This window comes from Marinobacter antarcticus (assembly GCF_900142385.1).
GTDB classification, from domain to species: domain Bacteria; phylum Pseudomonadota; class Gammaproteobacteria; order Pseudomonadales; family Oleiphilaceae; genus Marinobacter; species Marinobacter antarcticus.
The window spans coordinates 1,201,983-1,316,868 of sequence record NZ_FRAQ01000001.1 but is presented as its reverse complement, the minus strand read 5'-3'; the positions used below and the strand labels follow the sequence as shown (position 1 = coordinate 1,316,868).

The 114,886-nt window shown below is 55.3% G+C and carries 109 protein-coding genes, 1 tRNA gene and 1 pseudogene; 58 read left to right on the top strand and 53 right to left on the bottom strand.

The annotated features are described in order from the left end of the window. Positions 1-76 precede the first annotated feature (76 nt). The 4 genes from BUA49_RS06140 (at position 77) to BUA49_RS06125 (ending at position 2,280) form a co-directional block, all read left to right on the top strand. On the top strand, positions 77-748 hold the full coding sequence (locus BUA49_RS06140; protein WP_072796320.1) for an amino acid ABC transporter permease: 672 nt from the start codon (positions 77-79) through the stop codon (positions 746-748). 13 nt (positions 749-761) lie between these two features. Continuing rightward, positions 762-1,508 carry an amino acid ABC transporter ATP-binding protein gene (locus tag BUA49_RS06135; protein ID WP_072796319.1) on the top strand — a complete coding sequence of 249 codons (747 nt, stop codon included), beginning with the start codon at positions 762-764 and terminating at the stop codon, positions 1,506-1,508. A gap of 203 nt (positions 1,509-1,711) precedes the next feature. After that, the gene (locus BUA49_RS06130; RefSeq protein WP_072796318.1) at positions 1,712-1,915 is read left to right on the top strand and encodes a type II toxin-antitoxin system VapB family antitoxin; all 204 of its coding nucleotides are present in this window, start codon (positions 1,712-1,714) and stop codon (positions 1,913-1,915) included. Further along, the gene (locus BUA49_RS06125; protein ID WP_072796317.1) at positions 1,915-2,280 is read left to right on the top strand and encodes a type II toxin-antitoxin system VapC family toxin; all 366 of its coding nucleotides are present in this window, start codon (positions 1,915-1,917) and stop codon (positions 2,278-2,280) included. The genes BUA49_RS06130 and BUA49_RS06125 overlap by 1 nt, the downstream gene beginning before the upstream one ends. A gap of 100 nt (positions 2,281-2,380) precedes the next feature. On the opposite strand, the gene BUA49_RS06120 is transcribed toward BUA49_RS06125, so the two are convergent. Next, entirely contained in the window at positions 2,381-2,770 is a 390-nt protein-coding gene (locus tag BUA49_RS06120; protein ID WP_072796316.1) for a hypothetical protein, read from the bottom strand. Then, positions 2,760-4,256, bottom strand: coding sequence for a type VI secretion system PAAR protein (locus tag BUA49_RS06115; RefSeq protein WP_072796315.1), 1,497 nt, complete (start codon positions 4,254-4,256; stop codon positions 2,760-2,762). The genes BUA49_RS06120 and BUA49_RS06115 overlap by 11 nt, the downstream gene beginning before the upstream one ends. 262 nt (positions 4,257-4,518) lie before the next feature. On the opposite strand from BUA49_RS06115, the gene BUA49_RS06110 reads away from it, so the two are divergent. The 4 genes from BUA49_RS06110 to BUA49_RS06095 all read left to right on the top strand — a co-directional run bounded on the left by BUA49_RS06110 (position 4,519) and on the right by BUA49_RS06095 (position 9,002). Continuing rightward, positions 4,519-5,868, top strand: coding sequence for an adenosylmethionine--8-amino-7-oxononanoate transaminase (locus BUA49_RS06110; protein ID WP_072796314.1), 1,350 nt, complete (start codon positions 4,519-4,521; stop codon positions 5,866-5,868). 15 nt (positions 5,869-5,883) lie between these two features. After that, a complete protein-coding gene (locus tag BUA49_RS06105) occupies positions 5,884-6,624 on the top strand; it encodes a 16S rRNA (uracil(1498)-N(3))-methyltransferase (RefSeq protein WP_072796313.1) in 741 nt (246 codons plus the stop codon). Continuing rightward, positions 6,621-7,850, top strand: coding sequence for a hypothetical protein (locus tag BUA49_RS06100; protein ID WP_072796312.1), 1,230 nt, complete (start codon positions 6,621-6,623; stop codon positions 7,848-7,850). The genes BUA49_RS06105 and BUA49_RS06100 overlap by 4 nt, the downstream gene beginning before the upstream one ends. Before the next feature lie 111 nt (positions 7,851-7,961). Continuing rightward, positions 7,962-9,002, top strand: coding sequence for an HDOD domain-containing protein (locus BUA49_RS06095; RefSeq protein ID WP_072796311.1), 1,041 nt, complete (start codon positions 7,962-7,964; stop codon positions 9,000-9,002). Here the strand turns inward: BUA49_RS06095 and BUA49_RS06090 are convergent. Next, positions 8,980-10,314, bottom strand: a complete 1,335-nt coding sequence (locus BUA49_RS06090; protein WP_072796310.1) for a YihY/virulence factor BrkB family protein — start codon at positions 10,312-10,314, stop codon at positions 8,980-8,982. The two genes, BUA49_RS06095 and BUA49_RS06090, sit on opposite strands and share 23 nt — an antisense overlap. Before the next feature lie 195 nt (positions 10,315-10,509). Between BUA49_RS06090 and BUA49_RS06085 the strand changes: the two genes are divergently transcribed. Beyond that, positions 10,510-11,760, top strand: a complete 1,251-nt coding sequence (locus tag BUA49_RS06085; protein ID WP_072797705.1) for an OmpP1/FadL family transporter — start codon at positions 10,510-10,512, stop codon at positions 11,758-11,760. Positions 11,761-11,816: 56 nt separating this feature from the next. Here the strand turns inward: BUA49_RS06085 and lpoB are convergent, their stop codons facing one another. The 4 genes from lpoB to BUA49_RS06065 form a co-directional block, all read right to left on the bottom strand. Then, positions 11,817-12,419 (bottom strand): penicillin-binding protein activator LpoB, encoded by a 603-nt coding sequence (gene lpoB / locus BUA49_RS06080; RefSeq protein ID WP_072796309.1) that lies wholly within the window; start codon positions 12,417-12,419, stop codon positions 11,817-11,819. Positions 12,420-12,430: 11 nt separating this feature from the next. Further along, on the bottom strand, positions 12,431-12,820 hold the full coding sequence (locus BUA49_RS06075; protein ID WP_139248740.1) for a YcfL family protein: 390 nt from the start codon (positions 12,818-12,820) through the stop codon (positions 12,431-12,433). Between the two features lie 63 nt (positions 12,821-12,883). Next, complete coding sequence (locus BUA49_RS06070) at positions 12,884-14,371, bottom strand: COG3014 family protein (protein WP_072796307.1); 1,488 nt, start codon at positions 14,369-14,371, stop codon at positions 12,884-12,886. A gap of 7 nt (positions 14,372-14,378) precedes the next feature. Then, entirely contained in the window at positions 14,379-15,314 is a 936-nt protein-coding gene (locus BUA49_RS06065) for a D-2-hydroxyacid dehydrogenase (RefSeq protein ID WP_072796306.1), read from the bottom strand. A gap of 74 nt (positions 15,315-15,388) precedes the next feature. On the opposite strand from BUA49_RS06065, the gene tmpT reads away from it, so the two are divergent. From tmpT to BUA49_RS06045, 4 genes are all read left to right on the top strand, one after another. Continuing rightward, a complete protein-coding gene (gene tmpT / locus BUA49_RS06060; protein ID WP_072796305.1) occupies positions 15,389-16,042 on the top strand; it encodes a thiopurine S-methyltransferase in 654 nt (217 codons plus the stop codon). Positions 16,043-16,280: 238 nt separating this feature from the next. Next, a complete protein-coding gene (locus BUA49_RS06055) occupies positions 16,281-18,203 on the top strand; it encodes a PrkA family serine protein kinase (RefSeq protein WP_072796304.1) in 1,923 nt (640 codons plus the stop codon). A gap of 13 nt (positions 18,204-18,216) precedes the next feature. Then, entirely contained in the window at positions 18,217-19,512 is a 1,296-nt protein-coding gene (locus tag BUA49_RS06050) for a YeaH/YhbH family protein (RefSeq protein ID WP_072796303.1), read from the top strand. After that, positions 19,509-21,065, top strand: a complete 1,557-nt coding sequence (locus tag BUA49_RS06045; RefSeq protein WP_072796302.1) for a SpoVR family protein — start codon at positions 19,509-19,511, stop codon at positions 21,063-21,065. Before BUA49_RS06050 ends, BUA49_RS06045 begins: the two co-directional genes overlap by 4 nt. On the opposite strand, the gene BUA49_RS06040 is transcribed toward BUA49_RS06045, so the two are convergent. From BUA49_RS06040 to BUA49_RS06030, 3 genes are read right to left on the bottom strand one after another with little or no spacing between them, the layout of a single operon-like run. After that, positions 21,047-21,781: an LrgB family protein gene (locus BUA49_RS06040; RefSeq protein WP_072796301.1), complete on the bottom strand. Its 735-nt coding sequence runs from the start codon at positions 21,779-21,781 to the stop codon at positions 21,047-21,049. The genes BUA49_RS06045 and BUA49_RS06040 overlap by 19 nt on opposite strands. After that, a complete protein-coding gene (locus BUA49_RS06035) occupies positions 21,774-22,154 on the bottom strand; it encodes a CidA/LrgA family protein (RefSeq protein ID WP_072796300.1) in 381 nt (126 codons plus the stop codon). Before BUA49_RS06035 ends, BUA49_RS06040 begins: the two co-directional genes overlap by 8 nt. A 15-nt stretch (positions 22,155-22,169) precedes the next feature. Continuing rightward, complete coding sequence (locus tag BUA49_RS06030) at positions 22,170-23,054, bottom strand: bile acid:sodium symporter family protein (RefSeq protein WP_072796299.1); 885 nt, start codon at positions 23,052-23,054, stop codon at positions 22,170-22,172. Positions 23,055-23,280: 226 nt separating this feature from the next. Between BUA49_RS06030 and BUA49_RS06025 the strand changes: the two genes are divergently transcribed. Together BUA49_RS06025 and BUA49_RS18180 are read left to right on the top strand one after the other, a co-directional pair. Beyond that, positions 23,281-24,735 carry a WS/DGAT/MGAT family O-acyltransferase gene (locus BUA49_RS06025; protein ID WP_072796298.1) on the top strand — a complete coding sequence of 485 codons (1,455 nt, stop codon included), beginning with the start codon at positions 23,281-23,283 and terminating at the stop codon, positions 24,733-24,735. Positions 24,736-24,785: 50 nt separating this feature from the next. Further along, positions 24,786-24,929: pseudogene (locus BUA49_RS18180) on the top strand (fatty acid desaturase); the annotation flags it as partial. Here the strand turns inward: BUA49_RS18180 and BUA49_RS06015 are convergent. Beyond that, positions 24,920-25,357, bottom strand: a complete 438-nt coding sequence (locus BUA49_RS06015; protein ID WP_072796297.1) for an RrF2 family transcriptional regulator — start codon at positions 25,355-25,357, stop codon at positions 24,920-24,922. The pseudogene BUA49_RS18180 and the gene BUA49_RS06015 sit on opposite strands and share 10 nt — an antisense overlap. 399 nt (positions 25,358-25,756) lie before the next feature. Between BUA49_RS06015 and moaA the strand changes: the two genes are divergently transcribed. The 3 genes from moaA (at position 25,757) to BUA49_RS06000 (ending at position 30,299) form a co-directional block, all read left to right on the top strand. Next, the gene (moaA, locus tag BUA49_RS06010; RefSeq protein WP_072796296.1) at positions 25,757-26,749 is read left to right on the top strand and encodes a GTP 3',8-cyclase MoaA; all 993 of its coding nucleotides are present in this window, start codon (positions 25,757-25,759) and stop codon (positions 26,747-26,749) included. Positions 26,750-26,863: 114 nt separating this feature from the next. Beyond that, entirely contained in the window at positions 26,864-28,495 is a 1,632-nt protein-coding gene (locus BUA49_RS06005; protein ID WP_072796295.1) for an FAD-binding dehydrogenase, read from the top strand. A 73-nt stretch (positions 28,496-28,568) separates the two neighbouring features. After that, the gene (locus tag BUA49_RS06000; RefSeq protein ID WP_072796294.1) at positions 28,569-30,299 is read left to right on the top strand and encodes a thiamine pyrophosphate-binding protein; all 1,731 of its coding nucleotides are present in this window, start codon (positions 28,569-28,571) and stop codon (positions 30,297-30,299) included. Here BUA49_RS06000 and BUA49_RS05995 read toward each other — a convergent pair. The 8 genes from BUA49_RS05995 to BUA49_RS05960 form a co-directional block, all read right to left on the bottom strand. Continuing rightward, on the bottom strand, positions 30,296-30,697 hold the full coding sequence (locus BUA49_RS05995; RefSeq protein ID WP_072796293.1) for a ribonucleotide reductase subunit alpha: 402 nt from the start codon (positions 30,695-30,697) through the stop codon (positions 30,296-30,298). The two genes, BUA49_RS06000 and BUA49_RS05995, sit on opposite strands and share 4 nt — an antisense overlap. A 91-nt stretch (positions 30,698-30,788) precedes the next feature. After that, positions 30,789-31,565: a Crp/Fnr family transcriptional regulator gene (locus BUA49_RS05990; RefSeq protein ID WP_456085442.1), complete on the bottom strand. Its 777-nt coding sequence runs from the start codon at positions 31,563-31,565 to the stop codon at positions 30,789-30,791. A gap of 155 nt (positions 31,566-31,720) precedes the next feature. Continuing rightward, positions 31,721-32,527 carry a peptidylprolyl isomerase gene (locus BUA49_RS05985; protein ID WP_072796292.1) on the bottom strand — a complete coding sequence of 269 codons (807 nt, stop codon included), beginning with the start codon at positions 32,525-32,527 and terminating at the stop codon, positions 31,721-31,723. Between the two features lie 76 nt (positions 32,528-32,603). Continuing rightward, on the bottom strand, positions 32,604-33,281 hold the full coding sequence (narI, locus tag BUA49_RS05980) for a respiratory nitrate reductase subunit gamma (protein WP_072797703.1): 678 nt from the start codon (positions 33,279-33,281) through the stop codon (positions 32,604-32,606). A 23-nt stretch (positions 33,282-33,304) separates the two neighbouring features. After that, positions 33,305-34,057 (bottom strand): nitrate reductase molybdenum cofactor assembly chaperone, encoded by a 753-nt coding sequence (narJ, locus tag BUA49_RS05975; protein ID WP_072796291.1) that lies wholly within the window; start codon positions 34,055-34,057, stop codon positions 33,305-33,307. Between the two features lie 10 nt (positions 34,058-34,067). After that, a complete protein-coding gene (gene narH, locus BUA49_RS05970) occupies positions 34,068-35,639 on the bottom strand; it encodes a nitrate reductase subunit beta (RefSeq protein ID WP_072796290.1) in 1,572 nt (523 codons plus the stop codon). Next, the gene (locus BUA49_RS05965; RefSeq protein ID WP_072796289.1) at positions 35,636-39,379 is read right to left on the bottom strand and encodes a nitrate reductase subunit alpha; all 3,744 of its coding nucleotides are present in this window, start codon (positions 39,377-39,379) and stop codon (positions 35,636-35,638) included. The genes narH and BUA49_RS05965 overlap by 4 nt, the downstream gene beginning before the upstream one ends. Before the next feature lie 128 nt (positions 39,380-39,507). Then, positions 39,508-40,776 carry an MFS transporter gene (locus BUA49_RS05960; protein ID WP_072796287.1) on the bottom strand — a complete coding sequence of 423 codons (1,269 nt, stop codon included), beginning with the start codon at positions 40,774-40,776 and terminating at the stop codon, positions 39,508-39,510. 203 nt (positions 40,777-40,979) lie between these two features. On the opposite strand from BUA49_RS05960, the gene BUA49_RS05955 reads away from it, so the two are divergent. Both BUA49_RS05955 and narL read left to right on the top strand, forming a co-directional pair. Further along, a complete protein-coding gene (locus BUA49_RS05955) occupies positions 40,980-42,839 on the top strand; it encodes a histidine kinase (RefSeq protein WP_072796286.1) in 1,860 nt (619 codons plus the stop codon). A 63-nt stretch (positions 42,840-42,902) separates the two neighbouring features. Further along, positions 42,903-43,586, top strand: a complete 684-nt coding sequence (gene narL, locus BUA49_RS05950; RefSeq protein ID WP_072796284.1) for a two-component system response regulator NarL — start codon at positions 42,903-42,905, stop codon at positions 43,584-43,586. 98 nt (positions 43,587-43,684) lie between these two features. Here the strand turns inward: narL and hemN are convergent, their stop codons facing one another. Next, positions 43,685-45,103, bottom strand: coding sequence for an oxygen-independent coproporphyrinogen III oxidase (gene hemN / locus BUA49_RS05945; RefSeq protein ID WP_072796283.1), 1,419 nt, complete (start codon positions 45,101-45,103; stop codon positions 43,685-43,687). A gap of 229 nt (positions 45,104-45,332) precedes the next feature. Here hemN and BUA49_RS05940 point away from each other — a divergent pair, with 229 nt between their 5' ends. Next, a complete protein-coding gene (locus BUA49_RS05940) occupies positions 45,333-46,865 on the top strand; it encodes a cryptochrome/photolyase family protein (RefSeq protein ID WP_072796281.1) in 1,533 nt (510 codons plus the stop codon). A gap of 9 nt (positions 46,866-46,874) precedes the next feature. Here the strand turns inward: BUA49_RS05940 and BUA49_RS05935 are convergent, their stop codons facing one another. Beyond that, complete coding sequence (locus BUA49_RS05935; RefSeq protein ID WP_072796279.1) at positions 46,875-48,563, bottom strand: HAD family hydrolase; 1,689 nt, start codon at positions 48,561-48,563, stop codon at positions 46,875-46,877. 158 nt (positions 48,564-48,721) lie between these two features. On the opposite strand from BUA49_RS05935, the gene BUA49_RS05930 reads away from it, so the two are divergent. Beyond that, positions 48,722-49,627 carry a cation diffusion facilitator family transporter gene (locus BUA49_RS05930; protein WP_072796278.1) on the top strand — a complete coding sequence of 302 codons (906 nt, stop codon included), beginning with the start codon at positions 48,722-48,724 and terminating at the stop codon, positions 49,625-49,627. 32 nt (positions 49,628-49,659) lie between these two features. Here the strand turns inward: BUA49_RS05930 and BUA49_RS05925 are convergent, their stop codons facing one another. Together BUA49_RS05925 and BUA49_RS05920 are read right to left on the bottom strand one after the other, a co-directional pair. Continuing rightward, entirely contained in the window at positions 49,660-50,118 is a 459-nt protein-coding gene (locus BUA49_RS05925) for a universal stress protein (RefSeq protein ID WP_072796276.1), read from the bottom strand. Continuing rightward, the gene (locus tag BUA49_RS05920) at positions 50,108-51,718 is read right to left on the bottom strand and encodes a BCCT family transporter (RefSeq protein ID WP_072796274.1); all 1,611 of its coding nucleotides are present in this window, start codon (positions 51,716-51,718) and stop codon (positions 50,108-50,110) included. Before BUA49_RS05920 ends, BUA49_RS05925 begins: the two co-directional genes overlap by 11 nt. Before the next feature lie 111 nt (positions 51,719-51,829). On the opposite strand from BUA49_RS05920, the gene cadR reads away from it, so the two are divergent. Beyond that, complete coding sequence (cadR, locus tag BUA49_RS05915; RefSeq protein WP_072796271.1) at positions 51,830-52,294, top strand: Cd(II)/Pb(II)-responsive transcriptional regulator; 465 nt, start codon at positions 51,830-51,832, stop codon at positions 52,292-52,294. 85 nt (positions 52,295-52,379) lie between these two features. Beyond that, positions 52,380-53,027 carry a cation diffusion facilitator family transporter gene (locus BUA49_RS05910; protein ID WP_072796269.1) on the top strand — a complete coding sequence of 216 codons (648 nt, stop codon included), beginning with the start codon at positions 52,380-52,382 and terminating at the stop codon, positions 53,025-53,027. Here the strand turns inward: BUA49_RS05910 and BUA49_RS05905 are convergent. Together BUA49_RS05905 and BUA49_RS05900 are read right to left on the bottom strand one after the other, a co-directional pair. Next, the gene (locus BUA49_RS05905; protein WP_072796266.1) at positions 52,995-53,495 is read right to left on the bottom strand and encodes a DUF6174 domain-containing protein; all 501 of its coding nucleotides are present in this window, start codon (positions 53,493-53,495) and stop codon (positions 52,995-52,997) included. The two genes, BUA49_RS05910 and BUA49_RS05905, sit on opposite strands and share 33 nt — an antisense overlap. Continuing rightward, positions 53,492-55,111: a M12 family metallo-peptidase gene (locus BUA49_RS05900; protein WP_072796264.1), complete on the bottom strand. Its 1,620-nt coding sequence runs from the start codon at positions 55,109-55,111 to the stop codon at positions 53,492-53,494. Before BUA49_RS05900 ends, BUA49_RS05905 begins: the two co-directional genes overlap by 4 nt. An 86-nt stretch (positions 55,112-55,197) precedes the next feature. Between BUA49_RS05900 and rrtA the strand changes: the two genes are divergently transcribed. Beyond that, a complete protein-coding gene (gene rrtA, locus BUA49_RS05895) occupies positions 55,198-55,806 on the top strand; it encodes a rhombosortase (protein WP_084063496.1) in 609 nt (202 codons plus the stop codon). Here the strand turns inward: rrtA and BUA49_RS05890 are convergent. Next, complete coding sequence (locus tag BUA49_RS05890) at positions 55,775-56,692, bottom strand: AEC family transporter (RefSeq protein WP_072796262.1); 918 nt, start codon at positions 56,690-56,692, stop codon at positions 55,775-55,777. The two genes, rrtA and BUA49_RS05890, sit on opposite strands and share 32 nt — an antisense overlap. A gap of 208 nt (positions 56,693-56,900) precedes the next feature. Here BUA49_RS05890 and BUA49_RS05885 point away from each other — a divergent pair, with 208 nt between their 5' ends. Together BUA49_RS05885 and trhA are read left to right on the top strand one after the other, a co-directional pair. Then, entirely contained in the window at positions 56,901-57,602 is a 702-nt protein-coding gene (locus BUA49_RS05885) for a Crp/Fnr family transcriptional regulator (protein WP_072796260.1), read from the top strand. A gap of 105 nt (positions 57,603-57,707) precedes the next feature. Beyond that, positions 57,708-58,067, top strand: coding sequence for a PAQR family membrane homeostasis protein TrhA (gene trhA, locus BUA49_RS05880; RefSeq protein ID WP_407656657.1), 360 nt, complete (start codon positions 57,708-57,710; stop codon positions 58,065-58,067). Here trhA and BUA49_RS05875 read toward each other — a convergent pair. Further along, positions 58,020-58,583: a Yip1 family protein gene (locus BUA49_RS05875; protein ID WP_072796258.1), complete on the bottom strand. Its 564-nt coding sequence runs from the start codon at positions 58,581-58,583 to the stop codon at positions 58,020-58,022. The two genes, trhA and BUA49_RS05875, sit on opposite strands and share 48 nt — an antisense overlap. A 533-nt stretch (positions 58,584-59,116) precedes the next feature. Here BUA49_RS05875 and BUA49_RS05870 point away from each other — a divergent pair. Together BUA49_RS05870 and BUA49_RS05865 are read left to right on the top strand one after the other, a co-directional pair. Then, positions 59,117-60,709, top strand: a complete 1,593-nt coding sequence (locus BUA49_RS05870) for an MFS transporter (protein ID WP_072796256.1) — start codon at positions 59,117-59,119, stop codon at positions 60,707-60,709. A 172-nt stretch (positions 60,710-60,881) separates the two neighbouring features. Continuing rightward, positions 60,882-61,652 (top strand): SpoIIAA family protein, encoded by a 771-nt coding sequence (locus BUA49_RS05865; protein WP_072797701.1) that lies wholly within the window; start codon positions 60,882-60,884, stop codon positions 61,650-61,652. 78 nt (positions 61,653-61,730) lie between these two features. On the opposite strand, the gene BUA49_RS05860 is transcribed toward BUA49_RS05865, so the two are convergent. Both BUA49_RS05860 and BUA49_RS05855 read right to left on the bottom strand, forming a co-directional pair. Further along, positions 61,731-63,236, bottom strand: coding sequence for an MFS transporter (locus BUA49_RS05860; RefSeq protein ID WP_072796254.1), 1,506 nt, complete (start codon positions 63,234-63,236; stop codon positions 61,731-61,733). Positions 63,237-63,280: 44 nt separating this feature from the next. After that, positions 63,281-63,742: a universal stress protein gene (locus BUA49_RS05855; protein WP_072796252.1), complete on the bottom strand. Its 462-nt coding sequence runs from the start codon at positions 63,740-63,742 to the stop codon at positions 63,281-63,283. 294 nt (positions 63,743-64,036) lie between these two features. Between BUA49_RS05855 and BUA49_RS05850 the strand changes: the two genes are divergently transcribed. Together BUA49_RS05850 and BUA49_RS05845 are read left to right on the top strand one after the other, a co-directional pair. Further along, on the top strand, positions 64,037-65,398 hold the full coding sequence (locus tag BUA49_RS05850; protein WP_072796250.1) for an MFS transporter: 1,362 nt from the start codon (positions 64,037-64,039) through the stop codon (positions 65,396-65,398). Positions 65,399-65,493: 95 nt separating this feature from the next. Then, positions 65,494-66,348 (top strand): ion transporter, encoded by an 855-nt coding sequence (locus BUA49_RS05845; RefSeq protein ID WP_072796248.1) that lies wholly within the window; start codon positions 65,494-65,496, stop codon positions 66,346-66,348. Here the strand turns inward: BUA49_RS05845 and BUA49_RS05840 are convergent. Continuing rightward, positions 66,304-66,681 carry a SirB2 family protein gene (locus BUA49_RS05840; protein WP_072796247.1) on the bottom strand — a complete coding sequence of 126 codons (378 nt, stop codon included), beginning with the start codon at positions 66,679-66,681 and terminating at the stop codon, positions 66,304-66,306. The genes BUA49_RS05845 and BUA49_RS05840 overlap by 45 nt on opposite strands. A 126-nt stretch (positions 66,682-66,807) precedes the next feature. On the opposite strand from BUA49_RS05840, the gene BUA49_RS05835 reads away from it, so the two are divergent. The 3 genes from BUA49_RS05835 to BUA49_RS05825 all read left to right on the top strand — a co-directional run bounded on the left by BUA49_RS05835 (position 66,808) and on the right by BUA49_RS05825 (position 69,934). Beyond that, on the top strand, positions 66,808-67,992 hold the full coding sequence (locus BUA49_RS05835; RefSeq protein ID WP_072796245.1) for an NnrS family protein: 1,185 nt from the start codon (positions 66,808-66,810) through the stop codon (positions 67,990-67,992). 209 nt (positions 67,993-68,201) lie between these two features. Then, positions 68,202-68,711, top strand: a complete 510-nt coding sequence (gene fabA, locus BUA49_RS05830) for a bifunctional 3-hydroxydecanoyl-ACP dehydratase/trans-2-decenoyl-ACP isomerase (RefSeq protein WP_072796243.1) — start codon at positions 68,202-68,204, stop codon at positions 68,709-68,711. An 11-nt stretch (positions 68,712-68,722) separates the two neighbouring features. Then, the gene (locus BUA49_RS05825) at positions 68,723-69,934 is read left to right on the top strand and encodes a beta-ketoacyl synthase N-terminal-like domain-containing protein (RefSeq protein WP_072796242.1); all 1,212 of its coding nucleotides are present in this window, start codon (positions 68,723-68,725) and stop codon (positions 69,932-69,934) included. 6 nt (positions 69,935-69,940) lie between these two features. Here BUA49_RS05825 and BUA49_RS05820 read toward each other — a convergent pair whose 3' ends face one another. Next, positions 69,941-70,297 (bottom strand): helix-turn-helix transcriptional regulator, encoded by a 357-nt coding sequence (locus BUA49_RS05820; protein WP_072796240.1) that lies wholly within the window; start codon positions 70,295-70,297, stop codon positions 69,941-69,943. A gap of 158 nt (positions 70,298-70,455) precedes the next feature. Between BUA49_RS05820 and trhP the strand changes: the two genes are divergently transcribed. From trhP to BUA49_RS05780, 8 genes are all read left to right on the top strand, one after another. Continuing rightward, the gene (trhP, locus tag BUA49_RS05815; RefSeq protein ID WP_072796239.1) at positions 70,456-71,775 is read left to right on the top strand and encodes a prephenate-dependent tRNA uridine(34) hydroxylase TrhP; all 1,320 of its coding nucleotides are present in this window, start codon (positions 70,456-70,458) and stop codon (positions 71,773-71,775) included. A 242-nt stretch (positions 71,776-72,017) separates the two neighbouring features. Next, on the top strand, positions 72,018-73,466 hold the full coding sequence (sufB, locus tag BUA49_RS05810) for a Fe-S cluster assembly protein SufB (RefSeq protein ID WP_072796237.1): 1,449 nt from the start codon (positions 72,018-72,020) through the stop codon (positions 73,464-73,466). A gap of 68 nt (positions 73,467-73,534) precedes the next feature. After that, a complete protein-coding gene (sufC, locus tag BUA49_RS05805) occupies positions 73,535-74,308 on the top strand; it encodes a Fe-S cluster assembly ATPase SufC (RefSeq protein WP_072796235.1) in 774 nt (257 codons plus the stop codon). Between the two features lie 12 nt (positions 74,309-74,320). After that, positions 74,321-75,607: a Fe-S cluster assembly protein SufD gene (gene sufD / locus BUA49_RS05800; protein ID WP_072796233.1), complete on the top strand. Its 1,287-nt coding sequence runs from the start codon at positions 74,321-74,323 to the stop codon at positions 75,605-75,607. A gap of 5 nt (positions 75,608-75,612) precedes the next feature. Further along, complete coding sequence (locus BUA49_RS05795) at positions 75,613-76,866, top strand: aminotransferase class V-fold PLP-dependent enzyme (protein WP_072796231.1); 1,254 nt, start codon at positions 75,613-75,615, stop codon at positions 76,864-76,866. 13 nt (positions 76,867-76,879) lie between these two features. After that, positions 76,880-77,233 carry a HesB/IscA family protein gene (locus BUA49_RS05790; protein WP_072796229.1) on the top strand — a complete coding sequence of 118 codons (354 nt, stop codon included), beginning with the start codon at positions 76,880-76,882 and terminating at the stop codon, positions 77,231-77,233. Between the two features lie 146 nt (positions 77,234-77,379). Beyond that, complete coding sequence (sufT, locus tag BUA49_RS05785) at positions 77,380-77,922, top strand: putative Fe-S cluster assembly protein SufT (RefSeq protein ID WP_072796227.1); 543 nt, start codon at positions 77,380-77,382, stop codon at positions 77,920-77,922. After that, a complete protein-coding gene (locus BUA49_RS05780; RefSeq protein WP_072796226.1) occupies positions 77,923-78,384 on the top strand; it encodes a SufE family protein in 462 nt (153 codons plus the stop codon). 23 nt (positions 78,385-78,407) lie between these two features. On the opposite strand, the gene BUA49_RS05775 is transcribed toward BUA49_RS05780, so the two are convergent. After that, positions 78,408-79,604, bottom strand: a complete 1,197-nt coding sequence (locus tag BUA49_RS05775; protein ID WP_139248770.1) for a flagellar assembly protein T N-terminal domain-containing protein — start codon at positions 79,602-79,604, stop codon at positions 78,408-78,410. Between the two features lie 67 nt (positions 79,605-79,671). After that, positions 79,672-80,220, bottom strand: a complete 549-nt coding sequence (locus BUA49_RS05770) for an LPP20 family lipoprotein (protein ID WP_072796222.1) — start codon at positions 80,218-80,220, stop codon at positions 79,672-79,674. 250 nt (positions 80,221-80,470) lie between these two features. On the opposite strand from BUA49_RS05770, the gene traF reads away from it, so the two are divergent. From traF to trmL, 5 genes are all read left to right on the top strand, one after another. Next, positions 80,471-81,754, top strand: a complete 1,284-nt coding sequence (gene traF, locus BUA49_RS05765; protein ID WP_072796221.1) for a conjugal transfer protein TraF — start codon at positions 80,471-80,473, stop codon at positions 81,752-81,754. Positions 81,755-81,863: 109 nt separating this feature from the next. Further along, positions 81,864-82,985, top strand: a complete 1,122-nt coding sequence (locus BUA49_RS05760) for a multifunctional CCA tRNA nucleotidyl transferase/2'3'-cyclic phosphodiesterase/2'nucleotidase/phosphatase (RefSeq protein WP_072796219.1) — start codon at positions 81,864-81,866, stop codon at positions 82,983-82,985. A 9-nt stretch (positions 82,986-82,994) separates the two neighbouring features. Beyond that, positions 82,995-83,741, top strand: a complete 747-nt coding sequence (locus BUA49_RS05755) for a pteridine reductase (protein ID WP_072796217.1) — start codon at positions 82,995-82,997, stop codon at positions 83,739-83,741. 119 nt (positions 83,742-83,860) lie between these two features. Further along, entirely contained in the window at positions 83,861-85,039 is a 1,179-nt protein-coding gene (locus BUA49_RS05750; RefSeq protein WP_072796216.1) for an acetyl-CoA C-acetyltransferase, read from the top strand. A 6-nt stretch (positions 85,040-85,045) separates the two neighbouring features. Beyond that, positions 85,046-85,522, top strand: coding sequence for a tRNA (uridine(34)/cytosine(34)/5-carboxymethylaminomethyluridine(34)-2'-O)-methyltransferase TrmL (gene trmL, locus BUA49_RS05745; RefSeq protein ID WP_072796214.1), 477 nt, complete (start codon positions 85,046-85,048; stop codon positions 85,520-85,522). 57 nt (positions 85,523-85,579) lie between these two features. Here the strand turns inward: trmL and secB are convergent, their stop codons facing one another. Beyond that, positions 85,580-86,083 carry a protein-export chaperone SecB gene (gene secB / locus BUA49_RS05740; protein ID WP_072796212.1) on the bottom strand — a complete coding sequence of 168 codons (504 nt, stop codon included), beginning with the start codon at positions 86,081-86,083 and terminating at the stop codon, positions 85,580-85,582. A 159-nt stretch (positions 86,084-86,242) separates the two neighbouring features. Further along, positions 86,243-86,659: a rhodanese-like domain-containing protein gene (locus BUA49_RS05735; protein WP_072796210.1), complete on the bottom strand. Its 417-nt coding sequence runs from the start codon at positions 86,657-86,659 to the stop codon at positions 86,243-86,245. Between the two features lie 159 nt (positions 86,660-86,818). On the opposite strand from BUA49_RS05735, the gene gpmI reads away from it, so the two are divergent. From gpmI to BUA49_RS05715, 4 genes are all read left to right on the top strand, one after another. After that, positions 86,819-88,366 (top strand): 2,3-bisphosphoglycerate-independent phosphoglycerate mutase, encoded by a 1,548-nt coding sequence (gpmI, locus tag BUA49_RS05730; protein ID WP_072796208.1) that lies wholly within the window; start codon positions 86,819-86,821, stop codon positions 88,364-88,366. A 20-nt stretch (positions 88,367-88,386) separates the two neighbouring features. Beyond that, complete coding sequence (locus tag BUA49_RS05725; RefSeq protein WP_072797700.1) at positions 88,387-89,526, top strand: murein hydrolase activator EnvC family protein; 1,140 nt, start codon at positions 88,387-88,389, stop codon at positions 89,524-89,526. Between the two features lie 96 nt (positions 89,527-89,622). Next, positions 89,623-91,020 (top strand): S41 family peptidase, encoded by a 1,398-nt coding sequence (locus BUA49_RS05720; RefSeq protein WP_072796206.1) that lies wholly within the window; start codon positions 89,623-89,625, stop codon positions 91,018-91,020. Between the two features lie 29 nt (positions 91,021-91,049). Beyond that, the gene (locus BUA49_RS05715) at positions 91,050-91,841 is read left to right on the top strand and encodes a divergent polysaccharide deacetylase family protein (RefSeq protein ID WP_407656688.1); all 792 of its coding nucleotides are present in this window, start codon (positions 91,050-91,052) and stop codon (positions 91,839-91,841) included. On the opposite strand, the gene hisF is transcribed toward BUA49_RS05715, so the two are convergent. The 5 genes from hisF to BUA49_RS05690 all read right to left on the bottom strand — a co-directional run bounded on the left by hisF (position 91,838) and on the right by BUA49_RS05690 (position 95,219). Continuing rightward, a complete protein-coding gene (gene hisF, locus BUA49_RS05710; RefSeq protein ID WP_072796205.1) occupies positions 91,838-92,611 on the bottom strand; it encodes an imidazole glycerol phosphate synthase subunit HisF in 774 nt (257 codons plus the stop codon). The genes BUA49_RS05715 and hisF overlap by 4 nt on opposite strands. A gap of 14 nt (positions 92,612-92,625) precedes the next feature. Then, positions 92,626-93,363: a 1-(5-phosphoribosyl)-5-[(5-phosphoribosylamino)methylideneamino]imidazole-4-carboxamide isomerase gene (hisA, locus tag BUA49_RS05705; RefSeq protein ID WP_072796203.1), complete on the bottom strand. Its 738-nt coding sequence runs from the start codon at positions 93,361-93,363 to the stop codon at positions 92,626-92,628. Then, positions 93,357-93,998, bottom strand: coding sequence for an imidazole glycerol phosphate synthase subunit HisH (gene hisH / locus BUA49_RS05700; protein ID WP_072796202.1), 642 nt, complete (start codon positions 93,996-93,998; stop codon positions 93,357-93,359). The genes hisA and hisH overlap by 7 nt, the downstream gene beginning before the upstream one ends. Positions 93,999-94,036: 38 nt before the next feature. Beyond that, positions 94,037-94,630 (bottom strand): imidazoleglycerol-phosphate dehydratase HisB, encoded by a 594-nt coding sequence (gene hisB / locus BUA49_RS05695; protein WP_072796200.1) that lies wholly within the window; start codon positions 94,628-94,630, stop codon positions 94,037-94,039. Positions 94,631-94,757: 127 nt separating this feature from the next. Beyond that, positions 94,758-95,219: an SRPBCC family protein gene (locus BUA49_RS05690; protein WP_072797698.1), complete on the bottom strand. Its 462-nt coding sequence runs from the start codon at positions 95,217-95,219 to the stop codon at positions 94,758-94,760. Positions 95,220-95,409: 190 nt separating this feature from the next. Here BUA49_RS05690 and BUA49_RS05685 point away from each other — a divergent pair, with 190 nt between their 5' ends. The 4 genes from BUA49_RS05685 (at position 95,410) to BUA49_RS05670 (ending at position 99,229) form a co-directional block, all read left to right on the top strand. Next, positions 95,410-97,611 carry an AsmA family protein gene (locus BUA49_RS05685; RefSeq protein ID WP_072796198.1) on the top strand — a complete coding sequence of 734 codons (2,202 nt, stop codon included), beginning with the start codon at positions 95,410-95,412 and terminating at the stop codon, positions 97,609-97,611. Further along, the gene (mutY, locus tag BUA49_RS05680) at positions 97,608-98,675 is read left to right on the top strand and encodes an A/G-specific adenine glycosylase (protein ID WP_072796197.1); all 1,068 of its coding nucleotides are present in this window, start codon (positions 97,608-97,610) and stop codon (positions 98,673-98,675) included. The genes BUA49_RS05685 and mutY overlap by 4 nt, the downstream gene beginning before the upstream one ends. Positions 98,676-98,759: 84 nt before the next feature. Further along, positions 98,760-99,032 carry an oxidative damage protection protein gene (locus BUA49_RS05675; protein ID WP_072796196.1) on the top strand — a complete coding sequence of 91 codons (273 nt, stop codon included), beginning with the start codon at positions 98,760-98,762 and terminating at the stop codon, positions 99,030-99,032. A 121-nt stretch (positions 99,033-99,153) separates the two neighbouring features. Beyond that, positions 99,154-99,229: transfer RNA gene (locus tag BUA49_RS05670), tRNA-Phe, on the top strand. Positions 99,230-99,277: 48 nt separating this feature from the next. Here BUA49_RS05670 and BUA49_RS05665 read toward each other — a convergent pair. The 4 genes from BUA49_RS05665 to BUA49_RS17765 all read right to left on the bottom strand — a co-directional run bounded on the left by BUA49_RS05665 (position 99,278) and on the right by BUA49_RS17765 (position 101,409). Beyond that, a complete protein-coding gene (locus BUA49_RS05665; RefSeq protein ID WP_323807511.1) occupies positions 99,278-100,027 on the bottom strand; it encodes an NYN domain-containing protein in 750 nt (249 codons plus the stop codon). A 253-nt stretch (positions 100,028-100,280) separates the two neighbouring features. Beyond that, positions 100,281-100,808 carry a cytochrome b/b6 domain-containing protein gene (locus BUA49_RS05660; RefSeq protein ID WP_072796195.1) on the bottom strand — a complete coding sequence of 176 codons (528 nt, stop codon included), beginning with the start codon at positions 100,806-100,808 and terminating at the stop codon, positions 100,281-100,283. An 11-nt stretch (positions 100,809-100,819) separates the two neighbouring features. Beyond that, a complete protein-coding gene (locus BUA49_RS05655; protein ID WP_072796194.1) occupies positions 100,820-101,086 on the bottom strand; it encodes a PepSY domain-containing protein in 267 nt (88 codons plus the stop codon). A 167-nt stretch (positions 101,087-101,253) separates the two neighbouring features. Beyond that, positions 101,254-101,409, bottom strand: a complete 156-nt coding sequence (locus BUA49_RS17765) for a hypothetical protein (protein WP_175547551.1) — start codon at positions 101,407-101,409, stop codon at positions 101,254-101,256. Positions 101,410-101,631: 222 nt separating this feature from the next. On the opposite strand from BUA49_RS17765, the gene BUA49_RS05650 reads away from it, so the two are divergent. Further along, on the top strand, positions 101,632-103,371 hold the full coding sequence (locus tag BUA49_RS05650) for a SulP family inorganic anion transporter (protein WP_072796193.1): 1,740 nt from the start codon (positions 101,632-101,634) through the stop codon (positions 103,369-103,371). Here the strand turns inward: BUA49_RS05650 and BUA49_RS05645 are convergent. The 9 genes from BUA49_RS05645 to dctP form a co-directional block, all read right to left on the bottom strand. Continuing rightward, complete coding sequence (locus tag BUA49_RS05645; protein ID WP_228704411.1) at positions 103,368-104,570, bottom strand: multidrug effflux MFS transporter; 1,203 nt, start codon at positions 104,568-104,570, stop codon at positions 103,368-103,370. The two genes, BUA49_RS05650 and BUA49_RS05645, sit on opposite strands and share 4 nt — an antisense overlap. Positions 104,571-104,653: 83 nt before the next feature. Continuing rightward, entirely contained in the window at positions 104,654-105,097 is a 444-nt protein-coding gene (locus BUA49_RS05640; protein ID WP_072796192.1) for a DUF4124 domain-containing protein, read from the bottom strand. Between the two features lie 85 nt (positions 105,098-105,182). Beyond that, on the bottom strand, positions 105,183-106,391 hold the full coding sequence (glcF, locus tag BUA49_RS05635) for a glycolate oxidase subunit GlcF (RefSeq protein ID WP_072796191.1): 1,209 nt from the start codon (positions 106,389-106,391) through the stop codon (positions 105,183-105,185). Between the two features lie 28 nt (positions 106,392-106,419). Then, positions 106,420-107,487, bottom strand: a complete 1,068-nt coding sequence (gene glcE / locus BUA49_RS05630) for a glycolate oxidase subunit GlcE (RefSeq protein WP_072796190.1) — start codon at positions 107,485-107,487, stop codon at positions 106,420-106,422. Beyond that, positions 107,480-108,952 carry an FAD-linked oxidase C-terminal domain-containing protein gene (locus BUA49_RS05625; protein WP_072796189.1) on the bottom strand — a complete coding sequence of 491 codons (1,473 nt, stop codon included), beginning with the start codon at positions 108,950-108,952 and terminating at the stop codon, positions 107,480-107,482. The genes glcE and BUA49_RS05625 overlap by 8 nt, the downstream gene beginning before the upstream one ends. A gap of 24 nt (positions 108,953-108,976) precedes the next feature. After that, a complete protein-coding gene (locus tag BUA49_RS05620; protein ID WP_072796187.1) occupies positions 108,977-109,402 on the bottom strand; it encodes a GlcG/HbpS family heme-binding protein in 426 nt (141 codons plus the stop codon). Positions 109,403-109,424: 22 nt separating this feature from the next. Next, complete coding sequence (locus BUA49_RS05615) at positions 109,425-110,960, bottom strand: TRAP transporter large permease (RefSeq protein WP_072796185.1); 1,536 nt, start codon at positions 110,958-110,960, stop codon at positions 109,425-109,427. Then, positions 110,957-111,661: a TRAP transporter small permease subunit gene (locus BUA49_RS05610; RefSeq protein WP_072796183.1), complete on the bottom strand. Its 705-nt coding sequence runs from the start codon at positions 111,659-111,661 to the stop codon at positions 110,957-110,959. The genes BUA49_RS05615 and BUA49_RS05610 overlap by 4 nt, the downstream gene beginning before the upstream one ends. A 100-nt stretch (positions 111,662-111,761) precedes the next feature. Then, entirely contained in the window at positions 111,762-112,898 is a 1,137-nt protein-coding gene (dctP, locus tag BUA49_RS05605) for a TRAP transporter substrate-binding protein DctP (RefSeq protein WP_072796182.1), read from the bottom strand. Between the two features lie 262 nt (positions 112,899-113,160). Between dctP and BUA49_RS05600 the strand changes: the two genes are divergently transcribed. Continuing rightward, positions 113,161-113,919: an FCD domain-containing protein gene (locus BUA49_RS05600; RefSeq protein WP_072797692.1), complete on the top strand. Its 759-nt coding sequence runs from the start codon at positions 113,161-113,163 to the stop codon at positions 113,917-113,919. Between the two features lie 155 nt (positions 113,920-114,074). After that, positions 114,075-114,845 carry an ABC transporter ATP-binding protein gene (locus BUA49_RS05595; RefSeq protein ID WP_072796180.1) on the top strand — a complete coding sequence of 257 codons (771 nt, stop codon included), beginning with the start codon at positions 114,075-114,077 and terminating at the stop codon, positions 114,843-114,845. Positions 114,846-114,886 lie beyond the last annotated feature (41 nt).

Sequence of the window (114,886 nt, the reverse complement as noted above, 5' to 3'; positions counted from 1 at the left end):
AGGCCCTTTCCTTTTGTAGCGTCGGGGCAACTAGCCCCGGCGACTTCTGACTCCAACCCCTGCGGAGACGCGCACTGTGGAATCCCAGTTCCAATTTGACTGGCAGGCAGCCATCGACTCTATTCCCTTTCTGATCAAGGGGATCCCCTACACTCTGATGATTTCATTTGGCGGCCTGATTATCGGCTTTGCCCTGGGCATCTTTTTTGGCCTGCTGAGCATCAACAAAAAATGGTTTCTTAAATGGCCCGCGACGGCCTACATCGAAATCTTTCGCGGTACCCCGATTCTCGTTCAGGTTCTTTTTATCTTTTACGGCCTGCCCGATCTGATCGGTGGCCCTATCGATCCTCTTACCGCGGGCATTGCCGCGATCGCGCTGAACTCGGGCGCTTACATTTCTGAAGTGGTACGTGGTGGCGTTCAGTCCATCGCCAAGGGCCAGACCGAAGCCGGCGTGTCTCTCGGCCTCTCCCGCACTCAGACATTCTGGTCAATCACCTGGCCGCAGGCCTTCCGACGCATGATTCCGCCGCTTGGCAACCAGGCTATCGTCAGTATCAAGGACACTTCCCTGTTCTCGGTTATTGGCGTGGGCGAACTCGTGCGCCAGGGCCAGATCTACATTGCCAGCACCTTCACCGCCTTTGAGGTGTATTTCGTGGTCGCGATTATGTATCTGGCCATCACTCTCTCGCTGTCCCTGATTCTCCGCTTGATTGAACGGCGCGGACTGGCCTCTGTCTGAAGGAACCTGACCCATGACTCAGATTGTAAAAATGAAGGGCATGAACAAGTACTTCGGCAAGGTACATGTCCTTAAAGATATCGATTTATGTGTAGAACAAGGCGAAGTGGTAGTGATTATTGGCGCCAGTGGTTCCGGTAAGTCCACCCTGATCCGCTGCGTGAACGGCCTTGACGACTTCGAGTCTGGCCACCTGGAAGTAGAAGGCCAGGCACTTGCCCCGAACGGCGGCAACCAGCAAGCCCTCTCGGCAATCCGTAAAGAAGTCGGCATGGTGTTCCAGCAGTTCAACCTGTTCCCTCACCTGACGGTGAAAAAGAACATCATGCTGGCGCCCCAGAAAGTCAAAAATGCGCCGCAAACCGTCGCGAATGCCACAGCGGAGCGCCTGCTGGAACGGGTTGGCATCAGCAGCCAGGCCGACAAATACCCCAGCCACCTCTCCGGCGGCCAGCAACAACGCGTTGCAATCGCACGCGCCCTGGCCATGGAACCGCGCCTGATGCTGTTCGATGAGCCCACCTCGGCGCTGGACCCGGAAATGATCGGCGAAGTGCTGGACGTGATGCGCGAACTGGCAAAAGAAGGCATGACCATGATGGTGGTCACCCACGAAATGGGCTTCGCCCGCGAAGTGGCCGACCGTGTGATCTACATCCACGAAGGCCAGATTGTGGAGGAAGGCAAGCCGGACGACGTGTTCGACAACCCCCAGAACGAACGCACTCAGGCGTTTCTTTCGCGGGTGCTGGCGCACTGACTGCTTAGCGAGTTTTACATACCTTTGCCTGAACCAAGCCCCTGTGAACTTTTATAGCTCACAGGGGCTTGGTTTTTGATGCCCTATACCTGCCAGGTAAAGCGCAAAGTCGAAGACGCAGCACTTGGCGATTTATTGATCACACTGTCTTTTGATGCTATAAACGATGCATAACGTCATCAAAATAGAAATCAGGAGAAGCCATGCGCACCACCGTGACAATCGACGAAGAGCTTTACCAACAGGCGCTGGACATGGCTGACCCAGGCATGGATAAAGCGGAACTCTTTCGGGAAGCAATCAAAACGTTTGTAAGAGTCCGTGCAGCCAAACGCTTGGCCGCCTTGGGCGGCTCTGCCCCCGACATGGAGACAATTCCCCGCCGCCATGAGGACGCCTCAGCATAATGAATGTACTGGTTGATACGTCGGTTTGGGTAAATCACTTCCGCAATCACAACACAGTGCTCACCAACCTATTGCTTTCTGACAGAGCACTCACCCACCCCATGGTGGTCGCCGAGCTTGCCTGCGGCACACCACCAGAGCCACGTAAACAAACCTTGGGCGATATCGGCTTGCTTCAGCCCGCAACGCAGGCAAACCTGAACGAAGTCAGAGAGTTGATTGAGCGGGAACAACTCTATGGCCTCGGCTGTGGCTTGATAGATATCGCACTGCTGGCATCCACATTGATCACACCCGATGCCCGGCTATGGACCTTTGACAAACGGCTGGCAGGCTTGGCATTGCGGCTTGATGCGAGCTTTTGAGTCAGAAATGGCTAAATCGACGACCAGACTTTGTTGAATAACCAAACCGCTTGTACAGAATTCGTCACCGCTTTTCAGGCATAGCAAAACTCAGGTTTCGTCATTCAAAATCCATAGAGAGACCAACCGAAAAAAACACAATGCCGGAGAGCAAAAATACAATGTGCGGCACAGTCGCCCACAACTTGAGGCTCAATGGTAGTGGTTCGAGTTCATCACCGTAGCGTGCAGAGAGCTTTGCACCATATTTCGGGATTCTCCTATACGCAAAAAAAGCAAACACATGAAGCGACCGCATCCATCGCCCAATAGGTCCGCCGCCGAAGGTCATCCTCACAGAATCGATCAGCTTTCCTGCTGTTCCGATTCGCAGTTCCACATCGGCAATCCTGGGGAAAGCAATCGTCACGATAAAAATCACGGAGAGCAGTCCGATTGGCAGAGATATCATCAATGCATATTCCCAAAATGTAACTGCACTATTCTCCATCAGTGACAACCTTCCTCATCAAATTACCGGCATTTCTCCCGACCGTTCCGCCTAACTGCCCCCCAACTGCCGAGCCAATTCCACCCACAATAATCACGCAAGCGACGCCTCCTACCCCCGCAGAAGCTACTCCAAGCAAGCCGCAGCCCACTGCTGCAGTGGAGCCTAATGCGCCCCCGAATGCGCCCCCTGAAAAACGCCCATATTCTTGATATGTCGCGACTTCACATTGCTCTTTGCTTCCAAATGTACAAACCTGCTCAAGCCGCTGATCCATAGCCCAATAGTCGAGCCCTAAAGCCACGTATCCAACACCCTGAGCATACCTGGCAGCACTCGCCAACCTCGAATAATGCGTGCCGTAGCCAGGGATACCGCCTATGCCCTTGGCCTTCCATTCATGCACAATACTCTTGGACGACAACCCCAACGCCCGCTTGAGTTTCGCATTATCATCCAGTGACATCCCTTTTCTAGCCACTTTACCAAGCGCAAAATCCAACTTAGTGAACAGTCGTTGCCGCCGCTCAAAAAAATCCGGATGGCTGAGTGTTCCATGCTTTCGGAAGGTATCTTGATGCAGGACCTCCAGTTCCTTCAATGTGGAGGTAATACTTTTAATCTGCTGGCCAATCATTGTCGCACCCACGCCAAGACCTGTTGCGGCATTGGAGGTCATCATTTCCAGCAAGTCGTAGTGATCGACAATGAATTGGGCTTCCTGCTCGCTGAGCTGGCGGACTTCCTGATTGACCTGCCCGGCAACCTGCATCAGGTCACTTTCTTTGCTGGTGCATTCCAAGCTGTTCGGATCGGCGATTACAATCATTTCACTGGGCACGGCTCGGCTTCCCAAGCCCGGGTTGAAGCGCTCAAAATTATCTGGTTTTGCAGACGCATCGCCATAGAGCAACGTGAGTAATTCGTTTTTGCTCATGGGCTGACGAACGACATGAAAGCCCGGCTCGCTCAACGTCTGATCCTGCTTCTCGGCAGGCTCGCCTGAAGCTTCCTCGACGGAACTCAAGCTCGCAACAGAGACTGGAGATTGCTGCAGCGCCGCCGGCTGGCTGAGAGCTTCCGCCGTTTCGGCAGCAGATGTTTGCTCCTGCATAGACGAAGCCTGAACGACTGCAGAAGCACTCCTGGCGGGTGATGCCATGGGCGACATTCCCGAAAACGCCGCCGGCGAATGCGTATCCCCAATAACCACCGAACCAGAACCAATCGTCACGCCCCCACAGGAAATCGCGCCGCCTGTGACAGCAGCGGGTATGCCATTGATCAATACGGTGCCAGAACCGGCTGCAATTGCGCGCGGGTGTGGAGGGTGTTTGGGTTTGGAGTGAGGCGCCAGGGGATCGCCAACCCGGGCTACGGGCTTGCCATCAATCAGCACATCGGGAGAGCCGGCAATCACCGGCGTAGGCGGGAAACCTTCGTGATCGGAGCCCAGGTCTCCGAGAAGCACAATAGCTTTGCTCATGTCGCATCCTTTGCGTCAAATTTCGTCCTTGATGAATCATTACCTGTGAACGAGCAATACTCGCTCCGGCGATGAAGCGCCTATCTTATACCGCACGCTCTGTGTGACCAAATCACTTGAACTCACAAGGTGATGCGGAAGAGCAGTTAGCTGCCAGTGCCCGGTGGCACAGTAGTCAGTGCCCGCTGTTAACTGTATTATCACTCAAGGTTAACAGCGCCAATTTATCACCTCAAAACCACCGCCTTATCGGAGAGCCCATATGCGCAATGCCGACCTCGTCGCCCGTGATCTTAAATCTGTGTGGCACCCCTGTACCCAGATGAAAGATCACGAAACACTGCCGCTCATTCCGATAAAAAGTGGCAAAGGCGTCTGGCTGGAGGATTTCGAGCAAAACCACTACATCGACGCCGTCAGCTCCTGGTGGGTCAACCTGTTCGGCCATACTAACCCGAGAATCAACGCAGCGATCCAGGAACAGATCGGTTCACTGGAGCACGCCATGCTGGCGGGTTTCACCCACGAACCGGTAATCAATCTGTCGGAGCGTTTGATCGAAGTAACGCCTCCGGGGCTGAACAAGTGCTTCTACGCTGATAACGGTTCTTCCGCCATCGAAGCCGCGCTCAAGATGAGCTATCACTTCTGGAAAAACCTGGGCAAACCCAGCAAGAAAAACTTTGTGAATTTGAGCAACAGTTATCACGGTGAAACGCTGGGTGCTCTGGCTCTGGGCGACGTTGCGCTTTACAAAGACACCTACCAGCCACTGCTGATGGAAGTACTCACCGCCCCCTCACCGGACGCCTACAACAAAGAACCCGGCGAAACCGACGAAGACTATGCCCTGCGGCAGTTCGAAGCGATGGAAGCTTTGCTGGCAGAAAAGCATCAAGAAATATGTGCCGTGGTGGTGGAACCGCTGATCCAGTGCGCCGGCGGCATGCGCATGCACCACCCGATCTACCACACCAAGCTGCGTGAAGCCTGTGATCGCTATGGCGTGCATTTAATCGCAGACGAAATTGCTGTAGGTTTTGGCCGCACCGGCACGATGTTCGCCTGCGAGCAGTCCGGGATCACCCCGGATTTCATGTGTCTTTCCAAAGGCCTGACCGCCGGCTACCTGCCACTCTCTGTAGTGCTGACCACCGATACCGTCTACAACGCTTTCTACGACGATTACCAGACTATGCGGGCGTTTCTGCACAGCCATAGCTACACCGGAAACCCCATCGGCTGTGCCGTCGCACTGGCGACTCTGGATATCTTCCGGGATGACAATGTGATCGAGAACAACCGCCGGCTCTCCACCTGCATGGCGGAGTCTGTTGCTCACCTCGCCGACCACCCGAACGTGGGAGATATCCGCCAGCATGGTATGACCCTGGCGGTAGAGATGGTTAAAGATAAAGCCTCAAAAACGCCCTTCCCCTGGCAGGAACGCCGTGGTTTGCGTGTTTATCAGCACTCTCTCACTCGCCAGGCCTTGCTTCGACCCCTGGGTAATGTGGTTTACTTCATGCCGCCTTACGTCATCACCGAAGATCAGATTCGCCATCTGGCCCAGGTCGCGACCGAAGGCATCGACATCGCCGTTCGGGACTGATCAAGGTAAACACAGATGCGCATCCCCAGAATTTATACCAATTCGCCACTGAGCGAAGGATCTCAAGCTGAACTGGATGAAAACGCCGCCCAGCATGTCGGCCGCGTATTGCGCATGCAGCCAGGACAGGAGCTGAAGCTGTTCAACGGCGACGGGCAGGATTACTCGGCTACGATTACCGAAGCCGGAAAGAAGCGGGTAGAAGTGCTCGTGAGAGCACCCGAAGCCAACCACACCGAATCGCCGTTACAGATCACCCTTGGCCAGACCTTGTCCAAGGGTGATCGCATGGATTACGCCGTCCAGAAAGCCGTTGAAATGGGTGTCACCTGCATAGTGCCACTCACCACCGAGCGCTGCGAGGTAAAGCTCAAAGGCGACCGCGAAGACAAACGCCTGCGCCACTGGCAGTCCGTTGCCGTGAGCGCCGCAGAACAATGCGGTCGCGCCCGGGTGCCCGAGGTCCTGCCGATTATGACCGTGGAGCAGTGGCTTGAGCACACCCGCGACTGCGACCTGCGCCTGGTACTGCATCACCGCACCGAACAGTCATTGGGGTCCATGGAAAAACCCGACAACGTAGCCTTGATGATCGGCCCCGAGGGCGGCCTGACGGCAGAGGAAATTGCCCTGGCGGAGAAGGAAGGATTTATGCCCGTTGCCCTGGGCCCCAGAGTTCTCAGAACGGAAACCGCTCCGGTCGCGGCCATGGCACTTTGCCAATGGTTGTGGGGCGATAGTGGGAGCCTCAAATGACAGGCCTGTTCACCAACCCGGAATTCTGGCAATACCTCAGTATCCCCGTTATTGCTGCACTCATTGGCTGGGCCACCAATTGGCTCGCCATCAAAATGACCTTCTTCCCACTGGAGTTCGTTGGCAAACCACCGCTGTTGGGCTGGCAGGGCATTATTCCCTCAAAAGCCCGAAAAATGGCCGCCATCAGTGTAGATGCCACGATCTCCAAAATCGGCACCGTGCGGGAAATCTTTCAGCAGATTGACCCCAGAGTACTCGCCACCCACATTGTCCACTCCGTTGACCCTCGTATCGAAGAGTACGTCGACGAACTGATGCTCAGAGAGCACCCCACCTTCTGGGAAAACCTCCCCGCCTCGGCGCGAAAAATGGTCTACGACCGGGTGCGAAAATCCACACCGCAACTCGTCGACAACCTGGTGGACGATATATCCGACAACGTCGAAGATCTTCTTGATATCAAAGGCATGGTGATCGACCGCCTCGCCGCTGATAAACAACTGCTGAACCGTATCTTTCTGGAATGCGGCGAAGTCGAGTTCCGCTTTATCGTGAACTCCGGCTTCTACTTCGGCTTTTTGTTCGGCCTGATTCAAATGGCTGCCTGGTACTTTTATCAGAGCTGGTGGGTACTGCCTGTTTTTGGGCTATTGGTAGGCTGGGCAACCAACTGGATCGCCCTGAACGTTATTTTCCGGCCCCTGCACGCCAAAAAAATCGGCCCGTTCCGCATTCATGGCCTGTTCCTCAAGCGCCAGCCCGAGGTGGCCGAATCCTTCTGCCACATAGTGACTCACGAAATCCTCACCGTCGGCAATATTATCAATGCCATATTGGAGGGCCCTAAAGGTGACCGCGCCCGCAATATGGTGAAAAAGCACATCAAGCCGCTGGTGGATGAGACCGCTGGCATGGGCAAGGCCCTGACCCAGATGGCATTCGGTCCAACCGGCTTTGCCACACTCAAGAATCAGGTGGGCGAAAAAGCCATCGAGATATCAAAAACTTCCTTTAACAATCCGATGTTTGAAACCGACCGTGCACGCGCCGTTGAGTCTATTATGGTGGAGCGGATGATCGCCCTCTCATCGGAAGAGTTCCAGGATCTGCTCCGCCCCTGTTTCCAGGAAGACGAGATTAAGCTGATTCTGGTAGGTGCAGCCCTCGGCTTTGCGGCAGGTATCTGTCAGCTCGTCTTTGTATTCGGTGGTGCCTTGATGTAAACCGTTTACTAACCGCAACGGGTTTAGCCTGTGCAAGCCTATGGCTGACCTCTATACTGCAGGCTACGTGGGTACATACTTTTTCACGACTAGTTGACCGGGAGGCAACGGATGCCAGGCTTCTTTTCCTGGATTGCAGGCTTTTTTACTACAGCAGAACCATCACCGCCTCAGGCTTCTGAGGCACGGTTGTTCAATCCTGCGAAAACCACGGAACCTGGCGAAGCAACGGAGGACGCGCAAAGCCTTACGCTGCAGCTTGAAGAAAACCTTTTCTGCTGGCTTCTGGACACAGGGCCTTCCAACCTGCACACAGATCTGACCCCGTCCGACTCTGCACTTCAGGAACTCCACTCCCGCCTGACAAACAACAAAATGGAAGAGTTGCCTAGGCGGCCTATGACGCTGCCCATGCTGATGAAAGCTCTCTCGGATGATGGGGCTGACCGTCACAAATTGACTGAGATTATTCTTGGCGATCCCGCTTTAACGGATCAGATCCTGCAGGTTGCCAACAGTCCTTATTTTCGGACCGGAGACCATACCATTGAGTCCGTCGACCAGGCCGTATTCGTTCTCGGCATGGACGGCATCCGGAATGTGATTGCTGCAGCGGTTATGCGCCCGATGATGGCAGCCCGTAACAGCCGGGAAGCGCTGTTTGCCCAGAGAGCCTGGAGTTGGGGCCTGACCTGCGCACGTGCTGCGGAGTTTATAGCGAAGCTCCGCAACGAAGACACAAGTGCACTTTTTACTGCCGGATTACTGCCCGCGCTTTCCTACATTACGATTCGCCGGGAGCTTCAGCGCATATATCGGGCGCAGCGTGGCCCTGGGGAACCCGACGCTGCGCTGATTCGTCATGCACTCACACGCTACCAGTGGGTAGCTTGCCAGCTGATTGCAAGCGAATGGAACCTGCCACCCAAGTACCACGCTTATCTCTTGGCGGCAGAAAGGCCTGCCCCGGATCAGGAACAGACTACTCTGAGCGACGGTATGGTGATAGGCAGCCGCGAAGTGCTGCGCCATGCCCACCAGCGAAACCTGCCTGAGGAAGATCTTGATAAAATTGTACGCCTTACTCCGGAACAGACCGGCCGCGTGCGCGCAGCCCTGAAGGCGGTGCTCAATGAGGGGACTGGGGGCTAACCTCCGGGCTCCCGGCGTTTTTCAGCAGAGTCGCAAACGTCGTGGATTCATTCTTGCGTTCGCCCTTGAGCAACTCGACAGGAAACACGGGCGGCAACCGGTCAACCACACGATCTTCATCGTGACGAACAGCCTGAAGCACATCACCGACTGTAATCAGATCCAGCGCACGCCCCGGAGCCAGCTGATCGCCCTGCTTTCCGGCCAGCGTAATCAGCCCCGCTCGAATCAGCTTGTCGCTGACACCCCGTGTCACTTCACCCGGCACACGTAACGAATGCTCCAACGCTTCCTGCTGAGGTGCTTTGCTACCTTCACTGAACGGGCGCGCCACCAGCCACATCATAGCCAGCGCGATCTTCTCCTGCAGTTCCGGGGAAAGCTCCACGTGGCTGCGCTTGGCAATCGACCCGGGGTTTTGCAGGTAAAACGCCAGGCTTGCCCCCAGAAGAAGAATCATCCAGTTCAGGTAAATCCAGATCAGCATGATAATGCCGATCGCAAAACTGGAGTATATCGCCGCGTACTTGGTTGAGCCCGCCACAAAGGACGCAAACAGCATTCCGCCAGCCTGCCAGGAAACCCCGGCAACCAGGCCGCCAATAAACGCATACCGCAGCTTTACCCGGGTATTGGGCATGAACACATAAACGAAGGTGAACGCACCGACTACAAGAAAGAAGGGGGTAAACTGGCTGACCACGAGGATCAGGGAGCCGAACGGCTCGATTGCGATCAGGGCCTGAACAAAGGACGACGAAAAGATCGTCGCGCTGACACCAATGGCCGAGACCATTAACAGCGGCCCAACCATGATCACGCTCAGATAGTTGCTGAACCTCTGGGCCATAGAGCGCATCTCCGGCACCCGCCAGATCATGTTGAATGAGCGCTCGATCTTCTGCACCAGAGAAACCACGGTATAGACCAGCAAAGCCAAGCCTACAGAGCCAAGAACCCCCACCTTCATGTTGTCCACAAAACCGAGTATGCGCTCGGCTATATCAACGCCCTCGGGCCCCATGGGCTGGAAGAACTGGAACAGGAAAGGCTCCATGCGCTGGTGCACGCCCAATGCCTTCAGCACTGAGAAACTCAGAGCCAGCAGAGGCACAATACTCAGAAGCGTGGTGTACACCAGGCTCATGGCATGAAGGGTTAATTGCCCGCTGATAACATCGCGCATCAGCGCGTAAGCGGAGCGCCCTCCATTATAGAGCCAGGTCCAGGGCCATCGCTGCGGCGGGTTCGGGTTTGCAAGAATCCAGCTTTCTGCTGCCTGGAGTCGGTCTTTGAATTGGAAGGAAGCCACTTTAGATCCTGTCGTTCCAGTTTTATGCAGATTATCAGTCAGATATCCGATTTCCATCAAGTATGACTGATTAACAGCTTTTTGCGAGGCGCCCGTTCAATATAACCATATCGATATTTGTTACTTCCTCTTATAACAAAACTTCTGTAAAAAGGGGCCATTAACGATATGACGCTTAACTGAATGGGTTTCCATATGCGCATCAAAACTGCTTTGGGGGTTTTCGCTCTCACAACACTTTCTCCAGCCGCCGCCCTGGCCACAAATGGCTACTCCAGCCACGGTTACGGCACTATCAGTATGGGTATGGCAGGTGCGGGTTCAGCTTTGTCTCAGGACAGCATTGCTGCAGCCACCAATCCGGCGGGTATGGCTTTTGTGGGCGATCGCATTGATGGCGGCGTCGAGGTGTTTTCTCCGAGGAGGGAATATTCGGTTGAAGGCCCTATGTCGCCCCCGCCCGCGTTTTCTCTGCAGCCGGGCACCTATGAAAGCAGCAAGAACGGCTTTGTCATTCCCTATTTCGGTTTCAACCGCGAGCTCTCAGACACGACAACCTTCGGTGTTTCCGTGTTTGCCAACGGGGGCATGAACACCGACTACTCCGGTGAGAGCGGCGGGACATTCTATGGCGGCCGCACTGGCGTGAATCTTGAGCAACTGTTTATAGCACCAACGGTATCCTGGGAGTTCGCAGACAACCAAGCTATCGGTATTTCGCCGATAATTGCCTACCAGCGCTTTGCGGCAGAGGGCCTGCAAAGCTTTGCGCCATTTTCGTCGGATGCCAACGCACTCTCCAACAACGGCACCGACGACGCCTGGGGCTACGGCTACCAGATCGGCTGGCAGGGCGGAATCACCGATACTCTGCGTGGTGGTGTTAGCTGGCGCAACATCGTAAAGATGGGAGAGTTTGACAAGTACAGGGGGCTGTTCGCCGAGCAAGGCGACTTCGACATTCCGCAAATGTTCAATGCTGGTATCGCCTGGTCAGGCATTCAGAATCACTGGTTTCTTCTGGATATCCAGCATATTCGATACAGCGAAATTAACAGTGTCGGCAATCCTGTCATGCCCATTACACCTGGATCTTTGGGTACAGATGAAGGAGCTGGATTCGGCTGGGATGACATGACCATCGTAAAGCTGGGATGGCAGTGGCAGCAGACTCCTGGCCACGCCTGGCGGGCTGGCGTCAGCTACGGAGAAAACCCGATCTCTGATGAGGACGTTTTGTTCAACATCCTCGCCCCGGGTGTTCAGGAATGGCACTTCACTGGGGGCTTCACCCACAATTTCAGCGACAACCTGGAGCTGTCAGGAATGGCCTTCTTCTCACCAACGAAAGAAGTGTCCGGCCCCAACCCACTAGCGCCCAATCAGACGATCAGCCTCGAAATGTACCAGATTGGCGCCGCCGCCAGCTTGGGCTGGACATTCTGACAGCACTCAGGAATCTGGATCCAGTGTGGTTACCAGGGTAATAGACCCTGCTTTGATCACCAGGAAACGGACTTGTCAGAGCCGCGCTTTATGATAGGTGTTTCACCTTCCCAGATGGCCAGGCCGGATGCCAGCTCGGTCAGTGACAGCTGGATGTAATATTCCACCTGCTGCTCTTTGCCTACCTTGTGGTTACGCTGCAGGATCTTGCCTGAAAGGCTCAGGTCAGGCGCCTGCAGCGTACCTTTGCTTTGCACGCCAGACTGATTGAACTCTTCAGAATCGCGTAGCTCACGGGCCTTCATGGTCATTTCATCTTCCGCACCGTTGAGGCCTACCGCCGTGGTGGTCACAACCTTTCCTGAGCGCAGCAGGGCAACACGGATTTTCTTCGTGAGCTGATCGGTATCAATTCGCTGCATGGTGTCATTGGTAATACGGCTTACCACCATGATGTAACGGCCACCCTTCGGGTTATTCACGGCACCGCTCGCGAGCATGTCGTCTACGGCATCCGTAGCCGCTTTTTCAAAATCCCGGTAGTCCATGGTCATCGCGACAGGGCCATCGTCTGCGGCCGGATCAATGTAGCGGGTGGGTGCAGCACAGCCGGCAAGAACTGTAAGGCTGACAGAGATGGCAAGGGCACGTATCAACATTGGATTTTCCTTTATTTGGGTTCACGGAGGTGTAGCTGGTAACTGGTCACACGGGTATGGGGAGCGGTCGCGTTAAAATAACGCGTCTGGCCGGTCAGCAGGGAGGCTTTGTTGTAGCCCTCACCGACACTTTTAACAACCATTCCGCTGTCATCAAACCAGGTAACTTTCCATGCAAGCTCAGTGTCAGATCTCGCTTCCACCGCAAACTGTATTTGCAGAAGGCTGTCGCCACCGGATTGTGCCAGTCGCTTTTCAAAGAGTTCTGTCACATCCATTGTATAGATGACTTCGGGGTCTACTTTCAGCTCCTGCCTATCGATCAATGAGCTGGTCTGTGGCTGCGAGGCGCAGCCCGCCAAACCAAAGACCAACATGCTGGCCAACAATATTGATTTCATAATGTACATCCTGCGTTTCTGGTGTGTTGACTACTTGGTCTGTGAAAACCGTGAGGGCTCATGCTACTCGGGCAAGCGTGCAAAAGTCGCCACGGCCCCACCCTGCAAATCCATGGTTATGACCGTCGCGGGTGCCTGTAGCGTCGGGCGCTTAACATACACCAGGGTGAACGGTTGTTGTGGAATATCCAGGTTGCCTAACACCTCACCCCGGTGATCCAGTAGTGTCAGGCTTCCGTTCTCAGGGCGGTCGATGCGCGCGGCCTGCCAGTGGTCGGGCAGCGCCTGCCAACTGCGCAAATCAGCCTGGGTTGTTGCAACGGTCAATAAGGCAGCGAGAATTTGCCCCAAAGGACCAAACTGGTCAGCCGCCTCATTCTGCAGAACCGCCTTGCTTATCGCAGACGTAACAGCCCTGGCGAGCACGCCCGAAAAACGCTCCTTCATTTCAGTGCGGACAACCTTACCCATATCCGAGATTCGCTCAGTTCGTATCACCTGGCCAGTAGCACTTACCACACCAATGCTACCGGGCACAGCAGAGCGCTCAGCGTATTCCGGTAATGCGATGCCGAAATAAGCAGGCGCCCGCTGGTTTCCGTGGATAAGCAACAACGGCACGTCCAGGCGTGCCTCTTTGAGAACCGGGCCCAATCCGTTTTCATACACAATCCAGACCTGCGGAGGCAGACCCGCCAGGCTCTGCGCACCGGAAGCAAGGTTGGTCGCCAGGTCTGCATCGGCTTGCAGCACAGCGCTCCCCGGGCTCATTTGTGCCACACGCCCGAGTGAGGAGGCAGCCCGCTCGAAGTCAGCACCACCTGTGGCATTCGCAAGAAAATAGATGCCATGTAGATAGGTGCTTAACGGCACAATAAATTCAGGAAAAACAGACCAGCTCGAAAGTGCACCGTAGTGACTATCGACCGCTGACTGAAAACTCCTGCTCCCAAGGCTGCTGCGGACCATGGCGGCATTTCTGTTCCCGCTCTGAGCCTCATTTTCCAGGGCAGCCTGCTGTACAGAGATTTGTTTGCGAAAATAATCGACGGCGCGCCGGGTTCGGTCATTGGCCCGGTTAAACTCGACCCTCGCGTATTCACTATTCCCCGAAGCGAGGAACGCCAGCCCTTTATAGGTATTCACCAGAACAGCTTCAGACATCAACGCCTCATAGTCGCGTTCTGAGTCATTAACCATCACTGCCACAAATCCTTGCGAAGCGCGCGCAAGCAGCCCCTCCGAGTCGAGGTATTTCATTCCCTCTTCGGCCAGATCATAAGCCTTGACCGACTCATTATAGCGACCGGTCAGGAGATACATTTCGCCCTGATGCAACAATTCGAGCAGATGCTCCCGGGAGTCGACAGGTTTTTTCGCAGGCACGCTGAAACTCACAGCTTTCAGCGCAGAGTCATAGTCTCCGGTGACATAAGCTGAATTGAACGAAGCCAACTGATCACGATGCTGGAATGACGAGCACCCTGACATAAACGCCGCCGCGATTACTGCCAAAATCACATATCGAGTTTCTTTCAAAGCTTTGCCCATTGATACGTCATGAAACTGAAGCAAGGTTTCGCGCCGTGATTTCCACAATACGCTGCCGGGCTTCGCGGCTGGCCCAGGCCGAGTGCGGCGTAATGATCAGGTTAGGAATATCAACGGCCAGCAGCGGATTGCCATTGCGCGGAGGCTCTTCGGTCAGCACATCAAACCCGGCACCACCAATTACACCTGTGCGCAGTGCATTCGCAAGGGCCGCTTCGTCCACCAGTCCACCGCGGCTGGTATTAATCAGCAGGGCATCCGGCTTCATCATCTGTAACTCCCTGGCACCAATCATGTTACGGGTTTCATCGGTGAACAGGCAGTGAAGTGAGAGAACATCCACCTGCGGCAAGAGTTCATCCAGGGGGATTCTGGAGTAACCATCGGTCTCCCCCGCCGCCTGCCCCGGCCGCGCGCCCAGCAGAACCTTCATGCCAAATGCTCTGGCACGTTCTGCAACGCCCTGCCCAAGGTCTCCGTAACCGACGATACCCAGGGTTCGACCTTCCAGTTCCATAATCGGGTGGTCCATCAGGCAGAACATGTCGCTCTCAGCCCAGCGCCCGGCACGCACATCACGATCATAATCCAGCAGGCGCGTTGCCAGTGCCAACATCAACGCCATGGTGTGTTGCGCCACCGTTGAGCGACCGTAGTTCGTTACGTTCAGCACCTGTATGCCGTGCTCTCTCGCCGCATCCTGATCAATATTGTTCAATCCAGTGGCTACCACGGCAATGGTTTTCAGCTCCGGGCAGTTCTCGAAATGCTCCCGCGTAAGCACAACCTTGTTAACCAGCACGGTATCAAAGCCGCGAATCCGCTCGGCTACCTGTGCCTGTGCCGTTGCGTCATGTTTCACCATGCCCCCGGTGACCCGTTCAATAGGAGCGAGGTCGACATCATTGCCGAGTGTAGTCGCATCAAGAAATACAGCTTTCATACTTTTCTCCCTCATCAATACTGCCCGAGATTAAGGTAGACTGAGCCAAACGTCCAAATAAGAGAGCGGCAACCATGGAACACGAATTCTGGCACGAACGCTGGAGCAAAGAAGAAATCGGCTTCCACGAAGGCTCCGTCAATCAATTTCTTTACGACCACTGGCCAGAACTGTCCGGCGATGGTGCCGAAGGCGTGTTTGTCCCACTATGCGGCAAAGCCCACGACATGTGGTGGCTGCATGACCGGGGGCACTCTGTTATCGGCGTGGAGCTGAGCGAAATCGCCTGCAAGGACTTCTTTGAAGAGGCCGGCGAAAAAGCTCAGGTACATCCAGGCAAGCCCTTCACGACCTTCCGCCATGATAACCTTCAGCTATGGTGCGGTGATTTTTTCCAGCTGACACCAGATGATCTCAAGTACACCCGCCTGGTGTACGATCGCGCCGCCCTCATCGCCTTACCCCCGTCTATGCGCAAGGACTACGTGGAGCACCTTACGGCAATCATTCCCGAAGGCACCAGAATCCTGCTTATTACTCTGGACTACAACACCAAAATCACCGCACCTCCGTTCAACGTCAGCGACGACGAAGTCCGGGAGCTCTATGCGGCCGACTATGACATTGAGCACGTTCTTACCAACACCCTTCCCAACGACCACCTGTTCACGAAACGGAAAGGCCTGATCGGTGCAACGGAGAGTGTATTCCGGCTTACTAAACGATAGTTCCGGGGCAGTAGCGGTAACATAATTTAATGAACCTTAACCGTTTGCTGCCTGTCCAACTTCGTGACCGTGAGCTACGCTAACATTGAACAGGCCAAAACCCGACACAGATCGGGGCAAGCCGAGACTGTTCATTCCTTCCACCTACAACCTAACGAATCGCCAGCATGGCGACCGTAACTGCAACGGGGATTTTGCGTGCACTGAAAGCTGAAGAACAACGAGCGAGGGGCTACCCATGAGCATACTGCAGCAGTTTAAAAACCGGTATGAAAGCACCCAGGAAGAAGAGTACAGCCTTGAGGAATACCTCGAGATCTGTAAAAAGGACCCCACGGCCTATGCAACGGCCGCAGAACGATTACTGATTGCCATCGGCGAACCCGAATTTGTCGATACCTCCCGTGATACCCGTCTGTCACGCATCTTTTCCAACAAAATCATCAAACGATATCCGGAATTCGCCGAATTCTACGGCATGGAAGAAGCCGTCGAGAATATCGTGTCGTTCTACCGGCACGCAGCTCAGGGTCTGGAAGAAAAGAAACAGATTCTTTACCTGCTGGGGCCCGTTGGCGGTGGTAAATCGTCACTGGCAGAAAAGCTCAAGTACCTGATGCAGAAGGTACCCTTTTATGCAATTCAGGGTTCTCCGCTTAACGAATCGCCCCTCGGGCTCTTTGATCCGGCAGAAGATGCCGCCATTCTGGAAGAAGAGTTCGGCATACCCTCCCGTTACCTGAAATCCATCATATCGCCCTGGGCGGTGAAGCGCTTACATGAGTATGGCGGCGACATCAGCCAGTTCCGGGTTGTGAAAAAGTACCCTTCCGTTCTGGATCAGATTGGTGTGTCCAAAACCGAACCCGGAGATGACAACAACCAGGATATTTCTGCTCTGGTTGGCAAGGTGAACATCCGCATGCTGGAGGATTACTCCCAGGACGATCCCGACGCCTACAGTTTCAGTGGTGGCTTGTGTAAAGCCAACCAGGGGCTCATGGAGTTTGTAGAGATGTTCAAGGCGCCGATCAAGGTCTTGCACCCATTGCTTACTGCGACCCAGGAAGGCAACTACAACACCACAGAAGGCATGGGCTCGGTGCCATTTGACGGTGTCATTCTTGCTCACTCCAACGAGTCCGAATGGCAGACTTTCCGCAACAACAAGCACAACGAGGCGTTCCTTGACCGGGTTTACATCGTCAAAGTGCCCTACTGCGTGCGTGTGACGGAAGAAATCGAGATCTACAAAAAGCTTCTGAAAAACAGCTCTCTGGCCGGTTCGCCCTGCGCGCCGGACACTCTGGATATGCTGGCCCAGTTTTCGGTGCTTTCACGCATCAAGGAACCGGAGAACTCCAGTATTTTCTCCAAGATGCGGGTCTACGACGGCCAGAACATCAAGGACACAGATCCCAAGGCCAAATCCATTCAGGAGTATCGGGATGCAGCGGGCGTCAATGAAGGCATGGACGGCCTGTCTACGCGGTTTGCGTTCAAGATTCTCTCCAAGGTTTTCAACTTCGACACCACCGAGGTGGCCGCCAACCCGGTGCATCTGCTTTATGTGATTGAAAAGCAGATAGAACAGGAGCAGTTCGCGCCTGAAATTCAGGATCGCTACCTGCGCTTCATAAAAGAGTTCTTGGCTCCACACTATGTTCAGTTTATCGGTAAGGAGATCCAGACTGCCTATCTGGAAAGCTACAGTGAATACGGCCAGAACCTGTTCGACCGCTACGTAACCTATGCCGACCTGTGGATTCAGGATCAGGAATTCCGGGATCCGGAAACCGGCGAAATTCTCGACCGCTCCTCCATCAACGAGGAACTCGAAAAAATTGAAAAGCCGGCCGGTATAAGCAACCCAAAGGATTTCCGTAACGAGGTGGTCAATTTTGTGCTGCGGGCCCGGGCCAACAACCAAGGGCAGAACCCGTCCTGGCTCAGCTACGAGAAACTGCGCAGCGTGATCGAGAAGAAGATGTTCTCGAATACCGAAGACCTGCTGCCGGTTATCTCGTTCAACCCCAAAGCCAGCCAGGAAGATCAGAACAAGCACAAACAGTTCGTCGAGCGCATGGTCGATCGGGGCTACACGGAGAAGCAGGTGCGCCTGCTGGCAGAGTGGTACCTGCGGGTTCGCAAGTCGCACTAGTGGAGCGTGAATTATGGGTATGACCCACGTAGTCGACCGACGGCTGAACGGCAGAAACAAGAGCGCGGTAAACCGGGAGCGGTTTTTGCGCCGCTACCGGCATCACATCAAGAAAGCGGTTTCTGATGCGGTGCACCGGCGCTCGATAACCGACATAGAGCGGGGGGAGAGTGTCAGTATTCCCTCGCAAGACACAGACGAGCCAGTCTTCCATCATGGTCAGGGCGGCCACCGCGAAATGGTGCACCCCGGTAACCGCGAGTTTGTGGCGGGAGACCGGCTGCCCAAGCCGGAAGGTGGCGATGGGCAGGGCCAGGGGCAAGGGCAGGCCAGCCCCGATGGCGAAGGCATGGATGAATTTGCTTTTCAGATCACACAGGAAGAGTTTCTGAACTTTCTGTTTGATGATCTCGAACTCCCGAATCTTGTCCGGAAAAAGCTCAAAGATACCGAGACCTTCAACTACGTGCGCTCCGGGTTCAGTACCCAGGGCGTACCCGCCAAGCTAGACGTAGTGCGATCACTGCGTGGAGCACACGCCCGTCGTCTGGGCCTTGGCGGTGCGCGCAAGAAAAAAATCCGTGAACTGGAAGCCCAGCTTGCGGCCCTGAAAACGGCGCCCGAAGAACTGGACGCGGCGTTTAGCCATGAGGATCAGATCAAGGTGCTGGAGGACGAAATCGCTCGGCTGAAGGCCAATGTGCGGCGGATTCCCTTCATTGATGAAATAGACCTGCGCTACCGCCAGCACCTGAAGCAACCAAAACCGGCCACCAGCGCCGTCATGTTCTGCCTGATGGACGTTTCTGGCTCCATGACACAGATGCACAAGGACACCGCCAAGCGGTTTTTCATCCTGCTGTATCTGTTCCTGAAAAAGAATTACAAAAAAATCGACGTTGTGTTCATACGCCATCACACCAGCGCCAAGGAAGTAGATGAGGAAGAGTTTTTCTATTCCCGGGAAACAGGTGGCACCATTGTTTCCAGCGCCCTGAAGCTGATGCACAAGATCATCGAATCCCGCTATTCACCGGCAGAGTGGAACATTTATGCCGCCCAGGCGTCCGATGGCGACAACTGGAACGACGACTCCCCCGTGTGCGGCAAGCTGCTGACCGACAGCATTCTGCCCCTGGTGCAGTACTTCGCCTATGTGGAGATTACGCCCCAGGACCACCAGATGCTCTGGTACGAATACGAACGGGTGCAGGCGCGTTTCCCGGAGAGCTTTGCCCAGCAGCAGATTGCTGACCCCGGCGAGATCTACCCGGTGTTCCGTCAGCTTTTTGAGAGGAAAGTCGCATGAATGATGCCCTCGACCGTCCGAATGGACCAGACGTTGATAGCCTGGCAAACCGCGAACCGATATCCACCGGCTCGGAATGGACTTTCGAGCTGATCCGCAAATACGATGAGGAAATTGCGAAATGCGCGGCCGAATTCGGCCTGGATACCTACCCCAATCAGGTTGAAGTGATCAGCGCCGAGCAAATGATGGACGCTTACAGCTCCGTTGGGATGCCGGTCGGCTATAATCACTGGTCGTTTGGAAAACAGTTCCTCAGCACGTCCAAAGGCTATGAGCGCGGGCAAATGGGCCTGGCCTATGAAATAGTGATCAATTCCAACCCCTGCATTGCCTATCTGATGGAAGAGAACACGCTGCCCATGCAGGCGCTGGTGATAGCTCACGCCTGCTATGGCCACAACTCCTTCTTCAAAGGCAATTACCTGTTCCGCACCTGGACAGATGCCAGCGCCATTATCGACTATCTGGTGTTTGCCCGGAACTATGTTTCCGAATGCGAAGAGCGTTATGGCGTGGACGCGGTTGAAGAAATACTGGATTCCTGCCACGCGCTGATGAACTACGGCGTTGACCGCTACAAGCGGCCCGCTCCGATTTCTGCACTAAAGGAAGCGCAACGCCAGGAGGAACGGGAGGAATACCTGCAGCGTCGGGTGAATGATCTGTGGCGTACCATCCCGAAAAATGAGGAGGATGAAGATCCGGTAAAGCGTAAGAAACGCTACCCGGAAGAGCCCCAGGAAAACCTTCTCTACTTCATTGAGAAAAACGCGCCCCTGCTGGAAACCTGGCAACGGGAGATCATCCGGATTGTGCGCAAGCTGGCACAGTACTTCTATCCGCAGCGCCAGACGCAAGTGATGAATGAAGGCTGGGCCACTTTCTGGCACTACACCTTGCTGAACAGGATGTACGAGAAGGGCCTGGTGACTGATGGCTTTATGCTGGAGTTCCTGCAAAGCCACACCTCAGTGGTGTATCAGCCTCCGTTCAACAGCCCATGGTATTCCGGCATCAACCCTTACACCCTCGGGTTTTCTATCTTCATTGATCTGCGGCGAATCTGTGAGGCGCCTACCGACGAGGATCGCGAATGGTTTCCGGACATTGCCGGCACTAACTGGGTGGAAACTCTGCGTTTTGCCATGGCCAACTTCAAGGATGAGAGTTTTATCCAGCAGTTTCTGTCACCCAAAGTCATGCGGGATCTGAAACTGTTTGCCATTGAGGATGATGATCTGGAAGACAGTTACAAGGTAACCGCCATCCACGACGAGCCGGGTTACCGCGAACTGCGGGAGAAGCTGGCCCGCCAGTACAATCTCAGTTACCGGGAACCCAACATTCAGGTGTGGAACGTAGATGTGCGCGGCGACCGGTCGCTGATGCTGAGGCACGTCCTTGTAGATCGCGTGCCTCTGAGCAAAGATACGGATGAGGTTTTACGCCATGCATACAGGCTCTGGGGTTTTGATGTGCACCTGGAAAGCGTGGAAGACGGCTTTGTGGTGGAAGACTACCACTGCCCTGATTACCCCATAACCCCCTGAATCCAGTCAACTATCCATGGCACCATCAGGGCTGTCGCGAACGCGGATAAGGCCATCGCCAACCCGGAAAACGCCCCCATCCGGCTGCTAACCTGAAATGCCCGCGCGGTGCCTATACCATGGGCAGCAACGCCCATGGCAATACCTTTAGCGGTGTCGTCTTTTACGCCAACCCATTCAAACAGTTTGGTGCCTAATACGGCCCCGGTAATACCCGTAATCACCACCAGCACCGCAGTCAGCGACGGCAAACCTCCGATTTTCTCGGATATACCCATAGCGACAGGGGCGGTAGCCGATTTGGGCGCAAGGGACATCTGGATTTCCAGCGAGCCTCCCAAGAGCCGCGCCAGCAAAACAGAGCTGCCTGCCGCGATTCCAACGCCACAGATCAGCGATATAAGAACGGGCAGCCACAGTTGGCGCAATCTTGAAAACTGCTGGTAAAGCGGAACGGCCAAAGCCACAGTAGCTGGTCCGAGCAGGAAGTGAACAAACTGGCCGCCGGCAAAATAGTCATCGTAGGAGATGCCGGATGCCAACAGCAGAGCGATCAGCATCGCCACCGACGTAACCACAGGATTGGCAAGCGGGTTGGAGTTGGTTTTCAGATAAAACCGGTACGCCAATCCGTAGGCGACCAAGGTGCCCGTAAGGCCCAACAAAGGGGTAGCCGAAAGATATACCCAGATATCCTGTAAGCCAGGATTATTCATCACTATGCCCCTGCCCTGATGACGGCTTTACAAACCAGCGGCTGGTCTGCTGCATGATCAATGCTGTGGCCACCATAGTAATCACCGTGCTAAGGAGCAGAGCGAGTGTGATCGGCAACCATTCCTCCGCAATCCGGCCAAAGTGCGCCATCATGCCAACGCCGGCGGGAACAAAAAGCAATGAAAGATGGCTAAGCAATGCGGTGGAGGCCTGCTCAACCGATTCCGGAGCCCTGCCACGGACCATCATGGTGACAAACAGCATGACCATGCCGAGCACCGGCCCCGGAATCGGCACCCCCAGCAGGCGTACAATTATTTCCCCTGCCAGCTGATAGACAAGCAACAGGGTAATACCATTGAGGAAGAGCATGGTGCAGTTCTCCTGTTACTTCCCAATGCCAGGGCTGGCATTGGGAATAATATGCCGACCATACATGGCAAGCATAAACCCGATCGGGAACATCAGAACTCCGTATACAGCAGCAGGTATGGACATGGAGCTGGATTCCAGCAGCGTTAGCGTAACCATCAGAGCAATGGTACCGTTTTTGACTCCCAGCTCTACCGCCACGGCAAGGGACTCTCTCTGAGTCAGCCCGGCGACACGACCGGCAAGTAAGCCAATAAAAATACCCGCCGCGTTCAACAGAATGGTTGCCGGCCCCGCCTGCTTCAGCAGCTCCCAGATCTGATCGCGAACACCGTAAACGAGCACGGCTATTAACAGGGCGAGTACAACACCGCCGAACACGCTGACAATGCCCTCCGCTTTGCGCGCTACCTCAGGTTTGCGGGCTCGCACCAGCATGCCGATCGTCACAGGAAAGAGCACGATGCCAATCAGCATCCCGATGGTTTTCCATACCGGCAGCACAATATTCTCTTCGGTACCCATGTAGAACTGAAGAGCGATATTGGCAAACAACGGCAAGGTGAGGATGGTGATCAGGCTGGCACTAACTGTCAGCACAATAGACAGCGCAATGTTACCCCGCGCAAGCAGCACAAACAGGTTGGAGGTTGTGCCTCCGGGGCATGCCGCAATGATCACCAGACCAACCGCAATAGCCGGCGGCACTGCCAGCGCAGACGCCAGCGCAAAAGCTACCAGAGGCATCAGAAAAATCTGGGCCACGGTACCGACAATGAGACCTTTGGGATAGACCGCCACCTGACGAAAATCACGAACGGTCAGCGTCATACCAATGCCAATCATGATAATAAACAGTGCGATCGGCAGTCCTGCCGAGATAAGCGGGCTGGATTCCACAGTGCCTCCGAATGTCTTTGTTTTTATTAATTCATTGTTTTGAAAGTACCACAGGCGGCCGGCTTTCGGGAGTCTGAAAATAACAAGTCAGCGGAACCATCGATACCTGAAGTTGTTCTATTTTTTTTACATCGGAGATCGTCTGCAAAGACAGTAACCCGTATACTTGCATCCAACAATTAAAAGACCCATTTTCACGCCCGGACAGGGCAGAGGTGAACACGGAATGAAACGCCTGGGAACACTGGATGCCTCGTGGCTGGCCGTAGAATCTGAAGATACACCGATGCATGTGGGCAACATGCAGATCTTTTCATTGCCGGAAGGCGCCCCCGATACTTTCTTGCGTGACATGGTCATCAGCATGAAGGAAACCGGGGACATCGCCCCACCCTGGTGTTACAAACTGGCATGGTCCGGTTTTCTGGGCCGGCTGCTGGCACCGTCCTGGAAAGTCGACAAGGATATCGATCTGGATTACCACGTGCGCCATTCTGCACTACCCAAACCGGGTGGTGAGCGGGAACTCGGCATTCTGGTCTCCCGCCTGCATTCCAACCCTCTGGATTTCGCCAGACCACTCTGGGAGTGCCACGTTATTGAGGGGCTGGAGAACAACCGCTTTGCGCTCTATACCAAGATGCACCACTCGATGATTGATGGCATCAGTGGCGTACGTCTGTTGCAACGGGTTCTCAGTACCGATCCAAAAGAGCGGGACATGTTGCCGCCTTGGTCGATGAGGCCAGAACGCCGGCGGGGCAACAAAGCCGATTCAGAAGCAAGCATTCCTGCCGCATTCTCTCAGGCCCTGGAAGCGCTCAAGCTGCAGGCCGATATGGCCCCTACACTATGGCGGGCGGGCACCCGACTCGTGCACTCGGCGCGCCACCCCGAAGATGGCCTGACCCCACCCTTCAAAGGGCCGGTTTCGAAGATCAATCATCGCGTTACCGGCCAGCGTCGATTTGCCACGCAGCATTACCAGCTTGATCGCATTAAAGAGCTGGCCCACGCATCCGGCTCTTCACTGAATGATATCGTACTTTATCTGTGCGGTACGGCGCTGCGACGCTTCCTGCTGGAGCAGGATGATCTTCCGGATACCCCGCTGACCGCCGGCATCCCGGTAAATATCCGCCCGGCGGATGATCAGGGCACGGGCACCCAGATAAGCTTCATGATCGCCTCGCTTGCCACAAATGAGGCTGATCCTCTTACACGGCTGCAGAGCATAAAATCGTCCAGCCGACGGGCAAAAGAGCACCTGCAGAAGCTTCCAAAAAGTGCCCTTAATCAGTACACCATGCTGCTGATGTCGCCTTATATCCTGCAGCTTATGTCGGGCCTTGGTGGGCGAATGCGCCCTGTTTTCAACGTGACCATTTCCAATGTTCCGGGCCCTCAGCAGACGCTGTATTACGAAGGCGCCAGGCTGGAGGCCATGTATCCGCTTTCGTTGATTGCTCACGGCGGCGCCCTTAACATCACCTGCCTGAGCTATGCGGGATCACTGAATTTCGGGTTTACCGGCTGCCGGGACACCTTGCCGAGCATGCAGAAACTGGCGGTGTTTACTGGGGAAGCTCTGGATGATCTGGAAAAACTGATCCTTCCACCCAAACCCAAGCCTAAGCCCAAACCCAAGAAAACGCCGGCCAGCAAAAGCGGGAAGGTCTGACAGGCGGCATCTCTGTTCTCTGGAGCGCCTTTCGCCCCAGTGCGCCGCACCAACTTACTGGTTCTTCAAATTTCACCGGTAAAAAATGGGTGCACGTGCTGAATGGGCATTTGAACTACCAGGTCGAGCATCATGTTTTCCCCGATCTGCCCGCACACCGCTATCCAGAGATTTCCGAAAAGGTTCAGGCGATCTGGAGCAGTCTTAATAGATGCGGCTTGTGCTGTTCTTTCACGACGTCTTTCAAAGTGTACTTATCGAGTACTGAAACGAATGCCTGCAAGGCTTCTCCGAAAATGGGCTTAAGACCACAAACCGGGGTGATTTTGCAGGCGTTTTTAGAGGAATAACATTCAACGATACTAAGATCATGCTCGGTCTCGCGCACCAGCACACCCACGTTGATGTCTTCCGGCGCCATATGCAGTCTCATACCGCCTTTTTTACCTCTGACCGTCTCGATATATCCTTTCTTGTTGAGCTGGTGTACCACCTTCATCAGATGATTCTTGGAGATATCGTAGCTGTCGGCAATTTCCTGAATTGTCGTCAGGCGATCACCCTGCACCGCCAGGTAGATCAGCACACGCAGTGAATAATCGGTGTAGCGGGTAATGTGCATTCAACACTCCGGTTGTTCAGTCAAAGCGGTCAGTACGTCGGGCTGGTCAGCAAATAGCCTGCCATGCTAGCCAGAAAAACCCCTAGACGGCCAGTACCGTCCCAGCGAATCCTGTGGATATGTACGCAAGAACTCTGAAACCGGTTTTATCGGATCGCGCAGCTATAGTGAGCACATCAGCACTGCTCAATCGTTCCTTCATTCTACCGCTAATCAGTGAAAAGGTCTCCCGAGACGACTTAAAAACACCAGCCGTGCGACACAGAAAACTTTGATACCAACCACTGAAAACCGGCAGACTTACCCCGCGAGGGGTATCGGATTCGCGGTTTGATTCTGCGATACTTGGGCTATAATCAATCCGTAAACGCGCATTCAGCAGTTACAGGAAGGAAATCGATGTCTCAGAGCAAGCTGACAGACCGATTTGGCAGAACCGTCAACTACGTGCGCCTGTCCGTTACCGACCGCTGCGACTTCCGTTGCGTTTATTGCATGGCGGAGGAGATGACCTTCCTGCCGCGGCAACAGGTTCTGACGCTTGAGGAAATCGCCCGCGTGGCCAGAACCTTTGTCTCCCTGGGCACGGAAAAAATCCGCCTCACCGGCGGGGAGCCGCTGGTTCGCAGAGACATCCTTGAGCTGGTTCGTGAGATAGGCACCTACGGTCTGCGTGACTTTGCCATGACCACCAATGGCAGCCAGTTACCCTCAATGGCGGAGCCACTGCGCAAAGCAGGCCTGAAGCGCCTCAATATCAGCCTGGATTCCCTGGATCCGGAAAAGTTTGCGAGCATTACCCGCACCGGGAAACTGTCCCGGGTACTCGATGGCATAGACGCCGCCAGAGAAGCCGGGTTCCAGGGCATCAAACTGAATACCGTGGTGATGAAAGGCGGGAATGATCACGAAGTCCCCGACCTGATCGAGTTTGCCCGTAAGAAAAACGTCGACATTACGTTCATTGAAGAAATGCCTCTGGGTGACGTTTCCGAGCACGATCGTGCGCAAACTCTGTGCACCAGCGATGAAGTGCGCGACATTGTCCGCCAGTACCATGATCTGGTTCCCACGCCGGAAGATTCCGGTGGCCCGGCCCGTTACTACCGGATGTCAGACAGCGGCATCAAGGTAGGCTTTATTTCCCCCCACTCTCACAACTTCTGCTCCACCTGCAATCGGGTAAGAGTAACCGTCGAGGGCAGATTGCTGCTTTGCTTGGGCAACGAACACTCTGTCGACCTGCGCCGGGTTCTGCGCGGCTATCCGGTAACCAACGATAAACTCCGGCAAACCATTATCGATTCCATGGACCTGAAGCCGGAGCGCCATCATTTCTCCACCAATGGCGAGGTCCAGATCCTGCGCTTCATGAATATGACGGGGGGCTGAGTTTTACCCTCGCAATTCGTCAACCTTTGACACCCGTCATTGCGCTGGTTTGATCAATCGTTAAGCATTAAGCTCTTATATCCACTAACAATAAGAATGAGCTGATAGCGAGCCATGCATACCTACAAGACTGAAGTCGTTGTGATTGGCGCGGGCCTTGCCGGGATAGCAACGGCTCTGGAACTGCTTGATCTCAACGTGCCGGTAGTGCTGCTGGACGGTGCTCCTGGAGGCAAACCCGGGGGCCAGGCCAACGAAGCCTTCGGCGGTATGCTGCTGAGCAACACGGCCGAGCAGGCCCGCAACAAGATCAAGGATTCCCCCGAGTTACTGCTTGCTGACTGGCACAATGCAGCCTGCTTCGGCGACGATGATCATTGGCCCAGACTCTGGGCCGAACTCTATGCGGAACAGAACCGGCCCATGATCTACGATTGGCTGAGACAACGCGGCATCCGTTTTTTCCCGTCCGTGCAGTGGGTTGAACGAGGCCTGTACGGCAAAGGCAACAGTGTTCCCCGCTATCATATTGCCTGGGGCTGTGGCCGGGGCGTAGTGCAAACACTGTTGCAGCAGCTGGAAGCCCATCCGAACCGAAACCGGCTTACCTTCCTCAATGGCCACCGAGTTAACACTCTGAGCCTGAGTGATGGGCAGATCACCGGCTGCCAGGGCAATATCAGTAACGAACAGTTGGAAAAACAGAGCAGTGGCGTTTTTTCCGTTTCCGCCACCCACACAGTCGTCTGCACCGGAGGGATCAATGGCAACCTGGAAAAAGTACGCCAGCACTGGGATCCCTGCTACGGCCCCGCGCCGGAAAACCTTCTCAGCGGCGCCAGCCCGGATGCGGATGGCGCCATGCACGATGAAGTCGCCAGAGCGGGCGGCCAGGTCGTTAATCTCAACCAGATGTGGAATTACGCTGCGGGCATCCGCCACCCGGAACCGGCTTTCCCTGACCAGGGTCTCAGCCTGATACCTCCCCGCTCGGCGCTCTGGATGGATCGCCATGGCCGTCGTATCGGCCCCATGCCGCTGATTACCGGTTTCGATACACACGACCTTTGCAAGCAGGTAGGCAACCTGCCCGGGCAGATCTCCTGGCAGGTGATGAACTACCGGATTGCGGTGCGGGAACTGGCCGTGTCGGGCACCGACACCAACCCGGACTTCCGTGACGGTAAACTGCTCCGAGTGGTCTGGAACAGCTTGCGCGGCGGCGACCCGGCGCTGATGGACTGGCTCATTGAACGGTGCCCGGACGTTGTCAGTGCAAACACCCCCGAAGAGCTAGCCGGGAAAATGAATCAGGTTGCCGGTAATAATGATGTTCAGACCGAAGACATGATTCGCGATATCCATACCTATGACAGCAACATAGCCCGGGGTAAACGACTGCAGAATGACGACCAGATACGCCGGCTCATTCAGCTTCGGAACTGGCTGCCAGACCGGTTTCGCACCTGCAATCTGCAGCCCATACTCGACCCGGCCGCAGGCCCGCTGATCGCCATTCGCGAGCAGCTGATCAGTCGGAAAAGCATGGGAGGCATGCAGACAGATACCCATTCCCGCGTTCTCGACCAGGCCGGAGCAGCCATTCCCGGGCTTTACGCTGCGGGCGAGGCTACCGGGTTTGGTGGCGGTGGAATCTCCGGCATAAGGTCTCTGGAGGGGACATTTCTGTCCAACTGTATTCTCAATGGCCGGCGAGCTGCACAAAGCATTGCCGACCGGCTTTAACGCTGCAGTGCATTGAATAGCCGCACTGCAATAATTTCTATATATCCACAATAATAATTGTCAGGGCATATCCATGAAAAAGACCGGCGCTACTCTCGTTCGTCATGCACTGGAACAACTCGGCATACGCCGCACGTTTGGCATTCCGGGCGTGCACACCACCGAAATCTATGACGAGCTGAACCGCTCCGAAAGCATCGAACCAACGCTTGTTACCCATGAGGGTGGCGGTGCTTTCATGGCGGATGCCGTAAGCCGCACCGGTGCCGAGCTGGGCACCATGCTGATTGTACCCGCCGCAGGCGCTACCCACGCAGCGAGCGGCATCGGCGAAGCCGGCATTGATGGCATACCCATGCTGATTATTTCCGGAGGGATTCATTCGGAGTCGGGGCACCGGTATCAGCTTCATGAGATGGATCAACACACCCTGCTCAAGCCGATCACCAAGAAAACCTGGCGTATTACCAGCCACCGCGAAATCATACCCACGCTGTATGAGGCCTATGACATCGCAATGGGTGGTGAGCCGGGACCGGTGTTTATCGAAATCCCGGTCAACATCAGTAACTTTCTGGGCGACGTTGACGATATGCCGCTCTATGAGGCCCCGCCTGCGCCCAAGCAGCCGGAACAGGCTCTGGTTGATGCAGCAGCCCAGGCGCTGGTGCAGGCAAAAAAACCGGGCATTTTTGCTGGTTGGGGCGCGGTCGATGCACAGGCAGACCTGATTGAACTGGCAGAGCTTCTGGACGCACCGGTTTCAACAACACTTCAGGGGCTCAGCGCCTTCCCGGGCAATCACCCACTGCATACTGGAATGGGAATGGGCAACTATGCAGTGCCCGCAGCGACCAATGCCTTTGCCCAGATAGATTGCCTGCTGGCGATCGGCACAAGGTTCTCGGAAATCCCTACCGGCAGCTATGGCATCAATCCTCCTGAGAGCCTGATCCACCTGGACATCAACCCCGAGGTTTTCAGCGCCAATTACCCTGCCAGCCATACGATCCAGGGAGACGCGAGACTGACCGTGCCGGCGCTCCTGAAAGCCGTAAAAGCACTGAACCCCACACCGGCCAATACCGGCATTCAAGAACAGATTGCCAACGACAAAGCCGCATACAAAAAAGAGTGGCGGGACCACGACAGCGGCGACCGGGTGAATCCTGAGCTGTTTTTCAGCCACCTGCGGGAACGCCTGAACGACGATGCGATTATTGTCGCTGACGATGGCAACCATACGTTTCTGGTAGCGGAGCTCATGCCCATACTGGGTGCCCGAAATTACATGTCACCCAGCGATTTCAATGCCATGGGTTACTGTGTTCCCGGTGCTATCGGTGCCAAACTGGCCAACCCCAAGCGTCAGGTGGTGGGTATTGTGGGCGACGGCGCATTGCTGATGACTGGCATGGAGCTGGTAACAGCCGCACGCCTGCAAGTCGGGGTGATGATTTTCGTGTTCAATGATGGCGAGCTGTCACAGATTGCCCAGGCCCAGCAGATTCCCTACAACCAGAAAACCTGCACGGTGCTCGGTACAATGGATTATGAGGCCTTTGCCAAGGCCTGTGGCGTTGAGTTCGTTTCCCTGGCGGGAAATCAGAATATTTCTGAGAGCATGGAGACCGCACTGCAGAAGTCGGCCGCCGGTCGGCCTGTTCTGGTGGATGTGCGCATTGATTACTCCAAATCGACCCGGTTTACCAAGGGTGTCGTGAAGACCAACCTTGGCCGGATGGCGACCCGGGACAAGGTGCGGATTGTGGGGCGGGCTCTTTGGCGGAAGGTGCGACCTTAACCTAAGCTGATGGCGATTCCGCTCTTATCCAGAGGCAGGTAGTTGCTGACATGCCCCAGGCGGATTGACTCCACCATCATCGTCATCGGCTGCTGCGCTTCATCTGAAGACGGCGGAGTGCCCGCTCTGCCGGACATGGCGGCAACGAACACGACATCCCATGACTGGCCGGTGCTGCGCGACTCTTCAACCAACAAGGAAAATTCCGGGACTTCGACCGGGGTCTTGTCGACACAGATTACCGGGGTAAGCGCACCACCCTCGCCCTGTTCGAACGCAGCTTTTTCGTATGCGGAGGCATTATCCGGCAGTTCGGCACGGCAAAAAACGAACAGCAGGCGCTGAGGCTCATGCTCGCTTTTGGTTGCTTTGATCAGATCACTGTAACTGCTAATCATGAGCGCAATATCCTTGGTAATGGCGGGCCGGCGCTGGTTACGCCTGGCGGGCGATCAGTAACTGCTTCATCTGGGCTAAAAGTCAGCCAGCTTACTGGCTGATTTCGATCAATCGCCTGGGGTCGGAGATGAACAACTTGCTGCAATTGACACGCACCAGCCCGTTGGACTTGAGATCCGCCAGAATCCGGGAAAAGGTTTCCGGCTGCATCGCCAGCCTGGATGCAACCAGGCACTTGGGCAGAGGCAGCTCAACTTCCCCACCTTCTGAAGCACCGTTAGGCAGCAGATCAATCAGATACCGAATCAGCCGGTCACGGGCATTCTGAACAGTCATGATTTCAAGGTCATGGAACCTGGAAACAGCGCGCATGGCATAGTGCCGGAGCGCTGCATGAGCGTATTCCGGGTTGCTTTCCAGCATATCCTGGTACGCTTTGACAGGAATCATCAGGACTTCACTGGATTTCAGAGCTTCGGCGTAGCAGGCGTAACGGGCAGGATCTGCATAGATCATCACCTCCGCAAAACAGTCACCGGACGCAATGCTATCAAGCGTACGGTCAATCCCGGAGGAGTCCAGTCGGTATAGCCGCAGACGGCCGGATATGACAAAAAAGAAGTGATGGGCGGGCATATCCTGCCGGTAGAGCAACTGATGATGCCCAAGACGAAGGCGACGAGACTGCAGAATGAGGCTCTGCAGGTCTGAGTCACGGAGCGTATTGAAAAGGGCATGGCTGCGCAGCGGCTCCAGCCCGTTTTCATCGTCAGTCAGCGTATTAATAGCCACCAGAACCGGTTTGGCGTAGCGGGTTTCCGCAGATTGCATCGCCACCATTGTTTTATCCTCTTTCATATCATGCATTCAAAATCATGTTTTATTATACTAGGAGGATGCTCTCGAAAAATCGCTCCCCCCATAGGGGTAGAGCGGAGTTTAACTTTGACAAACTGGCCTATATCAATAGTTTGCATTGCTATCAATATTCCAGCTATCACGTTCAGATCAGCGCAAAATACTTACTGCATTAACGGTGAGTCCGGTATCTCAAGATCGACACCTCTAACACCCGTCTCAGCTGCCAACACCTGCAGGTACTGACGGAATGCACGCCGGGTAACGCTCTCACTCAGATACTGGCGGATTTTCGGTTTTACATGCTCATAAGGCAGCTGCTCGCCATCGATACGCTGATCCACGCGCACAATGTGCCAGCCATAGCGGCTTTCGATCAGTTCCGGATTAAGGCCTTCCTTAAGCGTAAGAACCGGCCGCTCAAACTCCTCGACCGTCTGCCCTTTGCTGATCTGGCCGAGGCTGCCGCCCTGATGGCGTGACTCACAGGCAGAATATTGCTTGGCGAGCGGTGCAAACTGGGCACGACCTTCGAGCAGGGAGAAAAGCAACTGTTGTCCAACCTCTTCCTGGCGCATGCGCTCCTGCACATCGTCCGGCGCGGCGGCCAGCAGAATGTGGCTGACAGCCATCAGCGTCGGACTACGGAAACGGCCCGGATTTGACGCATGGAAACGCTCACAGTCCTCGTCGCTCGGTTCCGGCACATCAAGTTCCAACTCCAGCACCCGGGCAATAGCGGCTTCTTCATCCAGTTCTTCCGGCAGCTTCAGGGCCTGAGCCTGCTGCAGCAGAAGTTCACGGATGACAAGACATTTAGCAGCCTCATGCCAGGCTTCAGCGACTTCTTCGGCCGGATGGTGCTGCATTTCCCGCGCGATATCCTCTTCGGATATCAGGGTTTCACCCACGGAAACTGGCGGAAACTGGTTTCTGGGCTTTTCGGCTTCACCGGTGGGGATCAGTTGCATGGTAAGTCTCCGTAAATGTTTTCATTGCCCCCTCTCCCCGGCTCTCTCCCGCGAGGGGAGAGGGAGCGTTTTTCTATCACGCCCGCTTGCGCACCACCTGGTACTTCCGTCCGAAATACTCCAGCGGTACACTCAGCATGTGCACCAGACGAGTGAACGGGAAGAGTACAAAGATCGTCAGGCCCAGGAACATATGGAGCTTGTAGATCCAATGCACGCCTGTCATGTACTCAGCTGCTCCGCCCTGGAAGGTAAAGATACTCTGCGCCCAACTTGCCAGTTTCATCATAGTGCCGCCGTCAAGGTGGCCCAGCGTTGGCAGAATGGTCGCCAGCCCCAACACTACCTGAACCATCAGAACGACAATGATCATGTTGTCGGCAAAGGTGCTGCTGGCTTTGACCCTTGGATCCGTCAGCCGGCGATGAGCCAGCATGACTCCGCCAATCAGACACATCACCCCGGCAATACCACCGACCACAATCGCCATCACCTGTTTAGTGCCTGCACTCATGAACGGTTCGTACATAAAGTGCGGCGTCAACAGGCCAACCAGATGGCCAAAGAAAATCACCAGAATACCCACATGGAACAGCACACTGGCCAGCACCATGTTTTTCTTGCGCAGCATCTGGCTGGATTGGGCTCTCCAGGTGAACTGCCCGTGGTCGTATCGTGCCCAGGTGCCAACAAACAGCACCACCAGAGCGATGTACGGATAAATCCCGAAAATCAGTGTGTTCAGATAAGACATCATCTTGGTCTCCTCCTGCGCCGTCAGGCGTCTCTCGCGGCGGTACGCGCCTGAGCGGGCGTTACATCCGTCATCAGATGATCACTGAGGTGAATGGTCTGGGTTTGCTCCAGCTCGCGGCGCCGCTGTCCAACAACGCCACCAGTGCTGCAGGAGCTGCCCTGATCATCCACAAACTTCACCATTTCTTCTTCCCAGACCTTATCCAGTGCCTCGGCCGTATCGTCACGCTCTTCCGACGCGACAATCTGGGCGAGCTCCTGACGATCCGTGGCCCGGCCAGACAGCTCCAACAGCGAATCCATCGCTACATGGTAAAAGCTCTCGCGCTGGTAAAGCCGCTCACCGAGAAGGGCAAGAATGTGGTGGATATCTTCCAGCCAGTTCTCGATTTCATCCCAAGGACGGGTCGACAGATACTCCAGGAACAGCGGCAGGTAATCCGGCAGTTCCTTGGCGTCAATTTCCAGCCCGTTAGCGCGGTACTGCTCCATCAGGTCGACCATTGCCTGGCCGCGATCGCGGGATTCACCGTGTACGTGTTCAAACAACAGCAAGGAGGTCGCGCGGCCTTTGTCGAAAGTGCCCGTGTAGGCCTCTTCGAGGTCCAGCAGGTCACCGTCACACAGGCGGTCGATACACTGGAGCAGTTGCTCCTTGTTCTTCCGTGGCAGCCGACTGTCCTCCAGAACAGCGGCAACCATGGCGTCTTTGGAGGCCTGAAGTTCGGCGGAGGGATACTCCAGAATCCGTGCCAGTACTTTTAATAGTTTCATAGAGGCCTCCTTATTCCTGCAGCTGTTTCGGGTCGATCTGCTTCACCGTGGTCAGCTTCTGCACCATGGTGGAGGTGTTTTTACGACCGCCAAACATGCTGAATTCGCTATCACCACCGCTGCAACCGTCGCCGAAGCTGAAGCCACAACCACCGCGTTCAGCATATGCGTCAGGGAACGCTTCTTTCGCGAGCTCACGATGGCCGGTAGGAATCACGAATCGATCTTCGTAGTTGGCAATGGCCAGGTAGCGGTACATTTCATCCGCCTGGGCTTTGGTCAGGCCGACTTCTTCCAGCGCCCGCAAGTCTTCCACGCCGTCTACGGTTTCCGCACGCTTGTACAAGCGCATGGCCATAATGCGTTTGAGCGCACGTACGATGGGCTTTTCGTCACCGGCAGTGAGCAGGTTGGCCAGGTACTTCACCGGAATGCGCAGGCTTTCGATTTTCGGCAGTACGCCGTCGAATTCCACCTGGCCGGCTTCCGCGGCTGACTGAATCGGGCTCAGGGGCGGCACGTACCAAACCATAGGCAATGTACGGTATTCCGGGTGCAGCGGCAGAGCCAGCTTCCAGTCCACGGCCATCTTGTAAACCGGGCTCCGCTGAGCAGCCTCGATTACGTTCATCGGCACGCCATCTTTCGTTGCCTGCTCGATCACTTTCGGATCAAACGGGTCCAGGAAGATTTCCAGCTGCTTCTCGTAAAGCTCGTGTTCGCCCGGAGTGCTGGCCACTTCTTCGATGCGGTCGGCATCGTAAAGCAGCACGCCCAGATACCGGATACGGCCTACGCACGTCTCGGAGCAAACGGTCGGCATACCGGCTTCAATGCGCGGGTAGCAGAAGATGCACTTTTCAGACTTGCCAGTTTTCCAGTTAAAGTAGATTTTCTTGTACGGACAGCCGGATACACACATCCGCCAGCCACGACACTTGTCCTGGTCGATCAGCACGATTCCGTCTTCTTCCCGCTTGTAGATGGCGCCGCTCGGGCAGCTCGCCACACAAGTGGGGTTCAGACAGTGCTCGCACAGACGCGGCAGGTACATCATGAACGTGCTTTCGAACTGGCCGTAGATATCGGCTTGTATCTGGTCGAAGTTTTTGTCCTTGCGACGCTTGGCGAACTCGGTACCCAGAATTTCTTCCCAGTTCGGGCCCCACTCGATTTTGTCCATACGTTTGCCGGAGATCAGCGAGCGCGGCCGTGCAACCGGCTGATGCTTGCTATCGCCAGCGGTGTGCAGGTGCTGATAGTCGAAATCGAACGGCTCGTAGTAGTCGTCAATTTCCGGTAGGTCCGGGTTGGCAAAAATATTCGCCAGCACCCGGAAGCGGCCACCTATACGGGGGCGAATCTTGCCGCTGGCCTCACGCATCCAGCCGCCTTTCCACTTGTCCTGGTTCTCCCATTCTTTCGGGTAGCCAATACCGGGTTTGGTTTCGACGTTGTTGAACCAGGCGTACTCCATGCCCTCACGGCTGGTCCATACGTTTTTACAAGTCACTGAACAGGTGTGGCAACCAATGCACTTGTCCAGGTTCAGCACCATGCCTACTTGGGAACGGATTTTCATTTCACACTCTCCTGAACAGTGTCGCTGCCCTCGCCATCAAGCCAGTCAACGTTCTTCATTTTGCGCACCACCACAAACTCGTCGCGGTTGGAACCCACGGTGCCGTAGTAGTTGAAGCCGTATGAGTACTGGGCATAGCCACCAATCATATGGGTGGGCTTTGGGCACGCCCGGGTAACCGAGTTGTGAATACCACCGCGGCTGCCGGTAATTTCCGAGCCGGGAACGTTCACCGTGCGCTCCTGGGCGTGATACATCATCACCATGCCAGGCATCACCCGCTGGCTAACCACCGCCCGCGCTGACAAAGATCCGTTGGCGTTGAACACCTCAATCCAATCGTTGTCTTCCACACCTATATCGCGGGCGTCGTCTTCGCTCAGCCATACAATGGGGCCGCCACGAGCCAGGGTCAGCATCAGCAGGTTGTCGGTATAGGTGCTGTGAATCCCCCACTTCTGGTGCGGCGTAAGGAAGTTCAGCGCCTTCTCCGGGTTGCCGTTAGGCTTGGCGTTCAGCAGCGGTGCAGCCGCTTTGGTATTGATGGGCGGGCGATACACCAGCAGGCTTTCGCCAAAGGCGCGCATCCACTCGTGGTCTTGATAGAACTGCTGGCGACCCGTCAGCGTGCGCCAGGGAATCAGCTCGTGCACGTTGGTGTAGCCGGCGCTGTAGGACACATGCTCGTCTTCCAGACCAGACCAGGTCGGGCTGGAGATGATTTTGCGCGGCTGCGCCACTATATCGCGGAAGCGGATTTTTTCGTCTTCCTTGTTCAATGCCAAGTGTGTGTGATCCAGCCCGGTGAATTCAGACAGCGCCGCCCAAGCCTTAACAGCAACCTGTCCGTTGGTTTCCGGAGCCAGGCTCAGAATCACCTCGCACGCATCAATGGCCGTGTCAATCTTCGGCCGGCCCGCGTTGGCGCCGTCAAGGTGTTTGTGATTCAGGTCACCCAGGAACGTGACTTCTTTTTCAGTGTTCCAGTTGATGCCCTTGCCACCGTTACCCAGCTTGTCCATCAAGGGCCCAAGCGACGTAAAACGCGCGTAGGTGTTCGGGTAGTCGCGTTCAACCGTCATGAAGTTGGGCGCGGTTTTACCCGGAATCAGCTCGCACTCGCCTCTTTTCCAGTCTTTCACATCAAACGGCTGGCCCAGTTCGGCGGGTGCGTCGTGCAACAACGGCACTGTAACCACGTCTTTCTGGACACCCAGATGGCCTTCAGACGCCTTGGAGAACGCCTTGGCAATGCCTTTGTAGATTTCCCAGTCGCTGCGGGATTCCCACGCCGGATCGGTGGCGGCAGTCAGCGGGTGAATGAACGGGTGCATGTCTGAGGTATTCAGGTCGTCTTTTTCATACCAGGTAGCGGTAGGTAACACGATGTCGGAATACAGGCAGGTGGTGGACATGCGGAAGTCCAGAGTCACCAGCAGATCCAGCTTGCCTTCGGGCGCTTTGTCGTGCCATTTCACTTCCTGCGGCTTCACGCCACCATCGTGACCCAGGTCTTTACCCTGCAAACCACTCGTAGTACCCAACAGGTACTTCAGCATGTACTCGTGGCCCTTACCGGAGGAACCCAGCAGGTTAGAGCGCCAGATGAACATATTACGCGGATGGTTTTCCGGGGCTTCCGGATCTTCCGAGGCAAACGCCAGTGAGCCGTCCTTCAAGGACTGGGTTACGTACGCTGGCACGTCCATACCGGCGATTTCAGCTTCGGCGGCAATGCCCAGCGGGTTACGGTTAAACTGCGGCGCAGACGGCAACCAGCCCATACGCTCGGCGCGGACGTTGTAGTCAATAAGGCTGCCGCTAAATTTGGACTTGTCCGCCAGCGGCGACAAGATCTCGCTTACATCCAGCTTCTCGTAGCGCCACTGGCCCGAGTGGGCATAGAAAAACGAGGTTCCGTTCATCTGGCGTGGCGGGCGCTGCCAATCCAAGCCAAATGCCAGCGGCTGCCAGCCGGTTTGCGGGCGCAGTTTTTCCTGACCAACATAGTGCGCCCAACCGCCACCACTCTGGCCTACGCAGCCACACATGACCAGCATGTTGATCAGCGCGCGGTAGTTCATGTCCATGTGGTACCAGTGGTTCATACCGGCACCCACGATGATCATGGAGCGACCATTGGTTTTGTGAGCAGTTTCAGCGAACTCACGGGCAATGCGCGTCACTTTGTGCGCGGGTACGCCGGTAATTTTTTCCTGCCAGGCCGGGGTGTAAGGTTTGATCTGCTCGTAGTCGGTCGCGCCGTCGTCTTCACCCAGGCCACGGCTGATGCCGTAGTTGGCAATCATCAGGTCGTACACGGTCACGACTAAGGCTTTGTCGCCGTCTGCCAGTTCAATTTTTCGGCTGCCCAGTTTGTGGGTCAGGGTGTCACTGATCTCAACAGACTTGAAGTGGTCGTGCTTGATGCCACCAAAATACGGGAAGGCAACGTCCACAATTTCGTCGTGCTTTTCAACCATCGACAGCTGCAGATTCACGTCTTCTTTTTTCGCAGTCTGTTTCAGGTTCCACTTGCCCTTTTCACCCCAGCGGTAACCGATAGAACCGTTTGGCGCGGTCAACTGGTTGGTGGTTTCGTCAATGGCAATGGTTTTCCATTCCGGGTTATTTTCTTCACCCAAACCACCCACCAAGTCGCTGGCGCGCAGGAACCGGCCGGGCACATAACGGCCGTCTTCCATTTTGTCGAGCTTCACCAGGTACGGCATATCGGTGTAACGGCGCACGTAGTCGGTGAAGTAGGCACTGGGGTTATCAACGTGGAATTCTTTCAGAATGACGTGGCCCATGGCCATACCCAGCGCGGCATCGGTGCCCTGTTTGGGGTTCAGCCACTCATCTGACAGCTTGGCAACTTCGGCGTAATCCGGAGTGATGGCAACGGTTTTGGTGCCTTTGTAGCGCACTTCGGTAAAGAAGTGGGCATCCGGGGTACGGGTCTGCGGAACGTTGGAGCCCCAGGCAATGATGTAGCTGGAGTTGTACCAGTCTGCGGATTCGGGAACGTCGGTCTGCTCGCCCCAGGTTTGCGGGGAAGCCGGCGGCAGGTCGCAGTACCAGTCGTAGAAGCTCAGGCACGTGCCGCCAATCAGCGACAGATAACGACTACCTGCGGCGTAAGACACCATGGACATCGCAGGAATTGGCGAGAAGCCGATGATGCGGTCCGGGCCGTGCTTTTTGGCAGTGTAAACGTTAGACGCAGCAATCAGTTCGTTAACTTCGTTCCAGTCGGAACGCACAAAACCGCCCATACCGCGGCGGGGTTTGTACTCTGCGGTTTTCTTCGGATCTTCCACAATGGAAGCCCAGGCATCTACCGGATCATTGAACTGAATGCGGGCGGCGCGCCAGAGCTGCATCAGATGCTTACGCATCAGCGGGTATTTCAGGCGGTTGGCGCTGTACATATACCAGGAATAGCTGGCGCCTCGGGGGCAGCCACGGGGCTCATGGTTAGGCAGATCCGGACGGGTACGGGGGTAGTCGGTTTGCTGGGTTTCCCAGGTGACCAAGCCATTCTTGACGTAGATCTTCCAGCTGCAGGAGCCAGTGCAGTTTACGCCGTGAGTTGAACGCACAACTTTGTCGTGCTGCCAGCGCTGGCGGTAGCCGTCTTCCCAGTCACGATTTACATCGTGGGTTTCGCCGTGGCCGTTCGCGAACGATTCGCGCTTTTTGCTGAAGTAGCTCAGCTTGTCGATCAAATGACTCATGGTCTATCTCTCCATCTGCCCGTCTACCGGATCGTTTTCCGATTTGAGACCATTGTGTGGGAGAACAACCCTGAAATCTGCGTGGTTACTACCACATAACCCGCCTCTACCACTGAGGGGGTATGGGCTTATATCCCAGGTTGGAGAAGTGCCAGGCGTTCGTGGCAACGACTGAAGCGGGCGAACAGGAACTGGCAGAGGCCAAGCAGCAGAAACAGGATCATGAACACAGCACTGCGGACACCCAGCCAGTGATTTACTGCGCCGAAAATAACCGGCAACAGGAAAGCCACAGAACAGGCGCAGACCAGAAGCAACCCGGCAACAAACGCTATATTCTGACGGCTTTCAATAATGACCATCCTCTGCAGAGAGCCCATGGCACACCCAAGGGCCATTCCGAGCACCACCACAAAGATACTTTCTACGTTCATGGGCAAAGCAAACTCGACCTTGATGGTTGTTTCCACACCTCGAATGAACAGCGTCATGGGGGGATAGGACAGGACCATCAGGGCCACCAGGCCAATCAAGAGTGACCGGCTGATAACCCTCGGGCTGCCATAGCGATCGGACAGGCCTCCCCCCAGAATCTGGGCCAGAGCCCCGGGGATAATGAACCACTGTGCAAGCCTGGCTCCCGATTCCACCTGCAGATCAAACTGCGCAGAAAGATAGTCCGGAAGCCAAAGCGCCAGAGCAAAAAAGCTTCCAGCAACCACACCGAAGTAGGCGCCCAATTGCCAGATGCCCTGCTGTCTGAAGCGCCCGAACATTATCCTGGTGGAGATTTCGGTTTCCGAATCGGCGACTGCATCTTCCGGATCCGTGAGCAGCAACAGAAGCGCAATCACAAGCACAAGAACAATCAGATAGGCCAGCGGAACGCCTTGCCAGGAGAAGGCTTCATGAAACAGAGGAACAAGGTAATAGGTAAACCCGGCGCCGGTAACGCCTGCGCCGAACACACCAAGCACAAGGCCGAGCCGGTGGCGCTGGCAGTTACTGGTTACAAACTGCAGCCCCGCGCTGTAAAACCCGCCGGCTAACCCCAGCCCGCCCGCAGCCAGAAGATAGCCGGGGAATGTGTCGGTCGTCAGAAGAATCACCATACAGGCGGCAAGCCCGGCAAGGCAGATGAGCATAATGCGGCGAGCACCAAACTTCCGGGCGGCAAGCCCGGCTGGCACAGCCAACAGGGCGCTGACGGCCATGGGCATGGCGAGCAACAGTCCGAATTGCAGGTCACTGAGGCTTAACTCGGCCCGGAGGTGTATCCCGGCCACCGCAAACAGCGTCCAGCAGCCTGCTGCAATAACAAAGCCCGTCACCGCAAGCGGCAGAACAACGGCAAGCGATGCCAGCCGCTCATCCTCCAGATCCGCCTCTGACTTCATCCGGTGACGCCCTTTATATATGCGATTTCAAAACATGACTTTCAGTTTCAACTTTTGCCCGGATACGGGTCAAAGGCTATGATTAGGTACCAACTATTGGGGTAATTGACTATCCTCAAGGAGGTATCAGCACCCCGGCTCCTGAGCCATACTCGGCATTTGACTGCCAAATTTACCGTCAGGCAACGCACAGACGAGAATCAATGAAATCGAGCAGCCTCCTTGTCAACCGGATTGCCATCGTTGTTTGCGCCATAGCGCTGACATCCATTGTCTGTATGGCCACGACTCTTGCCGTATCGAAAAGCATTGAAGGGAATGCGACTGCCATCAACCTGGCCGGCGCCCTGCGCATGGGAGCCTTCCGATTGCTGGCTCATGCTGCTGGCCCGGAGGACAGTCATACCCAAGGGGGAAGTATCAAGGACCTTGCAACCGTTTATGAATCCAACCTGACGGACAGCGGCATTACAGTAGCCATCCCCGATTCAGACGACCACCCCCTGGCAAAACAGTACCGTGCAATCAGAACGTCGTGGGAACAGACCCTGCGTCCGGGCCTGGAGACTCATCCGCAGGGATCGCCTGTCCATGCGGATATGCTTGCTGCCACAGAAAACTACGTAAGTTTGGTAAACCAGCTCGTAACCATGCTCGAACGACGAACCGAAGCCCGCATCGGCCTCCTGCACCTTATTCAGATAATCAGCCTGGCTTTCTCCATACTGATTATCATTGCGCTGTTCCTTGATCTGAGAAACCGGGTTCTCAAGCCGCTGCGCAAACTGGTCAGCATTGCGATAGCGGTTGGCGAACAGGACTTCTCCCGTAAGGCGAACCTGCAAGGAAGTGACGAACTGGCGCAACTCGGCAGTGCGTTTGACCAGATGAGCAGCGAGCTGGCCCTCACCTATTACGAGCTTGAGGAGCGCGCCCGCAGCAAAACCGAGGAGCTGGAAAAAAGCCATGCGGCCCTTCAGCTGCTCCACGTCGCCAGCCGCAATCTGTTTGCTAACCACGATCTGTGTAGCGGTGCGGTTCCCATGTTGCAGGAACTGGAACAGCTTCTAGGCATTGGACCTATTCTGCTTTACCTCCACGACAAAAGGTCGGCGGACCCCGTGCAGGCGGTTACAACGGCCTCGACAGAACGCCCCTTCTACTGCCGTGACCACCATTGCAACGCTTGCCTGGTAACGCCGGAAGTCTATGACGAGTTACCCACAGAAGGACACGACGGCCGCAGGCTACTGCTGCCTATCCGGATTCCTGGTTCACTCCTTGGCACTCTGGAGGTTTGGTACCCTGCCGATAAAGGTCTTTCGGATACAGCTCGCGGCCTGTTGGAAACGCTCAGCGACCAGCTGGCTACCGCCATTTTCCTCGAACGGCAGATTACCGAAGAACAGCAGCTTACGCTGGCCGAAGAGCGCACTGTGATCGCCCGGGAACTGCACGATTCTCTGGCTCAGTCACTGTCTTATCTGAAAATGCAGGTGGCCCGCCTGCGCCGTCTGAATATTGAGAGTGATCAGAAAGGCGCCCACAATGCAATACTGGAAGAACTGAGTACCGGGCTGAACAGCGCCTACCGTCAGCTCCGGGAGTTGTTGGCCACGTTCAGGCTAAAACTGGACACGCCGGATCTAGCCACGGCACTGCGCAAAACCATTGACGAATTTTCTGAGCGGCTGGGCAAACCGGTGGGGCTGTATTACAACCTGCCGCCGCAGGCACTATCGCCCAACGAGGAGGTGCACACGTTGCAGATTGTGCGGGAAGGCCTTGCCAACGCGGTCAAACATGCGGACGCCACGGAAATTCACATTGATGTAGTGTTTGAATCCCCCCAGGTAAAGGTAAAAATACGGGATAATGGCAAAGGTTTGCCTGGCGGCGGTCAGCCGGCCAATCATTATGGCCTGATTATCATGCAGGATCGCGCCCGCACACTAGGCGGCCAGGTCGCCGTGCAGAATCGTGATGAAGGCGGCGTTGAAGTTATTCTGACGTTCGTCCCCAAAAGCCGGCACCTGATTCCGACTGAGATGTCTGGCACCTGAGTACCAAAAAAGCGGCACCTCTGCTATGCCGTTACGCTATCAAGAGAGAGGAACCGAGGGATTATGTCTGATACACCGCCCGATAAACCGTCTGATTCACCTGCAAGCATATTGCTGATCGACGACCACCCGCTGTTGCGACAAGGTATCAAACAACTCGTCGAGATGGAGGATGACATGGTCGTTGCGGGCGAGGCCAGCAACGCTACTGACGGTATTCGTCTGGCAACCGAGCTTGAGCCCGACCTCATCCTGATGGACCTCAACATGCCGGAAGTCAGCGGCATTGATGCGTTAAAAAAACTGCGGGAACTGAACGTAAGCTCGCGGATCATCATGTTCACTGTTTCTGACCAGGAAGACGACGTAGTCGCTGCCCTGCGCGCTGGTGCCGACGGCTATCTGCTGAAGGACATGGAGCCGGAAGACATGATCGCCCAGCTGCACCAGGCTGCGGTGGGCAAGATGGTTATCAGTGACCGGCTGACCACACTACTTGCTGAGGCCTTGCGCTCCAACAAGCCACAGCAGGCATCACGACCCGATTTCGACAGCCTGACACCGCGGGAAAAAGACATTCTGCGGCTGATTGCCGAAGGTCTCTCCAACAAAATGATCGGCCGCAAGCTGGACATCAGTGACGGCACGGTAAAAGTGCACGTGAAACACCTGCTGAAAAAGCTCAGGCTGCGGTCGCGTGTCGAGGTTGCCGTATGGGCGGTGGAAGAAGGCCTGCATAAGCGCTGAGCTATATCAAATCAAACATCGCGGGTTTTGGTTACTCTGGGCAGACTTAATTCACTGCCCGGAGTTGATTATGGGCCTGTGCCCCGGATCGAGAAAGCTCAGATGATGCGGGAAAACCGCTGGCTCGCGCCTTCTTTGCGGTACAAATCGAAAATCTGGCAAATGGCACGGATCAGCAACCGGCCAGCCGGCTCTACCTGCAACACCTGGCCATTATCACAAATCAGTTCATCGACAATCATTGGCCTGAGGCGAGCGAGTTCGTCCGCAAAGTAGCTGTCAAAATCTTCCTGCCATTCAGTGGAAAATTGCTGGCGATCCAGACGGAACTGGCAGATGAGCTGGCCAATCACCCAGCGACGAAGGCGATCATCACGGCTCAAATTCACGCCTTTGGTAATGGCCAGCTTGCCGGCGTCTATGGATGCCTCCCAGGCGGGCAGATCGTGGTTATTCTGGAAGTAGGCATCGTCAGTCTGGCCGATGGCAGAGACACCCAGAGAGACCAGGTCACAGTCCGAGTGGGTAGTGTAGCCCTGGAAGTTCCTGTGCAGCCGCCCGGCGCGTTGGGCCACAGCCAGGCTGTCATCCGGCTTGGCAAAATGATCCATACCAATGTATTCGTAACCCGCCTCAAGCAAACGGTTGATAGTGTTATGCAAAATGGCCAGTTTTTGCTGCGGCGATGGCAGCGTGTCGTTCTTGATTCGGGTTTGCGGGTAAAAGCGGTCTGGCAGGTGCGCATAGCTGAACACAGATAACCTGTCTGGCGACATTTCAATCACCGCTTCCAGAGTATCCGCAAAGCTCTCCGGGGTCTGGTGCGGCAGGCCATAAATCAGATCGAGATTAATGGATCGGAACCCGAGCTGTCGGGCCTCGCTCAGTACCGCCTCCGTCATTTCCCGGGGCTGGATGCGGTTAACGGCTTTCTGAACTTTCAGGTTTATGTCCTGCACTCCCAGGCTTATACGGTTAAAACCCAGCTGCCAGAGTGTCGGCAGGGTGTCCTGATCCACTTCGCGCGGATCAATCTCCACGCTGTAATCACGCTCATCACCGCTTTGCAGGTTGAACAGCTCAGCATAGCCCGCCATCAGTTCCTGCATCACATCTTTGGGCAGGAAGGTCGGTGTACCACCACCCCAGTGCAACTGCTTTACCGGGCGGTCCACGCCAAACAGTCTGGACTGCATGGCCGCTTCCTTCAGAAGCCGCTCCACATAGGGCATCGCCTTGTCGCGCTTCTTGGTAATCACCTTGTTGCAGGCACAGTAGTAGCAAAGATGGGCGCAGAACGGCAGGTGGGTATACAGAGAAAGCGGCCGGTCGCTGGCCTTGCTGCGAGCTGCTGCCTCTACCATCTGCTCCACCGCGTAGTTCTGGTTAAACTCCACGGCCGTTGGATAAGAGGTATAGCGCGGCCCACTAAGGTCGTAACGCTTGATCAGCGCATCATCCCAGATGAATTCCGGAAGCGTGGATTCAGCAGTCTGCGGTGCGGAGTTAGAAGCCATAATAGAAAACTCTGAGCGTATAATGTGAAGGGGCAGGCGAGATGCGGGGCATTGTATGCCAGGCCGGTTGCGCGCATCTTGATGCGAGTCATCTTGACGAAGATCTGGATTTTATCAGCTTGGCGCTTGAACCACCCTTGTGCGCAAGGCGTATTCTGACTACCTCCTTTGGGTAACAATCTGCATGACCCTGAGGGCAAAATCCGCCACACCCCGGAGCTCACCCTTTATGGCAAACCTCATACTGATTCTTGGTGACCAACTGACAACCGATATCAGCGCTCTTGACGGGGCAGACCCCGGTCGCGACAGGATCGTAATGGCAGAGGTCCATGAAGAAGCCAGTTACACCAACCATCACAAGAAGAAGTTGGTTCTGCTGTTCAGCGCCATGCGCCACTTAGCGCGGCAACTGGAGAAAGACGGCTGGCAGGTGCACTACCAGAAATACTACCCGGAAAACACGCATCAAAGCCTGGAAGGCGTTATATCGGCGCAAATAGCAGACTTTCTTCCGGACAGAATCATCACCACAGAATGCGGCGAATGGCGCCTGCACGACCAGATCAGCCATTGGCAGGAGCGCCTTAAGGTTCCCGTAGAAATCCGCTCTGATGCCCGGTTTATTGCCAGCAAGAGTGAGTTTGCCGACTGGGCCGAAGGCCGAAAGCAGTTGCGTATGGAGTTTTTCTATCGAGAAATGCGCCGCAAAACCGGCCTGCTGATGACTCCGGACGGCAAACCAGAAGGCGGCAGCTGGAACTTCGACGCCGATAACCGGCGCAAATGGAGTGGAAAGCCACCCGCACCCGCGCCATTCAGGGTGGAGCCGGATGCAATAACCCGAGAGGTTATTGATCTGGTTGAGCAACATTTCTCCGACCACTTCGGTACCAGCGACGATTTTCACTTTGCGGTGACCCCCGAGGATGCACAAGAAGCATTGAATTACTTTGTCGAGTTTGCCCTGCCCTGTTTCGGTGACTATCAGGATGCCATGTCCGATAGCGAAGACTGGCTATTCCACTCGATCCTTTCGCCCTATATCAACTGCGGTCTTCTTGACCCTCTCACCGTCTGTGAAGCGGCCGCAAGAGCTTGGTACGCCGGACAGGCACCCATCAATGGAGTAGAAGGCTTTATTCGCCAGATTGTTGGCTGGCGCGAGTTCGTGCGGGGCATCTACTGGCTGAACATGCCGGGTTACGCCAAGGAAAACCGCCTGGGCAACACCCGCGCCCTGCCCTGGTTCTATTGGACCGGCGACACAAAAATGCGCTGTATGCACCAAGCCATAGACGCCACCCGGCGCAACGCCTACGCTCATCACATTCAGCGGCTGATGGTAACCGGCAACTTCGCCCTGCTGGCAGGCGTTAAACCGGAGGAAATATGCGACTGGTATCTGGCAGTCTACGCCGACGCCTACGACTGGGTGGAGTTGCCCAACGTGCTGGGCATGGTGATGCACGCCGATGGCGGATACCTGGGATCAAAACCCTACGCCGCCAGCGGCAAGTACATTCAGCGCATGTCTGACCACTGCGCCAACTGCCATTACAAAGTCAGCAAAAGCACCGAATCTGACGCCTGCCCGTTCAACTCTTTGTACTGGCATTTCATTGACCGGCACAGGGCTGAATTCGAGCGCAATCCCCGCATGGCCATGATGTACCGCAACTGGGACAAACAAAAGCCGGAGAAACGTGAAGCACTGCTCCAAAGGGCCGGCTACCTGCTGGAGCATCTGGACCAGCTCTGAACCACAATATCAGGGCGGCCCGATCTCGCATGCCAGCACCAGCGCCCAGAACTCAGAGAAGTCATTCACCACCACATCCGGCTTGTCAGGATGTTTGTGGGTGCCCGGAAATATCCGGTTTAGCCAGGGCAAATCCCACTGTGCACCATTAAAGAAAACGGACGTCATTCCCGCGCGCTTGGCCGCAATTACATCGGTGGTGCTGTCACCGACGTACCAGACGCTGGGGTCGGCCGGATAATCGAGTTTCTGTACCGCCAGCAGGAGCTGATCCGGATGCGGCTTGCGCAGGGGTGTGTCATCGCCGCAGACATCCACATCAAACAGCTCCGCCCAGCCGGTGTCTTCGACAGCGGCCAGTTCATGCTCGAAAAACTCCCGGTCGCGGTTGGTGATCACGCCCACCTGAATATTGAGGCATCGCAATCCCTCCAGCACCGCCCGGACTTTTGCTTCAAAGGCTTTTACTGTGCCGTAGTGATTGCGGTAATGATTGTTAAACGCCTTATGTGCAATTTGCTTGGCTTCCTGATCATCACCAAAGAGCACTTCAAAAATATCGGTTCGAGAGATCTTCCGGTCGGCTTTCACCTTGGGATGAAGCCTGGCAAATTCACGCACGTAGGCCACCAGCTTCGCGTCTTCAGGGGTCTTACTATCTTCAGGTGCCAGCATTCGCTGCATCAGCCCGAGTTTGTGGAAATCCGGGAACATGTCATCCACCGCGTGATACATGGCATCGAGCGTATCCACAAGCGTTGCGTGCCAATCAAACAGCACCACTTCCGGGCGGACGAGCTTGACCACGGCTGGGTGCCAGTCCGATTCTATGCGGGGCTCCGGACGAGCCGGCGGAGGAAAGGGGTTGGGGCGAACTTCTGCTGGGGAATGCAGAAATTTCGCAGGCTCATCACGCTCTATCAGCGCAAGCAGGTCCATCAACTCTTCAAAGCTGTCGAGCACGGCCAAGGGCTCATCGCGCCGTGAGAACCAACTGCGGATGCGCTCCGCCTCCCATTGGGCACCGTTATAAAATATACCGGAAACCCCGGCACGGCTTGCGGTAAGCATGTCTACATAACTGTCACCGACATACCAGGCGCGTGCATCTGCAGGAAGGTTCAGTTTCTCCAGAGTCCTGCTGATTACCTGCGGATCCGGCTTGTATTCCGTGACGTCGTCGGCGCATACGGTTACTTCAAACAGATGCTGCCAGCGACCCTCATCAACGATTTTCAGTTCTTTCTCGAGAAACTCCCGGTTTCTGTTGGTTGCTACTGCCAGACGGACACCCATGGCTCGCAGCGCACAGAGATATTCGTAAGCACCCGGCTGAAATGGTCGGACTTGCCCGAAGTAGCACCGGTAAGCCTGATTATATGCCTGGTGGGCAATCAGTCTGGCCTCTTTATTGTCACCAAAAATCGCGTTGAAAATGTCGCTCCGTGACACCCGACGCTCCGCGAGAATGCGCGGGTGCAAGCGCCGGAAAATGCGGATGTAGCGAACCAGTCTCGCATCATCTTCAGTGCGGCACTGCTCTTCCAGCAGCAGCTGATCTACCAGTCCCAGTTCTTCGAGCTGTGGCAACATGTCTTCCATGGCACTGAACATGGCGTCGTGTGTATCCACCAGAGTCCCATGCCAGTCGAATATCAGCACCGAGGGCGCACTCAGGCCCTCTCTCAAGCGATCCATAAAAAATCCTCTGGCGTTTCAGAAACGTATAAGTGCTGCCCATCAGTTAACGCCATATTGGCCAAATGTACAAAAACCGAATCAAATGTGACTTGACCCTGTATCAGCTACAGGGTTTTTACTGACGCAAACTCACTTCATCAGTTCAGGGCGCGCTCATGCACAACCACAGTCACGGCCACAGCCACGCGGAGCACTTTGACACCCATAACCGTGCTTTTGCCATTGCTGTCTTTCTCAACCTGGGGTTCGTGTTTATTGAAGCCGTTTACGGCGTGCTCGCCGGTTCCCTCGCACTGCTGGCGGATGCCGGGCACAATCTGAGCGATGTTCTGGGGCTGGTTATGGCCTGGGCCGCAAGCTGGCTGGCTGGCCGAAAAGCCACAGATCGCAATACCTACGGCCTCAAGAAAACCACCATTCTGGCGGCTCTGTTCAACGCCCTGTTTCTGATTGCTGCCGTCGGAGGTATTGCCTGGGAAGCCATTCGCCGGTTCAGCGATCCCGCCGAAGTAGCAGGACTGACGGTAATCGTTGTGGCGGGCATAGGCGTGCTGGTCAACGGCATTACCATGCTGCTGTTTCTCAAGGGCCAGCAGGGTGATCTGAATATTCGCGGGGCATTCCTGCACATGGCGGCCGATACCATGGTATCGGTGGGCGTGGTGATTGCCGGCGTGATTATTATGGTTACTGATGCGCGCTGGATTGATCCGGTGGTCAGCCTGGTGATTGCGGTGGTGATTTTTATCGGCACCTGGCGACTGCTGAAAGACTCCATGAGCCTCGCAGTAGATGCGGTACCCAAAGACATCAACCCGGGTGAGGTTGTTGAAAATCTGCAGTCCTTGCCCGGTGTTGAGTCGGCGCATCACTTGCATATCTGGGCGCTAAGCACGACAGAAAATGCCCTGACCGTGCACCTTGTAAAACCGGATTCCGGAGACGACGATCAAGTGATTGAACAGGCTACTCACATGCTCAACCACGATTTCAACATCCAGCACGTGACCATTCAGTGGGAACGGGCAGGTACCGGGTGCCCAAGCGCTTCAGGTTGCTAAAGTGCCTCTAGCACCTGAAGTGCTGAGCCGCTTTAGCGGCTGTCTTCGGTTTCTTCAGGCACTTTCACGAGCGCTGGCAGAATAAGTGCCGCGCAGGGTGCGTTAACGGCCACATATTCTACCGTGGCCCGGCGCATCGGCCAGCGGCTGCTGGCGCCTCTGGACACCAGGATAACCAGGTTCGCACCGATATTGGCAGCCAGCGCCACCAGTTTTTCACCTGGAGTACCGGCTACGACATGGAGGCTAGCGCTGTACTTCATGGGCAGGTATTTGCGCGCCAGCAGACTAAGCCGTTCCCTCACCTCGTTTTCCCGGTCTTCCGGGGTTTCTGCGGTAACATGGGGGAAAAACCCGGCACCACCGGGATCGAATATCGTGGCCAAGTGCAGCTCACCGTCTTCGTCCAACAGCCTTACGCCCTCTTCCAGCGCCCGCTTGCCCTCGCCATCGTCTTCGGAATCTATGGCTAACAGTATTTTACGGTACATCCTGGCTCTCCTGTTCTTCCTGTTTCGGCACGGCGACGGCTTCTACCTCCGGGAAGGCACGCCCCTGCACAAGTTCGCTGACGGAATACCCGCGATAGTCCGCTCTCAGCGCCCGGAATAGCGAAACCGCCATAAAAATCAGTAATATGCAGAACGGCAGCCCCAGAGAGGTAATCACGTTCTGCAGCGCATCCAGCCCGCCTGCCAGAAGCAGGGTTGCTGCAATGACACCCTGAGCAACAGCCCAGAAAATCCTCTGGCGCACCAACGAAGGTTGATCGTCCCGACGGGTGAGCATATCAATAACCAGAGACGCGGAATCGGATGAGGTTGTGAAGAAAATAACGATGATGATAACGCTCAGCAACGAGGCCACATTCGCCAGTGGGAAAGCCTCAAGGAACGCGAAAATGGCCACCGAAGGATCCTGCTGAACTTGTTCTGCCAGTGCCACCGTCCCGTCCATCTCAACATGGATGGCGGAGAGCCCGAACACACCAAACCAGACCAGGGTAAAAACGGTCGGCGCGAACAGCACACCGGCGACAAACTCCCGGATAGTCCGGCCCCGGGAAATCCGGGCAATAAAGATACCCACATAAGGCGCCCAGGTAATCGTCCAGGCCCAGTAGAACAACGTCCACTGGCGCTGCCAGTCCGACTCGGTATACGTCTGGGTCCAGAATGACAGCCAAGGCAGAGCGCTAAAGTAATCACCAATGCTCTGAACCATTCCCTCTGCAATGAAAACCGTTGGCCCTATCACCAATACAAACAGTATCAGCAGCAGCGCCAGCACAATGTTGATCTGGGATAAACGGCGCACGCCCTTGTCCAGCCCCAGGGCCACTGACGTCGCGGCAATGCTGGTAATCACGGCAATCAACAGCACCTGAACCCACCCTGTTGATGGAACGCCAAACAAATAAGACAGACCGCTGTTAAGCTGCAAGGTGCCAAGCCCGAGAGAGGTAGCCACACCGAACAGGGTGCCCAACACTGCTATCACATCCACGGACCAGCCCCAGGGGCCGTATATCCGCTCACCCAGAATCGGGTAGAACAGGCTGCTGATGCGCATAGGGAGGTTGTGGCGGTAGGAAAAGTAAGCGATGGCCAGCCCGGGCATGGCAAAGATCGTCCAGGTGTGCAGGCCAAAGTGATAAAGCGCTACAGTCATGGCGTCACTGGCCGCGCGGTCGCTGCCGGCAATGACGCCCTCAAACGGTGGATTGGCAAAGTGGGAAACCGGCTCCGCTACGCCCCAGAACATCAGAATGGTGCCAATGCCGGCGGCAAACAGCATGGTAAACCAGGTGAGATTGGAATAATCCGGCCGGGAATCATCAGCGCCCAGACGGATACTGCCATAACGGCTGACCGCAAGCCCGAGCAGGAACAGCAAAAGCGAGGTAACAGAGAGTATATAAAACCAACCGAGGTTTTGCGCAACCCAGGCCGTCAGAGCGCCAAAGATATCCGCAACGGCCTGGTCAAAAGGTATGGCAAACGCAACAAACAGTGCCGCCACCCCTGCGGATGTAAAAAACACACCGGGTATTGTCTGCAGTCCAAGCAGGCGTTGCAGCCGCTCCAGCAAGGTGATTCTCCCCGTTAATGTTCACAAATGATAAGATGCCCCCCTACCATAGCGAAAACGACTCCATCCCGACACCGACCAGATCAATAATAAGCAGGAAGTGCAGATACGATGAAAATCGGTGAAATATCCAAGCGCTCGTGCGTTCCCGTGGAAACCATCCGGTACTACGAAAAAATCGGCTTGCTCCCCAAGCCGGATCGGGAAACCAGTGGTTATCGAGCCTATCGTAACGCACACCTGGACCGCCTTTTATTCATCAAACGCTGTCGTAATCTTGATATGGCTCAGGACGAGATCCGTGAACTGATTCGGCTTTCCGAAAATCCCGAAGCAGACTGTCACGCAGTCGACGCTCTTCTGGCCCTCCACCTGGAGCATGTGCGCGATCGCCTGAAGGAGCTCTCAAGCCTCGAAAAAAACCTGCAGCAACTGCAAAGGGCCTGCTCGGATGCAGGTACAGTGCAGGAGTGCGGCATTCTGGACGGGCTAAGCTCGGAACTGGAGGGGCTGCATAGCAAAATCAGCGACCACGAGAACCACGTGCCGGGAACTCACAAGCCGGGTAAAAGCTAAGATTCCGCAAAAACTGATCGTCTGATGTTGACCCTATAGTAGCTACAGGGTTTTTAATACAAGCCTGCCTGTAAAGGAGGGGTTTATGCCATGTAGTTGCTCTGGTCCAGAACCGCGATTCCCGGCTCCGGGCTTTCGTCGCGCGCTCTGGATTGCTTTATGGGTGAACCTGATCATGTTTTTCGTGGAAGGTGTCGCCAGCTTGCAGTCTGGATCCGTTTCGTTGATGGCAGACGCCATCGACTTCTTTGGCGATAGCGCTAACTATATTCTGTCACTTTCGGTTCTGTCCCTGGGCATGCTCTGGCGTGGCCGCGCGGCCATGATTAAAGGCATCACCATGGCAGTATTCGGCACGGTCGTCTGGGCGCGTGCACTCTGGGTAGTGGAGCAAGGCACCACCCCCGAACCTTTTACCATGGGCACAATTGGCCTGCTGGCTCTGATTGCTAACGTGGGCGTTGCCTTTATACTTTTCCGGTTTCGGGACGGTGACTCTGATATGCGATCGGTATGGCTATGCAGCCGGAATGACGCCATCAGCAATCTGGCCGTAATGGCCGCTGCTCTGGGCGTTTTCGGAACAGGAAGCGCCTGGCCGGATCTTGCTGTCGCCGCCATTATGGGTACTTTGGCGATCACGGCCGGCATCAGCGTGGTGCTGCATGCCCGACAAGATATTGGTGATGCGAAACAGGCGTCAGCGGGCGGCGCCAGCCCGGAAGTCCGATAACTCGTACTGATACTCATCGTCGGCAATCATTTCATGCCCGTCGTAATCAATATACCGAGGGAAACCGTAGCGGGCATCGTAATCTACGTTCAACTTGTGAACGTCCCGCTGCGTTGACTGCTCGATGAACTCGAACAGGCCGACAATGGTCAACCTGCTAGCGGTAAGCTGGCCTTTGTCTTGAATGGGTTGTTCAAGACCCTTTACGTCGACCAACTTACCGTCGACAACCGTGACGCGCATTGGCTGGCGCAGACCCGCCGTGCAGAAACAGTTCTGCTGAACCGTGACCTGATAACTGACAATGTTTTTATCGCTCCACAGCGCCTGAGCCTCACCAAGGGTTTCAGGCGCCTCCCCAGCTTTTTCCGCAGAGGCGTCTGGCACAACCGTGCCGCATCCTGCCAGCATCAAACCGAACAAGAGCACCTGTAGGCGTTGCGTTGGCATCCGGAACTCTGCCATCATTTGAACAGCCTCCGGCGAGAGGCCACCGCAAGCGCGCCCACCAGAAGCCACATCCAGTGGACCGCACCACCACCGCCATTACTGCTACCGGATCCGGAACCGCTATTATTAGTTGTTTCAGTCGCTGTGCCGCCATTGCCTGGTTCTTCGGGCATGATGGGCTCAATTTCGGCAAGGGCAATCTGTGTCATCAGTTCGTTGTTCCACGGCTGAATATCTTTCACTTCACCGCTGTTGCTGATCAGTGTTGCGTTCTGCAGCAGGTTGAATGTTGGCAGGGTGCCTGCCTCGGCTTCGATACTCAATATTAACCCTGTTCGAGCGCTCACTCCGGCACAGTTAAAGCCGTCCGCGTTGGCGCCGGTCAAGGTGCACGGATTACCGTTAAAACTGACGCCCAGCAAGCGGCCTTCACCCTCGCCAATTACGCCGCCAACCGCGATACGATCCGCTTTTTCAAGGGCAGCGTCTTGGTAGTCAATACGGAAATTCGCCTGAAATGTCGCGCCCTGATCGACTTCGGCAGGGTTGCCATTCGCCGCCAACAGAGAAACATCCGCCGGGAAGTTAAAGCATTGTTCAACAGTTCCAAGCGATGAAATCTTGCTAGTCACTGACTCGTACGAGCAACTTGAGAAACTGCTCACATTGCGACCCACGTTGGGGCTCATTATGTATTCATTCTGGGGACATTCTGACCTTTGAGTGACGTCGTGACTTGCACCGAGGTTGTGGCCAATCTCGTGCGCCACTATCAATGCGGTTACAGCATTGTCGCTAAGCGCATTGGTAACACCTGAGGCGTAACCACTGCCGCCACACAGAGTTCCAACATAGGCAACTCCGGCCGTGCTTCCGTTGAAGTCCCGACCGCTAATAAAATGGAAAATGGACTGATCACTTTGCAAAAAACCGATACTGTCGGCCGCGCGCTTGTCCCTGACATCTGAGAGCAAATCGCCAGCTTCTGTTGTGTTGCTGAATAACCCGTCCTGGGCACTGTCGAGAAACGTCAGCGACAGCGTATCGAAGATAATTCCGAACTGGTCTTTGTAGAATCCCTCAACCATATTCAGAATAGCGCCTGCACGCTCTTTCGGTTTCGCAAAGCGGTCCTGAAACTGCTTATCAAACGCCAATTCCAGCTCCAGCATCAGGCAGGCGCCATCCACCTTGTCGGCACAGAGCGTGTCGTAGTTGGCGGAGACGGCCTGAGCCATCGCGGGGCCGATCAGACTGTCGGGCGTAATCAGCGCCTGACCATGAAGGTGATCCAAACCACACTGAGGAGGTTCTTCAATCTGGCTGAAGCTGAATGTGGCCGGCCTTTCTCCGCCACCAATGGTGTGCATGCGTCCGAATGCGTAGGCCATACCTTCCCAGCCCTTGTCGAGGCGGGAAATACGCACCCAGCTGCCCGGATCGTCCGGAAAAAAGCCCTCATAGTGTTCGCCTTCGGTGGCGACAAACCGCTGGTTCCGTTCCAGGTGTGCATCGTAGCGGTGGCCGTCGATCCAGACCGGTTGAACCATACTGGCCCTGGCAGCTGCGGGCATCGTCCACAGGAGGGCCAGAAAAATGACGGACACAACAATGGGTATAAACTTGAAAGGCATGGTAAAACTCTACATCAAACGGTTTTTCAGGAATTTACCGAATACTCGGCTGACCTGCTATAGAGGTTGCGTAACTTTATGTGTTTATGACAACTGAGTCCCGAATTCAGCCACTCCCCTGCTGGCGACGCTTTATCATATTGGCGACCGTGCTGGGCGCGGGCGCGTTCTTGCCGCCAGCACTGCTCGAATGGTCTCGCAGCGGCCTGGCAAACGCTGAGTACTGGCGACTGGCGACCGGCCACTGGGTTCATCTTGGCGTGAGGCATTTGGCGCTCAATCTCGCCGGGCTAATGATCGTCGGCTTGCTGTTTAAGCGCCATCCACCTTTACCTGAGTGGACTGGCTATCTGCTTATCTCGCCGTTTGCCATATCCCTTGGACTCTTATGGCTGGCTCCGGATCTGGCCTGGTATCGGGGTTTTTCGGGATGCCTGCACGGGCTGCTGGTTTTTACAGCGCTCTTCAACCTCAAATCAGAGCAGCGATGGAGCCTTTTGGTGCTGGGATTTGTGGCGTTCAAACTGGTAGCGGAGAACGCTTTCTACACTCCGTCCGTGGAGAATCCTTTCATCGGTGGTCGAGTGGTTCACCAGGCGCATTGGCTTGGCGCACTCGCCGGAACCATTGCGGGTTTTCTGGCGACCCTGATGGAAAAGCGATTTAGAAGGCCAGCGAAATCATCACCGGAATGAACGCCAGCGCAAACAGCGTGGTCAGCATTACCGTACCTGCGGCCTGCCGGGGAGAGGTATCCAGCAACGTCGCGATAACAACCGTGTTAGCTGCAATGGGAGTAATGGAAATCAGGAAGATGACCTTGTGCACAGCCGGCTCGTAAATGCCAAGAACCTGTGAATCCAGCCACCAGAATGCCGTTGCCACCAGCGGCCAGACCACGAACTTGCCGAAAAATGCCAGTGCAGTAAACCGCACGTTGCCTGCCAGCCCACGGAAACTGGTAATGCTCATGCCAATGATCATCATGCCCAGAATGCTGTAGGCGCCGCGCAGGTTATCGAAAAGCGGCATAAACACATCGGGAATGCTGATACCCGAAAGGTTGAGGGTTACAGCCGCCAAAAATGCATAGACCGAAGGCAGCTTGGCAACCCGCCACAGAGACTCTTTCAGGTCGTACCGCCCGCGGGCAGCCAGGTAGAACCCCACCGAGTTTTCAAACAGGGTGGTACCCAGCATACAAACGATATAAAGCCCCAGCCCTTCTTCGCCGAACAACAGCAACGCCACCGGTACACCGAAATAACCCGTGTTGCCCGACCCCACACACAACGGAATGATGTTGGCACTGCCATCGGAAAGCACTCGCCGCGCCAGTTTAAGCTGCAGAATTCCCAACACCGATGAAAGCCCGAACACCAGAAACGGCAGAAAGATCACTTCCGGGGAAAGCGGAGCCGCCATCACACCGGAGAACACCACCGAGGGCGTCATAATATAAAGCATGATACCCGCAATATGCTTGCCACTGGCCTCCAGGTAGCGGCCCGCCACCCAGCCGAGAGCAACCGTGACATAAAGCGGAATCAGCTTGATAAACAACGCCAGCGCTGCGGCCATGATGGCTCCGGACATCCGAGTTCAGGAAAAACAGGCCGCGAAGTCTAGCATCTACATCTCTGGAGGTAACTCCCCACGCCGCGCCTCACAAGCACCAAAACCATCAAGCCTATATCGAGCCAGTGAAAAAGCCTTAATGATTTAAGTCATTTGAGAAGATGTCTTTCTGTTACCATAATTGCCACATTATTTTCACAGCACCGACGCCATGACCCGCACTTTCAGAACCGACGTGTCCTCCTCGCCCTGCATGTTGGGGGGAAACAACCCGGACATTATCCAGCAGGAACCAGCCCCGTCATCAGTAGCACTGCTGAGCGGACTGAGCCGTGTATTCGGAATAAGACTGAACGAAAAGCAGGACACCCCTGACACACGGTTTCTAAGCGACCTCACCCGACTGTTTCACCAGCGCAGAGTCGACGCCGAAACCCAGATGGAAAAGCACGATACCCCTTGGGCCAACGTTTACCTGATCCAGTACGGCATCATGCGCCTGTTCCGGGAAGCGCCCAGCGGCAAGGTTGCAATACATCACTTTTTTACCGAAGGCGACATGGTCTGGCCGGTCTTCGGCCGCAGCCGCACAGTACGCAACACCCTGTGCCTCACCACCGTCACTCCCGCCACCGTCTGGGTTGCCGATTTTGCCGCGTTCCGAGCCGCCATTCAGTCCCATGGCGAAGGCCTCTGGCCACAGTTTGCAATGGCCCTGACCGAAGAACTGGCGGAGCTGACCAGCATGCGGGAATTCCGCAAGCAAACCATGTCGGCGAAAGAGCGTTATCAGCTGCTGCTTGAAGAGTATCCGGAACTGGTAAGACGCGCGCCGGATAACCAGCTTGCCTCCTGGCTTGGCGTAGTGCCCGCAACATTCTCCCGGCTCAAAACCGGCGCAATCAAGAAATGACAACACTGCGTCGGCGGCCCAAGCTGAAAATACCTTGAAAACCCTCGAGCACTGCGCCATTTTCTGCTGATTGCCGGCACCTACACGCCTTTTCTGCTGGTCAACATGCGCGGAACCGTTGGGTGGACACTGTTTGCGATCATCTGGTCGCTAGCTGTCACGGGCGTGGTGCTGAAAGTCATCTTTGCAAACCGCTTCGAACTGGCTCGAATAGGCATTTATATAGCCATGGGCTGGCTGATTGCATTTGCCTTTTCAGACCTGATGGCCAACCTCAGTGAAACTGCGCTGACGCTCACTGTTGTGGGAGGCATTGTCTACACCGCCGGCGTCGCCTTCTATCTGATGGATCGGATTCCATACATGCATGCATGTCTGGCACCTGTTTGTGATCGGCGGCAGCGCCCAGGGAGTCTTTTAAAATGCCCAGACCATAGCCATCAAAAGGCTCCAGGCGAGCAATGAAGCCGCCATAACTGTATAGGTTGCGGACATTGTGAGAACGTCGTCCGGGGTGCGACCGCACACGGACCTCAGGCCCTGATAAACCAGAGTGCATGACAGCGCCGTAGCAGCCAAAACCACTATCACACTGAACGCCACGGCGGGCACGAGCAGCGCCAGCGACGACAGCCACAGCGGAAGGGGCGCAATTGCGGCAAGCAGATAGGCATTGTTGTAGCTGATCTCCAGTTTGTGGCTCTCCGCCACGGCGTGAATCAGCCAGCCCATTACAAAGAACGTCAACAGTTCTGCGAGGAAGAGAATGGTGGTGATAAAGCGCCATTCCTTGCCTCCAAACCCCGCAATAAATTCATCGCCGTAATGGGTTCCTGCGTAGTAAAGCAACACAGGAGGCAAGAGCGACATGGGCACCACAATAAACCAGGCAAGCATAGGTATGGATAACTGTCTGCGCTGGAGTTCACCCCAGCCTCCATTGCTGGAAAACGGAAGTTTAAGCAAGCTCGAAACGTTCATAATGTATCTCCTTTTTCTCTGACGGAGACATATGCCTCAGAGAACTGCACCTGCAATATTATGATGACTTCCATTTATTCCTTTTAGGCGCATCACGCCAAACCGTCAATCAACCGGGATGACCTTGAACAAGTCAGGCGACAGCCGCTTCGGTGTCACCTTTCGGCGCACCTGAGCTTGCTATGGCTCTCCGCCAGCTTCTGGGCACTGGCCTATCTGTGGGTAACCGTAGGACTCTGCATTCTCGCCAGACACGCGCAAAACCGCAGGAAATGAGTGGCTACCTCTCCTGCGCCAATCGCGAGAATGATTACCTATTTGGTGATATCACACTCACAAGACATTGAAAAATAGAGATTTAAATACAAGAAACACTCATCTTGTGAAAGACCTTTAACACACATCTATCCGAACAACCTTTTCCTTGATAAATATCATGAATGAACATGCGCTTCGCTTTGCACAATGGTGTCGAGAAGCCCGGAAACCGCGCCCAATGCGGCTCAGGGCACGCTAACCGAGGGAGCATTGTTATGGCTAAAACCAACGCCGACATCGAACACTGGGATGTCGAAAGCGAAGAATTCTGGGAACGGGAAGGCAAGCGTATTGCCTCCCGTAACCTGTGGATATCCATTCCCAGCCTGCTGATGGGTTTTGCGGTATGGTTGATGTGGGGAATGATCACCACCCAGATGAAGAACCTGGGTTTCTCGTTCAGCATCGAACAGCTTTTCACACTCTCGGCAATTGCCGGTTTGTCTGGCGCTACTCTGCGGATTCCGGCGTCGTTCATGATCAAAATTGCCGGTGGGCGCAACACCATATTTCTGACCACAGCCCTACTGATGATTCCTGCTGCCGGTACCGGCATTGCACTGATGAATCCAGATACACCGTTCATTGTATTTCAGGCTCTTGCACTGCTATCCGGCATAGGTGGCGGCAACTTTGCCTGCTCCATGAGCAACATCAGTTCCTTCTATCCCAAGAGCAAGCAGGGCTTCGGTCTGGGAATGAACGCCGGCCTCGGCAACTTCGGTGTCACCACCATGCAGGTAGTGATACCACTGGTGATGACCGTCGGCGTTTTCGGCGCTCTGGCTGGCGACCCGATGCAACTGCAGAGCCCAAGCGGCACTCTGATAGGCCGTATTGAAGCGGGCACCGACACCTGGATTCAGAACGCAGGTTTCATCTGGCTGGTTTTCCTGGTCCCCCTGGCCTTCGCTGGCTGGTTTGGAATGAACAACCTGAAAGTCGTCACCCCGAACCCCGGCAACCCTGCGTCTGCCTTTGGCAAGATCCTCGGGCTATACGGCGTTGGCATGCTGACTTCCATTGCCGGCGTGTGGGCGCTCAGCATCATGAGTATGTGGCTGGCTCTGCCGCTGACCATCGTTCTGACTGTGGTTCTGCTGCGCCTGATCCCTGGCGACATCAAGCCCAACATCAAAAACCAGTTTGCGATATTCAGCAACAAGCACACCTGGTCCATGACCGTACTGTACATTCTGACATTCGGCACTTTTATTGGCTTTTCCGCCGCCTTGCCCCTGTCCATCAGCGTTATTTTCGGCAACATGATGGATGTGGCCGCTGACGGCACCGTCACACGTATAGTGAACCCCGACGCACCAAGCGCCCTGACCTGGTCCTGGATTGGCCCTCTGGTCGGAGCCCTGATTCGCCCTGTGGGTGGCTGGATTTCCGACAAGGTAGGTGGCTCCATTGTCACCCAGATCATCTCCGCCATCATGGTGGTTGCCTCCGTGGCTACCGGTTACGTGATGATGCTGGCCTACAACTCTACCGACCCCAACAGTCTGTTTGCGCTGTTCATGATTCTGTTCATCGTGATCTTCGCCGCCAGCGGCATCGGCAACGGCTCCACCTTCCGCAGCATTGGCTATATTTTCAACCAACAGCAAAAAGGCCCCGTACTGGGCTGGACCAGCGCCATAGCCGCCTACGGCGCCTTCATTGCGCCCAAGCTGCTGGGCCAACAGATCCAGGCAGGAACTCCTGAAGTGGCTATGTATGGCTTCGCAGTGTTCTATGCGCTTTGTCTGGTCGTGAACTGGTGGTTCTATCTGCGCAAAGAGGCCTACATCAAGAACCCGTAATCCCATGATTTAAAATTATCATCGATATCTGAAACTCGCCCGGGAGGAATCCCGGGCGAGTTTTTTGTTCTGTACAAAGGCTTCCCGATGACGACTGCCCCCGGATAAATAATCCATGGCTGGTTTACACTGTCTGGAGCACCTCAAATTTAACCGAACCGAGGACAGAGCAATGTTGCAACAAGTCTCGGCCCCAGATCATGTCATTGCCTTATCGCTTGATGGAAAGCTGACCGGTGAAGATATTCGGGCATACCAGAGTATCTTTGAAAGAAAGCTGCAACAGCGCCCACAGGTAGGCGTTTATGTCGACCTCACAGCGCTGTCTGACATGAGTGCAAACGCCCTGGTTGAAGGCGCCAAGGCTGACATGGAGCTATTCAGCCACACAAGCCAGCTGAACCGATGTGCTTTGGTGTCAGATAAAGAGTGGCCGCAAACGATTGTCTCTTTTGCGCAACAACTATTCCCGGTGTTAGACATTAGGATTTTCCCATCCAGCCGGAGTGAAGAGGCACTGATATGGGCAGCAGACACCTCCGCGGCACCTGTAAGGAAGGGAGCCGCCATCCGATTTCTGCCAACCACCAAGGACAACGTGCTCGCCTTTGAGGTTGATGGCGTAATGTCATCAGAGGAAATGCCCGGCGTGATCAGGAAACTGGAAGACTTCTTTGCGGGCCAAAGCAAGGTGCGGCTGCTCAACCGGATGAAGCATTTCGGTGGCTTCGACCCGTCCATCCTCATGCAGAGCGGTCTCTTCTCAATGAAGCTATCTGCTATGGAAAAGGTCGAACGGTACGCCATTGTCGGGGCACCCGGCTGGATGCGAAAGGTAATTGACACCATGAATCCGTTTTTCCCCGATATCGACATGCAGACTTTCCCGGCAGATCGGGAAGATGATGCCTGGGCATGGCTTGAGGCCGAACCGGTAAAGTGACACACCTGCGCTAACGAAAAAGCCCCGTCAGGATCACTCCGGGCGGGGCTTTTTCAGTACTGCTTTGTGTATTGAGTATCAGGTCTGACCAAGCGCCGCCTGGCGACTGCGCTCTTCGTCTTCGATCTGAAGGTCTACAGAGGACACCTCGTACTCTTCAGCAAAGCCGGACTCCGGCTCTTTCAGCCATAACATGCACAGCAGCCAGCTCACAAAGGCGCCGCCAGCAATGATGAAGAAGAACTGGCTTGGTGTTACGAAGGTAAAGATGGTCAGGTAAACCACCGCACCGACGTTGCCATAGGCACCCGCCATACCTGAAATCTGCCCGGTCAGACGGCGCTTGATAGACGGGATAATACCAAAGGTTGCGCCCTCTGCACCCTGAACAAAGAAAGACGTAAACACAGTGATACCCACGGCAATGATCAGCGGCCAGCTGGAGTTAAGCAGCCCCATTAGCGCGAAGCCAACCGAAATACCAAACATGTAGCTGAGCATCACAAAGCGACGGTTACCCATACGGTCGGAAACCATGCCACCCATGGGGCGGGCAACCAGGTTCACAAAAGCGAAGGACGCTGCAACCATACCTGCGGCGGCGGCACCCAGGCTCCAGGTTTCCTCGAAGAACATCGGTAGCATGGAGACAACCGCCAGCTCTGCACCAAAGTTGGCAAAGTAGGTGCTGTTCAGCGCTGCAACACTGTTGAACGGGTACTTGTCGTCCTCGGGCACGCCCTTTTTCAGGATAGGCACGTTCACCCTTAGAATCTGCACAACCTGATAACACACAATCGCAACAATCACTAAGTAGCTGATCACCGCACCGGTCATACTCAGGTAACCCATATTCTGGATACGCCATACCAGAATGGCCAGAACGCCAACCAGAGGAATGGTCCACAGAATCAGTTTGACCATGTCGCCCCAGGTGCTGACTTCCAGCGCGGTCGCTTTACGCGGCTTGCGATGCACGGTTCCAACAGGGCCATCGGTAACGGCAAACCAGTAGTACACACCGTAAAGCGCCATCACAATAGCGCTCTGGGCAATAGCCCAGCGCCAGCCATCGTCGCCGCCGTACATTTGCAGAGCAATGGTGGGTAGGGTCAGCGCCGCCGCTGCGGAACCAAAGTTACCCCAGCCTGCGTAGAAACCCTCGGCAAAGCCAATGTCGCGGGGCTTGAACCACATGGCTGTCATGTGGATACCTACCACAAAGCTGGCGCCTATGGAGCTGAGCACCAGACGGCTGACCAGCAGCTGTGTCATGGTGTTGCCAAATGCGAAGGTAAGGGCCGGAATTGACATCAGAACCATCAGTATCGAGAACACCCGTCGCGGGCCAAAACGGTCAAGAGCCATGCCGACAATGATGCGCGCGGGGATTGTCAGCGCAACGTTGCAGATAGCGAACAGGCGCAGATCGTCCGGGGTCAGCCAGTCCACGCTCTTGAGCATGCTGGACGCCAGCGGCGCCATGTTGAACCACACGTAAAAAGTAATGAAGAAGGCGATCCAGGTCAGGTGGAGCGCCTTGATCTCCGCATTTTTGAAATGGAATACATCTGCAACTTTCATGTAAGCCTCCGAGGGCTTTCAGGTCATTTCGGCACCGGCTGCTGTTAACGGCTAGGCAGGATCAATAAGGGGCACTGAATACGGCGGGCAAGAAAGGAGCTCACGCTGCCAAAGGTCATGTAATCCAGCTCATCGACGAAATAGGTCAGCGAGCGGGCAATGAATCCGCCATCCGGCTCATGGCTGTGGCGTGCGATAACCAGCATATCAGGATGAATTTTCTTCTCGGCGGCATAAAGCAGCATCTTGCGGGCATCGCCATCCAGAAGCAGCGTTTCTGCAGCAACTTCCTCTTTCTCGCAGACCGCCTGCGCCTCAAGAAGATTCCGTTTAAGTTCAGACAACTCTTCCTGAAACATGTCTTCGTTACCGGCGGTGATGTCCCTGGGGTTTTCTGCCACAGCCACCAGGGTGATCTGTGGTTTCAGCTCGCGGAACATCGTAATCGTCTGGGCCAGTGCCAGTTTTGCGTTCCTGGAGCCGTCGTAGGCAATCATGATTTTCATAGCAATCTCCGAAGGCGGCAATGCCACGCACAGGCAGCGCGCCAATTGATATTGGTCAGCATTAGCCCACACTCCACACCTGCGTATAATTGATTCAAATCAAGACTTACGGCGGGTACCCCACCAGAGCGATCAAGAGTCTACCCCCCAGGGCATGAATCCCTGTCAGCGCCTACCACCAGCTCACCCTGCTGGAGGTACCTCCAATGCTTTCACCCGGAAAAACCGGGTTTTGGTATGGTTGCAGAGACTATAGATACAGGTCGGTAAATGCAGACAGGGAGGGCCACCATAATGATTTCACCAACCAGGCCGCAGCAGAACCGCGCACTGGGCCTTTCCACACTGGCTTTCACGCTCTGTTTCGCTGTATGGACGATTTTTTCCATTATCGGCATCCGCCTTGCCGAAGATTTGAATCTTTCGGACACCCAACTTGGCCTGCTGATGGCCACACCCATCCTGACCGGTTCAATCAGCCGGCTGTTCCTTGGTATATGGACTGATCGTTACGGCGGGCGCTGGGTATTCGGCATACTCATGCTGACAACATCAGCCTGTGTTTACCTGCTGACCTTTGCCACTACCTATCCCATGCTACTGGTTGGTGCACTGGGAGTTGGCCTTGCCGGTGGGGCGTTCATTGTGGGCGTGGCCTATACCGCTGCCTGGTTTGAACCCGCTCGCCAGGGCACGGCTCTGGGCATCTTCGGCGCGGGCAACGTCGGCGCCGCAGTAACCAATTTCGGCGCACCCTTTTTGCTGGTGGCTTTTGGATGGGAAACCACCGCCCAGATCTATGCGTCTGTGCTGGCGGTTATGGGTGTTGTTTTTATCCTTCTGGCAAAAGAAGACCCGGTTTCTGCTGGCCGTAAGGATGGCGAGCAGCAACGTTCGTTTATGGAGCAGATGGAACCGCTGAGGGATCTGCGGGTCTGGCGCTTTGCTCTTTACTATTTTTTCGTATTCGGAGCCTTTGTGGCTCTGGCATTGTGGCTGCCACACTTTCTGATTGGCGTTTACGGCCTGGACATAAGAACCGCCGGCATGATCGCCGCGCTCTACACCATTCCGGCATCCCTGTTCCGCATTCTGGGTGGCTGGATGTCCGACCGCTTCGGCGCGCGGCGTGTGATGTACTGGACCTTTATCGCATCGGTCGTCTGCACCTTCCTGCTGAGTTACCCACCTACAGATTACGTGGTACATGGCATCGACGGCGACGTTCGCTTCCGACTGGAAATGAGCCTGCCGGTGTTCGTGGCGCTGATTTTCACCCTGGGCTTTTTTATGTCCCTCGGCAAAGCGGCCGTTTACAAACACATACCTGTTTACTACCCCACGCATGTGGGTGCTGTTGGTGGCGTAGTCGGAATGATTGGCGGGCTGGGCGGGTTTATCCTGCCACTCACCTTTGGTGTTCTGAATGACATTACGGGCATCTGGCAGAGCTGTTTTATGCTGATGTTCATAATTGCTACTGCCGCACTGGCCTGGATGCATTACGCCATCCGCTCTGTCGAACGGGTCGAGTGGGCAGCAAATCAGGAACAGACTGATTTGCCGGAACTGGCATCACCACAACTCTTCTATCCGCTAAACCGGAAGCACAGCCAAGACAGCGGCGCGGGGTCACCACTAAAAAAAGGGAACTGATGTACGTTTCTTGAAATCTCTGTAACAACGCTGTTCCAGCGCTGGCCGGGCTATTAGAATCCACACACCCGTTTTCACCTGGAGCAGTAAAGACCATGTCCCCGGATATGTCCCCCGTTGCCGGCTTCAACCAGTTGCGCCGAATTGAGTCCAGCACGCTCTTTCAGGGCGTGGTTATTGCCATTATCATTCTGTCTGCTCTGACCATAGGCGCTAAAACCTATGATCTGCCGCCTCTGGTTGAGCAGTCCCTGAGCGTTATGGATACTGCCATCACGCTGTTTTTCCTGATCGAGATCCTGTTCCGCTTTACCGCCAGCCCCGTGAAGCGGCGCTTTCTGCTGGACGGCTGGAACCTGTTTGACACGCTGGTGGTGGTTGGCAGCCTTATCCCTCTGGATAACTCCGAAGCCGTCCTGCTTGGGCGGCTGTTACGGGTCTTCCGGGTACTGCGTCTGGTCTCGGTGGTGCCTGAACTGCGCTTCCTGATCAATTCCCTGCTCAAAGCCATCCCGCGCATGGGTTACATCGCGCTTCTGATGTTTATCATTTTCTACATCTATGCGGCAATTGGCTCCATGCTCTTTGCAAGCGTCGACAGTGAACTGTGGGGCGATGTCGCCATAGCCATGCTCACACTGTTCCGGGTGGCCACATTCGAGGACTGGACGGATGTGATGTACGCCACGATGGAGCAATACCCACTGAGCTGGATCTATTATCTGACTTTTATTTTCCTGACGGCTTTCGTGTTCCTGAACATGATGATTGGTGCGATTCTGGAAGTCATGAGCGAGGAGCAAAACGCCAAACAGGCTCAGCAAGCTCACGATGAACGCGATGAAATTACGCGCCAGTTGCGAGACGTGCAGAGCCAGCTCGCGGAATTGGTCAGTTACACCAAATCAGAACAGAACGGGTTTGGTCATCGCAAGGTGGAAGATGAATGACACCTGCAACAGGGCCAGAACCGCGGCAACAACACGAACGGGGAGCGATGCAGTGACCTTCAGTGCAAAGAGGCCGGCCGCTATATAGCCCAGCAACAAGAATATTTTGGCCAACAACCAGCCCTGGGTGAGCGGGTTCCAGCCTCCAACAAACAGTAGGCTGACAGCAGCCACCAGCAGCACTGTGTCGTTGGCGTGAGGGATCCAGCGCAGCGGGGTCTGACGCCAACCCGGCCTTCCCACGGCATCCAGCAACAGTCGCAGCGTGAACAGGATGACCGTCAGGTAAGCTGTGGTCATGTGGAGGTGTTTCAGGATTACGTATGTACTCATGAATTATTCCATTGCGAATCAGAACGATAGCGGCATTGTACGCAAACATACCCCCAACCGGGTATGTTATTTCCGCCCGCAGGCGTTTAACATATAATTAACATATATGTATTAGCAGGACCCAGCATGCAGGCCATTCCTACATCCGCTCAAGCCGATTCCGCCAGCGTAAGCCAGCTTTTCAGCTACCCATTCCGCATTTTCTTTCTGTCGATGGCGCTGCTGGCGCTTCTGGTCATCCCACTCTGGGTTTTACAAGTAACCGGTGTCATCAACCTGCCTCTGGCTATGCCGGGGCTATTCTGGCACCAACACGAGATGCTGTTCGGCTTTCTGTCTGCGGCCATAGCCGGCTTTCTGCTGACGGCCGTCTGTGTATGGACTCAGACTGAACGCACTCATGGTTTCAGGCTCGTCTTGCTATGGAGCGTTTGGCTGGCAGGGCGACTGCTTATGGCCCTGGGTGCTGATTTGCCAGACTGGCTGGTTCAGGGCTTCAATCTGGCCTTCCTGCCGCTGGTGATGTTGGATGCCGGGTGGCGGATATGGCACGCAAGGCAGAAGCGCCAGCTTATGATTCTGGTGGTTCTGGGGCTTTTATGGCTGATGCAGATAGGATTTGTTACCCGCCTGAATATGGCTTTCAGCCATGGCGCGCTGATTATGGCCATGGCACTTATCAGTATTGTTGGCGGGCGCATCACGCCCGCGTTTACAACCGGCTGGCTGCGTCAGCACGGATTGGATGCCCGCGCAGTAAAGACCATTCCGGCGCTGGATATGGCCACGCTGTTTTCCATGATTCTGCTAACGGCATCGCTGGTGACAGGTTGGCAAACCCTAACAGGTATTCTGGCAATCATAGCCGGCACCCTCATGCTGGTGCGTATTGCCAACTGGAAAGGCTGGCTGGCGCGCAAGGAGCCTTTGTTGTGGGCCCTGCACCTGGCTATCCTCTGGGTGCCGGTCGCCCTGTACCTTCTCGCGGGCACGATTTTCGCGGGCTGGCCATCAAACGCCTGGAGCCACGCGGCAGGCACAGGCGCCATCAGCTGCCTCATTCTGGGAGTAATCGCCCGGGTGACACTCGGCCATACGGGGCGCCCTCTGGTACTGCCAAAAGGCATGGTTATCGCGTTTATTGCCATCCAACTGGCGGCTTTTATCCGCGTGCTTACCGCGTTTGATATTATTCCCTGGCACCCCGGAATCGGAAGCAGCACCCTGCTCTGGATTTTCGCCTACGGCATGTTTCTGGTGCGCTACACAAAAATACTCGCAAGCCCCAGGCCAGATGGCCTCGCAGGCTGAGAGGCTGCGCTGTCTTTTCCCGTGCAGGAAAAAAGAGGGCAGGTTCGTGGGAAACCTGCTCTTTTTTTATTCTGTGACGCCTCTTGAAGACCATCCGACACTTGCAACTGCATCGTTTAAACGTTAATTATCAACTAATGGTCAATAGCGACTCGCGAAAAAACAGCTAAAGTATCAGCAAATCATTCTGTAACAGAGACAATGGCACTATGAACCCGGATCATTTTGACAAAGAAGACCTGATTAAATGTGGTCATGGCAAACTTTTCCCGGGCGCCACGCGGCTGCCCATAGATGAGATGCTGATGGTCGACCGTGTTACCCACATATCCACAGAAGGCGGCCTTTACGGTAAAGGCAGTTTGGTGGCAGAGCTGGATATCAATCCGGACCTCTGGTTTTTTAAAGTGCATTTCGTCGATGACCCCGTCATGCCTGGCTGCCTTGGCCTTGATGCCATGTGGCAGCTGGTTGGCTTTTATTTGGCCTGGGGCGGCAGCGAAGGCAAAGGCCGTGCGCTAGGCGCCGGAGAAGTGAAATTCACCGGCCAGGTTCTGCCTACCAACAAAACAGTGCGATACCACCTCGACATCAAGCGTGTGATCAAGCGTAAACTTACGCTGGCCATTGCCGACGGACGCATGGAAGTGGATGGCAAGGAAATCTACACGGCCAAAGACCTGCGGGTTGGCGTATTCTCTTCCACTGATGATTTTTAGGAGCTAGCAAGATGCGGCGTGTTGTTATCACCGGTATGGGGATTGTCTCCAGCCTTGGCACAAACCAGAAAGAAGTAACCCGCTCCCTCAAGGAGTCTATTCCCGGTATCGGCTTCAGCGAAGAGGCCCGTGACAATGGTTTGCGCAGCCATGTTTGTGGCCAGATCAATCTGGATCTACCAGCACTGATTAACCGCAAGCTCTTGCGCTTCATGTGCCCGGCGGCTGCCTATACTTATCTCGCGGCCTGTGAGGCCATCGAGCAGGCGGGATTGAGCGAAGAGCACCTCACAGCTAACAGTACCGGTGCTATTTTCGGCACCGGCGGCGCATCAACCGTTGAACTGTTAGACGCCATCGATACCCATCGTGAAAAAGGCATCCGCCGGGTTGGCCCTTATCGAGTGCCCCGCACTATGGGCAGTGCAATCAACGCCTCTATCGCAACGGCGTTTGGCATTACCGGCCTCAACTATGGCATTACGTCGGCCTGCGCAACCAGCGCCCACGCTATTGGCCATGCCGCAGACCAGATTGCTCTTGGTCGCCAGGATGTCATGCTTGCCGGCGGCGGCGAGGACATTCACTGGACGCTGAGCCTGCTGTTTGATGCTATGGGTGCGCTTTCAACCAAGTACAACGACACTCCGGGAGTTGCATCACGCACCTACGATAAAGACCGGGATGGCTTTGTTATTTCCGGAGGCGGTGGCACCCTGGTGCTCGAAGCTCTGGAACACGCTGAAGCACGTGGAGCGACCATTCTTGCGGAGCTGGTTGGTTTTGGCGCCACATCAGACGGTGCAGACATGGTTGCACCCAGTGGCGAAGGCGCTGTGCGCTGCATGCAGCAAGCCATGAAAAATCTGGACGGCGAGATCAGCTACATCAACACCCACGGTACCAGCACTCCCGCTGGCGATGTGACGGAACTCAAAGCCCTGAAACAGACCTTTGGCGATAAAATTCCGCCACTAAGCTCTACCAAGCCTCTCTGCGGTCACGCACTTGGTGCAGCCGGCGTTCACGAAGCCATCTACAGCATGATTATGCAGAGGGAAGGCTTTATTGCACCGTCAGCCAATATCCAGAACCTGGATGAAGGCGCAGAAGGTTACCCGATTGTGCGCGAGCGACTGGATAACCAGAACCTGGATCTGGTCATGAGCAACAGTTTTGGCTTTGGCGGCACCAACGCCACGCTGGTGTTCAAAAAGCACTAATCGCGCTCAGGAAAACCTGACAGAGCGATATGCAGCCGGGGAAGTGCCCATCCAGCGCTTGAACGCCCGGCTGAATGCGCTCAGCTCTGAAAACCCAAGCTGTTCGGCAATTTCCACCAGCGGCTTGGTTTTATCCTGCATGTAAGTCAGCGCCTGCTTACGGCGCACATCTTCCAGCAGGCGGGCAAAGGTTAACCCCTCCCGCTTCAATTTCTTGTGAAGCGTGTACCGGCTCATGTGTAATTGCGACGCCACCACTTCAACACCCACCTTGCCACGGGCAAGCTGAATACTGATCAGCGAACTCACTCTGTTACTCAATGAAACCCGCACCACCTCTGCATCCAGAGGCTCTGATGCCATTCTGCGATCCTCCTCATTGATAAATATCGACCTGCTCAATTCAGGTTACAGCGTACACATGTTAGCTGAAAGTAATCAATAAGACGTTTGAGCAGGATCAAGAGAAAGCACATTAGCTTGCGGCAAAATAGCCATCCACAGATTCATCTGGAGCCGCAATGAATATCCCGGAACTGCTGGCACCTGCCGGCACCCCTGAACACCTTGAAACCGCGTTTGCCTATGGTGCGGATGCCGTCTACGCCGGCCAGCCACGCTACTCACTGCGGGTACGCAATAACAGCTTTAAAGACACGGCTGCTCTGGGTGCCGGCATACAGAGAGCCCACGCTCTGGGTAAACAGTTCTATCTGGTTTCGAACATAGCGCCGCACAACGACAAGGTACGCTCCTACCTGAGGGACCTGGAACCGGTGCTTGAACACAAGCCTGATGCCCTGATCATGTCAGACCCGGGCCTGATCATGTTGGTGCGGGAAAAGTGGCCGGATCAACCCATTCACCTATCGGTGCAGGCCAATGCCGTAAACTGGGCAACGGTGGAATTCTGGCGCCGCCAGGGCATCAGCCGGGTGATTCTGTCCCGGGACCTCGCACTCGGTGAAATCCGCGACATCCGTGAACGGGTTCCGCAAATGGAGCTGGAAGTTTTTGTTCACGGCGCACTGTGTATGGCTTATTCAGGGCGCTGTCTGCTCTCCGGTTATATGAATCACAGGGATGCCAACCAGGGCGCCTGCACCAACGCCTGTCGCTGGGACTATAAGGAAGTTCAACATACCCACGACCACACCGGCGACCTGATTGCCTCATCAGTAGCAAGTGAAGTGTTTAACTACGAGCCGAAAGAAATCCTGCTCGAAGAGCCCAACCGCCCGGGCAGTTTTATTCCCGCTTATGAGGATGAGCACGGCACCTACATCATGAACTCCCGGGACCTGCGAGCTGTACAGCATGTGGCCGAACTGGCGGCGATGGGCGTGCATTCACTGAAAATAGAGGGTCGCACGAAAAGCACCTATTACGTGGCACGGACCACCCAAGTATATCGCCGCGCCATCGATCAGGCCACACAAGGCAAGTCCTTCGACATGGGCCTGATGAACGAGTTGGAAGCGCTGTCGAACCGGGGCTACACCGAGGGCTTCCTGCGCCGACACATGCCTCAGGAATACCAGACCTACGAAAGAGGCTCATCTTATCTTGGTACTCAGCAGGTAGCCGGCACCATCACCAATGACGACGGCAAATGGTTGACCATTAACGTGAAAAACAAGTTTGCGCCAGGCGACCAGCTCGAGCTGATTACGCCATCTGGCAATCTGTTGTTCGCGATACCCGTTATGGAGAGCCTCAACGGCGTCGCTATAGATTACGCACCCGGCAGCGGACACATTGTTCGCATACCCCGCCCGCCGCGTACTCCCGATGCGCTCGGGCATAGCTACCTTACCCGCATTCTGCCATCCGAAGCCTGATGCTCCACTGAGCCCCGGGCTCCGTATAAACCTGCACCAAAGCCGTTGCGCCCGTCAGACTTAGCCTCTGGCGGGCGTATTACGCTATAATTGGCTGTCCCGCAATTTAATACCTGACTAATTTAGTATGGTATTGTACAATCATGAACCAGAAACAACAGATCAGCCCCCGCAACCCACTCTGGTTGGCGGCAAACTAAAGGGCCTCAGAGCCCACGATGAGAGAATACGGAGCGACGATCATGGCGACCACCGACCAAGAGGTGAACGAACTGGTCAAACGGGAGTACGAGCACGGTTTCGTCACAGAAATCGAAGTAGATACGTTCGATCCCGGTTTGAATGAAGACGTCATCGCCCGCCTTTCTGCAATCAAGAAAGAGCCGGAATTCATGCTGGAATGGCGCCTCAAAGCCTATCGTCGCTGGCTGGAGATGAAAGAGCCGGACTGGGCGCATGTGGGCTATCCAAAAATCGACTATAACTCGATTTCCTATTACTCCGCCCCCAAGCGCAAAGAAGACATGCCCCAGAGCCTCGATGATGTAGATCCCGAGCTGCTCAGAACCTACGAAAAACTGGGCATCCCTCTGCATGAGCGCGCACAGCTCGCTGGCGTGGCTGTGGACGCGGTGTTTGATTCCGTTTCCGTAGCTACCACCTTCAAAGAGCCGCTGGCAAAAGCCGGCGTTATTTTCTGCTCCATCTCGGAAGCGGTGCGCGACTACCCGGAGCTGGTCCAGAAATACCTCGGCTCCGTTGTGCCCCACACGGACAACTACTTTGCCGGGCTTAACGCCGCAGTCTTTTCCGACGGCACCTTCGTTTACGTTCCCAAGGGCGTCCGCTGCCCCATGGAGCTATCCACCTACTTCCGCATCAACGCGGCAAACACCGGGCAGTTCGAGCGCACGCTGATTATCGCCGACGAAGGCAGCTACGTCAGCTACCTGGAAGGCTGTACCGCCCCCATGCGCGATGAAAACCAGCTGCACGCAGCGGTAGTCGAGCTGGTTGCACTGGACGACGCCCAGATCAAGTACTCCACGGTACAGAACTGGTACCCGGGCGATGAAAACGGCAAAGGCGGCATTTTCAACTTCGTCACCAAGCGCGCGGCCTGCATCGGCAAGAACTCTAAAGTTTCCTGGACCCAGGTTGAAACGGGTTCTGCGATTACCTGGAAGTACCCGAGCTGCATCCTGCGCGGCGAAAACAGCGTCGGCGAGTTCTACTCGGTAGCACTCACCCACAATTATCAGCAGGCTGACACCGGTACCAAGATGATTCACCTGGGCAAGAACACGTCCAGCACCATCATCTCAAAAGGTATTTCAGCCGGTAAAAGCTCCAACGCCTATCGTGGCCTGGTCAAGTTCGGCCCCCGCGCAGAGGGCGCGCGCAACTTCACCCAGTGTGACTCGCTGTTGATCGGCGACCGCTGCGGCGCGCACACTTTCCCGTACATCGAGAGCCTGAATAAGTCCGCGATCGTTGAGCATGAAGCGACCACGTCCAAAGTCAGTGACGAGCAGATGTTCCTGTGCCGTCAGCGCGGTATCGATCCGGAACAGGCCGTTTCCATGATTGTGAACGGTTTCTGCAAAGAAGTTTTCAAGGAGCTTCCTATGGAGTTTGCGGTTGAAGCCGGCAAGCTTCTGGAAGTCAGCCTCGAGGGTTCTGTCGGCTAAGACGGCATGAACCCAAAGCATTGCAAGCAATCAGAATTCAGACGGATAAAATAGAGAGAATCCTACAAATGCTGAGCATCAAGAACCTGCACGCATCCGTTGAGGGCAAAGAGATCCTCAAGGGCATTAACCTGGAGATCAAGGCCGGGGAAGTACATGCCATTATGGGCCCGAACGGGTCAGGCAAAAGTACCCTTTCCCAGGTGCTCGCAGGGAACGACGCATTTGAAGTTACCTCAGGTGAAGTTACGTTGAATGGCGAAAACCTGCTTGAAAAAACGACTGAAGCGCGCGCGCGCGACGGAGTATTTCTCGCATTTCAGTACCCGGTAGAGATTCCGGGCGTCAGTAACTTACAGTTCATGCGCACTGCGGTGAACTCCATGCGCCTTCATAGGGGCGAGCCGGAAATGAACGCGGCTGAGTTTATGAAGCTGGCCCGGGAAGTATCAAAGCAGGTGGATCTGGATCCTGCGTTCCTCAAGCGCGGCGTAAACGAAGGTTTCTCCGGCGGCGAGAAGAAGCGTAACGAAATCATGCAGGCTCTGTTGCTGCAGCCGAAGCTGGCCATTCTGGACGAAACCGACTCCGGGCTCGATATCGACGCTCTCAAGGTGGTTTCAGACGGCGTTAACGCCCTGCGCTCCGAAGACCGGGCCATTCTGATGGTGACTCACTATCAGCGCCTGCTCGATCACATCGTGCCGGATCATGTGCACGTCCTCGCCGGTGGCAAGATCGTAAAATCCGGCGGTCGCGAACTGGCTCTGGAGCTGGAAGAGCGCGGCTATGGCTGGCTTGGCGTCAAGGATGAAGCAACTGAAGCCAGCTCAGCCAATTAAGGAGATCGCGGAATGAAACCAGCACCAACGCTTTCCACCGCGTTCCTGCATCCGGCTGGCCAGGCGCTACCGGAGCCTCTGCTCGCCCTGCGCAAACAGCGCGGTGCCGCTCTGGTGGACATGCCCCTGCCAACGCGGAAAACAGAAAACTGGAAGTATTCCAGCAAGTACCTGAAGCTGACCGACGAGATGGCCGTCTCGCTGCCTACTGCAGGCAAAACCGGCAGCGCTCTGGCTGTTCCCGGCTACAAGGTGGTTTTCATCAATGGCATGATGATGCCGGAAGCCAGCGAGTATCCGGATCTGAACAACATTCTTATCCAGCGTTTCGGCGACCTTTCGGACGCTGAAGCCAGCGAACTGGCCGAGCGCCTGGACAGCACCCTGGACAGAAAAGCCGTACAACTGGCGGGCCTCAACTCGGCCCGCTTTGAAGATGGACTGGTCATTCGTCTGGAGCCGGGTGCGGTTCTTGACCAGCCTCTGTTTGTCATTCATGAGGTTACTGCCGGCGCCAGCGGATCCGCCTTTCCGCGCATTTTTGTCGATGCCGGTCGCAACAGCCAGATCACTCTGGTTGAAGAGTATATTTCCAGCGGGCAGGAAGCGGTCATGGTTAACACCATCACCGAGTTCAATCTTGCTGAAGGTGCGAACGTCACCAACATTCGCCTGAACATGGAAGGCGAAAATGTGCAGCATATCGGCGCCACCGGCGTCGTTCAGCAGCGCAGCTCGCGCTTTGAAAGCCACTGTGTGGGCTTTGGCGGCCCCCTTCGCCGTCACGACCTGCAGGTGCGACTGGAAGGCGAAGGCGCGGAGTGCAAGCTTAACGGTGTAGTCGTCACCCAAGGCACGCAGCACTACGACAACCACACCACTATCGAGCATGTGGCGCCCCGCTGCGATAGCGAAGAAACCTATCGCAACATTGCGGCGGACAAATCTCACGCGGTGTTCAACGGCCGGATTCATATTCACCAGGACGCCCAAAAGTCCAACGCAAATATGAACAACAAAAACCTGTTGCTTGACACCGGTGCGGAAATAGACACCAAGCCTGAACTGGAAATCTACGCCGACGATGTCAAATGTGCCCACGGCGCGACTATCGGTCAGCTCGACAAGGGATCGCTGTTTTATCTGGTTTCACGGGGCATTGGCCGCCGTGAAGCCAACGTACTGCTAACCATGGCGTTCATTAACGAGCTGGTAACTCAGATTCCGGTGGAAGCCGTAAGAGAGACCGTGCAAACCCGGCTGAACCTGTTCTTTGATCAAGCATTTCAGGAGGCCTGACCGGTATGAACAACCTGTCCGTGGCAAACACAGCTACCCATAAGGCGTTTGATGTAAAAGCCATTCGCCGGGACTTTCCCATACTGTCTCAGCAGGTAAACGGGAAACCTCTGGTGTATCTGGATAACGGTGCGTCGGCGCAAAAGCCGCTTGCTGTTCTGGATGCCATGGATCGCTATTACCGGGAAATGCACTCTAATGTTCACCGCGGTGCCCACACCCTGGGCGACCGTGCAACGGCAGCGTTTGAAGGCGCCCGGGAAACCGTTCGCAGCTTTCTGAATGCAGGTAGCACCCAGGAAATCATCTGGACTCGCGGCACCACTGAAGCTATCAACCTGGTGGCGAACGGCCTGGCGCCCCGCCTCAAAGCCGGTGACGAAATTCTGGTGAGCCACATGGAGCACCACGCCAACATTGTGCCCTGGCAGATGCTGGCCGAGCGTACAGGTGCCAAAGTGGTGCCGATTCAGGTCACGCCACAAGGCGAGCTGGACCTGGAATCGTTCAATAGCCTGTTGAATGATCGCACTCGGGTTCTTGCCATTACTCATGTTTCCAACGTACTGGGTACTATCAACCCTGTTGCAGACATGGTTAAACAGGCCAAAGTCCGCGGCATCATCACGCTGCTTGATGGCGCCCAGGCGGTACCGCACTTTCAACCGGATGTGCAGGCTCTGGATTGCGACTTTTACGTGTTCTCGTCTCACAAGCTGTTTGGCCCGACGGGCATTGGTGTGCTTTACGGCAAAGCCGCATTGCTGGAAGAAATGCCTCCATACCAGGGCGGCGGCGAAATGATTGAGCGGGTCTCTTTCGAACGCACAACCTGGAACACCCTGCCCTACAAATTTGAGGCAGGCACGCCGGCTATCGCTGAGGCAGTGGGCCTGGGTGCGGCTATCGAATACCTGAACGGTTTCGACAGAGAGGCTATGGAAGCGGCCGAGAACGCCTTGCTGGAGCGCGCCAATCAGCTGGTTGAAACCGTCCCGGGAATGGCCATTATCGGTACCGCAAAGAGCAAGGTGCCCGTGATGTCCTTTAAAATCAAGGGCTTGCACCCCAGTGATATTGGCACTTTGCTGGATCAGCAAGGCATCGCTATTCGCACAGGCCACCACTGCGCAATGCCACTGATGGATTTCTACGGAGTTCCCGGTACAGCCCGGGCCTCTTTTGCGTTCTATAATACGCTGGATGAGGTGGATCAATTGTTTACCGCCTTGCAAAAAGTCCAGCGCCTGTTTGCCTGATGGAGGAGACACCATGACAGCAGAAGTCTTCACACCGATCGTCGGCGTCACTATGACGCCAAATGCCGTCAAGCACGTGCGCAAGCAACTCGACAAAAAATCAGATGCCAAAGGCATTCGATTGGCAATCAGAAAGAGCGGATGCTCCGGCTTCAAATACGAAACCCAATGGGTTGATGAAGCCTCATCCGACGACAGAGTATTTCACATTGATGGCGTTGACGTGTTTGTGAAAGAGGAGCACCTGTCAATGGTGAACGGCATCGAAATCGATTTCGTTACCGAAGGTGTGAACTCCATGTTCCAGTTCCGCAATCCGAACGCCACCGCTGAGTGCGGGTGTGGAGAGAGCTTTACGGTAAGCTGATACTGCGCCCCCTCTCCCCGGCCCTCTCCCGCGAGGGGAGAGGGAGTTGCTGAGCCGAACTGGGAGCTGTCTTTTAGTCCCTCTCCCCCTGCGGGAGAGGGGTTGGGGAGAGGGGGTCAAAAGCATTAAATGAGGTTTAATCAGGCATGCAAGAACGTGAAGTCGTCCTGACCAAACGCGAGGTGGAAGCCCGCCTTGTTCCGACCGGAACGGAAGTGATGATTCCGGTAGACAGCTTTGTGACCATCACCCAGTCACTGGGCGGTACATTTACCGTTGCCGTCAATGGCAACCTTGCCCGCATCGAAGGTCACAATGCCGACGCCCTGGGCAAGAAACCACTGGAAAGCAGTTTCGACACGCCGGCCGACGGAACCATTAACGAAAATCAGGTATGGGAAGCCATCCGCAACTGCTACGACCCGGAGATTCCAGTCAACGTGGTGGATCTGGGCCTGATTTACGAGTGCCGAATCGAAAACGATACCGCCGAAGGCAATCATGTCTTTATCCTGATGACTCTCACGGCCGCAGGCTGTGGCATGGGGCCCGTCATTGCCGAAGACGTGAAGTGTAAGGTAGAGCACGTACCCAACGTGGACAAGGTAACCGTAGAGCTAACCTTTGATCCGCCCTGGAACAACGATATGCTCACCGACGAAGCCAAGCTCGAATTGGGAATGTTGTAAATGACAGCTACGGAACAGGATTTTCTGGACAACCCGCTCGGCACAAATCCAACTCTGGACGACGTGCTCGACGGCTTCGAGTTTCTGGACGACTGGGAAGATCGGTACGCGTTTATTATTGATCTTGGCAAGCAGCTACCGGCGTTTCCGGAAGATGCCCGGATAGAAGAGAACTATGTTCACGGCTGCCAGAGCCAAGTGTGGCTGATCGCCCATTACGACGAGGCCAGCGGCAAGCTCTACCTTCTGATTGATTCCGACGCCCTAATCGTGCGTGGCCTTGCCGCACTGATTCTGGTTGCGCTGAACGGAAAGCCTCCGAGAGAACTGCTGACAACAGATATCGACGAAATTTTTGAGCGCCTGGACCTGTTCCGCCACATCTCCCCTACCCGCGGCAACGGTTTGCGTGCCATGGTGGGGAAGATACGGGATATTGCCGCTGCTGAAGTAGCAACCTGATCAGCTCACAGGTTTACTGTGAGCTACCAGATAATGGCAATGTCGTCCCGCTGAATGTTTACCTGCCCGCCGACCTGGGGCATGAGACCGTTACTGAAATCCGGATGCACATTGTTGAGAGTGACCTTCAACTGACTGTCACTCAGCTCCGGCGTTCCTCCCAGAGAATCAAAATAACGAGCGCTGCGATACAGATGCAGCTCATCCCCTGGCCGCAAACCAGCTGTCGCACCTGACGCCAGAGTAACCAGCTGGCCGTCTACCCGCGTAATCCGCGCCATAAAAGGCTGGCACGCAAGAGCGTCGGTTACTGCCTTCGTCATATCCGCGACAACACCGGCAACCGCCTCGCCATAGTGCGTTTTACGAAAACCCTCGGAGCCAAAGCCTGCAGAGCTGCCTGGGCCGGCATTCCAGTCGGCCGCAGTTTCAAAGCGCTGCTGGTATACCGGCGAGCCGCTGAAACCATCCAGAACCACCACATCCACCGCAAAACGCCGGCGCATATCAGCCGCACCAACGCCCCGTTGCATCTTGTCCAGAACGGAGGAACCCCAGGCCGCCGGGTCGGCAACGCCGACATCCCTGATAACCCCGGCCACTACGAACTGAACACCCATCTCACGGGCAACCTGAATCACATTGGTAAGCCGGTTACCGCTCTGCTGCATCGTCGGTGCATTCAGCAGATCGGGGAACAGGCGAGAAGTCGTGGCAGAAAACACCTGCAGGTTGCCGGCTTCGCGCAGACCTTGCTGTAGATGTTGCGGCAGGATTTCGCCGGCATCATCAATACGCCCTACACTGGCCTGATCCGGATAAAGAAGCGGAAACCCGGTTACCGCCACCCGCTTTTTCAACCGGCCGCTCTCACCTCCGTCGCAGCTGGCTTGCCCGGCAGAAATGTCTCCGCGCACGGTTACGCGCAAGAGATTACCGCTGCGATACTCATCAATAACTTTTACGTTCCGCGCTCGGGCACTGGAGGCCAGCTGTATTCTGGATTCGGTCAGAACACCGTTTTCCATGGTGTCTCTGGTACTTACCTGCGCCTCGTACTGCAATGCAAGATCACGCATGGCCGCGTTGCGGGCTTCGGCACGGGCAGAGGCGAGATCGTCATTATGTATATTGGCATGGCCCACACCTTCAAGAACAACGGCCTGAGCGCTGGCAACCAGCATCAACGGCATCAGTGCACACCAAAGCAACAATCGCATAAACTGCGTTATAAACCCGCGCATCGTTTCCTGCCCGCTATTTCGTTCAATTTTCCGTGCTCCAGAATCAATCAAGATAATACAGGGCGTCGACGTTTCTGCTCTGAACATCACCAACACTGTCGTTGTATCCGGGCATGGGTATAGGACAAAGATCCTGCACCTGGTCATCCGCCACCTTGGAAACACAGGCGCGGAAGCGTGGCTCCAGTTTTAACTCCATGACCGTCTCAACAACTCCGTCGCTGTGTTCATTAACAGCTACCATTTTTGCGCCACGAATGTAGCTGTCCACGTAGGTGCGGAAGCTGTCGTTGCGGAGAACAAAGTCGTTCACAGTAGCGCTGCCATAAATGACCGTGCCGTAAACCCGCTCCGCCAGGTTCCGGTAGGCGTCCATCTGGGATGCTCTGCGTGCCATCAGGCGTTTACGGGTATTCAGACGATCCGCACTGACGTCTTCGTAAGTGCCAAAGCCGCTGACCCGCACCGTAATGGGCTCAAACCTTGCTTCAGATTGCGCTCTGTTTCTGTCGCTGTCCCGGTAGCCACCAACGGGTGCACAGGCCGCCAGTGTGAAAGCCAGAAAAGGGATTACTATCCGGCGAATGACCATGTTCTTGTCTCCAGAGATCGTTTCAGCTAACCCATGAAAGATTCACGCCAGTTTTGCTAACACGCTGATTGAAAGCGATTTCTCTGAAAACGTCCCAAACCGGAGCTGAAAAGCGGCAAAAACCTGCCTCTGCTTACACATCAAAAACAAACCGTTACCTCTTATGTCATGTTCGGGTACGCATATTGCTCTAACCTGCCAACAGTTTAATAACTCAGACAGTGCCTATCTTTTTTACCAAGGTACCCGAATGCACCAACATTGCTTGTCCAGACTGTTTATTGCCGTAGGTTTATCCGTTGCCGCCACCTCGGCGCTGGCCGGCCCTCAGGCCTTTATGTCGTCACGCTCATTTGCCATGGGTGGGACCGGCGTAGCCGCTGCGCAACCCTCATCTGCCACCTCGGCGAATCCCGCCATGATGGCCGCTGACCACAATTCCTGGTCAGACGATTTCGGACTGACACTGCCTTCCATCAACGCACGGGTTGCTGATGAAGAAGAGACAATTGATCAGATTGACGATATTCAGGATGCCATTGATCAGTTTGACAGCATCAACCGAACCTCAAACCCTGAAGATGCGCAGGCTGTGGCCGGAGATCTTCTCACGCGCCTATATGCATTTGACAACGATACACTGCGTGCCAACATCGGTCTCGGGCTTGGCTTTGCAATTCCGAGCAAAAAGCTTTCAGTGGGCTTTTTTACAACAGGAAATTTGACCGCAACGGTACGCGGTGAGTTTGATGAGCAAGACAGAGCGACTCTTCAGAATATAGTTGATCTCGACCCTGGCAACCCAACAGACCTCGCCCAACTCCAAAGTACCAACCTTGATACCGAACTCAAATCACGCGGAAAAATTGTTTCTTCTGCGGTCGTTGAGGCAGGCGTCAGCTTTGCACATGCACTGGAGCTGAATAACGGCGAAACTCTGCAACTGGGCATTTCACCAAAGTATGTCGAGTTGAGAACCTTCCAATACACAGAAACGGTTTCCGGCTTTGAAGACGACGAATTCGACGGTGATCAGTATCAGACCGACAAGAGTGGCTTTAACCTGGACATAGGTGCGGCTTACGCTTTTGGTGATGAAAAACAATGGAACGCGGGCATCGTAGTTAAAAACCTGATCCCCATGGAACTGGATTCTGCAGCAAGCCGCCCTCTGCTCGGAGAGAAGGTGAGAACGCTCAAGCTCAATCCCATGGCAACCGTCGGTATCGCCCACACAGGCAACTATCACGTTGTTACCGCCGAAATTGACCTGACCAAGAACGAAGCCTTTGGTTTCGAAGATGATACCCAGTGGCTTGCCGTGGGTGCAGAACTCGATGCCTGGCGCTATGCCCAGCTTCGTGCCGGTGTTCGCCACAACCTGGCCAGCAACGATGACAACAGCGGCATTGAGGAAAAAACTCAGTTTACAGCCGGTCTGGGCCTGAACCTGATGGGAGTACGCTTTGATCTCGGCGCCCTGTTCAGCAGTGCCGATGTAGGCGCTGCTCTGGAGCTGGGCACCTCTTTCTGATCCTGCCGCCTTGAGCGCTGTTTTCGGTGTCAGGCCAACTCAGGTTTGCCTGATTCGCCCGGGAAACGGATAATTCCCGGACACTTCTTAGAAAGGAATCCGATCCTTCATGCAAACCTATCTGGTTGGCGGCGCCGTTCGCGATGAATTACTGGGCCTGGAAGTTAAAGATCGTGACTGGGTGGTGGTCGGCGCAACCCCGGAACAAATGCTTGCCAAGGGCTTTACCCAGGTAGGGTCCGACTTCCCCGTATTCCTGCATCCCAAAACCCATGAGGAATATGCCCTCGCTCGTACCGAACGTAAACAGGGCCACGGCTATCACGGCTTCAGTGTTTACAGCGCAACGGATGTCACTCTTGAAGAAGACCTGCTGCGCAGGGATCTGACCATCAACGCAATGGCGCGCTCGGAACAGGGTGAGCTGACAGACCCCTTTCACGGCAGAAAAGATCTTGAGGCCCGAGAGCTGCGCCACGTCTCGGAGGCCTTCAAAGAGGACCCTCTGCGCATCCTGAGGACCGCGCGCTTCGCTGCACGTTTCCGGCCTCTCGGTTTTAGCGTCTGTACAGAAACCATGGAGCTCATGCGCACCATGGTTACCGAAGGCGAAGTGGAGCATCTTGTTCCCGAGCGAGTGTGGCAGGAGATTCAGCGGGCACTGCACGAACAGGCCCCCGGTACTTTTTTTCAGGTACTGCGGGACTGTGGCGCACTCACCGTGTTGATTCCCGAACTGACTCCCGATACCGACTTCCGCGCCGTCATTGATACCCTGCAATGCGTTCACGCCAGCAACGGCTCAACGGCGGAGCGTTTTGCCGCATTGCTCTGCTCACTCGATGAGCCTGCCTGTATGGCAAGAGCAAGAGCTCTGAAAGCGCCTAACGACTGCCAGCAACTTGCCCGGCTAACTGTGGCTTTTATAGGTGTGATCAGGCGACTCGACCCTGCTCAACCGGATGCAGGCACTGTGCTTGAATTACTTGAAAAGGCTGATATCTGGCGCCGGCCTGAACGCTTCTCAAACCTGATCAATGTACTTGGGTGCGCTCTCGAGCCTGCTAATCTGAAGCAACTGGCCCCACTCAGGAAAGCCGCTGATGCCACATCACGCGTTGACCCCCAGACACTGATGAAACAGGGTTTTTCGGGCAAAGAGCTGGGCCAGGCAATCCGGGCGGAGCGTCTGGCACGTATAGCTCAGACAGTCTCCCGCCCATCCTCCTGAGGAACCAGCATGCCTGAGAACACTCCTGTTGCCCTGATTACCGGCTCGGCACACCGCCTTGGCGCCCGCACCGCTCAAATGCTCCACGATCGTGGCTGGAACCTGGTTATCCACTACCGGAGCCGTGAAGCGCAGGCCGACGGTCTCGTGAAAGCCATGAACCATCAGCGCCAGAACTCAGCGATCGCATTGCAGGCCGACCTTAGCGAAATCGCGGATACAAGGCTTCTGGGCCATGAAGCGGCGGAACAGTGGGGGCGGCTGGATGCGCTGGTTAACAACGCATCTGTGTTCTACCCAAATCCGACTCCGGAGGCAACTGAGGACGACTGGGATAACATCATGCACACCAATCTCAAGGCGCCGTTTTTTCTGATGCAAGCGTGTCTGCCCGCGCTGCGGGAAAGCGCCGGCAGCGTTGTGAACCTGATTGACATATACAGTGAAAAGCCGTTGCCGGAACACCCTCTTTACTGCGCCAGCAAAGCCGGCCTCGCCGCCCTCACCCGCTCCTGGGCCAAAGACCTGGCACCTGAAGTACGAGTAAACGGAGTCTCCCCAGGGGCTATTCTCTGGCCGGAAGGCGACGCAGCGGTTGATGCAGGCTACCAGAGCAGGATTCTGGACAAGACCCCCCTGAAACGCACCGGCACACCGGACGACATCGCCCGAACCATTGTGTTTTTGCTGACCGAAGCCCCGTTTATTACCGGGCAGATTATTTCTGTGGATGGCGGGCGAAGCCTGAACATGTAAGCCCGGTCATCGCTCCGTGCTTTTGCCGGCCAGGCCTTTCCGACTACAATACCCCCAGTTGTCCATTCTGTCCGCGCGGAGACCCATAACCCCGCGCCCTTTGAAACCGGAGAGACTCCATGCGTGATGTTGTCATTGTTGCAGCCAAGCGTACTGCTATAGGAAGCTTTGGTGGCGGCCTGTCCAGCCTGAGTGCCGACCAACTCGGCACCGCGGTCATCAAGGCCATTCTCGAGGACACCGGCGTCGCCGGTGATCAGATTAGTGAAGTGGTGCTCGGCCAGGTTCTGACCGCAGGCTGTGGCCAGAACCCTGCCCGTCAGTCCGCCATCAATGCCGGCATCCCGGCCTCGGTGCCCGCCATGACCATCAATAAGGTCTGCGGCTCCGGCCTGAAAGCGGTCCACATGGCGGTTCAGGCGATTCGCTGCGGGGACGCCGAGCTGATGATTGCCGGTGGCCAGGAGAGCATGAGTCAGGCTCCGCACGTTCTGCCCAACAGCCGCAACGGCCAGCGCATGGGCAACTGGACCATGATCGACACCATGGTTACCGACGGTCTCTGGGATGCCTTCAACGACTACCACATGGGCATAACAGCTGAGAACATAGTTGAAAAATACGGCATTAGCCGCGAAGAACAGGACGAGTTTGCAGCGGCATCACAGCAAAAAGCCGTTGCAGCCCGCGAAGCCGGGCGCTTCGATGGTGAAATAGTGCCGGTTTCCATACCCCAGCGTAAAGGCGATCCGATCGTCATCAGCAAAGACGAAGGACCCCGCGCCGGCGTGACCGCCGAAAGCCTTGGCAAGCTGCGCCCGGCCTTCAAGAAAGACGGCTCGGTAACTGCTGGCAACGCCTCATCTCTCAACGATGGCGCGGCGGCGGTTATGGTGTGCAGCGCTGAGAAAGCCAAAGAGCTGGGCTTGACCCCGCTGGCGACGATCAAGGCCCACGCCAATGCAGGCGTTGATCCGAGCATCATGGGCACCGGTCCGATTCCCGCCAGCCAGCGCTGCCTGAAACTGGCAGGCTGGAGCGTTGAAGATCTGGATCTAATTGAAGCCAACGAAGCATTTGCTGCCCAGGCCATCTCCGTAAACCGCGACATGGGCTGGGACGTCAGTAAGGTAAACGTGAACGGCGGCGCTATTGCCATGGGCCACCCCATTGGCGCTTCTGGCTGCCGCATCCTGGTATCGCTGCTGCACGAAATGGTGCGCCGTGATGCAAACAAAGGCCTTGCAACCCTGTGCATCGGCGGCGGCATGGGCGTTGCCCTGGCGGTGGAGCGCTAAAACGCGATGCTGAATGTAGTGCTGTACGAGCCGGAGATACCGCCTAATACGGGTAATATCATCCGGCTATGCGCTAACACAGGCTGCAGACTGCATCTGATCGAGCCTCTGGGTTTCAACCTTGAAGACAAACAGATGCGGCGTGCAGGGCTGGACTACAGCGAATACACCACGGTAAAAGTCCACAAGAACTATCAGGCGTTTCTCGACAGCGAACAACCTCGGCGGCTGTTTGGCTTGACCACCAAAGGCCAACGTTACTATCACCAGGTTGCCTATCAAGAAGATGACTACCTGATGTTTGGTCCCGAAACCCGCGGCCTGCCCCAGGAAGTGCGCGAAGGCTTATCCGCAGAACACTGCCTGAAAGTGCCTATGTGTCCCGAAAGCCGCAGCCTGAATCTGTCCAATACCGCTGCGTTGGTCGTATACGAAGCCTGGCGACAGCTGGGATTTACGGGTTCGGTAAACGGCAAACTATAAACAAAACAGCCCGGCAAATGCCGGGCTGTTTCAGTATCAGGCTGAGAGCAAAAACTATCAGTGAGTCTTCTGCTCTTCTCCTGCTTCTCCAGCTGCCTCTTCCTGCTTGCGCTGGAGCGCCTGAGCGTAGATGGCATCGAAGTTAACCGGAGCCAGCATCAACGCCGGGAAGCTGCCCTTGTTAACAACACCATCGATGGCTTCACGGGCGTAGGGAAACAGAATGGTCGGGCAGTAAGCGCCCAGCATCTGACCAAGCTGCGGGCCTTCAATGCCCGCCACGAGGAATACACCCGCCTGCTGAATTTCAACAATGTAAACGACTTTCTCGTCAATTTTCGCCGTAACGGTCAATGACAGCACAACCTCATACTGATTGTCGCTTACTTTGTTATGGGCTGTGTTCAAGTCCAGATTCACCTGAGGTTTCCATTGCTCCTGAAATACCGCCGGTGAATTAGGGGACTCAAAAGAGAGATCCTTCACATAAATACGCTGCAGGGCAAACTGGGCCTGGTTCTGGTTGTCACTGCCTGCGGCGGCTTGCTGATTCTCTGCCATGTTCAGTCCTTTCGGTTTTTGTAGAGAGTCTTAGATTGGGCTCAAGGCCCATCATTATGATTTCACCTGCCGGAACAGTCTACTGCCTGGCGGCGCTCGGTTATGTGAAACAGTGAGGCAGATCGGCGCTCAGATCAAGCTCCGCCGCTGCCTCTACTTTTACTTTTTCACCAGCGGCAAGTTGCTGGCTCTCCAGTCACTGACTCCGCCATTCAGGCGCACCACGTTAGCGTAACCCTCGGCGTTGAGCTGTTTAACCGCCATGGCGGAATGCTGGCCCATTTTATCCGCTACTATGATCTGCTTGTCTTTATGCTTTTTTAATTCTGCGGCGCGACTTTTCAGACTATTCAGCGGGATATTAATCGAGCCGGTGATACGGCCCTCACCAAACTCTTTGCGATCACGTATGTCAACAACTACAGCCTCATTCCGGTTGATCAGGCTAACCGCTCCCTGGGCAGAAATCTTGGCTCCCCCACGGCGGGATTCCAGAAGCAGAATGGCAATTACAAAAGCCACAAACAGCGACGCTAGAATGTAGTGGTTAACGACAAATTCAAACAACCGATCCATGAGGTTACCCTGACAATGAGTTTGGCAGGATTATACACAGCCTGCTCGTCAGACAGAAGGTAACCCTATGGGTGACGACTGTGGCCTCAAAGTGCGAAAATAGATAAACTCGATAATTAGTTTCGTAAACTTACTAACATTTTACTTCCGGATTGAATAATGACAGCACTGCGCAAGCCGACAGCATTGATTATCCTTGACGGCTGGGGCTACCGTGACCCAGCCGACGACAACGCCATCAGCAACGCCAAGACACCCTTCTGGGACAAGCTCTGGCAGTCCCGACCAAAGGCGCTGATCAACACCTCAGGCATGTTTGTGGGGCTACCAAAGGGCCAGATGGGCAATTCGGAAGTGGGGCACATGAATCTCGGCGCAGGGCGCGTGGTTTACCAAAGCCTTACGCGCATTGACAAAGATCTGGAGGATGGCACATTTAATGAAAACAACGCCCTCTGCTCCGCAATCGACAAAGCCGTAAGTAACGGCGGCGCTGTTCATCTTATGGGCCTGTTGTCGCCTGGCGGGGTTCACTGCCACGAAGATCATATTCTTGCTGCCGCAGAGCTTGCCGCTTCAAGGGGCGCAAAAGAAGTGTATGTTCACGCATTTCTTGATGGCAGGGATATGCCGCCCCGCAGTGCGCGCCCCTCTCTGGAAAAAGCCGCCGCAAAACTTAAAAGTCTGGGCGTGGGCCGTGTTGCATCTATTGTTGGCCGTTATTTCGCAATGGACAGAGACAACCGCTGGGATCGAGTTGAAAGCGCCTATAACCTGATGACGCTGGGCGATTCCGAGTTCACGGCAACCGATCCTCTCTCGGGCCTCGATCAGGCCTACGAGCGCGGCGAAAACGATGAGTTTGTAAAACCAACCCGAATCCACAGTGCCGGCGAGCCTGCAGGCACAATCAACGATGGCGACGCAGTACTGTTCATGAACTTCCGTGCTGACCGCGCCCGGGAGATGACTCGCGCCTTCGTGGACGAGAGTTTCGAAGGGTTCGAGCGCCGGAAACATCCAAAGCTTGCCGATTTTGTCATGCTCACTGAATATGCGGCGGATATCAAAGCTTCATGCGCCTATCCCCCAGAGCAACTGGTCAACGGCCTGGGCGAGTACGTGTCCGGGCTCGGTAAAACCCAGCTGCGCATTGCTGAGACAGAGAAATACGCACACGTTACCTTCTTTTTTAATGGCGGGCTGGAAACGCCTTTTGCTGGCGAAGACAGGATTCTGGTGCCCTCCCCCAAAGTTGCCACCTACGATCTGCAACCTGAGATGAGCGCTCCGGAAGTCACTGACAAACTGGTGGAAGCCATCAAGAGCGGCAAGTACGACCTGGTGGTGTGCAACTATGCCAACGGAGACATGGTAGGTCATACCGGCAAACTGGACGCAGCTATCAAGGCGGCAGAATGTCTTGACCATTGCGTGCAGCGAGTTGTTGAAGCTCTTGACGAGGTGGGCGGTGAAGCACTTATAACCGCCGACCACGGCAACTGCGAGCAGATGGCCGATCCTATTTCAGGACAGGCCCATACCGCACACACTACTGGGCCGGTGCCACTGGTATACACGGGCAACCGCAGCATAAGCCTGAAGCAAGACGGCAGCCTGAGCGATGTAGCACCTTCGCTACTTACACTGATGGGCCTGGAACAACCGAAGGAAATGACCGGGCACAGCCTGGTCACGATCGATTGATCCGCAACAAGGCCCTCCCATTGCGACTAACGGCACTACTGGCGCTTGCACTCACGCTTGTACTTATTGCAGCGCCGGCAGCCTTCGGGCAAGAGGTTACGCCGTCCCAGGTTGAAGACCTCAAAGAACGCATTGAGGACATCGATGACTGGCTGGCCGACGCCGAGAAGGACCGCTCCTCTCTGGAGCGACAGCTTGCTGCGGCTGAACGCACGATCAGCAAACTGACCCGTGAGCGTCGATCTCTGCGCGAGCAGGTGAAAGAACAGCAGCAGCGTCTTGCCGGCCTCCAAAGCGAGGAGCGTGAACTGTCCCGAACCCTGGAACGCCAGCGCGAAAGCCTGAGAAAGCAAATCCGCACGGCCTGGATGGAGGGTGATGCGCCAGCCGTAAAAGTTCTGCTTAACGAAATCAATCCGGACAACATTGCCCGGGCCATGACCTACTACGAATACCTCAGCCGCGACACCGTCAGGCGCCTGGAAACCTTTCAAAAGAATCTTCAGGAACTGAAAGTTACACAAGCAGCGGTTCAGAGCACCCGAGCCGAACTCGCAAAAACCGAGGAAGGCGTCATCCAACGCCAGCAGGGATTGAAGGCCTCCCGCCAGGAACGCCAGAAAACCCTGATCGCTCTTAATCAGGACATCCGCAGCCGTCGCAGCGAAAAAGATGAACTGGAATCTGATCGCAAGCGGTTGGAAAAACTGCTTTCGGAAGTGCAGCAGGCCATTGCCAACATTCCATCACCAAACGAGTCACAGCCCTTCGCATCGCTCAGAAACAAACTGCCCTGGCCGGCACAGGGCAAGGTGACCAGCCGGTTCGGTGACAAGTACGCAGATGGCAAGCTAAGCAGAAACGGCCTGCTCATTCAGACCGGCGAGGATGCAGAAGTAAAAGCCATTCACTATGGCAGAGTTGTTTTCGCCAACTGGCTTCGGGGCTTTGGACTGATAACAATCATTGATCACGGCGATGGCTACATGACACTCTATGGCCACAGCAGCAGCCTGTTTACCAGCCCCGGCGATTGGGTTGCCGCCGGCGAAGCCATTGCTCTGGCGGGCCGCACTGGCGGCACGGAAAACCCGGCACTGTATTTTGAGGTGCGTCATAATGGAAAGCCAGACAACCCGGGGCGCTGGCTGGGCAAGTGAACACCATCAGCAGGGCTGACAAATGCGCCCGCTGACGCCATACTATCGGGAACAGGGAATTCTGCCCAACTACCGGAATAACCACAGGATATGTGAATGAAACGGGTCCGAAGCACACTCCAAACCTTACCTTTGCGCTCTGCCATCCTTGCCGCCTGTTTCATCGCTCTTCCCGGATTGGCCTTCGCCCAGGATAATTCTTCAGACAACACACGGGTTCTGGAAGGCATCCAGGACGGTGAGCGTGTCGAAATCACCCTGCCCGATCCGGAAAAGCAACTGCCACTGGACGACCTGCGAAAATTTACCGAGGTTTTCAGTCGCATCAAGGCTGCCTATGTTGAAGAAGTAGACGACAGGCAGTTATTGGAAAGCGCCATCAAGGGCATGCTCTCGGATCTGGACCCGCACTCCACCTATCTGGCACCGAAAGACTATGAAAAGCTGGAAGAAAGCACCTCCGGCGAGTTTGGAGGCCTGGGCATTGAAGTTGGCATGGAGAACGGCTTTATAAAAGTTATCGCGCCGATTGATGACACGCCGGCTCAGCAGTCCGGCGTTCAGGCAGGCGATCTGATCATCAAACTTGATGAAAAGCCGGTAAAGGGCATGAGCCTGGAAGAAGCTGTTCAGCTCATGCGCGGAAAGCCTGGCACCATACTCACTCTGACCATCATGCGTGACGGTCAGAACGCACCTGTTGAGATTGACGTTGAGCGGGCTGTTATCAAGGTCACCAGCGTAAAAAGCAGCATGATTGAAAACGGCTATGGTTACGTACGCCTGACCCAGTTCCAGGCAGAGACCGGCGAACAGTTCACAAAGGCCCTGAAGAAGCTCAGGGAAGATCATGGCGGGGATCTCGACGGGCTGGTGATTGACCTGCGCAATAACCCGGGAGGTGTGCTGCAGGCAGCTGTTGCAACCGCAGACGCACTGCTGGACGAAGGGCTAATTGTGTATACAGAAGGCAGGATCCAGAGTTCGCGCCTTCGTTTCAGCGCCAAAGACGGCGATGTAATGGCCGGCACACCCATTGTTGTTCTGATCAACGGCGGCTCAGCCTCTGCATCAGAAATTCTTGCGGGTGCTCTCCAGGATCATAAGCGAGCCGTGATTATGGGCACCCAGTCCTTTGGTAAGGGCAGCGTCCAGACGGTTATCCCTTTGGATGAAACCCACGCTATCAAAATGACAACTGCGCGTTACTACACCCCCGATGGTCGTTCTATACAAGCCACCGGCATCAAGCCGGATATCGAAGTGCGGCCGGCGGAGCTCAAAGAACTGGACAGCCGTCCATTCTTTACCGAAGCGGACCTGACCGGCCACCTGGTTGGCCAGGATGAGAACACGGAAGGTAACGGCCAACAACCGAAGCCAGAGAACGAGATCGGCTCAATGGCCGACCGCGACTACCAACTGCGCTCAGCCCTCAATCTGCTGAAAGGGCTGCACATTCTCAATCCCAAGGGAGCAGACACAGCACAGTGAAGGCACTCTTTAGTCTGACCCTTGCCACTCTGGCCCTGACAAGCCTTGCTGCCAGCGGGGCAGCAGCCGATCCCGCGAAAGGTGATGTCCCGCCAACCATTGCCATCATCATTGATGACATGGGGCACAGCCTGCGCGAAGGCGAGCGCCTGGCCAACCTGGACCAGCCACTGACCTTGGCATTCCTGCCCTATCGGCCGCACACGAACGCTCTTGCCCGCCTGGCACACAGCCGCGATAAAGAGATCATGCTACATGCCCCCATGGCTAACACCAGGAACTTTGGTCTTGGCGCCGGCGGGTTAACGTCAGATATGGATGAGCTGAGTCTGACAACCACTTTACGCCGTGCTCTGCAGTCCATTCCCTATGTGCAGGGGGTGAACAATCACATGGGCAGCCTGCTGACCCAGCAGCTCAAGCCTATGGACTGGGTGATGAAAGAACTCTATCGCTACCCCGTTTATTTTGTCGACAGCCGGACGATTGCTTCGTCTATTGCAGGCAATGTCGCTGAGGCTTATCAGATCCCTACCATGACACGGGACGTGTTTCTGGATCATGAGCAAACGGAAGAGTTTGTGGATCATCAGTTCAAGGAACTGATCCGCCGGGCAAAGGAAAACGGCAGTGCGGTTGGCATCGGCCACCCGCACGCGGTGACCGTCGATTATCTCGAAAAACATCTTCCGCTACTGGATGAGCAGGGCATCGCCATTGCCACAGTGAGCGGGCTCTGGGCAATCCGTAACAACAATCAGAGGATGTTTGCAGACGGGGAAAAGCAGACCATCCGGTCTGCTTTCGCTAAAAAGGACTAATCCCGGACTTCGATTCCCTGAGCCTTCATGAAGGCCTTGGCTTCGGGAATCGTATGCTCACCAAAGTGGAAGATAGACGCCGCCAGCACCGCATCTGCGCCACCCTTGGTAACACCATCCGCCAGATGCTGAAGCTCACCCACACCGCCTGAGGCAATTACCGGAACAATCACGGCATCGCTGACCGCACGGGTCAAGCCAAGATCAAAGCCGATCTTGGTGCCGTCTCTGTCCATACTTGTGAGCAAGAGCTCGCCGGCACCCATTTCTACCATTTTGCGCGCCCATTCCACAGCATCCAGCCCTGTCGGCTTGCGGCCACCGTGGGTAAAGATCTCCCAGCGCAGCTCTTCGCCTTCGGCGCTAACCTGCTTGGCATCAATAGCCACCACAATGCACTGGCTGCCAAAGCGCTCTGCCGCTTCCCGCACAAACTCCGGGTTGAATACTGCGGCCGTGTTAATGGCCACCTTGTCTGCGCCAGCGTTCAGCAGCTTGCGGATATCATCGACGGTACGAACACCACCGCCGACCGTCAGCGGAATAAAGACTTCCGCAGCCATACGCTCTACCGTTTCATAAGTCGTGTCACGGCTTTCGTGGCTTGCAGTGATATCCAGAAAGGTGATCTCGTCAGCACCCTGCTCGTTATAGCGGCGTGCCACTTCCACAGGATCGCCGGCGTCCCGGATATCCACAAAGTTAACCCCTTTTACAACACGCCCCTTATCCACATCCAGACAGGGAATAATGCGCTTCGCCAGTGCCATAAAATCTACCTTGTTCAGCCTTTAAGGGTGTCACAGAATGCCTGGGCTTCCGCAACATCCAGAGTGCCCTCATAAATAGCACGGCCAGTGATAGCTCCGATGACGCCCTTGTGAGCGACCGGCGCCAAACGCTTGAGATCATCCATATTGGTTACGCCACCGGAAGCGATGACCGGAATGCCACCCTCTTCTGCCAACGCAGCAGTCGCTTCTACATTGACCCCCTGCATCATGCCGTCACGATTGATGTCAGTGTAAACAATCGCTTCAACGCCATCGTGGGCAAAGCGCTTTGCCAGATCGGTCGCCATCACTTCGGATACTTCGGCCCACCCATCTGTGGCTACACGGCCATCTTTGGCGTCCAGACCAACAATAATGTGGCCGGGGAAGCGCTTGCACATCTCGGTCACAAATTCCGGTTCTTTGACCGCTTTGGTACCGATAATCACCCACTGCACACCGGCCTTGAGATAGGCCTCGATGGTTTCTGCAGTGCGAATACCGCCGCCAATCTGTATCGGCAAATCGGGGTATTTGCGGGCAATGGCCTGAACAATTTCTCCGTTAACCGGCTCACCTGCAAACGCGCCATTGAGATCCACAAGGTGCAGCCGGCGGGCACCGGCTTCCACCCAGCGGGTGGCCATATCAACCGGGTCGCCACCGAAAACGGTGGAGTCTTCCATCCGGCCCTGGCGCAACCGCACGCACTTTCCGTCTTTGAGATCAATGGCGGGAATAATCAGCATGTTCCGTTCCAGTCAGTAAAGTTCTTGAGAAGCTGCAGTCCTGCCCTGGCACTTTTCTCCGGGTGAAACTGCACAGCAAAAATATTGTCCCGGGCCACCGCAGCCGCCAGATCAACTCCGTAGTGGCTGCGCCCGGCGATATCCGGATTACCTTCCGCCTCGGCGTAGTAACTGTGCACGAAGTAGAAGCGATCACCGTCGGGAATACCCTGCCACAGCGGATGCTCCATAGCGTGGTAAACCTCGTTCCATCCCATGTGAGGCACCTTCAGGCGCTCGCCGTTTTCAACCAGGTTTTCGCCAAAGAAGCGCACTTCGGAAGGAAACAGATTGATGCAGTCAACACCGCCGTTCTCTTCGCTACGGGACATAAGCGCCTGCATGCCAACACAGATCCCGAGAAACGGACGGTCGCGGGAAACTTCCCGCACCAGCTTATCCACGCCCAGCCGGCGAATCTCCGCCATGCAGTCGCGTATGGCGCCGACGCCGGGAAGAATTACCCGGTCGGCTTCACGAATGTGATCTGCGTTGTCGGTTACCAGAACTCTGGTATCCGGGGCCACGTGCTCTACCGCTTTGCGGGCAGAGTGAAGGTTCCCCATGCCGTAGTCGATGATGGCAACGGTTTTCATGGTTAATACAGTGTCCTTAAGTGGCTAAGAGCGGCGGTTTACAGCAGGCCTTTGGTCGACGGTGTAATACCCGCCATGCGCTCATCCATTTCAATAGCCATACGCAGGGCACGGCCGAATGCTTTGAACACAGTTTCGATCTGGTGGTGGGTATTCTTACCCCGAAGATTATCAATGTGCATAGTCACCAAGGCGTGGTTGATAAACCCGCGGAAGAACTCTTCAAACAGGTCCACATCAAAGCCGCCCACAGTGCTGCGGGTATAGGGCACTTCCATAATCAGGCCAGGGCGACCGGAGAGATCAATAACCACGCGGGAAAGCGCCTCATCCAGGGGCACATAGGCGTGGCCATAACGGCGGATACCTTTTTTATCGCCTACCGCCTGCTTGAATGCCTGACCAAGGGTGATGCCGACATCTTCTACCGTATGGTGGTCATCAATATGCAGGTCGCCTCTGGAGACGATGGTGAGATCGATCAACCCATGACGGGAAATCTGCTCCATCATGTGCTCGAGAAACGGCACACCGGTATCAAAACTGGATTTACCGGTGCCGTCGAGATTGATTTCAACGCTGATCTGGGTTTCAAGGGTATTTCGTTCTACCCGAGCCTTACGTTCGGCCATGGGGACTCCGTAGCAGATTTAGGTGGCACAACGCCGGAAAACTTAATTCGCGGATTATACCTTTTATGCCCACAGGAGTCCCATAGCCGGGTTAATCGGCACGATAGTCAGTCTGGTCGCAAGAAAGTCAGAAGGCCTTCTTCAGATTTTTCATGTAAGTATCTACCAGACCGTTGAACTCGTGTTTGATAACAGGGCTGATAGCGAGCTTCAGCAGACCGGGCAGCGGCAGTGTGAGCTCAGCGCTGGTCTGGAATTTCACTGCTGTGGCATTGTCGCCTTTTGCAGCCAGCACCCAGGACCCGCGAACCAGACCGTTACCTTCGCCCTTTACCGGCTCCCAGGTAATTTTGCCTGCGTCCTTGTCTGCAAAGTACTTGCTTGCGTATATGGACTGGATTGCATGCTTGTCTACACCCACCTTTTCCATTTCCCAGCGGTAGATGTTGTCTCCCAGATCCGTCAATTCGTGCACTTTCGGAAAGTAGCCTGCAGAGCGCGGCACATCGGCCAGCAGCTCAAAAACCTCATCATAGCTACCCGGGATTTCAAACTCCCGATGCAGTTCAATCGAAACAGTAATAGCCACAGCGAACTCCTTTTTATGTTTATACGTATCAATATAGCTGGAAAACAATGGATGCATTTTGGCCCAACACTACCGCATTGTCATACTCCCGCCCTGTTAATTTATTAACCCTGCGTTATCCTCTAACGTATTAGCAACCGGATTTACTTGAATCCAGACAGCTCCCGCAACAAGAAAGGAAGCCCGAACCATGAAAGCCATACGTTATGTGCTGATCGCCATCGTTGCACTTGTCGTTCTCGCCGTTACCGCGATCGCGATTGCCATGGCCGTCATCGACCCGAATGACTATAAGCCGCAAATCGAACAAGTCGTTGAGGAACAAACCAACCTCGACCTGATTCTGGAAGGCGATATCGGCTGGTCTTTTATTCCTCTCGGGCTTGAGCTGAACGATGTAGAAGCAACCCTGGATGGCGAGCGCCTCGTTGCACTGAAACAACTGGTGGCACAGATCGATTTCTGGTCGCTGATTGCCATGTCACCGCAGGTAAACACCTTCGTACTCGACGGCCTGGACGCTAACCTGAGCATTAATAAGCAGGGAGAAGGCAACTGGACTCGTATCATGCCAGAGCCGGCAGCCGGCGATGCACAAAAGGACAAACAGGATGTTGCCAGCAAGCCCGAGGCGGTACCAGCTCCGGAAGGTGAACAAGGCGGCAGCGAAGCCCTCAATTTCAATGTCGAAAACGTCCAGATCAGCAATGCCCAGGTGCGTTACAGTGATCAGCGCAACGGCCAAACGGTAACACTTGAAAACTTCACAGTGAATGCCAGCAACATTACTCTGGGCTCCGACTTTCCTCTGGAAGTTGGCTTTCGGGTAGAAACAACGCAACCTCAATTCGCAGTGGACGGAAGCATAGAGGCGCGCCTGGCTGCCAACGAAGGGCTGAACGATTTCGCGGTTTCCGGTCTGGAAGCGGTATTCAAAATGAACGGCGAGCCGTTCGGCGGCAAATCAGTAACTGCCAAGCTGGCTGGCTCAGCTAAAGCCAACCTGGAGAACGAAACTGCGACCCTGAGCGACTTCACCGCCAGCCTCGCAAACCTCACCCTGAACACCAACCTTGACGTTAAGGGCTTCGGCGACAAGCCAACCCTGAAAGGCAAAGTAGCCATTAGCGAATTTTCTCTCAAAGATCTGCTCGAAAACCTGGGGCAGCCCGCCATTGAGACCACCGACGCAGAGGTACTACAGGCCATTGCGTTTTCTACCGGCATCGGCGGCCCTGCAGGCAAGCCTGCATTGTCGGATCTCGTGATCACGCTTGATGACACCACTTTCAAAGGCTCCGGCAGTTATAACCTCGACAACGGCGGCATTGTGTTCGACCTTCAGGGCGACAAACTCAACGCCGACCGCTACCTGCCACCTAAAGCCGAAGGTGCAGAAGCCGCAAAAGATGCCCCGGCACAAACGGCGGGCACAGGCCCTGAAGGCGACCTTCTGCCGCTGGAAACCCTGCGCAGCCTGCTTCTGGATATCGACTTCGGGCTGGGTGAACTGATTGTGAGCAACCTCACCATCAAGGAAATCAAAGCCAGCACAACGGCCAGCAAAGGCCTGCTGAAAGTGGACGAGTTCAGCGGCAAGCTTTATGAAGGCAGCTTTGGCTCCAACGCCACCATTGATGCCCGCACCGACACCCCGAAGTGGGCAATCAATTCTGATGTAAGCAATGTTCAAACTCTTCCACTGCTGGCTGACCTGGCAGAAGTCACCATGCTTGCCGGTGGCGCCAACCTCAAGATAAATGCGACCACCTCCGGCAACCGCATCTCGGTTCTGAGAGAAAAGGCCGACGGCCAGATCAGCTTCAACCTTGCCAAAGGTGAGTTCCGGAAAATGAATCTGACCCGCATGGCTTGCCAGGGGATTGCTCTGGTCAACCAGGACCAACTGACAACCGATGACTGGGGTGACACAACGCCATTCAATGACATGCGCGGCACTCTGGACATCAACGGCAACATCTTCGACAACACAGACCTGGTCGCCTCGCTGGCAGGCATGAAGCTGGAAGGTAATGGCACGATTGATATGAAGCAGACCCTCGTCGACTACGAGCTGGGCCTGCGAATCGTCGGCGAAATCCACCGTGACAACGCTTGCCGTGTAACTGAATACGTGGAAGACGTTGTTATACCGGTGGAATGCCGCGGCGACTTCTCTGCGGGCGCAGCAAGCCTGTGTTCCTTTGACGGCTCCCGCTTCCGCGACACACTGAAAACCATTGCGGAAAACGCCGCGCGCAAAAAGGCCAAGGCAGAAGTCGACAAGGCGAAAGGCAAAGCTGAAGAAAAAGTCCGTGAAAAGCTGGAAGAGAAACTCGGCGAAGGCTCAGGCGAGAAGGTAAAAGATGCTCTCAAAGGCCTGTTCAAGTGACAGCAGACTGCTTCGCTGAAAACCTTCTGACATGGTACGACCAACACGGCAGGCACGACCTGCCGTGGCACCATAACCGTAACGCCTACCGGGTGTGGGTTTCTGAAATCATGCTTCAGCAAACCCAGGTTGCAACCGTTATCCCCTACTTTCAGGCTTTCATGGAGCGTTTCCCCGATACGTGCGCTCTTGCGGAATCGCCGGTTGATGACGTACTCAGCCATTGGTCCGGGCTTGGCTATTACGCCCGTGCACGCAACCTCCAGAAAGCCGCCCGATCCGTTATGGACGATTTTGGTGGTACGTTTCCTGACACTCAGGAAGAGCTGGAAACCCTGACAGGCATAGGCCGTTCTACCGCCGGTGCGATCCTTGCCCAGGCGTTTGGCAAGCGCGCTGCCATCCTTGATGGCAATGTAAAGCGGGTACTGACTCGCTACCATGCCGTTCCCGGTTGGCCCGGGCAAACCGCAGTACTGAAGCAGCTGTGGGAGCATGCCGAAGCGCACACGCCGGATGAGCGGGCTCGCGATTACACCCAGGGCATCATGGATCTGGGCGCGACGGTCTGCACCCGCAGCCGTCCCGCCTGCGATGACTGCCCCTTGCAACAGGGCTGCACGGCATACGCCAGAGGAGAGACCAGCCTCTACCCCGGCTCCAAACCGAAAAAAGCCAAACCCGAGAAAACCACCTGGATGGTCATACTGGAAGACCAGGAAGGCCGCATCCTGCTGGAGCGACGTCCGCCCAGTGGCATCTGGGGCGGCCTCTGGAGCCTGCCGGAACTGGATCCGGCCTATGGCGCCGACGAACTGCAGGAAGCATGTGAGCAGAGCCTTGGGTTTGATTGCGGAGAACCGGAACTGATCGGCGGCTTCCGCCACACGTTTTCCCATTACCACCTGCATATCCAGCCCGCGCGTCTGGGCGTGACCGGGCAAAACAGCATCCGAGATGACGCTCAACAGAAGTGGCTGCACCGGCACGAAGCATTGGCCCTAGGCCTGCCGGCGCCGATCCGCACCCTGCTCACGAATCCGGAACAGGCCACCTTGCTCTGAGACCAGAGGGCTCGCACGCTTAACGGGCACGATCTGTTATCATCCGGCCATTCCCATATCGCACTCATCAAGACAGGAGCGAACATGAGCCGCACCGTTTTTTGCCGCAAACACCAGAAAGAACTCGAAGGTCTCGATTTTCCACCCATGCCCGGTGCAAGAGGCCAGGACATTTTCGAGAACATATCGAAGCAGGCTTGGGAAGAATGGCAACACGAGCAAACCATGCTGATCAACGAAAAACACCTGAGCCTGATGGATCCCAACACACGCAAATACCTGCAGGCGCAGATGCAGCATTACTTCAATAACGAGCCTTTCGACAAAGCCGAAGGCTACGTACCGCCAGAGCAATAACTCCGGTTTGGTCAAAGCCTGAGCAGGCCTGAAAAGATTCAGAAAATTTTCCGAGCCGGCCTTGACTCACCACACCGAAACCGGTTTAATAGCGCCCCGTTGCACAGTAGTATAGCAACTTGCCCGGATAGCTCAGTTGGTAGAGCAGAGGATTGAAAATCCTCGTGTCGGTGGTTCGATTCCGCCTCCGGGCACCATTAAGAATTAAGATGAAACCCGCCTTGTGCGGGTTTTGTTGTTTCTGCCTACTCACCATCCGCCGGCTTATACGCCCTGTATCCCTGCCCGCTAGTCCCCTTTTTAACCGTAAAATACTCAGGCTTACCAACCAGTAACTCAGAGAACTTTTTCGCGCCGTAAGTTCTGGGATCAAAATCCGGGCGAGTTCGTTTAAGGAAGGAGCCAGCCGCGGAAAATGTTGCCCAGCCCTGATCATCCTGGGTTTGCTCCCAGGCTCTTTTCAGCAGGACAATTTCTTCGGGAAGTTTTTCTTTTGGCTTCTGCCGGGATTGAGCAACAACTGGCTGATCTGAAGCTTCTTCGGTGTATTCCAGGTTTTCTGTAAACAGGAAGTCGTCACAGGCACTGCGAAAGGAAACGGGCGTTTTCTTCTCCCCCACCCCGAACACATAGATTTCCGATTCTCTCAACCGGGAGGCGAGTTTGGTGAAATCGCTATCACTGGAAACCAGTGCGAAGGCATCGAATTTCTGGGAGTAAAGCAGATCCATGGCATCGATGATCATGGATGCGTCTGTCGCATTCTTACCCTTGGTATAGGCAAATTGCTGAATGGGCTGTATCGCCAGTTCGTTCAGCACATTCTTCCAGTTTTTCAGGCTGTCAACTGACCAGTCTCCGTAGGCGCGCTTTACAACGACGTGACCATGGGAGGATAACTCCTCAATGATCAGCGGCAGCTTTGAAAGCTGGGCGTTGTCGGCATCTATCAGTACGGCGATTTTTTTATGCTGTTCTAGGTCCTTCACCGGCATTAATCCCTTGCTTAAAATTTAACGCCTTCAGAATATCCCAGTAGAAGATCATAACGATAGGCCTTGTCTTAATTACCGCCAGCAACTTCAGAGTGCACCCGCAGTGCGCAAGGACCGACGATAAGATTACCTTATCTTTTCACTTGCCTCCGGGCTAAACCTGAGCTGAAATCCTTTTCGGCCAGGGTCTGCTTTTAGTGATGAGATTGGAGGGTGAATAACAACTCACGCTACATCAGGCGACATTATCAGGCTAAGCACCTCGCTTGTGGCCGGTCACCATCGCAGCTACCAGGTTTTCGCGGTGACGCAGGCTTGCCACCACCACGCCAGCGACATGCAAGGCAATCAACACCAATGCCCCATCGGCAATGGCCTCGTGGAGATTCTGCAACCACTCAGCACCCCAGTATTGATCTGTCGTACTTAGCCAGCCGGTGAATGTCAGCGCGCCAATTGTCAGCAGCAGAGTGAAGATCATCATTCCGCCAGCCGGGTTATGGCCGATATAACGGGTTTCGCGACCATAACGAATATCACGGATGTAGCGAATCACCTCGTAAGGATGACGGAGGAACTGTCGAAACCGTGCATAATGGGAGCCTATAACCCCCCAAAGTAGCCGAAAGCAGATCAGCCCGGCTGCGATGTAGCCGCAGATTTCATGGAGATCCTGCCACTCCCCTGCGCTCAGCCAGGCCACCAAAAAGCTTATTACCAGTGACCAGTGAAAGATGCGGATCAGTGGGTCCCAGACTTTAACTTTTGAGGCGGCTGGCATGAAAGGCCTCCTTACTCCTGGGTTTTCACGACAGCAAAGGTTTTCGGATCGAAGTAAACCTCGACACGCTCTTTGTTCTCGTCGAGCGCGTACACTTCGTAGCAGCCTTCATCAACATTTACACGTTTGATGTCCCAGCCTTTATCCTCCAGAACCTGCTTCAGGGCATCCTGGCTACGCCATTCGCTCTTCGGCGCATCGCAAAGTTCGTCTTCGGCATAGGCAGTCGCAGAAAATGCCGCGGCAGAGATGAGCATGACAGCAATCAGCTTTTTCATATCCTTGATCCTTCGTGTGATTTTACGGAGGATCAAATCTAGCCCCGGGATCTTAAGTGAATCTTAATTGACCACGGAGTTTCATTAAGGTTTGGAAACGAAGCCAGACGACTCTGTCTATAACCGGGGGGGATGCGTGGGATGGAGGATTTTCGTAAAACAGCCTCTCAGGCAACTTTGCGAAAATCCTCCATCCGTACACTCTTGTCGCGGTTGCGGCGGTATTTGCTTTTGTCCTCAACGACACGCATCTGGTACTTCGGGGTTTTCAGTTCCCGCTGCACTGCGCTGTGATTCGTAGGCATTGCCTTCTTTTTCGCCATAGTAATATCTCCATTGGCAGTTTGTTAAACACCTTGATTGTAGCACCTTTCACTATTTCGAGAGCGTAAGGAAAGACACTCACTCTCTGTTCGTCTTTCTGGTGCCGGCTTTATCGGTCAGCGTTTCGCATGGCCCAAGAGCCTACCCAGCTGATACTTCTTGATTCAGTCCATTGATTTACACACACTTGCAGTCCGGCCCTCAAGCGAAAAACTGCATTTATGCTCTACAAATTACTGCCTGGTTTGCTTTGGCTGCAGGGATACACGGCCCATACTTTAAAACAGGATGTGGTATCTGGCCTCGCCATTGGCGTCATGCTAATTCCGCAAAGCATGGGCTATGCGGTGCTCGCCGGGCTGCCACCGGAGTTCGGGCTTTACGCTTCAATCTTTCCACCGCTCTTATACGCCTTGCTCGGAACCTCCAACAAGATTTCCGTCGGGCCGGTAGCGCTGGATGCAATTCTTATTCTCTCTGGACTCAGCGTGCTGGCGGAGCCTGGATCAGACCATTACCTTCAGCTTGCGATTGAGCTGACTCTGCTGGTTGGTTTGATTCAGTTTCTGTTCGGGCTTCTGCGGTTTGGTTTTATCGTCAATTTCCTCTCCTATCCGGTTGTCGTTGGCTACACCTCGGCTGCGGCCATCATCATCATTGGCAGCCAGCTCCAGAACCTGACGGGCATTCATGTAGATAGCGCCAACGTACTGGACCTCTCATATCAACTGTTGATAAATATAAGCGACTGGCACGGCGTTACGGTTGGGATTGCGGTGGCAAGCCTGCTGTTTATCTTTTTTTGCAAACGTCTCGTGCCAAAGCTGCCCAACGCTCTGATGCTGCTGGTTGGCACCATGTTACTGTCGGGGCTGTTTCATGCGGGACAGGCAGGCGTAGAGGTCATCAACTCGGTGCCACAGGGCTTCCCGGCGCTGCAGATCCCGGTCATCGATTTCGCGAAACTTCGAGAGCTGTTGCCGGTTGCGTTTACAGTGGCCCTGATGGGCTTCGTGGGCACCATGTCGATATGCAAGTCGCAGGAATCTCCCAAAGACAAACACAGCGTTCAGCCAAACCAGGAGCTGATCGCGCTTGGCCTGGCGAACGCCGTGGGCGCCATGTTCCGGAGCTTTCCGGTCTCTGCCAGCTTCTCACGCAGCGCCGCTTTGCGCGAAGCGGGCGCGCTGACTCAAGTATCAGCAATCGTTTCCTCTGGCCTGATTGCCATTACGGTGGTCTTTCTTACACCGCTGTTTACCGACTACCCCTTACCCAAAGCCGTTCTGGCCGCGATTATCGTGATGTCGGTGCTGGGGCTGTTCAAGTACAACGAGATGAAAATCCTGTTCCGGCAAGACAGAAAGGAGTTTCTGATATTGCTGGTCACCTTCCTGATCACATTGCTGCTGGGTGTTCAGCAGGGGCTACTGGTCGGCGTGGCGGTATCTCTGATACTGGTCATTTACAACAGTACGACTCCACACATGACCGAGCTGGGCAAGATTGATGGAGAGGACCTTTACCGGAATATCCACCGTTTCGAGAGCATCAGTGTGCGCAAGGATCTGCTGATCTTCCGCTTCGATGCGCCTCTGTATTTTGCCAATAAAGATTATTTCATGACGCGGCTATACAGCCTTATAAAGCGGCGCCCTGAGGGTGCACTTAAGTCAGTGATACTGGATGCGCAAGCCGTCAGCAGTATCGACAGTACCTCGCTGATCATGCTGGAAAGCGTGATCGAAAACCTGCGGGAACAGGGCATCCAGCTTTATCTGGTAAGCTTGATAGGCCCGGTTCGCGACACCCTCACGCACTCTGCCGCCCTGCGTGAGTATGTGTTGAATGAGCATATGTTCCCCCAGATAACGGATGCCGTACTGTACATTGACCAGGGCATCAGTTCGCGTGCCTCGATCGCCAAACAGAGCAACGCTGCAAAAGCCCGGCGACGTTAGGCTAGGCCCTCTCGCTCAACCGCACCCGGCCCGCCTGCGGCCAGTATGGCCGCACCAAATACACAGGCCGCCATAACCAGCACAATGGGCAGCAGCGTTCCTCCAGCCAGAGTTGCCGAGAGAGCGCTTATCGCACCGGCGATGGTGAACTGCGCAGCCCCGAGCATGGCCGCAGCCGTGCCGCCAAGGTGGGGAAAGAACTCCAGGGCATTGGCCATATTATTGGGGATGATTGCCCCCATGAATCCAACGGACATGATAATGCAGGCGGCAATAACCCAGTAAGGCGCGCCTGCCCAGGCGCAGACCACCAGAATGGTAACGGCGATGGCCTGCAGGAATACGCATGCCCGCAGTATTCGCACAGATTGATAGCGGTTAAGCAGGCGCCGGTTGAGCAGGTTCAGGCTGGCCATGGCCACTATATTTGCGGCGAACAACGCAGAAAATGTGGCGTTTGATAGTCCGAACCACTCCTGATAGATAAACGAGGCGTGTGTGATAAACACAAGCATGGCGCTGAAACATAAAGCCTGAATCCCTACGAATCGCATGGTTACGCCGTGGCGGAGTACATACGCATAGTTTGTAATCAGCGTGGAGACCGGTGTGGGATCTTTCTGCCGGAGCGGCAAACGGCGGAACAGCACAAAGTGCAGAACGATCGCCAACAACGCTCCGTAAACGGCCAGCATAAGGAAGATCGCATGCCACTCACTGAAATAAAGCAACATTGAGCCAATGGAAGGTGCCGCGGCCGGTGCGATAAACATCACAAGGCCTATCAGCCCGAACAGGCGCGCTGCGTCCTGCCCACTGGTCTGGTCACGGACAATAGCAGGAACGGATACCGCACAGAAGGCTCCGCCAATACCCTGAACAATCCGCCAGCTGAGCATCTCCGGGAGCGTTTGCGCCTGAGCAATCATGAAGGCAGCAAAGGCGAAGACAGCCAGCCCTGTGAACAGAATCTGCTGCCGTCCATAGCGGTCTGACAAGGGGCCGCCCAGCAACTGCGCAAGCCCAAGGGCACCGACATAGGCACTAAGAGTCAGCCCCACACTCCCATGGCCAACACCCAGCGCATCGGCAATTTCCGGAAATGCCGGCAAGTAGGCGTCGAGCGCAAGCGGCCCAAGGGCAACGGTCATGCCCAGAAGGATGGCTAGCTGCAGATGAGATAAGGGTGTCGTTTTCAAACCGGTATCCAAACAAGAGTAACCAGACGGAACATGAAAGACCTTAGATTGTTAGGGTACTCACTACAAAACAGTCTACCGCATCAGCGCAAAATACACTCCCGGCCAAGCGATAGACTGATATTGCGACGTTTGCGGCGCAGGCTGTTACCTTTGCTATTACCATAGCCTGCCCGCAGTTGTGACTGAACCTGCGCCAGTTTTCGCCGATAGCCGGCACAGATTTTAGCCTGTTTCGCAATCGCCTTTTCTTTCGACTTGTTACGCGCTGAATCACGTTTTCGATCAGGTGAGAGCATACCCTGCACCTGTTCGCGGATCTCCGAAATGCGTCGGTGTTGCTGAAGGTTCTCCGCCATGGGCACAGTCACCGGGGCGGCAACTTCAACGGACCGGTGACTTTTATCAGGTGACGGGGTATCTGTGAAATGAACAACGCCGCTGGCGTCTGTCCAGGTATAAATACCGGCAACAGCCGGTGATGAAAAAACGAATGCCAAAACCGCAACAGCCATAATCCTTGGCATAACAATCCACTCCCTGTGGTTACGTTAATTGCCGGGGCAGTATAACGATTACCAGAGGGAGTGTAATGCGGCCCTGGCCAGCAATTTACTGGTCGAGCAGTTCCACCCAGTGCTGCACCGGCACCTGGGATTTGGTCTCAAGGTGCATCTGGCAGCCAATGTTGGCCGTTACAATGCGATCAGGGCTGTCTATGGTCAGCGCCTTGAGCTTGTTGCCCAGCAGTTTCTGGCTGAGTTCCGGCTGCAGCACGGAGTAGGTGCCTGCAGAACCACAACACAGGTGCTTGTCTTTGGTGATGGCCAGATTAATACCGGCTTTGGTGAGTACCTGTTCCACAACGCCGCTCTGCTTCATGGCGTGTTGCAGCGTGCAGGGGCAATGGAAAGCCACTTTGCCCGGGCTCTGGCTGAGCTTGAGCTTTTCCAGATCCTGCTTCAGCAGGAAAGCGCCCAGGTCAGTACAGAGCTCGGTTACCTTTTGAGCCTTTGCGGCGTATACCGGGTCGTCTCTCAGCAGGTGTCCGTAATCCTGAACCATGGCTCCGCAGCCCGACGCTGTCATCACCAATGCCTCTGCGCCGGACTCAATGGCTGGCCACCAGGCATCAATGTTCTGGCGCATACGCTCCAGACCTTTCTCATGTTCGGAAAGATGGTAGTTCACCGCGCCACAGCACCCGGCTTCCGGCGCCTCGACCATCGTAATTCCAAGCTTATCCAGCACACGAGCCGCCGCTGCGTTAGTGTTCGGTGTGGCGGATGGCTGCACGCAGCCTGCCAGCGCCAAAACAATGCGGTTATGGCTTGCTGCCGGCCAGGGACTGGCCTGTTTTTTGGGCGGTACTTTGGCGCGCAGTTTGCCCGGCAGTATGGGGGCAAACGTCTGACCGAGGCGGAGCATGAATCCGAACAGCACCCGGTTGGGGAGCACCCGCGCCAAGGCCCAACGCATCCATTTGTCTTTCGGCGCACGGGGCAGCTCTTTATCAATAAGGCCCCGGGTGATATCCACCAGGCGTCCGTATTGAACTCCGGAAGGACAGGTGGTTTCGCAGCTGCGACAGGTCAGGCAGCGGTCGAGGTGCTCACGGGTTTTCTCGGTAACCTCTGCGCCTTCAAGGAACATTTTCATGAGGTAGATACGTCCACGAGGGCCGTCTCGCTCGTCATTCAGTTCCTGATAGGTCGGGCAGGTTGCGGTGCAGAAGCCACAGTGAACGCAGGCCCGCAAGATGGATTCTGCCTCCTGTCCTTCCGTTGTGTTGGCAAATTGTTGAACCAGGTTTGTTTGCATGTTTTACCTGCTTTGAACTTTCAAAAACCTACAGCCAGCTATACAGCCGCCCGGGATTAAATATTCCGTCGGGATCAAACGAGGCTTTCACCCGACGCTGGATCGTTTTAAGCGCATTGGGTTGGCTGTGCATCACCTCACCGCTGCGGTCGCCGCCCCGGAACAGGCTTACCTGTCCGCCAGCGGCACGGGCCAGGGGCTCCATGTCGCCAAGCTCTGCAGCTCCCCGGAACCAACGCTGAGAACCGGCCCAGTCGATGAACCATTTGCCTTCGATAGCGGGATTGGCCGCCGTGGAGCCTACGGAGAAGCGCCAGAGTGGCTCGCCCTTGTCGGCGAAGAATTCGTGTTGCATGTCCTGCACTGAGCGCCAGAAAGCCTCGCCTTTTTCCATGACGTCACCACTCCACTTTTCAGCGGTTGCCTCAACCGCCGTTTTCGCACCGGAGAGACGAAGGTAAACTTTGCCGTCGACCCAGCAGGCAGCGGTGATTGGCTTGGGTTCTGCTGCGCGGCTGTTCATATAGTGCAGCACTTCGTCTATTGCCATGTCCTGCACAAGGGTCAGGCTGGCGGCCGGGCCAGGCATCACTTTCAGACTGATTTCAGTAATGAGCCCCAGGGTACCAAGGGCTCCGGCCTGAAGCCGGGAGACGTCGTAGCCGGCTACGTTTTTCATCACCTCGCCGCCGAAACGCAGGTGTTCACCTTTACCGTTAAGCAGGCGTATGCCCAGCACCTGATCCCGCACCGATCCCGCCCAAGGCCTGCCTGGCCCGGAGAGATTGCAGGCGAGCGTGCCACCAATGGTGGATTCAGGGCCAAAGTGAGGAGGTTCAAAGTGCAGCGCCTGGCCTTGCTCGGCAAGCGCAGCTTCAATGTCGCTCAGAGGCGTTCCTGCACGAACCGTCATCACCAGTTCAACCGGGTGATAGTCCACAATCCCGGTATGCTCACCCACGTTAAGGGTGCCTGCATCCGCGCTTGGTTCCCGGCCAATAAAGGCTTTGGTGCCGCCACCGACTATGTTGAGTTTCTCACCGCCAGCGCGGGCCTGGAGCACTTGTTCCTGCAGTTGTTGAGAGATATCAGCCATGTGCGGCTTCCGTTTTTTCATGCTTGTGTTGTTTGTGCTCCAGCGAGCGATATTCCTGGCAGAACTTCAACGCAGGTACACCTTTACCCGGGTTTAGAATGCCCGCAGGGTCAAAGGCCGCTTTCACGTCGTGAAACTGCTGGAGTTCCTGGTCGTTAAACTGAATCGCCATCTGACGAATCTTTTCCACGCCCACACCATGTTCACCGGTAATGCAGCCTCCGACGTCCACGCACATTTTCAGAATGCTGGCTCCAAAGGCCTCCGTGCGCTCGAACTCCCCCGGTACGTTTGCATCAAAAAGAATCAACGGGTGCAGATTGCCATCACCGGCATGAAACACGTTGGCCACGCGCAGGCCGAACTCTTCAGACAGTTTCTGCATTTCTGTCAGCACGTGAGCAATATGGCGACGGGGAATCGTGCCGTCCATGCAGTAGTAGTCCGGAGAAATTCGGCCGACGGCCGGAAAGGCGGATTTTCGGCCGAGCCAGAGCAATGCACGCTCCTGTTCACTCTGGGACGTTCGAACTGAGGTAGCACCGAGCTTGCGGAAAACCGCCTCAGCTTCGGCGATGTGCTCGTGCACTTCCTCTTCGGTACCGTCTACTTCACAAAGAAGCAGCGCTTTGGCATCACGAGGGTAGCCGGCACCGGCAAAGTCATCAGCAGCCACAATGGCATGACCATCCATCATCTCCAGCCCACCTGGAATGATCCCGTGGGAGATAATACCGCCAACTGCGTCACCCGCTTTCTGAACGCTGTCAAAACCAGCCATCACAACCTGGGCCACTTCTGGCTTGGGCAGAAGTTTAACCTTCACCTCGGTTACCACGCCCAGCAGACCTTCAGATCCGGTCAGCAGGGCGAGCAGATCCATACCACAACTATCCATTCCGTCGCTTCCGACAGTCACCACATCGCCTTCGGCGGTCACCATCTCCACGCTGAAAATATTGTGCACCGTGAGGCCGTATTTCAGGCAGTGCACACCACCGGAGTTTTCGGCGACATTGCCTCCAATGGTGCAGGCAATCTGCGACGAGGGATCCGGCCCGTAGTAAAGACCATACTGGGCCGCCTCCTCACTGATGGCCAGGTTACGCACACCAGGCTGAAGACTGGCAGTTCGTGCCAGCGGATCGATATGCAGAATGCGGTTGAACTTGGCCAGGGAGAGCACCACGCCCTCTTTGCTGGGCATGGCCCCGGCACTGAGGCCCGTGCCTGCACCGCGGGCAACAACCGGAACCCCATGCTCATGGCAGATGCGCATTATCCGCTGCACCTGGGTTACGGTTTCTGGCAGCACCACCAGCAGCGGCATCTCGCAGTACATCGACATGCCGTCGCATTCGTAAGGCTTCATGGTCTCGTTATCTGTGATAACAAAGTCCGCATCAACAAACGTCCGGAACTGTTCGGCGAGCTCCGTTTTGCTGATTTTCGGTTTGGTTGTCATAAGGTCTCCCTCAACCCGCCTAACTCAACCACGCTGGGTCTCAAAGTAATCTATCCCCGCCTGGGCGCAATCCATATCCTGTTGCGGCGTGCCGGAACTGAGCCCGATACCACCCACCACGTCGCCGTCAACGATCACAGGCAGGCCACCACCCACCGAACTGATGCGCCCGCCGACTTCGGTATGAATACCGAAAGCCAGACTGCCGGGCACGTTCACCTTGTTGTAGTCGTGGGTGGCCTTCTTGGCCGCCGCCGCGGTGAAGGCTTTGTCCTGGGCGATGGTCACACTGGTGATCTTGCCACCATCCATACGCTCGAAGGCCACCAGATTGCCGGATTCGTCCACCACAGCGATGCACATGGGCACGCCGATCTCGCGAGCCTTTTCAGCTGCACCCTCAATGAGGATCCGAGCTTCGGCAAGGTCCAGACGTTTGATCGTCAACATAAAGCATTACTCCTTGAATTTATTAACCGTAAACCAGCCCTGGCAGCCAGGTTACGAGGCCGGGGATCAGGATACACATGAATAGCCCGAACGCCTGAATAGCCAGAAACACGAGGGCTGACTTGAAAATCGTGGCCATGGATATTTCTGGTGGGCATACGCCGCGGAGGTAGAACAATGCGTAACCGAATGGCGGACTGAGGAACGACATCTGCATATTGACCAGATAGAGCACACCGAACCAGAGCACAACATCATCACCTGCCACCGGCGGGAAGCCCAGCAGCCCCGGGAACTCCAGAGCTTTTACAATCGGAATGAAGATAGGAACTGCCAGCAGCAGAATACCCACCCAGTCCAGGAACATACCCAGAACCACCAGCAGGAACATCAGCAGGAACAGAATGCCGTATGGCGACATGCCAGTACCCAGGATGGATTCCGTGACAAATTGCTGCCCACCCTGAAGGATGTAGAAGCCAACAAAAACCGAGGCACCGAACATGATCCACAGCACCATGGCGGATGCCTTGGTCGTGGTTACAGAGGCTTCCCGCAGCCCGGCAATGGAGAACTTGCCATGCATCATGGCCACCACGATGGCGCCAAAGGAACCGATACCCGCCGCTTCTACCGGCGTTGCAATGCCGCCGAACAGCAGGCCCAGCACCAGAAATACCAGAACCAGTGGAGCAATCAGATTTTTCGTGAGCAGCAGCTTTTCCTTCAGGGAAATCCGCTCTTCCACCGGTACAGGCGGCCCCAGCTTCGGATTAATCCAGCTGCGGATCAGCACATACGCAATATACATCGAAGACAGCATCAGGCCCGGGATCACGGAGCCGAGATACAACTCACCGACCGATTGCTGTGCGACAACCGCGTACAGAATTGCCAGGATTGAAGGAGGAATCAGTATGCCCAGAGTACCGCCAGCCATGATCGAGCCCAGCGCGATCTTCTGATCGTAACCGCGCTTGAGCATCGCCGGCAGAGCGATGATGCCCATGGTGACAACGGCAGCACCGATAACACCCACCATAGCTGCAAGCAAAGTAGAGGCGAGGATGGTTGCTGTCGCCAGACCGCCGCTCAGGCCACCCATCCACTTGTAGACCACACTGAACATTTCCTCAATCAGGCCGGCGCGCTCAAGCATGGAGGCCATAAAGATAAACAGCGGTATCGCCGCCAGATCGGAGTTGGTCATCATGGGGAAGATGCGCCCCGGCACGAGGTTCAGCATCATTGCGTCACCCACCAGGTAGATGAACATCACCCCGAGACCACCGGTCACGAAAGCCAGCGGCAGCCCCATCATCAGGGCCACGGCGAGGGAACCGAACATCAGATAGGTCAAAGGCCCGATCTTGACGTCAGAAAGGCTACCGGAGAGCTTGAACAGGAATTGCTCATCACTCCACGGATCGTAGAAAAGAATGTTGATCATTTCGACACAGATGACAAACGCCAGTGCCACTGTGGCGATAATCATCAGCCAGGTACTCAGCTTTCCAACAAGGTTACTACCCGGCGCAGTTGTTGTATTTGTAGTCATGCGGTGCGCTCCCGGCCAAGACGGACAAACAGGACAATATCCTTCATCAGCTTGGATATGCCTGCGAGTAAGAGAAGTAATGAACCCACAACCATCATGCCTTTGGCCGGCCAGTGCTGGATGCCCCAGGTCTCAACCGTGGTTTCATTCATGGCATAGGAATCCTGGAAAAAGGTCCAGGAGGTAACCAGCAGAATCAGGGCAAAAATGAAGAAGAACATGGAAGTAAAGATGTCCAGGCCAATTCTTCCCCGCGCCGGCAGCATGTTGTACATCACATCCACACGCACATGGGCACCGTGAAGCATGGCAAATGCGCCGGCCAGCATATACTGCATACCCAGCAGCAGGAAGCTGGCTTCATGGACCCAGATGGTGGGCATGTTAAAGATGTAGCGCATGACCACGCCAAAGAAATAGAACACGACGGCATTGATTGTCCAGAACGACACGAACAGACCGGATTTGTCGCACATCCAGTCCACTACCTTGGTAAACCAGTTCCCTTCGAACTGGAGATAGATAAGTGGATCATCCTCTTGCGCCTGTAATTCCCCCGGTGTCAATTCCGGCTCGGCACTCCCGCCTCCGTGACCACTGCTCCACTTATCCCAAGCAATCATGATCAGCGGCATAACCGCAAGCCAGCCCCAATAGAACCAGTGCGGCATTACGAATCCGAAACCTTCAAGATCAGACATGTTGTTACTTCCTCAGCCACAAATCGGGGAAGGTGGGGCGCCGCTTTCGGAGTCGCCCCTGACCTTCCCCCTGTTTCTTTTTTATTAGTTCAGGAAAGTGTTACCGGCCCGGCACACCTTCAAGGTCCGACTCCTGGATATAGCCCATAGTATCGTTCATCATGTACTCGATCTGGATATCGAAGATGGCGCGGGCATCTTCGTCCTTGTTTGCCCACTTGTACCAGATCGGGATGGCTTTGCGGCGCCAGTTAAGCACATCTTCCTGGCTCAGACGGCTCACGGTGTCACCTGCATCCTTGAACTTCTTCATGGCCTCAATGTTGCGCTTCTGAATGGTCAGATAGTGCTTCTGGGAATAGATGCGCACTTCATCCTCAACCAGTTGCTGGAGTTTCGGATCCAGGGCGTTCCAGGCACGCAGGTTGACGGTCAGGTCCATCAGGTCCACCGGCTGGTAGATAGACATCACGCCCGGAGGTCCGAACAGGATGTAATCAGTCACCTGGGAGAAGCCCAGTTCCCAGTTTACCGCCGGGCCCACATAGTCGGCTGCGTCGATGGTGCCCTTTTCCAGGGCCGGAAAGATGTCAGAACCCGGCAGACTCACAGTGGAAGCACCGAACGCTTGGAACACCTCGGCAACCATACCGCCGGGAACTCGTAGCTTAAGGCCTTTAAGATCTTCGAGGCTGTTTACCGGCGTCTTGGAATGGATGATGTTTGCATCGTGCTGAATCGGGCCAACGTAGAAAAGCCCGAACTTCTTGTAAATCTCACGGGTTTTTTCCAGCATGCCCAAGTCGTAGAACATGATGTCCCACTGGTGAGGCTGGTCAGGACCCGCAGGATAGGAAGACAGGAAAACCGAAGCCGGAATCTTACCGGACCAGTAAAGAGTAAAAGGGTTCATACCCTGAAGTACGCCACTGCGAACCGAATCAAACAGTGAGTTGTTATCGGCGGCGACAGCCTTGGCAGGGAAACACTTGAAGATCAGTTCACCGCCTGACTTCTCTTCCATGCCATTACACCAGCCCTCGAACAGATCATAGCCGACTGTACCGGCATCCCAGACCGACTGGATTTTCCAGGTCGTTGCAGCGTTTGCCTGACCAGCCCCCATCATCAGCACGCCGGCTAAGGCCGTACCAAGAGCTGCAGTTTTCAGAAAGCTTCTGCGCTGCGAAGCCGCGCCGGCTCCGCATTTATGTGTAGTGGTCTTGCTCGGTTTCATTGAGACATCTCCGCTGAATTTGTTTTTATAGAGGTCACAGCAACACCGGCATAATGCACGGCATCAACAATGATACTCGTAGGCGATACCTGTTTAGTCCAGCAAAGAGGATACTGGTCAGACCAGTTTTTGAAGTTGGGAAAATGGACGAATCTCTCCGGATCAGCCATATTCAGAGGGCTTGCATGCAATCAGAAGCGAAGGCCTAATAACAAAAATGACAACAGACACTGGTCAGACCAGTGCGCGCACGGGCAATAAGATGGCTATTTCACAGGAAATTTCCTACCGATTAGAAAGGTTGATCCTCGACGGCGGGCTGGCGCCGGAGCAAAAAATACCTTCAGAACGGCAACTTGCAGCGCGCCTGCGGGTGTCGCGGTCGGTTATCCGTGAAGCGCTCCACGAACTGCAAGGGCGTGGTGTGATCGAAACCCGCCACGGCAAAGGCTCCTTTGTTTCCACGATGGTACCGGGCTCTGGTGATCTCCGTGAACAAGGCCCCCTGATGCACCTTTTTGAAGGTCACCCACGAACGCTTTATGACTTGCTGGAGGTTCGTGAACAGTTGGAAGGACAGGCCGCCTTCCTGGCCGCGCAACGGGCTACCAACCTGGACCGTCACCGGATAACCAAAGCCTTTCGCGCTCTGGAAGAAACCGATCCACTGAGTAATGCCCGCCCGGACCATGGCTTTCATCAGGCTATCGTGGAGGCTTCCCATAACCCGATTCTGGTTCACGTACTCAACAGCCTTAAGAATATGATGCTTATGACCGTGCAGGCGTCGGTTGCCAATCTCAATCCGCGCGCTGAGATGCGCAAGAAGATTGTTCTTCAGCACCGACAAATCTATGAGGCCATTATTTCCGGAAGGCCAGCCAGCGCCCAGAAAATTGCCATGGCCCATGTGCGCTTCGTCAGCCAAGCCATGCGCGACCTGGAAAAGGAAGGCAGTACGCTGATCCGTATTCCGGTTGAGCAGGAGGCACTGGGCGACCAACACCATGCCCATAGTTGAAACCGGCAAAATGCTTGCATTGAACACTCATTGCGCCACAATAAGCCGCATGAATTGTCGCTGAAAAACCGCAAAACTGTGTGTATAAGGTATTGATTTCCACCGCCACAGTCCGTAAAACAATCGCCTTTGAATGACAGCTTCGGGAGCCACCCATGGCGGACCACGCGCCTTTGATCTGCAGGGATATTCACAAAACCTTTGCCGAGCTTGAAGTATTAAAAGGTATCTCGCTGGAGACCCGAAAAGGCGATGTCGTTTCCCTGATCGGCAGCTCCGGCTCCGGTAAAAGTACCTTCCTGCGTTGCATCAATCTGCTGGAAACACCCACTTCTGGTGACATTATTGTCCACGGCGACCCTATCCGGTTTACCAACAACCGCAAAGGCGAACGTATTCCGGCGGATAACAAGCAAGTAGAGTTGATTCGCGCCAAGCTGTCGATGGTATTCCAGAGTTTTAACCTCTGGTCCCATATGACAGTGCTTGAGAATATTACCGAAGCGCCCATCAACGTTCTCAAAGTTCCCAAAAAAGAAGCTATTGAGCGGGCTGAAGCTTACCTGAACAAAGTCGGAATTTATGAGCGCAAGGACTATTACCCGGCGCAAATGTCCGGCGGACAGCAGCAGCGGGCGGCCATTGCCAGGGCTCTGGCAATGGAGCCGGAAGTAATGCTGTTTGATGAACCAACCTCCGCGCTGGATCCGGAGCTGGTGGGGGAAGTCCTGAAAGTGATGCAGGCCCTGGCAGAAGAAGGCCGCACCATGATCGTAGTCACCCACGAAATGGCGTTTGCAAGAAATGTGTCGTCCCAGGTGCTATTTTTGCACCAGGGGGTTATCGAAGAACAGGGTACGCCCGAACACGTGTTTGACAATCCGGATTCAGAACGTATGAAGCAGTTCCTGGCTCCCAACTTCTGACATGCAGTGCTATCGTGACGATGGTCAGAAGTATAATTCCC

Bases quoted from the DNA above. Each gene is read 5' to 3' on its own strand.
- BUA49_RS06135 (WP_072796319.1), top strand. From the start codon at position 762: ATGACTCAGATTGTAAAAATGAAGGGCATGAACAAGTACTTCGGCAAG.
- BUA49_RS06130 (WP_072796318.1), top strand. From the start codon at position 1,712: ATGCGCACCACCGTGACAATCGACGAAGAGCTTTACCAACAGGCGCTG.
- BUA49_RS06125 (WP_072796317.1), top strand. From the start codon at position 1,915: ATGAATGTACTGGTTGATACGTCGGTTTGGGTAAATCACTTCCGCAAT.
- BUA49_RS06120 (WP_072796316.1), bottom strand. From the start codon at position 2,770: ATGGAGAATAGTGCAGTTACATTTTGGGAATATGCATTGATGATATCT.
- BUA49_RS06115 (WP_072796315.1), bottom strand. From the start codon at position 4,256: ATGAGCAAAGCTATTGTGCTTCTCGGAGACCTGGGCTCCGATCACGAA.
- BUA49_RS06110 (WP_072796314.1), top strand. From the start codon at position 4,519: ATGCGCAATGCCGACCTCGTCGCCCGTGATCTTAAATCTGTGTGGCAC.
- BUA49_RS06105 (WP_072796313.1), top strand. From the start codon at position 5,884: ATGCGCATCCCCAGAATTTATACCAATTCGCCACTGAGCGAAGGATCT.
- BUA49_RS06100 (WP_072796312.1), top strand. From the start codon at position 6,621: ATGACAGGCCTGTTCACCAACCCGGAATTCTGGCAATACCTCAGTATC.
- BUA49_RS06095 (WP_072796311.1), top strand. From the start codon at position 7,962: ATGCCAGGCTTCTTTTCCTGGATTGCAGGCTTTTTTACTACAGCAGAA.
- BUA49_RS06085 (WP_072797705.1), top strand. From the start codon at position 10,510: ATGCGCATCAAAACTGCTTTGGGGGTTTTCGCTCTCACAACACTTTCT.
- lpoB (WP_072796309.1), bottom strand. From the start codon at position 12,419: ATGTTGATACGTGCCCTTGCCATCTCTGTCAGCCTTACAGTTCTTGCC.
- BUA49_RS06075 (WP_139248740.1), bottom strand. From the start codon at position 12,820: ATGAAATCAATATTGTTGGCCAGCATGTTGGTCTTTGGTTTGGCGGGC.
- BUA49_RS06070 (WP_072796307.1), bottom strand. From the start codon at position 14,371: ATGGGCAAAGCTTTGAAAGAAACTCGATATGTGATTTTGGCAGTAATC.
- BUA49_RS06065 (WP_072796306.1), bottom strand. From the start codon at position 15,314: ATGAAAGCTGTATTTCTTGATGCGACTACACTCGGCAATGATGTCGAC.
- tmpT (WP_072796305.1), top strand. From the start codon at position 15,389: ATGGAACACGAATTCTGGCACGAACGCTGGAGCAAAGAAGAAATCGGC.
- BUA49_RS06055 (WP_072796304.1), top strand. From the start codon at position 16,281: ATGAGCATACTGCAGCAGTTTAAAAACCGGTATGAAAGCACCCAGGAA.
- BUA49_RS06050 (WP_072796303.1), top strand. From the start codon at position 18,217: ATGGGTATGACCCACGTAGTCGACCGACGGCTGAACGGCAGAAACAAG.
- BUA49_RS06045 (WP_072796302.1), top strand. From the start codon at position 19,509: ATGAATGATGCCCTCGACCGTCCGAATGGACCAGACGTTGATAGCCTG.
- BUA49_RS06040 (WP_072796301.1), bottom strand. From the start codon at position 21,781: ATGAATAATCCTGGCTTACAGGATATCTGGGTATATCTTTCGGCTACC.
- BUA49_RS06035 (WP_072796300.1), bottom strand. From the start codon at position 22,154: ATGCTCTTCCTCAATGGTATTACCCTGTTGCTTGTCTATCAGCTGGCA.
- BUA49_RS06025 (WP_072796298.1), top strand. From the start codon at position 23,281: ATGAAACGCCTGGGAACACTGGATGCCTCGTGGCTGGCCGTAGAATCT.
- BUA49_RS06015 (WP_072796297.1), bottom strand. From the start codon at position 25,357: ATGCACATTACCCGCTACACCGATTATTCACTGCGTGTGCTGATCTAC.
- moaA (WP_072796296.1), top strand. From the start codon at position 25,757: ATGTCTCAGAGCAAGCTGACAGACCGATTTGGCAGAACCGTCAACTAC.
- BUA49_RS06005 (WP_072796295.1), top strand. From the start codon at position 26,864: ATGCATACCTACAAGACTGAAGTCGTTGTGATTGGCGCGGGCCTTGCC.
- BUA49_RS06000 (WP_072796294.1), top strand. From the start codon at position 28,569: ATGAAAAAGACCGGCGCTACTCTCGTTCGTCATGCACTGGAACAACTC.
- BUA49_RS05995 (WP_072796293.1), bottom strand. From the start codon at position 30,697: ATGATTAGCAGTTACAGTGATCTGATCAAAGCAACCAAAAGCGAGCAT.
- BUA49_RS05990 (WP_456085442.1), bottom strand. From the start codon at position 31,565: ATGCATGATATGAAAGAGGATAAAACAATGGTGGCGATGCAATCTGCG.
- BUA49_RS05985 (WP_072796292.1), bottom strand. From the start codon at position 32,527: ATGCAACTGATCCCCACCGGTGAAGCCGAAAAGCCCAGAAACCAGTTT.
- narI (WP_072797703.1), bottom strand. From the start codon at position 33,281: ATGTCTTATCTGAACACACTGATTTTCGGGATTTATCCGTACATCGCT.
- narJ (WP_072796291.1), bottom strand. From the start codon at position 34,057: ATGAAACTATTAAAAGTACTGGCACGGATTCTGGAGTATCCCTCCGCC.
- narH (WP_072796290.1), bottom strand. From the start codon at position 35,639: ATGAAAATCCGTTCCCAAGTAGGCATGGTGCTGAACCTGGACAAGTGC.
- BUA49_RS05965 (WP_072796289.1), bottom strand. From the start codon at position 39,379: ATGAGTCATTTGATCGACAAGCTGAGCTACTTCAGCAAAAAGCGCGAA.
- BUA49_RS05960 (WP_072796287.1), bottom strand. From the start codon at position 40,776: ATGAAGTCAGAGGCGGATCTGGAGGATGAGCGGCTGGCATCGCTTGCC.
- BUA49_RS05955 (WP_072796286.1), top strand. From the start codon at position 40,980: ATGAAATCGAGCAGCCTCCTTGTCAACCGGATTGCCATCGTTGTTTGC.
- narL (WP_072796284.1), top strand. From the start codon at position 42,903: ATGTCTGATACACCGCCCGATAAACCGTCTGATTCACCTGCAAGCATA.
- hemN (WP_072796283.1), bottom strand. From the start codon at position 45,103: ATGGCTTCTAACTCCGCACCGCAGACTGCTGAATCCACGCTTCCGGAA.
- BUA49_RS05940 (WP_072796281.1), top strand. From the start codon at position 45,333: ATGGCAAACCTCATACTGATTCTTGGTGACCAACTGACAACCGATATC.
- BUA49_RS05935 (WP_072796279.1), bottom strand. From the start codon at position 48,563: ATGGATCGCTTGAGAGAGGGCCTGAGTGCGCCCTCGGTGCTGATATTC.
- BUA49_RS05930 (WP_072796278.1), top strand. From the start codon at position 48,722: ATGCACAACCACAGTCACGGCCACAGCCACGCGGAGCACTTTGACACC.
- BUA49_RS05925 (WP_072796276.1), bottom strand. From the start codon at position 50,118: ATGTACCGTAAAATACTGTTAGCCATAGATTCCGAAGACGATGGCGAG.
- cadR (WP_072796271.1), top strand. From the start codon at position 51,830: ATGAAAATCGGTGAAATATCCAAGCGCTCGTGCGTTCCCGTGGAAACC.
- BUA49_RS05910 (WP_072796269.1), top strand. From the start codon at position 52,380: ATGCCATGTAGTTGCTCTGGTCCAGAACCGCGATTCCCGGCTCCGGGC.
- BUA49_RS05905 (WP_072796266.1), bottom strand. From the start codon at position 53,495: ATGATGGCAGAGTTCCGGATGCCAACGCAACGCCTACAGGTGCTCTTG.
- BUA49_RS05900 (WP_072796264.1), bottom strand. From the start codon at position 55,111: ATGCCTTTCAAGTTTATACCCATTGTTGTGTCCGTCATTTTTCTGGCC.
- rrtA (WP_084063496.1), top strand. From the start codon at position 55,198: ATGACAACTGAGTCCCGAATTCAGCCACTCCCCTGCTGGCGACGCTTT.
- BUA49_RS05890 (WP_072796262.1), bottom strand. From the start codon at position 56,692: ATGGCCGCAGCGCTGGCGTTGTTTATCAAGCTGATTCCGCTTTATGTC.
- BUA49_RS05885 (WP_072796260.1), top strand. From the start codon at position 56,901: ATGACCCGCACTTTCAGAACCGACGTGTCCTCCTCGCCCTGCATGTTG.
- trhA (WP_407656657.1), top strand. From the start codon at position 57,708: ATGCGCGGAACCGTTGGGTGGACACTGTTTGCGATCATCTGGTCGCTA.
- BUA49_RS05875 (WP_072796258.1), bottom strand. From the start codon at position 58,583: ATGAACGTTTCGAGCTTGCTTAAACTTCCGTTTTCCAGCAATGGAGGC.
- BUA49_RS05870 (WP_072796256.1), top strand. From the start codon at position 59,117: ATGGCTAAAACCAACGCCGACATCGAACACTGGGATGTCGAAAGCGAA.
- BUA49_RS05865 (WP_072797701.1), top strand. From the start codon at position 60,882: ATGTTGCAACAAGTCTCGGCCCCAGATCATGTCATTGCCTTATCGCTT.
- BUA49_RS05860 (WP_072796254.1), bottom strand. From the start codon at position 63,236: ATGAAAGTTGCAGATGTATTCCATTTCAAAAATGCGGAGATCAAGGCG.
- BUA49_RS05855 (WP_072796252.1), bottom strand. From the start codon at position 63,742: ATGAAAATCATGATTGCCTACGACGGCTCCAGGAACGCAAAACTGGCA.
- BUA49_RS05850 (WP_072796250.1), top strand. From the start codon at position 64,037: ATGATTTCACCAACCAGGCCGCAGCAGAACCGCGCACTGGGCCTTTCC.
- BUA49_RS05845 (WP_072796248.1), top strand. From the start codon at position 65,494: ATGTCCCCGGATATGTCCCCCGTTGCCGGCTTCAACCAGTTGCGCCGA.
- BUA49_RS05840 (WP_072796247.1), bottom strand. From the start codon at position 66,681: ATGAGTACATACGTAATCCTGAAACACCTCCACATGACCACAGCTTAC.
- BUA49_RS05835 (WP_072796245.1), top strand. From the start codon at position 66,808: ATGCAGGCCATTCCTACATCCGCTCAAGCCGATTCCGCCAGCGTAAGC.
- fabA (WP_072796243.1), top strand. From the start codon at position 68,202: ATGAACCCGGATCATTTTGACAAAGAAGACCTGATTAAATGTGGTCAT.
- BUA49_RS05825 (WP_072796242.1), top strand. From the start codon at position 68,723: ATGCGGCGTGTTGTTATCACCGGTATGGGGATTGTCTCCAGCCTTGGC.
- BUA49_RS05820 (WP_072796240.1), bottom strand. From the start codon at position 70,297: ATGGCATCAGAGCCTCTGGATGCAGAGGTGGTGCGGGTTTCATTGAGT.
- trhP (WP_072796239.1), top strand. From the start codon at position 70,456: ATGAATATCCCGGAACTGCTGGCACCTGCCGGCACCCCTGAACACCTT.
- sufB (WP_072796237.1), top strand. From the start codon at position 72,018: ATGGCGACCACCGACCAAGAGGTGAACGAACTGGTCAAACGGGAGTAC.
- sufC (WP_072796235.1), top strand. From the start codon at position 73,535: ATGCTGAGCATCAAGAACCTGCACGCATCCGTTGAGGGCAAAGAGATC.
- sufD (WP_072796233.1), top strand. From the start codon at position 74,321: ATGAAACCAGCACCAACGCTTTCCACCGCGTTCCTGCATCCGGCTGGC.
- BUA49_RS05795 (WP_072796231.1), top strand. From the start codon at position 75,613: ATGAACAACCTGTCCGTGGCAAACACAGCTACCCATAAGGCGTTTGAT.
- BUA49_RS05790 (WP_072796229.1), top strand. From the start codon at position 76,880: ATGACAGCAGAAGTCTTCACACCGATCGTCGGCGTCACTATGACGCCA.
- sufT (WP_072796227.1), top strand. From the start codon at position 77,380: ATGCAAGAACGTGAAGTCGTCCTGACCAAACGCGAGGTGGAAGCCCGC.
- BUA49_RS05780 (WP_072796226.1), top strand. From the start codon at position 77,923: ATGACAGCTACGGAACAGGATTTTCTGGACAACCCGCTCGGCACAAAT.
- BUA49_RS05775 (WP_139248770.1), bottom strand. From the start codon at position 79,604: ATGCGATTGTTGCTTTGGTGTGCACTGATGCCGTTGATGCTGGTTGCC.
- BUA49_RS05770 (WP_072796222.1), bottom strand. From the start codon at position 80,220: ATGGTCATTCGCCGGATAGTAATCCCTTTTCTGGCTTTCACACTGGCG.
- traF (WP_072796221.1), top strand. From the start codon at position 80,471: ATGCACCAACATTGCTTGTCCAGACTGTTTATTGCCGTAGGTTTATCC.
- BUA49_RS05760 (WP_072796219.1), top strand. From the start codon at position 81,864: ATGCAAACCTATCTGGTTGGCGGCGCCGTTCGCGATGAATTACTGGGC.
- BUA49_RS05755 (WP_072796217.1), top strand. From the start codon at position 82,995: ATGCCTGAGAACACTCCTGTTGCCCTGATTACCGGCTCGGCACACCGC.
- BUA49_RS05750 (WP_072796216.1), top strand. From the start codon at position 83,861: ATGCGTGATGTTGTCATTGTTGCAGCCAAGCGTACTGCTATAGGAAGC.
- trmL (WP_072796214.1), top strand. From the start codon at position 85,046: ATGCTGAATGTAGTGCTGTACGAGCCGGAGATACCGCCTAATACGGGT.
- secB (WP_072796212.1), bottom strand. From the start codon at position 86,083: ATGGCAGAGAATCAGCAAGCCGCCGCAGGCAGTGACAACCAGAACCAG.
- BUA49_RS05735 (WP_072796210.1), bottom strand. From the start codon at position 86,659: ATGGATCGGTTGTTTGAATTTGTCGTTAACCACTACATTCTAGCGTCG.
- gpmI (WP_072796208.1), top strand. From the start codon at position 86,819: ATGACAGCACTGCGCAAGCCGACAGCATTGATTATCCTTGACGGCTGG.
- BUA49_RS05720 (WP_072796206.1), top strand. From the start codon at position 89,623: ATGAAACGGGTCCGAAGCACACTCCAAACCTTACCTTTGCGCTCTGCC.
- hisF (WP_072796205.1), bottom strand. From the start codon at position 92,611: ATGGCACTGGCGAAGCGCATTATTCCCTGTCTGGATGTGGATAAGGGG.
- hisA (WP_072796203.1), bottom strand. From the start codon at position 93,363: ATGCTGATTATTCCCGCCATTGATCTCAAAGACGGAAAGTGCGTGCGG.
- hisH (WP_072796202.1), bottom strand. From the start codon at position 93,998: ATGAAAACCGTTGCCATCATCGACTACGGCATGGGGAACCTTCACTCT.
- hisB (WP_072796200.1), bottom strand. From the start codon at position 94,630: ATGGCCGAACGTAAGGCTCGGGTAGAACGAAATACCCTTGAAACCCAG.
- BUA49_RS05685 (WP_072796198.1), top strand. From the start codon at position 95,410: ATGAAAGCCATACGTTATGTGCTGATCGCCATCGTTGCACTTGTCGTT.
- BUA49_RS05675 (WP_072796196.1), top strand. From the start codon at position 98,760: ATGAGCCGCACCGTTTTTTGCCGCAAACACCAGAAAGAACTCGAAGGT.
- BUA49_RS05665 (WP_323807511.1), bottom strand. From the start codon at position 100,027: ATGCCGGTGAAGGACCTAGAACAGCATAAAAAAATCGCCGTACTGATA.
- BUA49_RS05660 (WP_072796195.1), bottom strand. From the start codon at position 100,808: ATGCCAGCCGCCTCAAAAGTTAAAGTCTGGGACCCACTGATCCGCATC.
- BUA49_RS05655 (WP_072796194.1), bottom strand. From the start codon at position 101,086: ATGAAAAAGCTGATTGCTGTCATGCTCATCTCTGCCGCGGCATTTTCT.
- BUA49_RS17765 (WP_175547551.1), bottom strand. From the start codon at position 101,409: ATGGCGAAAAAGAAGGCAATGCCTACGAATCACAGCGCAGTGCAGCGG.
- BUA49_RS05650 (WP_072796193.1), top strand. From the start codon at position 101,632: ATGCTCTACAAATTACTGCCTGGTTTGCTTTGGCTGCAGGGATACACG.
- BUA49_RS05640 (WP_072796192.1), bottom strand. From the start codon at position 105,097: ATGCCAAGGATTATGGCTGTTGCGGTTTTGGCATTCGTTTTTTCATCA.
- glcF (WP_072796191.1), bottom strand. From the start codon at position 106,391: ATGCAAACAAACCTGGTTCAACAATTTGCCAACACAACGGAAGGACAG.
- glcE (WP_072796190.1), bottom strand. From the start codon at position 107,487: ATGGCTGATATCTCTCAACAACTGCAGGAACAAGTGCTCCAGGCCCGC.
- BUA49_RS05625 (WP_072796189.1), bottom strand. From the start codon at position 108,952: ATGACAACCAAACCGAAAATCAGCAAAACGGAGCTCGCCGAACAGTTC.
- BUA49_RS05620 (WP_072796187.1), bottom strand. From the start codon at position 109,402: ATGTTGACGATCAAACGTCTGGACCTTGCCGAAGCTCGGATCCTCATT.
- BUA49_RS05615 (WP_072796185.1), bottom strand. From the start codon at position 110,960: ATGACTACAAATACAACAACTGCGCCGGGTAGTAACCTTGTTGGAAAG.
- BUA49_RS05610 (WP_072796183.1), bottom strand. From the start codon at position 111,661: ATGTCTGATCTTGAAGGTTTCGGATTCGTAATGCCGCACTGGTTCTAT.
- dctP (WP_072796182.1), bottom strand. From the start codon at position 112,898: ATGAAACCGAGCAAGACCACTACACATAAATGCGGAGCCGGCGCGGCT.
- BUA49_RS05600 (WP_072797692.1), top strand. From the start codon at position 113,161: ATGGCTATTTCACAGGAAATTTCCTACCGATTAGAAAGGTTGATCCTC.
- BUA49_RS05595 (WP_072796180.1), top strand. From the start codon at position 114,075: ATGGCGGACCACGCGCCTTTGATCTGCAGGGATATTCACAAAACCTTT.